The sequence below is a fragment of the Methylocaldum sp. RMAD-M genome (assembly GCF_017832375.1).
In the GTDB taxonomy this organism is placed as follows: Bacteria; Pseudomonadota; Gammaproteobacteria; order Methylococcales; family Methylococcaceae; genus Methylocaldum.
This window is the reverse complement of sequence record NZ_JAFIBZ010000016.1, coordinates 1-106,670: the sequence shown is the minus strand read 5'-3', so window position 1 is coordinate 106,670 and position 106,670 is coordinate 1. Positions and strand designations below refer to the sequence as shown.

Sequence of the window (106,670 nt, the reverse complement as noted above, 5' to 3'; positions counted from 1 at the left end):
AAGCGTCACGGGGAAGGGCTGACGCAGATACCGGAGTTGAGCCTTCCGATGAATCACGGGAGTGCTCCGGCTTCGGTTCCGGGTGAGGATCGCCCAGCCGAATCGGTATCTCCGGTCATCGACCACTTCAGTCTGTTCGATGATCTCGCGGAAGAGCTGGAACCGGACGCGTCCTCCATTGAACCCGAGCCGCTGGATTCCGTTCCGGAGCCTTTGGTGACGACCGCCACGGCGGATGACTGCTGGTTCTAAATGAATGCACGGCAATGAGCATCATGAGAACCGTCAGGATCATCCACTGCGGTGTGCCTCCGGGTGGCTGGCAAACGGAATTCGGTGTTCAGGGGCCGGAAGGACTCTTTCACAAGTCACAAGGATTCGTGGACGGCAACACCCATGCCGCCGCTATTCGAGAGGCGCTTCGCTTTGGTCTGAGTCATTACTTCGATCAAAACGGGAACCGGATTGCGATTAAGGCGCCCCGTGAAGCGTAGCCATTGATCATCACCCCCAAGGGGCAAATCGCGCCCTTCGGGGTGGGATTTGCCTCCTTTTTAATGGAGGCAAAGAATTTATGAAAACGAATCGAAGCCTAAACAACGCGTTCCCCATCGTCGCTGCGGCGTTGGGCAACAAGCTGGGCGTCAAGGTCCGTGTGGGCGGCCAGGACGCCGAGACGGACGGTGACACCATCACTGTCCCGGCCTACGACGGCGACAATCCGGGCTACCGGGACGTCGCCTGGGGCTACCTTGCCCACGAGGCGGGCCATGTCCGTTATACGGCGTTCGACTACTTCGCGCAGGCGGCTTCGGTGCCGATTCGGAAGGCCATCCTCAATGTCCTTGAGGATGTTCGCATTGAAAGGCGGCTCGCCGAACGCTATCCGGGTACGCGCCTGACGATCGAGAAGACGGTCGGAAAGCTGATCGCCGAGGGCGGTTTCACGGTACCTCAGCCGGATACCCATCCGGCGGCGGTGTTGCAGGCCTTTCTGCTGTTCCACCTTCGGACACGGGAACTTGGACAAACAGCCCTGGCGGACCTGGCGGATGCGGCGGAGCGCCTGATCGAGGACCGTTTTCCGTCCGGCGCGGTGACCCGGCTTTTCGGGCTGTTGTCCGAGGTTCCGGCTCTGACCGGAACGCGGGAGTGCCTGAGCCTGACCGATCGCATCCTGCGCATGCTCCAGGACGAACTGGAGAAGGCAAATGAAGAGCAGCCGTCCGATTCAGGAGGCCAGAGCGGGCCAGGCGCCCCAACCGGAAACGCCCAGCCCAATCCTCGGCCGGCCGAATCGGACGATAGCGCCACGACTGACACCCCGAGTGGGCGTGCCGACGCTGCGCCAGAGATTGATCCGAATGCACCGGTCGATGGCGCCATTGCATCGCCGTCCTCGGACTCGCCAGACAGCACTACCGACGAGGCGGTCCACGTGCTGCGGGCGGTTCTATCTGCTGGAGCCGACGATGTGGGTCAGGATCTCTTCGAATGCGCTCGGGACATCTTGAGACTCACGGCGTCTCAAGCCGCGGACATTGACTTCCCGACGGCCGATGAGCCGCCGAGCCGACCGAAAGAGGGTCAGGGGCTCCTCGACAAAACGGTGAGGGAATCGAGCCGAATCCGGGCCACGTTGCAGGGCCTGGTGCAAGCGAGTCGTCTGAAACGACCCGTGGCGAAGGCCTCGGGCCGTAAGGTGGCGAGAAACCGCCTCTACCGGCTCTCCACTGGCGATGCGCGGGTGTTTGAACGGCGCTCGCCGCAGTCGGCGCCGAACACCGCCGTACATGTGCTTTTGGATCGTTCGCCTTCGATGCAAGGTACGGTGATCCACGAGCAGACCGTCGTGGGTCAAAGAATCGACCTGGCCTGGGACGCCTGCATGGCGTTGGCCCTGGCGCTGGAAGGCCTATCCGGCGTCAATCCGGCGGTCACGGCCTTTCCGGGATACGAGGGCCGTGCCGACAGCGTCTATCGAGTGATGGACCACGGGCAACGGGTTCGGCAACGTGCGCCTTATTTCGGTTTGGGAACCGACGGCGGCACGCCGCTGGCCCAAGGCCTCTGGTATGCCGCGAGCCGATTGCTGGCCTGCCGAGAACCCCGCAAGGTCATTCTGGCTTTGACCGACGGCGAGCCCGACTGCCTGGAAGCCACGCGGGATATTCTCGCCCGCTGTGCCGCGACCGGGATCAAGGTGGTGGGGATTGGCCTCGGAATCGAGGTTAGCCACCTCTTTGAATGTTCGATCTCGATCATGCAGCTCCATGAGCTTCGAGCCCGGTTGTTCGAGCTGTCGCGGGATCTCCTAATCGCCGCCTAAAATCCGTGCGCCGACTTCGCGTCGGCGCCTTTTCCCCTGATCTTGCAGACGGCGAGGTCAGCGGAAAAGCCGATTCGTTCAGACGCTCGTTTCGGCGAGCGCTGACTCCTGCCTTTGGCAGGCGTTCCGCCTCCGGGCGGCGGGGAAGTCAATCTTCTCCGAACCGGGTGCGTCAAGCCCGGTTATTCGACGGCTGCGAGCCCTTCGCAGTCATTCATCAACCCCACCGGGGCGTCATCGCCCCCAGGGGTTCATGGCGCTCCTTTTTTGTCAGAGGTGCGCTTATGAATTTTCTTTTCGGAGTGATTTTCCTGGGGCTGGCCATCCTGGCGATAAAAGCCGTGATGTCCGCGCTCCAAACGGTCGCCACCGGGCTTTGGACCCTGGCGACCGTTGTGGCTGAACGCCGGCCAAGACCGGTGCAACGCGAGGAGGCGCCGATTCTTCGGATGCCGATTCCCGATCGGAACTGGCAACAACTCTCTCGGGAGGTCCAGGACGCCATCCGTGCGCGGCGTCCCCGTGATCCGGGAGCCCGCCGACTCGCGCAACTCGAACTCGAGATCGAAATCGCGCGGTGCGAGATCGAGCTCGCGAAATTGAAGGCCGAAAAGGCCGCCATCAAGATGCGAACTCGAAAGCCCCGATCGGAGAACGGGCAGATGGATTTGTTCACTGCGGATCGTTCGACCGCGCAGGCACAACTTGAAGTGATGCGCGGCGTTTTAGGACGCGGCACCGGGCGGACGCGAGATCCGCTATCCGGCTCATTTCCGGATCCCAAGGCGCGAGCAGTCCCAAGGCATGGATCACTTCGTCCAGGAGCTGGACGAAGTGATCCCGGCCCCCATTGATCAGCTGCCAACCGTCGCGATCGGCGGATGGCGCTGAACTCGCACTCTCCTGGGAAGTGTCACCGCGCTCCAGGAGGTATGCTGCGGCAAGCGCCTTCTTTCGGGCCATCTCGGGCGCCAAACGCCGTAGCGCTGTCATGTTGGCGTGGAGGCGCCGGTCGGCGGAATTCTGGAGGTCGGGGTCCGATAAGTCGGCGAACTCGTCCTCCAACGCCGCGAGCGTGCGGAAGTAGTCATTACAGGTCTCGATTGTCTGACGTGCCTCGGCCGCCTGCTGATCGGGATCCCGAGGTTTCCTGGCGTTCAAGCTTGACTTGATTCGAAGGGCGGCCAACCGGCACTGGATTCGTTGAAACATCCAATTTCTCCACAAGGGGTCACATCCGAACGTTTAACAGAGAAACCTGGATTTGCAAGCGATCTTCGGGGAGCATACCCCTTGGGATGCTCCTCGTTCACATCAATTTCGGCATGAGGAGCAAAAACGTCATAGATACGGCCCGAGATTCTGCAGCTACGAACATGATCACTACGAAGCGAAAACCGAACGGTGACTACTGGTTATTCAAGGACAGTGTCAAAGTCGGGTACGTATTCAAGTGCAGAGGCCGCGGATTTGGGCTCTCACTGGACGGTATTTATTGGCGGGGAGAAGCACCTTCTCGAAAAGGAGGATGTACTTCGAAACGCTTTCTCAGGCTACGAGACGCACGGGCAGCTGCTGAAATCGTGCTGGAAAGAATAGCGCCCTAACGATCGTTCAACCCTTTAAAACCCTGCCCAGGGGAGCGTTGCTCCCCTGTGGGGGATTGATGTCTCCTTTGGGCATCCATCATGCCCATCCCGCCGGGATTCTGAAGGCCTTCCGCGTGGGAGGTTTTGAGAATCCCGGTGGGCCGGGTAACCTTGAAACGAAGGAGATAACAATGAAAACACAGCCTATATCCAAAGACGTTCTCTTGGAGAAATACGCCAAGCAGGGCGAATCCACACAGAATGAGATCTTTCGGCGGGTTGCCAAAGCGCTCGCTTCGGTGGAAAACGACAGAGAAACCTGGTCGAAACGTTTTCTCGAAGCGTTACAAGGGGGATTCATTCCAGCCGGCCGGATCATGTCCGCGGCCGGAACGGACATCAGAGCCACCTTGATCAATTGCTTCGTACAACCCATAGGGGATTCGGTCTCGGAAGAGGTCGACGGCAAGCCGGGTATTTACACGGCCTTGTCGGAAGCGGCCGAGACCATGCGCCGCGGGGGTGGTGTGGGGTATGACTTCTCCGCCATCCGCCCGAACAGCGCCACGGTCAAGAGCACGGCCAGCAGCGCCTCGGGGCCGATCTCGTACATGAGGGTCTTCGACCGCTCGTGCGAGACCGTGGAATCGGCGGGTGCGCGACGGGGCGCTCAGATGGGAATCTTGCGTTGCGATCATCCGGACATCTTTGACTTCGTGCATGCGAAGGATACCGCCGGTGAACTCCGTAACTTCAACATCTCGGTGGGCATTACCGATGCGTTCATGCGCGCGGTGGAAGCTGACCTCGAATGGGAACTGGTACACAAGGCCGAACCCAGCGAAGCACAGAAGGCGGCCGGCGCCGTTCGTCGTGAGGATGGTCTTTGGGTGTACCGTAGGATCCGAGCCCGTGAATTGTGGGCTGAGATCATGCGCAGCACCTATGATCATGCCGAGCCGGGGGTGCTGTTCCTGAACCGCATGAATGCGGAGAATAACCTCTATTACTGCGAGGCCATCGAGGCGACCAACCCTTGTGCCGAAGAGCCGCTGCCGCCCTATGGCTGCTGCTGTTTGGGCAGCATCGATCTGACGCAGTTCGTGAAACAGCCGTTCACCGACCAAGCGTCGTTTGATTATGACGATTTCGGTACGGTGGTCGGCACTGCCGTCCGCATGCTAGACAACGTGCTGGCGGTGACGTACTGGCCATTGGAGCAGCAGCGTCAGGAAGCGATGTCCAAGCGGCGGATCGGACTCGGGTTCACCGGACTTGGAGATGCCTTGATCATGCTCGGGTTGCGCTACGACCGGGAGGATACTCGAAAACGAGTGGCCTGCATCGCGGAAGGTTTACGCAACCGCGCGTATGAGACCTCCATCGAGCTGGCCAAGGAAAAAGGTGCCTTCCCGCTGTTCGAGGCGGAGCGATATCTCGCGTCGGGCTTTGTCATGCGGTTGCCGGAAGCGCTCCGGGAGGGCATAAGGATGCACGGTATTCGCAACAGTCACCTGCTGAGCATTGCGCCTACGGGCACGATCTCGCTGGCCTTTTGCGATAACGCCTCGAACGGCATCGAGCCACCTTTCGCCTGGACCTACACCCGGAAGAAACGGATGTCGGATGGCTCGATCGAGGAATACGCCGTGGAGGATCATGCCTACCGCCTCTATCGCGAGGCGGGTGGTGATGTTTCCAATCTGCCTTCGCATTGGGTAACCGCCCTGGAGATCTCGGCGCTCGAACACATGCGGATGCTCCAAGCGGTCCAGCCGTTCATCGACTCGTCGATCTCCAAGACGGTCAACGTGCCGGCGGATTATCCGTTCGAGGCGTTCGAGGACCTTTACCTGGAGGCCTGGCACGCGGGCCTGAAGGGGCTGGCGACCTACCGGCCGAATACGATCGTGGGACAGGTTTTGGTGGCCGATTCGTCCACCGGCACGCTCAGTGCGGCCGCGACGGACGAAGGCCAAAAGCCTGACTTCGACCGGTCCGATCCGGACCGAAGGCTGCGTCTCGATGCCGTGCCGGAACCCACGCTGGCTTCTTTGCGGTGGCGAAAGCGGCCGCGTCCAGTGGGAGGCAATCCGGCCTGGTGCTACATGGTTGATCATCCACGTGGCAGTTTCGCACTGTTCATTGGCCATATCGAAAACGGGGGAAAGCACCCGTTCGAGGTGTGGATCAACGGGGCGGAACAACCTCGAGGGCTCGGCGCCTTGGCGAAGTCGCTGTCGATGGACATGCGGTCCAACGATCACGGCTGGGTGAAGGCGAAATTGGACAGCTTGATGAAGGCGCACGGGGATGATGGCTTCGAATTGGCCCTGCCGCCAGAGGGCGAACCCCTCCGGGTGCCCAGTCTGGTGGCCGGGTTCGCCCAACTCGTGCACTACCGGTGCAAAGAGCTAGGCGTGTTCGAGGAAGCCGTCATGGTGATCGCCGGCACGCCCGTGCTGGACGCTCTGATGTCGCCGAAGGAACCGAAAACCGGGACCGATGGCACGCTGAGCTGGACGGTCGATGTACTGAACCCCGGCACGGGCGACGACTTCGTGATGGGCGTGAAGGAACTGGTGTTGCCGAATGGCAGCCGTCGGCCGTACTCGGTCTGGTTGTCCGGTGAATACCCCCGCGTTTTGGACGGACTTTGCAAGAGTCTGTCTTTCGATATGCGGGTGATCGATCCCGCCTGGATCGGGGCGAAGCTGCGCCAGTTGCTGGATTTTCCGGAAGCGCGAGGGGATTTCCTCGCCTGGGTGCCGGGACAGAAGCGCAAGTCGAGTTATCCGTCCACGGTGGCTTACCTGGCAAGGCTGCTGATCCATCGGTATGCCATGCTGGGTGTTCTTGATGAGGATGGCTATCCGGTGGAAGAGATGGGGCTCGTGACGTACGAGGCCGACAATATTGTGTCCCTTCGTACCCGTGCTGCGGGCGCCATGGAGGTGGCACCCGGCAGGCGCTGCGACGAGTGCGGAAATTACGCTGTCATTCGGAAGGATGGCTGTGATTTCTGCACGGCCTGTGGCACGACCGGGGCCTGTGGATGATGAGCGCGGCACTCCAGATTGGAGTGCCGCTGTTTTTACCGGCGGAGATCGTGTGTGCTGTGTCCTAAAACTACTGCGTGGTGTGTCCTAAAACTACTGATATTTGTAGTCTTGGCAGTGTAAGAAAGCGACGATTGACATCCTCCCACGCCTTTAGGCCTTATCTTTACGTACATCTTTTTCTATGGCTTTTTGGGTTGAGAACGAGCCACCTGTCCACCAGGTTATCAAGCCGCCGCAGGCCACATCAAACCACCGTCACGCCCGGCGGTTGCCCGCTATGGCGGCCGTGATAACCTCCCAGTTCGGCAATTCACAGCGTCGCGTGGGTGGGGTCCGGGTACGGCGCTTATAAGGCGCCAAGGCCTGCCACTGTTCCAGGTCCAGAAACACGTCGCAGGGTAACCCCGGGGTTTCACAGCATGGTGGGTATAGTCCACCTCGGTCGTGTCCTGGACCGCCAACATCACCGCTTCGCCGTGGCGTAGTAATGACGGCTCAATACCGCCTGACGTTTAATACGGTCATTTTCCATGAATCGGTAAAGCCCCTTTAGCGCCGCCGATGTCCGTTTGGCCAAACTCGTGTTGCGCCCTCGCTGCCCATCCCTCAGCTTCCCTCAAATTTGTGGGTAAAGGTAAGCCTTGAAGCAAGGGGCTTGAAACTATGCTCCGGGCGTTCGTTCCGACCATTGCATGCTACGATCGGCCGCATGACATTTCGACTCTAGGAGTGATATTCATTGCCGCGTTGGTATCCGCGTTCTCAGTATGGGCTCAGGGGATAAACTGAAACCGGGATTGGGATTTGTGATTGGCTTTCTCTGCATGGCCGCGGACACTATAGGTGCGCTAGGTATACCACGGGACAACAAAGACCACGGGGATTCTCGTGATAGCGGCCTTGTAGGCGATGAAGGCTTAGAGTTGGAATAAAGGATTACCCGCTATGTTTGGCCCTGTTGGACTTCGGTACCGGTGTCCGGCTGCGTCTGGTGTCTTTAGCGTTCTCGACAAGGCGTTTGGCGATGACATGATTGACGTCCCGCTGGAATCGTGATCGCCGGCGCCGAATCTTCCGGAGATGCCGTTGTTTAGCTGACTGTGTCCCTTTAGCCTGTAAGGCCTTGCGCAGTTTGTGGTAACGGCGTTGAATGTGCTTTACCGATTGATCCGAGAAGTTCTTGCAGTTGAAATTTGTGGGGATCCGGGTAATGCCTAGGTCCACGCGGATGAAGGCTTGTGGATCGATTGGCGGTTCCTCGGGTGTTCGACCATAATCAGCAAATAGACAACATTATTGACCAACACCAAATCGGCCTGGCCTCTGGTGCGATGCCACTGCACGCGCTGGTAGGTGCCCATCTGCATGGGAATAGACAAACGCCTCTGCACAGTCAGGAGAACTGGCGGTGTCCAGTCCCATGATGCTCATGATGCGCTGATCGTAGACCACGGTGCCCGTCGGCTTGAAAAAGCAGTGCATGGCTTTGTCGCGCTTATGGGCTTTGACGATCTTGGCGATGGCGCGAATCATCATCTGTCAGGATAAACCAAATTGCTTTCGCACATCATCCTAGTCCAGCTTTCGCAGTTTGAACTTCGATGCACACTAATCCCGATAGGCCACTTCCGCGATGTAGTTACAAGCGTCGTTAAACACGCGCATGGTATCTTTCAGCTCAGCATGCTGACTTTCATTCGGCAGCAGTTTGATCTGAAGTGTTGTCTTCACATTGATGTGTCTATCACAAAGACAACGTAAATATGAACTTAAACTCTTTGTGGCAGTGCTTCCTCCCAGTCATGAATGACGCGGCTTCCGCGCTGAATTTTCGGTGGACTGGTAGGATGGCGGGATTTTGCGGGACAGGGGAGGGGACGAAGAGGGAGGTTAATACAAAAAGATTAAAAAAAGGTTAAAAGGATAAGAGGTCGCAAGTTTATGATTTATCGAGAAGAACCTCCGTTTTCTGTGTTCTATAACTACCGAGTTTCGGTGTATCCCATGTCTGAGCTTGTTCCGGTGTGCCTTAAAACTACCGGAAATCGACCACCCTGTGCCCTATAACTACTGAAAAATTGCTCTGCCGTGTCCTAAAGCTACCGAGAATTCACGTTGCTGTGTCCTAGAGCTACCGAAGGCCAGGATGACAGGCTGTGGATAAGTTTCTGGTGTGCCCTATAGCTACTGATTGCTATGCCCTAAAACTACCGGAATTTCGGTCTGCTGTGTCCTAAAACTACCGTAGTGATTCCGTAGCGGCCGGTTTGGAATTGAGAACCCTCTTGTTCGACGCCTTCATTTCTTTAACAAATTCAGGGGACGGAAACAGCTGATAAACTACCTCGACGACCTTGCCTTTTCCTTGCGTGATGCTCGTCTTTTCAATTTCGCGTAGTACCTTCATCTTAACTAATTCAGCAAAGGCTTCGTCGACGTCACGGCGGTTATCGACTTCGCGGCCCCTGTTCAATAAATTGCTGTCGCGCTTGATCGTTGAGTAGCGCATCTCGAAAGGTTTTGACGCGAGGCCGGCGAAGGTGAATTTGATCGACAATTGCTTGTGCAGCCAGCGGGCCAGTTGAGTCGGTAACGACATCATGACCTCGTAGTTGAATTGCCTGTAGGTTACTTGATCGATGCTTTGTGTGACCAGTGGATGAAATTGAGCAATCCATCGTGCGCCAGGATCCTCAAGGAGCCGCTTCTTCGAAACGGCAGACAGCGTGGGCAAGTAATTGGCGGCAAGGAACGCCTCACCACGCCCCTCGCCAACTCGGAGTTCGATGTGGCTTTTCTGCAAGATAGTTAGGCTTTGGATGATCTGTTGATAAGAGCGCGCGTGCCCGCGAGCCGATAATTCTTCGCGTAGTTCATAAAGGGAAAATGCGACGCCGCTCCGGTACTTCTCTTTCTCAAAAAATCCTTGATTTTGGCGGAGTGCGATTTTTCGGAGCGCATCTTCGACCAATTCCTCGGAAGCACTTGGGTAATAATCTCGCGTAACTCCATCGGGCTCTTCGATACGCGCAGGTTGGATCTTGGCTATGTACGGTTGGCCACGATATTCGAATTGAATTGCGAGGATGGGCAATCCGCCGTTCGCATCGCGCCGCTTGTTTTGTTCTTGGCGGGAAATCGAATACCGCGGGATCGAATCCCAAATATCGATCGTATTAGAAAGTCTTTCGCGTTCGTTGGGGTTGCAGAGGAACGTCTGGAAAAGATCTAATTGATTGTTGTTATACGCGGAACTGTTCATCGGTTTCTTGCGCGGGGGAAACGGTAAATCACCGCCGGGACTGGTGTCCGTTAATTGGTTCATCGATTATAGGCTCCGTTGTAACACATTCTTTTTTTCTCCGTAGACGGAGGATTTGGAGTGTCACCGGATTCCCCTGCCGATTTTACAAGAGTCGGAGTTGGAATCCTTAAATTTGCAGTTTCGGGCACGAAGACCGGGATTCCCAGCTTTTGGGCATGGGATCCGCCTAGAAAAGACCAGCGGTGATTATGGCAGCGCCGAAGTCAGCCGGCGCTGCAGAAAATTGCAATTTTGGCGATTATTTGCAACGCCGGGTCAATTGCTCGGTGTTTTTGGTCTGGTCTGGCTTCCGGCTATGTCCGATCCGCGGCGCGATCAAAGGAAATCATCCAAGGAAGCGGAGCGCACCAGTGGAGGTAGCAACTGCTGAGCCTCGGCGAGGAGAGCCTTTGCGCGTCCAGTTCGTCCCGTTTCCAGCGCATCGTGGGCACCGATCAGCAGTTCTGCCACACTGTTGAACGAACGTTCCAATCCGATGGTCATTTTTGATAGCACGGAGACGCGGCCACTTCGGAGAGCGGCTGCGCAAGTGCGGCGCAATCCGCCATAGTCAATCGGCTTCTCGATGACGTGATAGGCGCCGTCAGTCATCAAACACCTGAATCGATCGACCGAATCCACGCCGGTCACAACGATGACGGGCGGCGCAGGGTGGGGCAGGCGAGTCAGGATCTCATCGCCTTGGAGCCCGGGGAGCATCAAATCCAATAGCATGAGATCGAACGAGCGATCTTTCAGCAGACCTAGCGCTTCCTCACCGCTTGACGCGCAAGACACGCGGTAGAGTTCGTCCAAAGCATCCGAGACGGTGGCATGCGTCTCGGGATCATCATCTACGCTCAAAACGGTCGGATGCGCTCGTTGGCGCAGGGCGTCATCCAAGACTGTCGCTAACCGCCACGTGTCCGAGATATCGAGGGCGACCGCACCGGTATCCGGAATGAGTGGTGCCACCACCATACAGGTGGTCGAATCCGTTACGGTGACGATCGGAATATCGTCGGGGCCGAAAAAGCCGCTCCGTACGAGCCGGACCACCGCCAGCGGATCGACCTGGTCGCCAGTGCTCAGCACAATCAGCGCGTGTACCAGATGATTGCAGAGAATCGCTACGGCTTCCGTCAGGCCGGAACAGCACTTTGTCCGTCTGAAACCAGACTCGTGCAGAGCCTTCAGCGCCATAGTCTGAAGGACGTCTTCATTCCCGAAGATCAAGATACGCTCACGTCGGAGCGGGCTCAGCCTGTTGATGTCGATTATTTTTCGCACGAGTTCTTCAGTCCTTGATTGATCGGCTAACATTGTAAGTAGAACGTTACCATAGTCACACAATGAGAGCACTAAGGACGGTACTTGCACTGCTCATGATCCCAATCGTCGTAGCAGCCGAAGACGAAGAAGATGACCTTCTCCTGCAATTGGGATCGGCGCGAGCCATTGAGATCGCTTCCGGCTACATGCAGCCGCTTTCCGATGCGCCATCTGCGGCTACGGTCATTACCCGGGCGGAAATGGAGGCGATGGGCGCCCAGACCGTCGATGACGTACTCGAGACTGTGCCTGGCCTCCACGTGAGTAATGCGGTCGGGTTTCGGACCATATACGGGGTTCGCGGCGTCGCGACGCAAAATAATGCCGAAATCCTTGTCATGGTCAATAACGTTCCTATACAAGACGCGGTGACTGGCGGACGGACTTCCATCTGGAACATGCCGGTTCAAGCCATGTCTCGGATCGAAGTCATCCGCGGGCCTGGCTCAGCGGTACATGGCGGCAATGCGCTCAGCGGCGTAATTAATATCGTCACCAAGAACGCTGACGAAACCATGATTGGCGAGCTTGGGGGGACGGTTGGCAGCTTTGACACTTATTCAGGCTGGCTGACCAAAGGGCACAAGGGTAGCGACGTGGACGCGTCGTTCTTTGCCTACGGGCGCAGCACGAACGGGCCAAACCGACGGGTGCCCACCGATGCTCAAACCGGGTTGGATGCCGTGTTTGGGTCGTCGGCATCCTTGTCGTCTGGAGCGCTCAATGTCGGTCGCGACGAGGTAGTCGCCTCTTTTGATGTGGGAATTTCGGATCACTGGCGGATTCGCGGAATTTACGAAGGCTTTCGGGATGCGGGAGTCGGCGTTGGCATCGGTGATACCTTGGATCCCAACGGTCGACTCCGCAACAATTTCTATGTGGGGGATGTGACCTACCAAGACCAGGTCAAATCATCCTTGATTACCTGGAATACCTATATTACATGGTTGGATAACGACGGCTCTTTTCAGATATTTCCGCCAGGTGCGTTCGGAGCATTTGCCGACGGTGTCAGGCAATCGGTTAGTACCCAGATCGGTACCGTCGGTTCTCGGGTGAGCTTGTTGTATCGAGGGTTTCCAAGACACACGTTGCGTTCCGAAATCGGTTTTGCGCACCAATGGACCGACAAAGTGGGTAGCCGGATCAATTTCGCGCCAGATCCGATAACGGGCGGTTTGATGCCGCTGGGCGGCCTTCAGCCCGTGTCCGCTGTCAGCCCCGATCTGCTCTCGGCTTTTCGCGAGCGCACCATTATCTACGGGCTGTTGCAGGACGATTGGCGCGCCTTTGACGATGGGGTGGTGACGGCTGGCGTCCGTTTCGATGGCTATTCCGATGTGGGCGTGAGCGTTAGTCCTCGGCTGTCCGTAATGTACGACCTGAGTCACGACATAACCGCTTCGCTTCGCTATGGACGCGCGTTCAGGCCGCCAAGCTTCCTCGAAAACGGCAGTGCGAAACTCATCCAAGGGCAATTGCTCGATCCGGAGACAGTTGATACGGTCGAAATCGGTGTGGAGAAGCGCTTCGGCACGAACCGAGTAGAGCTAAGCGGATTTTGGTCCGATTTGAAGAACCTCATCGTCAATGAGAGATTGCCCGTCGCAACCCCCGCGTTACAAAATTTTCGAAACAGCGGTGATTACGAGGTTTATGGTTTTGAGTTTGCTGCGTCTTTTCGATTGACGGACGATCTCGGATGGTTCACGAACTACTCCCATCAGCAGCCTGTGGATAATCGATTGCCGAGCGGTCTGGTTTCACTACCACGTCATCATGTCTATACTCGCCTGCACTGGAATCCTATGACGCACTGGCAGTTTGACGCCCGCCTGAATGCGGTCGCCGACCGACCGCGCGCCACTGGTGTAAGCAAAAATCCGGTCAAGGATTACCTCAGCGTTGGGTTCACGGTTACTCGGACGGAAGTCCTGAGAGGGCTGGATGTATTGTTTCGGGTCGAGAATGCGTTCGATGCGGACATCTGGGAGCCTGCACTGTCTGAGGATCCGTTCGTAACAGATATTCCGCTGGCCGGGCGCAGTTTTCTGGGGCAGGTTCGAGTGAGATTCTAGGGAGGTTCACAGGCTGAACAGTTTTCGTGCTACTTATCGGCTCATGACCGACTTGCCGGGTTTCTTTCAATCGTTGGCCGAGCAGGGTTGCCCTGCTCTGTTTCGGTTAGGACCCTACAGAGCGTTTCTGGTAACACGCCCGGAGCACGTGCGGCACGTCTATCAGCGCGAGCAGGCTGGCGTTTACATTAATAATCGATTTGCCAGCGTAACCAAGCGTGTTTTTGGTGACAGCCTGGTGAACAACGATGGTCCGGCGTGGGCGAGTCAGCGGCGGATGTTGAAGCCGCACTTTACGAATGCGGCGGTTAAACAATGGGCCGATCTCATCGACCGGAAACTCGTCGACTTAGCGGACGCTTGGGACCGAAAAGCCGGTGAGCGGCTAGCGGTCGAAGTCGAGTGCGCGGTCCTCACACAGGCCATCATGACATCGGTCTTGTTTGGAGAGGAGGCAGGTCAAACTGAGGCTGCGCAGGAGGTAATCGAAGCGATTCATGTGGTGCACCAGGAGTTTCTCGTCCAGACGCTAGGACGAGCGCTCATGGGGCCGATATTTTCCTGGCTTCCTGTGCCGTCCAGTTGGCGCTTCCAACGAGCGATCCAAACCGTTGACCGGGTGGTGGATCCGCTCATCGCCCAGGCAAGTCGCACGCGACAGGGTCTAATAGCCCTTCTGCGGGAAACGGTCGACCCCGACACGGGTTGCTCGATGGATGCAAAATTGTTGCGGGACGAAATCGTCGCGCTGTACATCGCCGGGCAGGAGACAACGGCTATTGCGCTCACGTGGTTGTTGTATGAACTGGCCAAGCATCCGGATATTGCAGAGAGAGCCAGGAAGGACGTGCTGAATTGGGGGGAGGACGAGATTAATGCCGAGGCGTTACCGTACTTATGGGACATCGTACAGGAGTCATTGCGACTTCACCCGCCGGCAATCGCTCTGCTCCGGTATGCGGTCAGCGACGATAGGATTGGCGACGTCGCGATTCCCAGAGGTTCGTTGGTCCTGATGAGCCCTTATATAACGCAGCGGTTGCCTGATATCTGGCCGGATCCGGAGCGTTTCGATCCGGCGCGCTTTGGGCCAGGGGCACGTGCGCCGGGGGTCTGTTCATTTGTGCCTTTCGGCAGCGGACGTCATATGTGTCTCGGCTTACATCTAGCCAATCGAATTCTGCTGCAAAGCATTGTTACTCTGCTGCGGCGCTTCGAGTTCTATGTACCATGCGACTATCGGGTAAATCCCCGTTCTGGATTGTTGCTGCGACCGCAAGGCGGGTGCCGGATTCAGATCGTGCCGCGGCTGCAATCTGATCGACCCGCCGTGGCAGCCGGACGGTGAAGGTCGATCCCTGTCCTGGCGTACTTGATACCGTCAGGCGCCCGCCCATGATGTCACAATAGTGGCGACTGATCGCTAAGCCAAGCCCGGTGCCGGGATAGCGACGTTTATGGCTCATATCGACCTGTCTAAATGGTTCGAAGATCAATTCTTGATCGGCGGGATCGATACCGATGCCGGAATCGATAACAGCGACCTCGAAATGATCATCATCAAGGGTTACCTCAATGCGGATCTGACCGCACTCGGTGAACTTGCAGGCATTGGTTCCAAGGTTCATAAGAAGCCGTTCGAACTTCTGGGGATCCAACACCGCGTTCAGCTTTTCCGGACAGCGAATCGAGACGTGATTGCGATTGGCTTCCGCCAAGGGTTTCAAAGCATCGGTGGCGTGCCGGACGATTTCAGTGACGTTGACCGCTTCGAGCTGGAGTTCGGTCTTCGCTTCCTCCATGCGCGCGATCTCCAGGATCTGTGTTACCAAGTCCGTTAGCTTGCGGGCGTTGAGGAGAATGTTTCGGGTGCGCGTAGCGGCTGGGCCATCGTCCGAGAATACGAGGTCATCGGCGATTGATTGCGCGAATCCGTAGATGGCGTTGAGCGGAGTTTTCATCTCATGACTCAGCATCGCCATGAATTGGGCTCGAAACTGGGCGGTCCGCAGCGCCGCATCGCGCGCTTCCCGCAGCTCCTGAGTTCTCAGTTCGACCAACGCTTCCAGCGAACCCTGGTGGCGTTGAATGGCCTTAAGGAGTCCGGTAAAAGCGTGGTTGATCAGTACCAGTTCCCTGGGGCCGTCACAGGACGGCAGCGAGGTGGACGGACGAGCGGGGTCGATGCGCTGCACGGCATCGGACAGCGTCGTGATCGCCCATACCATTCGGCGGATACGGCGGTTCAGCCAGGCAAGCACTGGAAAGCACACGAGTATGGAGACCGCCCCTGTGATTAGAGTCACCAGCAGTAGCATTTGATGCAGCGGCTGTTTGGGTACGGCGATGCCCAGGTAACCGAGTCGTTCGGTTGCGGGAGCATCGGCTGCGTGACCGGACTGGCGAGCATCGACGGGTACGATGAGGTACCAGTTGGCGGAGGTTTCGGATGTTAGGTATGGATCTGAGCGGTGCTCGATTGTAAGAGGCGATGGTAACGTAACGTCTCCGAAAGGCTCGAACAGGAGTTCACCGTCTGGGCCGAAGAATGCGATTCCGGAAACATCTGTTTTAGTTACGACGGCGCCAGCGACGCGTTCAGCGAGATCTCGCGAGCCTAAAATGAATACAGCAGCACTGGAGTCTGCGAGCGATCTTGCGCTAAGGAGGCTCTGGTCCAGGTAATACGTATGCAGCTGCGCCGTGAGTAAAATCAGAGAGAGGACAGCTGAGATCGTACTCGTAGCCAGGACAGCGCCGAGTGCTGGAATCATCAACTCACGTTGTATGGGCCGTGGCTGTCGGTGAAGCTTGCGCATGGTCGATCTTAGGTGGCGGGTCTCAGGGTGTTTGTGAGGTTTTTTCGCATACCATTGCAGAGATGCAACCTTCCAGCTAACGGATTCGTGTCACTTCAGGAGCCAGTGCAGGGGGCAGATTAATGCCGAGGTGTGCACGCACCCGGTCGTTAATCCAAAATCGAAGATCCTTCACCATTTCACGCCATGGTCCTTGTGAATGGAGTTTATTGAGGGCGAGCTCAGCTAGGCGTGCCCCCATGGCCTCGTAATCCGGATAAGCGGCTATGAGGGCTCCGAGCTCGGCATGCTCGCCGCTAACCGACAACAGCGGAATTTTTCGATACCACGAGCGTTCGATCAGGTGCGGAAACAGCGTTTCGACCACACTTGTATTTTGCATGATCCATACCGCGTCTTCGCCGGATTTGGCTCGGTCGAGCGCGGACCAATACGCCAGCCCTTCGGACTGCGGAGTAGTCCCGTCGACCATATCAAGCGCCAACCCGTGGGTATTGGCCGCACGACGTGCGGCATCAACGAGCATCGGCGAAGCACTGCGTGTTTTGACGGTATAAAGGCGTCTGAGATTGGGCATCAGCTGCTTCACCCGGGACAGGAAGGCGAGCGGCTCAATGGTTAAATCGATGCCTTCCGGTGACTCCGTTCCGCTCCGAAAGAAAACACCGCCGACGAGCACGGGAACCGTCGAAACAGCCGCCAATCGAGAATAAAGCTGGTCGTAGACCGGCCGGCCCAGCAAAATAATCGCTGTTGGATGAACGCCGGCAACCCAGGTCAGGGCATCCCGCGCTTCGGTACGGGGGTTGATCCTAAGCACCTCGGCTGACGATCGGGTCCGGATGCCGGACAGAATCGACTCATACAACCGGCCGACAGGCTCTTCGGCTATCGGGACGATAACGGCAATGGGTGGCGCGGCGGCACCGGCCGGGATGCGCGCGAGGAAACATAAAAGGAATAGGCAACCCAGGGTCTTCAACCACCGCACGGTTGACGCCGCATGCCATTGGAAAGAGGCCTGGCAGCGCGGTCCAGCCCGGATTGATGGTGTTTCAGCTTGGCGGGTCCGCCGTCCATCGCCGAGTTGGCGTTGAGCACGAACCCATCAGAGATCGGGATCATCGAGTGACACACCCTTTAATGCCTTTACCTTCTGGCAATAGTCCAAGATGGTTTCCGCGCGTGGTTTGTTCAGCATCCAGTAATCGCGCGAGCGTTCGCCGCCTAACCAGATTTTTGCCGCCCGAAGAGACCGAGCGCACAGGTCTTCCTGCTCCAATTGATTTCGCGCTCGTCCGGTTCTGAGCAAAGGCGCCACGAGTTCGATGACCGCCTGAACCGGATCGGCGCGGCCGCCGCGCATGTTGCCGGATCGCGTGGCCACGGCACGGAAAAAATCTTCGGAGCGCGGCTTCAACGCCAGCATAAGCAATGCAGCGGCGATCAGACCCGTTTGGAACAAGTCGTTCGGAGGATCGAGACGGTCTAGGATCTCCAATTCCTGTCGGAACAGGTGAACGGCCCGATAAACGTCGATGGGTTTGGCGTCGCGTGGCTGATTACGGCGCACGAGGCCGCGCAAGGCAATATTGAGCGCGGACCCGATCATGCCGGATTTCAGACGGGTGGAGGTGAGAACGAGTCCGCTTTCCCGGTACGCGCCGGAGATCTTGTCTTGTTGTCTTTCAGCGGCCGATTCGGCGTCGACCGTTCCGTAGAGCGCATTCAGTTCCGCGCGCGAGGTGACACGATATACCGTCACGTGCACTTCGGTCGGGGTTGGCAGTTCTCCTCGTGTCCACAGCAGCGCTCGCGTGTGGCCATCGATTTTGTACAGAACGCCATTCAGCAGAGCGGCTTTCACATGCCCGAGATGATCGAGGACGGCGCCCTCGGCGTGCCGAGCCTCCGCCCAATGCCGAGCGCGGGCATGGCGATCGCTATCCCGCTGGCGGGGATGGTTGAGCACGGCGATCCAGTCCGCGACCGCCATTCGGCCGGTAATGATCCGACCGTCGTCGGATAGTACACTCAAGCCAGGAATAGCGGCATCCGACTGAGACCGGGAAGGTTGAGATGTCGTCATATACAAAAATTCACAAATAAAAATAATTGTATTAAATTTCTATTGTGGTAAATTCCGACCTTACACGCCTAACGGTTTTTGATTATAGAAGGAAATTAGGGCAAGTCATGCCTGATTGTCCGAAACGGACAAAGTAGTCGATTACTGGGGACATGGGATGGGTGGGGAACGTTTTCTGAGTCACGCTTGGATTCTTGGATCGATCCTGTTTCGCCTGCCATGCGCGCGCCATGGAAAGAGAAGCCGCGCATGCGCGGCTGTAATGGCTTTTCTCCTGTTCCCACTGGCCAACTGGGCTCAGGATCCGGTGCAAATACGGGAAATCGGGGAGGCGGATTCCGACATACGCCAGGTTGGCGATCACCGTATTCAAGAGACCATCTGGTGGGAGATCGCCGCATCGCGCTGTCTCGATCCCTACATACTCTACGCCGTCGCGTTGATGGAATCAAAACGCATCCATCAGTCCCTCGCAAAGCCCTGGCCGTGGGCGCTCAACCTAGCGGGGCGTTCGATCCTTCCGAAATCCAGGGCGGAAGCTCACACCATCTTGAAAACTGCATTGGCCAACGGTAGTTCGAATATCGACGTCGGGCTGATGCAGGTCAGTGTCCGCTGGAACGGGCATCGTGTCACGCAGCCTGAGGAGCTGCTGGATCCCACGACCAATATCCGCATCGGAGCCGACGTGCTGGCCGAGGCCATCGGTTCCACGCCAGGCAATCTCGTATTGGGTATCGGCCGATACCACAGTTGGGAGAACGTGGATGCCGCGCTTCGCTATGGACGGAAGGTCCTGGCGGTTGCGGCGTTGCTGAAAACGCTGTTCTAAGTTGTTTTAGGAGGTGAAGAAATGGAAACCGATAACACTGACATCTACGAAATGAATCTTGGATACCTGATCAAAGCCCGGGAAATGGTGATGTCCGGCCGCCCGCATCAGGCCATGGTCAAGCTGGGTCTGACACCTGATGCCGTCCGATTGCTTCCGGCCATTCCTATCCGGCGGCTGCAAACCATCGCTCAGAGGGACATGCTGTGCTTTGCGCCGCGTTTCTCCCCCGGGTGCTGGCGGGAAATCTTGATGGGCGGCAGTAAGCTCAGTGATGAGGACAGCGCAAGACGGCTCATTCTGTTGGTCGGGGGCGGCAGCAACGGCGTTCCCGCCCGCCAATGAACTAGCTGCCAGTTGAACGGCACCCCGAGTTCTCCGGGAGGTTTTCGCATGTGTGATGAATCACTCAGCTTCACTGATAGACTGGCAGACCAGAAACTGGCATGCGAGCTGATTGTCCGTAGACTGAGAATTCCTTACGTATTTCAAGCGGTCAGGAGTCTCACGGTGGAGGAACTGCGCGAGATGCACCGATGCATTCACCAAGGGGAAGGACCGCCATCGGGACCGAGCCCCAGGATCCAGTCGATCCCGAATAATCGGGCATCCATGGTTTATTTGTCGGCGTTTGCGTCCTTGTACCTGAAGGCAAGCGCGCTCGACAACCGGCAAAGCGTCGATGCCAAGGCGGTGATAGCGGCCTGGGATCTGTTTCATGAGTGCTATCCGAACGCGTTACGGTTCCGCCGTCCGTTCGGCAAAGTCAGACCCGCCAATATCACGGAAGCCTGGGTGCTCGCTCAAGCATTGCGCTGCGGCCTGGCCCATCTCCGCCACTGTCCGGATTGCCACGGCGAGTATCTGGTCATCGAGGATTGCAAACTTCCGCCGGTATGCCAATACTGCGCGTTGGGGTTTGCGAAGAGACGGGGCGCCAGCTTTTCGATGGGCGACGATGTCGTGGAGTTGCCGGTGCTCGATAGCGAGCTTCCTCAGACCGCAGGCGATGTTGCGCCTGCGGATGATGAGATGGCGGCTTAGCGTCCGGAATCGGCGACCGACGGCCGATAATGGTCTTGCCAGCTCAAGCCGTTAGTTCGATTGAAGAACGCGTTTGGCAGTCACTCGTACTTGGCGCTCTGCTATGGCTCACGCACTTCAGGCCTTGTTCCAAGGATTGAGAAGGCGAGCGCCAGTCGGTTCGAAGTCGGCCAAGTTCCGCGTTACAACGGTCATACCGTGGACGAGCGCCGTAGCCGCGATGTACGCATCCCGTTCGGAACGCGGATCGGGTACGTGAAGCCGGGCGCAGCGCAACGCTACAGCCGCATCAATCGGCAACGTCCGCTCGACAAACTCGGGAAGAACGCGGGTGCGCATCCACGTGCGTAGTTTCTCACCCTGAGCGGCGTCGCGTCGCTCGACGCGGAGAATGCCTAGCTCAAGCTCCATGGCGGTGATGGCGGAGATGTATAAGCTCGCCGCGTCTACGCCTGACAGCCACGCCGTGACGTTGGCATCGGCCTTGCCATCGCCGGCCTTGCGCAGTTCGGAAACGACATTAGTGTCGAGCAGAAACATCAATCAAAGTCCGCCGGTCGGGGAAGCTCGCGCGAGCGCGGAAACTCGATTTCGATATCGGCGAGTCCTGGCATCGACAACGCTTCAACGATGTTCCGGCGCTTACCGGTGAGGCGGCGGTATTCCTCGATGCTCAACAGCACATGTGATGGCTTGCCCCGATCTGTGATGAAGACGGGGCCATGTTCGGCGGCCCTCTTGGCACGGGTTACGTCTTGGTTGAACTCTCGACTGGATACAGTGGTGATGGTCATCATGTAACGCTGTTCGGAATCATTTATGTAGATATGTTACTATATGCCGGCGCGGACCACAATTGGCCCCGTGGTTCGACGCCGCCTCGGCGTCGTACTATGTAAATAAAGGGGATGGGCGGCTTGCCCTCATTCCCAAAAGGGTTTTACTCTGATTGTCGTTACGGCGAAGTTCTGTGGATTGGTGCAATGGACAAACCGGATCCCGCTCAGTTAGGCACGTTAGACACCCTTCCAAGCAACGGTGTGATTAAGTGGTTCTCAAACAAGAAGGGCTACGGATTTATCACCGGTAGAGATGGCGTGGACCGCTTCTTCCACTTCGCCGACGCTGCGCCAGGCTTCACGCCGAAAACCGGCGCTTTCGTTCTGTTCGATCCACAGGATCACCAGAAAGGGCCGCGCGCGGTCAATGTGAGGCTAGATCCGGCATCTTTGTTTGAAATCGACCGGACGAACGGGAAAATTTCAGTATCGCATTTTAAGCGTGAACGGGGGGCAATCGGATCGTCGTTTTTGCGTGTAATTCTGTGCTCGGTGGTGATGTTGTATATGGGAGCAACTGCTCGAGAGAATCACTACGATCGCGTTTTTGGAATTGTGGTCATTCTCTGGGTTGTCTTCGTCGCTGATTTTCTGATCAAGCTCGTGCGCGCGTTCTGCCGGTCAATCGTGACTTTAGCATGGCGATTGTTGGGTGTGGAGAAGAGCACGCAACCAACCCGGCCAGCGGAGCAGTGGATCTATGTGCACGGAAATGAAACCGCAAGCGCGAAAGTGTCGCCAACTGAAAGGCAGAACGATTATATCTTTGATTGGAAAATGAAAGACGTGATAAAGAGCGAGTTCCTAGGTATACAGCAGGAACTCGACTATTAAGGACCTCATCACCTCCCGTTAATCGCTCCTTGCTACCCATTGGTCCCCAAGAACGCGGCGCACGTAGTCCTGCGTTTCAGGGAACGGGGGGATGCCGTTGTATCGCTCGACATCGCCTTCGCCCGCATTGTACGCAGCAACGGTTCGCACAAGGTCGCCCTGGAAATGATCCAACAGCCACCGAACGTACTTGGCGCCACCCTCAATGGACTGGCGTGGATCGGTCCGGTCGGTAACGCCGAAACGCTTGGCGGTGGCGGGCATCAGCTGCATGATGCCGACCGCGCCCTTCGGGGACTTGGCGGACGGATTGAATTTCGATTCCACACCCGCCATCCGTTCGAGCAATCCGGGCGGCAGGTCGTATCGGCTTTCCATTTCATTGAAGATTGGCGCCAGATCGGGCGGGGTTGGATGCTCCGGCATAAAAACCGGATCGCTTCCCGTTGGGACAGAATGGACCCTTGATCCGGTTACAGCGTTCAATGTCGGATTCGCCACCGAACCCGTCGCTCGATTGTAGTTGCCGACGAGATCGATGAGGTCGGGGCGGTGCTGCGTCGCAGCCTGACGGAGGAGTTGGGCGATATCTTCACCCGTTTCCGGGTTTTCCTGTAGAAGGCCGCGTTCGGCGTTGCGGAAAACCTCGGAACTGGGCATGGATTCGATCAATAACCGGTTTATGCCGACAATCATATCGGTGCCGAGATCGGCTTTTGCCCACGGAAGTCCCGCGAACGTTTCAAATATCGCGGCCCGGTAATAGTCCTGTTGAGCTGGCGTCAGCCGATCGGCTACCTCTGCGACACGCTCGTCGACCCATTGATTGACGCCAGCCCGAAACCTGGCCGCGGCACTCTGGGGTAGACCTGCCAACGCCTCAATGCCAGCTTCTGCCGGGTTTTTACCATCCGCCAACGCATGTTCGTATGTTCTCTTGAGGTCCTCTCCGAGTCCGCCCAAGTTCTTCCCGCCTGCGCCAACTGCTGAAAGACTCTGGCCAATGCTGTATAACGCGCCACCGAGATAATCATAGGCGAACTCGGCTAGCGAAGAATCGTTGGCCGCGCGGGCGATCTCCGCCCGGAAGTGATCGGCCTTTTTACCATGGATGTCGCGACGGGCTTCGTTTGATTCGCGTCGCAGGACATCAAGATTGTCGTGGTATGCGCTATTGACCGACGCCTCACCGCTTGCGACTCTTCCGTGCTCCTGACGGATTCGGCTTTGAACACGATCCTCTATGCCGGCCGTATCGCCGCGGGGATCGTAAAGATTCACTTGCTCGACCTGGCTTTGAACCTCGCCGAAGGCAGGCGCGGCATCGCGGAGGTTCGCGTTGCGGCCGGCGTTCAGATCGTTGCCCGGCGAGGGTGCGTGCCAGACGTCGCCCAGAAGTTGATAGCCGGCGAGCTCTGCCTTGCGGGTTTCCTCGGCATCGAGCGACCGGAAGTGCGGCGCCGAGAATCCGGTCAGCAGCGATAGGCCGGCGGCGGCATAGGCCTGATCCCGATCGGCGATCAGCCCGATCGCGCGCCATTCGGCCGCCAGGCGCTGGGTATCGCCGACCAGGCCATAGCGGTCGAGGGTCCGGCTGAGCCGTTCGAAGAGGCCCGCGTCGCGGGCGATCTTCATCCCGGTTTCGGCCGCCCCGAACGCCGCCTGCGCGCCGAATCGCCGTTGCGTGGTCACGGTCTCGTTGTAGGTTTCCGAGGCCGACAGCGCGTCGGTCGCGCTGCGCTGAAGCGTCGAAAGTTCCTGGCTTTGCAGACCGAAAGCCGCAACGTCGCGCGTACTCTGCTGCGCGTCGGTGACCAGGCTGCGCTCGAGACCGGTTTGGAAACCGTGATCTTCCCCCCACTTGGAAAGAATGTCGGCAGCAATGGCGTTTGATGTTTCAGCGCCGACTTTGAAATTCGACTGGATTTCTCCGGCCAACTTTGGCAAAACACGCTTGAACCACTGGTCCCTGGATTCGTTTCCGTGCCGTGCGAAGTCGCCGCCGATCCCTCCTGCCAGAGCCGCAGCAACCTGGTCACCGGATATCCGGGAATGGCTGTACTTCTGAGCTAAGTCTTCACCGACCGACAGGAGGAATTTATCGGTGTGGCTTGCACTATTCGAAATTTTGGTCGCAAGCGCGTTTAAATCGGCGGCATCTGTGTTGAAACTGTAACTTCTCGACGCCGATTCCTGAAGACTGCTCATAAAGTTGGAAGAAGCCTGCTCCATCGCGGCATAGGCCGAGGACACCGCAGTGTTTAGATCGGTCCCGGCGTTAAACGTGGGGAGTACGCGTTCGGCACCGTGCAGTGTGACTCCGGAAAGCGGTGCCTGCTGATGCATAGGTTGAATGTTCATGACCGGCGCCGGGCCGATCACGTCCGGTGTGGCGATTCGCTCGTTCACGTGGTCGCCGCCGTCCATCCGACCAAGGAAGTGGGTCGCCGTGACCGCGCCCCGGTAGATCAGCATCAGGGTGATGGCCGGGGTCGAGGCCGCCAGCATGCCGCCGACCGCCAGCCAGTTCTGAAGCTCCTGGTCCATTTTATAGATGCCGTACATCGACGGCAGGCTGAAATTCGCGCCGGTCAGCGCGGCCAGCTTGGACGAGGCGGCCATCTGAATAAACAGGTTCACCACGGCCAGGATCGGCATCCACAGCTGGATCCAGAGCAGCATCGAGAAGTAACCGACATTCATGCGGACGCCCAAGGCGCCCAGCATGATCACGAACGCCATGATCGGCGCGATGGCGTAGCTGAGGCCTTCGATGAACGCCATCATCGGCCGGACGATGCGGTTGAACAGGGTTTCCTCGGCCGCCCACTGCGTGTTGCGCTGCTGGATCGCCTGCTCCACCATGGCCGCCTTGTTCCAGTGCATGGCATCCTCGTGGCGTCCGACCACGCCCTTCTCGAACATCGGCAGGATCGCCGCCATCTTCATGTACTGGAGCGCGTCGACCGCGCCGGCGCCAGCCAAGGCATCGAACGCGTCCTGAACCTTGGGCGTAACATCGGCGGGGGCCGGAACGCCCAGGAAATCGGTGAGCAAGTCCTCCAGCAGCGGGACGAACCGGTCGTCGATATAAGCCGACAATTGTGTCCAGGCGTCGGTGCAGGTCAGGATGCGCGGCGGCCCGCCGACATAGATCTCGGTGGTATAGATCGCCGTGTCGAACCGGATGGCGTTCAAGGGGTCGGGGTCCCGCAGGATTTCATCAATGGATTTCCGGTTCAGATCCACGCCGGTGAGGGCGCACTCCTTTACGTAATTGATCACGCTGTTTTCGACGTCGCCCCCGGCGCTCGGCGCATTGGCGCCGCCCAGGTGCATTCGGGAGAGGAGGTTTTTCCGAACGGCGGTGATCGTGGTCAGGGTGTCGGCGAACCCGTGTTCGGTCATCGTGGGCAGCGAGAAGGCCTGCTCGAACAGCCGGGTCGTGCGGTACCCCATGTTCGACAGAATGCTGCCGACCGCGGCCGGGCCGAGCGGCACGTTGTCCACCACCCGCACATCGCCGGTGTAGGCATCCTCGATGGAGACCCGGACCGCCGGACTGTACATGATCATCCACAAGACCACGGCGATCAGCATGTCCTGGTAGCGGATGCCGCGGCCGTCCCACTGAACCAGCGACCGGATCATGACCAGAATCACGCCCATGACCGCGCCCACCGAAGCGGCCATCCGGTAGTCGCCGGTCTGAGCGATCATGGCGACGGCATTCAGCACCGCCTCCAGGTAGGCGGAGTCCCCGACGGAAAAGATTTCAAACATGGCGTGTCCTCATTTAGCGGGCCACGCGGGCGAGTTCGCCGGGGCGGCGACGTTCGAGGCGTAATTCCTGGCCTTGGCTGCGTTCATTAGGTTTTGGTAGAACGCCATGAGCGTCTGCGGATTGCCATACCGGCCGGACAGGGCTTCGTATTCGGCGGCGGCCGCTTCCCGTGCCTGAGTCAGGGTGTCGTTGAGCCGTTTGGCATAGGCATGGTCTTCCAATGCGGCAGCCGCACGAACTGCGGCCATCATGTCGTTCAGGATGATCTGGGCCAGTTCGAGGGCAATCACGGGGCCAGCTTCGTCCGCGAACAGCTTCGCCATTCCGGCATCCTCGCGGGCAAGGTTGCGGAGGATGCCGCCGATGGCGCTCGGCACGGTCTCCATAAAAGCCTTCTCGCTATCGGTCAGCTCGCCCTCGCCGGTGGCGAATTTCTGGATTAGACCGTCTCCGGCGTTGCCGGAGCCGAGCAGGATCTCGGCGACCCGTTGGCGGAGCCCTGTAAGCGAAACGTCTTGGGGAACCGGATGGAGGCACTCGTCTTCGTTGTGGCCGTCGCAGCGATAGACCTTGACTTTCTGGTACGGACCATCGCCGGAACCGTTGATAAGATGGCGGATCGAGAGGATCTCGGGGAGGACCGAGATCGGAGTGTTCTCGCCCTGGCCGTCAGGTGATGCTTGTGGTTCGGAGACGATGATCGATCCGGTTACACTCATCACCGCTTCGAGCAGTTCGTCACCACCGAAGCGGAACCAGGCGCCAGCGTTATGCTTTTTGAGCGCACGCCAGACCAGGTTGCCCTGGATCACCTTGGTCATTTCATCGGGGGCGTTCTCCTTGACTTGTTTGACCGGATCACCGGCGGTGCTCGTGTTCGTGAAAGCCGAGAAAACGTCCGCGATGCCTTTCGTGAACGAGACTTCGGAGAGTTCGACGTGCTTTTGCAGTTCGAACGCGCGAACCGTGTCGTTGACGATTCCCTGCGCGAGCCGGCAGCTGTTGCTGAACATCTGGTTGAGTTCCTGGATTTGCCGCTGGAGGTAGTTCATGACGTTCTGGCAGTCCTTGCACATCGCGCCGAGCGCAAGCTGAAACGCGTAACCAGCCGCATTGGATGCGATATTCCGAAGGAGGTGGACGAACTGGTCGAAGTTAATGAACGAGAACGAGCCACCGTACAGATCGATACCGCCGCACCCCGCACTGAAGGAGGGCGGCACGAAACTCACCAAATTGGTGTTGGTGATTCCGTTACGCATCACCAGGCTACCGCCGGTGATGGCCCCACGACGCTGGCCGAAGTGGGCGGTCGGTTCGGTCACGTTGACCAGGGTGTCGAACATCCCGTCCAGCTCATCCTGCAAACCCGCCGAGGTGGGGAGTGGCGTCAGCATGGCGAGGATCAGAGCGACGGAAATTGAAAACGAAGAGGCGGTCTTCACGGAAAGCTCCTTACGTCTGCTGGTAGTTGCAGCACTTCGATCAGGCGAACAGGATCATCGAGGGCATCGGATGGAATACCGGCGGAGTCGGTGACAAGCAGCGGCGCTGGACGGAGTCCACGCGTGTTCTGGTAACGTACGTCGTCGATCCAGCCAGCCTCTTTTGCGGCGAGAAGGATGCGCCCCGTCAATTCTTCGAGAGACAGAGCACTTTGCGCGATAAGGACGATCTCGCGCGGTGGCTTCATGAGAAACATCGCGGGCGTCGATACGACGCCCAGGCGGGCCGCCTGCCCCCGGTCCTGCTTGAATGTGGGGTAATACCCGTGCGGCATGGGTTTCCCGTCCAGGGACACCGGATAGACCGTGAAACCGAAATTGCGCTCCAGGATGGCGAGAATGGGAGCCTGGATATGGCAATAGGGGCAGTCGGAGCGGAAAAAGAACAGGATCCCGGCTTGCGTGGCGATCTCGTTCAGCAGCTCGCCCGCCGCTTGACCAGACTGCCGGTTGGCCTCGTTGACTGCATAGGTAGCAATCGGCCGGCGCACGGTCTCGTCCAGGTAAGGATCGGACATGACAACGTGCCGCGCTACTTCGGTAAAGCGCTGGGCCTTGTCCATCATCACTCGCTGCAGGTAATAGTAGGCAGCGACATTTTCCGGCGTCGGGTGGTCGATGGCCCGGTCCCGGTAGCGGTCGAGATTTTTCCGGAACCACTCGGCGGATAGCGGCACGGGTTCCTCGGATGGAGTGGTTTTGGCCGGCACGGGTGCCGAGGCCGGCGGCGGTTCAGGCGGCTTAGGCGGGGGCTCCGGCTCGGGGGTGAGATCCGGCTCGCGCTGGGTCTCGTACCAGAACCAGCCTCTGGCATGGTCCTCAAAAAAGGACGGCCCATCCCCGAATAAATCATCCAGGGCGTGGGCCGAAGGCTCCCCGAGGAATAACGCCAACCAGAGGAGGGTGTTCCGATGCATACGCATATTGGGAATTCTCCAGAAAAAGAAAGAGGCCGACGCTGCAAAAAATTGGGAAAACACGGACTTTTAATACAATTCGGCGAGATCGTTGCCGAGGTCCCCGGTATCGGCGCCGCTGCTCTCATGTATCGGTACCTGACCGGCCGGGTCGAGGTGACGTGCGCCGGTGGTTTCCATGGTCAACCCCCTCTCGGCAAGAAGCCGGAAACGGTCGCAACGCCGGCGTGGAGGCAACGCTGACAAATAGCGGTACAACTCAGGGTCAGTGTCCTGACGAATCAAAAGATTCAAACGAATAGGCTTACCCATCGTTTTTAAGTCGTTCCTCGCCGGCGAGGTAAAATCCTTTGACGTTCGCATGCATCGGGTCCTTGACCAGGACGAGAGGATTGCGCTTGCAAATTTTCCGTATGGCGTCCTGATAAAGCGCAGCGCCGCCGCCAACAAGGACAACGGTGCCGATGTCGCTCATCGTGCCCACTGTATCAAGCAGACGTTGGCAAACCTGATCCATGACGGGCCGTACTCGCGGCATCAAATGCCCGAAATCGTACGGGCGGCCGTACAAGTCCATGCGATACCCGTTTCGCACGGCTTCATCCAACCGAGCGACGTCGTTGAACGGTTCCTCGATCTCCTCGCTAACCGCCTGCGTCAACTTGACCAGGATCTGGGAAACCCCGCCTGGTGTACTTCCAGACCTTTCGAACGCAACTTTGAGCCCCTTTGCCACGATCCAGTCAACGGTGAAGAAACCGCAATCGACGATCAGTGACAGACTGTTACGAAGGTCCTGATAAACGCCGTGGCCAATGGCGTGATGCAGAAAACCGCCGACCGGCTGAGGAATGACCCAGGCGCGTCTGATATGGGTTATTGATCCGTCCGGCAACGGGTGCTCGCCAACCAACCGTTTCTCAAGCCGATCCCGGCTAGTTTGGATGTATTCGACGGGGAGCCCAGTCACAACGAGATCGACGTGTCGTGGTTTTCCAAGGTAGGTGAGAGCGCCTCGGAAAAGGGCGAGATATGGATTTGAGTCGTGATAGCCGCGGTTCAGAATTCGCCCCGATTCGTGGCCAGCCAAGGCAAGCCCAGCGTCCTCGCCCACCACGTAACACTCGTGCCCGATCTCGATCCGGACGACATTTAGCCCGTCTGTTGCCCCGTCGTTTAATTCTCGAGCGACCGACAAGGCGGCGATCGAAGGGAAATGCCCGGCAGCCAGGCTTCCATCGTCGCGCCTCCAGGCATACTTCACGTTTCCGTATCCGATATCGACGGCAACAATCACTTTTTTCTCCGAGAAGTTGATTGGTGTCGCGACACGTTGAAATGTGTCGAAACACGTTCAACAACGTCGAATCGACGTGTCTGAAGCTTGCTTACTGGGTATCAACGACGCCAATCAACACCAAGAGCGTCGTAAAACGTCGAAAGGTGTTGAAAGGCGTCTTCAGAGCGTTTCCAGTATTTCGCTCACTATAGCGGCGGGAAATCGGAGTGGCGTTTCACAAAGTTCGGATTTTGGCGTTTTTGTGCAGCGCCGCTTTTCATCCTGTGGGGTATCGTGTTTTGGACAGCGCCTTTCCGCCGATCGCAAGCTTGAACGGAACGCATTGTGAGAACCGTGGGGCAAGGACCGATTGCCGAGCGCCCGTCCGAAAATCCACGTCGTTGGAACCGGGCGAATAGACCTGAGTATTGAAAGGAGGATGCGTCAACGGCCGATTTGAGAACGCCCTTGCAAGTGGCCGATTGGGGGTTAGGGTCGTAAGGGAGCCGCCTCGAAGCGGGTGAAAAGGCAACAAAAGTTGTCAGTGCCATGTCGGTCCCCAAACATTGGGACCACGACGGAAAACGAGCGGAGCGACGCTGGAAAACCCGTTGGAACCGAATGGGTCGGTTCCAACCAGATAGGACAGTTAGGTGACGCCATGAGTAATTCCAACCTTATGCAAGAGACCAATCGGACCGCGGCCGAACCGCCCGTCGTCACGGGCACGGAGCCGGCCTATGTCTGGCTTGCGGAACGCTTCGACGCGCTGCGCCGGGAAGCGAAGTTCCTGGTCGACGACTACTGGGCCCGGCTGAAAGACGGGCGCGTCGGCCAGAAGCTGCACGCTCGTGGCTCGCTGGGAGTGCGGCTCAAGACTCGGGACACGGGCGCCTTTTCCATCGAATGGTACGAAATGGGGGTGATGCGCCTGGACGGCCAGCGGCGGTCGATCGCGCGGAAGACCTACGCGCGGGGCCGCAGCTACCAATATCCCCTGGATCGGATGTTGAACGGCGAGCCGGAGTGGGTCGCGGAACTCGTGACCGAAGTCGAGACGGCTTTCGCCGAAATCCGCAAGCAGATGGACCTCCTGATCGGGATCCGCGACGCTTTGGTGGCTTACGACAAACAGGTGCGCGGCGCGCGGTTCACCGCCATGGAGGCGATGCAGGCGGCGGCGCAGCGGGTATCGGCGGAGGCGAAAGAAACCGAAACGGAGGGGGCTTGACGATGGGTGAAAACGAACGCAACTTGGTGGAGACGGCGATAGCCTTCTCGTTTGGTGGCAATCTGGACGTGCGGGTGATCCGCCGGGAAGGACGGAATTGGTTCGTGGCCGTGGATGTGTGCGCCGCGCTCGGCCTTGGCGATTGTCCGATGGCGCTGGCCGGGATCGACGACAGGCGAAAAAGCACCGTAGTCCCGAAGAACGAACCAAGTGGCCACACAGAGCTGACCGTGGTCGACGAGGCCGGTCTTCGCGCGCTGATTCGCGCCGGCCGGAATCCGAAAGCCGTACAGCCGTTTCGTAGATGGGTGGCGACTGAGCTGTTGCCCTCGCTCGAACGGATGTCGGTGTCGCCGGCTGTGCCGGGGCGGACGAGCGAGCAACGCAATCCAATCCATGAGTCGGAGACAGCAACCGCGGAGGCATCTCCTTGGAACGGACCACTGATTCCCGTGTTCACCGCGACGATCGGCGGAATCGAGCACCTGGTGTGTAATGCGCGGGATTTGCACCGGTTTCTGGCCGTGGGGCGGGATTTCTCGACGTGGATCAAGGAACGTATTTCCGAGTATGGCTTCGAGGAGGATAACGATTACATCGTGATTGATTCCCCGAATTCGAGGAATCAAAAAGGCCGCGGCGGTGACCGCCGCGGCAAGGATTATCACCTTACGCTGGACATGGCCAAAGAAGTCGCGGCATTTGAACGAAGCGAACAAGGCCGCAGGGTGCGGAGGCACCTCATCGATTGTGAACGCCGCATCACTGGCGAACGCCTCGTCGAGGCGGATAAATACGTGGCCGAAGGGAGTACGGAGTCCGGTGCGTCGAGCGGCCTCGATGTTCAGCAAAATCCGGCGTCCCCTTTCCGCTTCGATGACAAAGACATCCGGGTGATCCGGACCGGGGACGAACTATGGGTGGTCGCTAAGGATGTGGCGGAGGCGTTGGGGTATTCCTGGAACGGAATGCAGAGAATTGCACATGTCCCTGAAGAGTGGCGTGGGGTCACATCCGTTGTGACCCCCTCCGGGGCACAGGATATGGCCGTCCTTTCCGAACAAGGCTTGTACTTCTTCCTGGCCCGCTCGGACAAGCCCAAGGCCATCCCGTTCCAGAAGTGGCTTGCCGGTGAAGTGCTCCCGGCCATCCGAAGGACCGGCCGTTATGATGGAAGTAAAGCCAGGACGTCCGACGCATCGTCCACTTCGTGTTCTCTGCTCGACCTCTGGGTCTACGACGGCCCTCCGGCCAATCAGCAACTGAAAATCTTCGACATACCCGCCGTCCAGGGCGGCTATGTAATGTTGTTTGGACTTTCGAGTGGCGGCACGATGTTGTGCTCCGCGAGCGTCCCGTCCAAACATGTTGGCGATACCGTGAGAATGGTGGGTAGATTCGGTCTCCAAGTAACGCGTGTGTTGGTGTCGAAACCGCATATCCAGTACAGCCTGTTAAAGTCGAAGCTGGCCAAGGTATTGGAGGATGTGCCGCGCATCAACAATACCTATCCGCAGACGGATATAGAAAGCTTGAAACGGCGTGTGGAAGAGTTCCTGGAAGCCGCATACGAAAGATACGCGCCGCGTTGGGAAAAACCATCCGAGCAGATGGTGGACGCCAAGGCAAAGGTCGTGAGTGCGCTGGAGGAATTGGTGGAGGCGATTCGGGCATGGCAGATCGGCTGAACAGTGAAATCGCAAATGCCGTCGTCGAAACGGCGCTGATCGAGAAAATCCAGCGCCTGGAGCAATTCGTCGTCCAGCTACGAACCGAGCTTCAACGAGCGCGAGAAGTGTCCGTGGATACGATGCTTGGGTAGCTTCGCTTGCGTGAAGCCGTGCTTCTGTACGTTGGGCGAGACGCGAAGAGTTTCAGGCAGCAGATCGCCGGGGCGTACGGCTGCTGTTGTCGGGGGAATACCAACCCCCGCGCCGCACGCGCTGCGCCCTGCGCCGGCAGACTGAGCGGAAACTAGGGCCGGAACGGTCCGAAGTCACGCCTGGGGAGTCCCCGGTAAGCCGTCCGGCCGGAAACGGCCGGACGCAGAGGACGCGGAACCAGGAAGCAAAAGCCGCAAGGCCGGAAACCCCCGCTACAACCGCCCCAGCGGTTTAGCGGCGGGAGAGTTCATGTCTAGTTGCAGGCGGCCGGCGTCTCAGGCTGGAACGTCACCCGCAACCCCAGGGCATGAGCCACCTTCACCACCGTGGCAAAGCTGGGGTTTCCTTGCCCGGATAGAGCCTTATACAAGCCTTCGCGACTCATTCCCACGTCGCGGGCGAGTTGGCTCATATTGCGCGCGCGGGCGACAACACCAAGCGCGTGGACAATAAAGGCCGGATCGTCGCCGCCCTCTTCAATAACGGCTTCCAGGTAGGCGGCAATATCCGCTTCGGTTTCCAGATAATCGGCCGTATCGTAACGGCTGAAGGTTTCGCTGCTCATAACTCAATCTTTCCACTGTGCGGCGATGACTTTGGCGCAGGCAATGTCGCGGTCCTGGCTGGACTTGTCGCCACCGCAAAGCAGTACGACAACGACCGGCCCGCGCTGCATAAAGTAAACCCGGTATCCGGGTCCGTAGTTGATCCTCATTTCCGAGATACCTTCGCCGACCGGCTTAATGTCGCCTGGATTTCCGCTTGCAAGACGGTCCAACCGTGCTTGGATGCGTGCCACGGCACGGCGATCCTTCAAACCGCGTAGCCGGTGATCAAAGGTACTGCTCTTGATGAGTTCCATAGTGTGATTTATAGTTGACACAGAAGCGCGTGTCAACCATGGTTCACAAACGACAATCCTTTTGGTCTTTAATTTTTCGGCCGAGAGTATGGGCGAGCACAGCAAGATCGAGTGGACCACGCACACCTTCAACTCCTGGGTGGGTTGCACGAAGGTGAGTCTGGCCTGCGACCACTGCTACGCCGAGACCTGGGCGAAGCGGAGCGGCCTCGTAACCTGGGGACCCTCCCGGCCACGCCGGAGAACCAGCGAGACTTATTGGAGCACGCCCTTGAAGTGGAACCGCGAGGCAGTGGCGACGGGCACCCGACCGCGTGTTTTCTGCGCGTCGCTGGCGGACGTGTTCGACAACGAAGTACCAGACGGCTGGCGCGCCGATCTGTGGGCGCTGATTCGGTCCACGCCCTGGCTGGATTGGATACTCGTGACGAAGCGCATCGGCAATGCCCCTCGGATGCTGCCGCCCGACTGGGGGCCGCGGGGTTACCCGAACGTCTGGCTGCTGATCACCGTCTGCAATCAGGCCGAGGCCTGCCGCGACATTCCGAAGTTGTTGGCCGTGCCGGCACGGGTCCGCGGACTGAGCGTCGAGCCGCTGCTTGGAGCGATTGGCTTAACGCCGCTTTTTGCGAGTGAAGGCCGCGGGCTCGACTGGGTCATCGTCGGCGGCGAGTCCGGCGCACACGCCCGGCCGATGCGTCCGGATTGGGTGCGGGCGCTCCGTGACGAATGCGCCGCTTTAGAGACCGCTTTCTTTTTCAAGCAATGGGGCGAGTGGGCGCCGTTATTCGAGGCCGAACCGTATCCGCGCACGGCACGGCTGATCGATGTCGACGGCACACGCCTCTGCCGGGCGGGCAGGAAAGTCGCGGGCCGCCTGCTCGACGGACGCGAATGGAACCAGATCCCGGAGCCGCGCCGATGAACGAACCGACCACGCCATTCCGCGTGCAACTTCGCCGTACCAAGGGTTGGCGTATGCCGCCGAATACCGTCAAGGTGGACCGCTCGACCCGATGGGGCAACCCGCATCCGCTGGACGCTTACCCTCGAGAGTGGCCGGTTGACGAGCGGCGCCAGCGTGCGCAAGCGGACTTCCGGGCCGACCTCGAGGCCGGCCGGCTGGATTTCACGGCCGCCGACGTGCGTCGCGAGCTTTGGGGCAAGAACCTCGCGTGCTGGTGTCCGCTGCCGAAGCCGGGCGAATCCGACGACTGCCATGCCGCCGTGCTGCTTGAAATCGCGGGGTCTGCCGGGTCTGATCTCGCGCCTCAAGCTCAGAAGCGGCCGGATTCGCAGGACCGGACGACCGATCAATGAACCCGATCCATCGCCTCCTGCCCATCTGCATTCGCAGACCGGAGCCCTTCGCGCTATTCCTGGATTTCGACGGTGTGCTCCATCCCAGCCAATCGGCGACGTTCCGGTACCTGCCGGCGTTCGAAGCGACCCTGCGGGGCTATCCGGACATCGACATCGTCATTTCATCAAACTGGCGGGAAGGGGAGCCGTTCGACGAACTTCTCGACTATTTCTCGGCGGGATTCCGAGATCGCTTGATCGGGGCGACAGCGGTCCTTCCCGGACCGTATTCTCGACAACGGGAGATCGAGGCGTATTGTCGTTCGTTTGGCATCGAACGCTGGCTCGCTATTGATGACGACGGAACACTGTTCGTGCCGGGTTGCCCGCAGCTCATCTTGCTCTCTAGAAATGAGGCCTTGGACGAAGTCGGCCGGAGGAGGCTGGCGGACCGCCTTGCAGCGTGGACTCATTCTCCTTGGACAGGGTCATAGTCAATGCATCGAGACAGTCAATTGAAAGGAGAACGCTCGATCGAGCCGGAAAGGGCGAGGTCTCGGACCCGGCGGCCTGGATCAAAATCATCGAAACCGATGCGCTTCATCACCCGGCTCGACACAAGCACATGCGGGTGGTGGGTACGAGTTTATTGGGACGGGAAGATGGTCGCTTCACGGTTATTCTCGGACAGCGTCCATGGCGGACCAGAGAGAGCTCTCAATGCCGCCCAGCGGTTTCGCGACGAAATGGTCGTGGTTTATGGAATACCACCGGCCACGAAAGTCGGTTACCACGCGCGCGACCGGCGGAATCAGGACGGCTATGTCGGACTTTCCGTGACTGTGGATTGCCGCGAACGTCCCTCGAAAGCTTGCTGGACCGCGCGATTTATCCGGGATGGTCGGCAGGCCAAGCAGTCTTTTTCAATTCGGAAGTACGGCTACGAGGGTGCGTACCGCCTGGCTGCCAAGGTGCGACGACAGGCGACCGGTCACCCGGTGCCAAAAACCTGTCCGCCACCGCCAGAGTGGTTGCAGCACTGGTTGAAGAACATCGACCAAGCAGGGTGAGTCGTGTCATCGACGTTGCACGTGCGAGTTCCGGTTTGTATTCGTAGATGTGCGGAAGCCCCGAAAAAGCCGCAGGAAACTCTGAATAAGTCCCGATCCTCGATACAATGATATCTAACGCCCACGTTTCGAATGGTTGACTCCAAATGAGTGCCCGAGTCCATTTCGTCTCTACCGGCCCTGCAACTTACGCCGACCTGGAAGCGGTGCCGGCCGGCTACACGGCGGAACTCGTCAACGGCCGTCTTCACGCGCTGCCGCGCCCCAGGGGCAAACACATTCATAGCGCCAGTGTGCTTGGCCGAAGGTTGGGCGACCCGTTCGAGGACGGTGTGGGAGGTCCGGGCGGCTGGTGGATTCTGGACGAACCGGAAGTTCACTTCGTCCTCGATGCGGAAGTAACGGTGCCGGATTTGGCGGGCTGGCGGCGCGAGCGGCTTCCCTCGATGCCGGAGGATCATCGGTTCCGGGTTGTGCCCGACTGGATTTGCGAGGTGCTGTCGCCCACGAGCCGCGATTACGACCTGAACGAAAAGCTTCCGCTGTATGCCCGCCACAGTGTCCCCTTCGTCTGGATGATCGAGCCTGACGCGCCCTGGCTCGAAGCGCTGATCCTCGACGGCGGCAGCTTTCGCCCGATCGGCCGGTTCGGGCCGGGCGAGGCGATCCAGGCGCCGCCGTTCGAGGCGGTAGCGTTTCATCTGTTTGAATAAGTCCACGACGGTGTGATTGATCCACGGTTTTGGCCGATAACCACGCTGGGGATGCATCGGTACGATTCGCCGCTCCCTGGGCGGCGTCAGGCACATGCTCTGCAGGCCTACGAGGCGATGCTTGGCGCCGGTTCGACGACCGGGCTAACGGCCGGTGGAACTCGCCCGATTGCCTTCAGATCGCTTGGGCAAGCGGCTCCACCAGCGTGGGATCGTCATTCTTCGGGCTGTTTACCCGCCGGCTTACGGGATAAAGCCGCATGGGTTCGGCTGTAAACGGTTGTAGGAGAGCCTGGGCGGTTTCCAACGGGGTTTTAGGATCCAGCCACACGTCATAGGCGGACGGTGGCAAGATCACCGGCATGCGGTCGTGGATCGTCGCCATGAGGGCATTGGCCTGCGTCACAATGATCGTGCAGGATTCGATCGTCTGTCCGTCGCCTTCCCAGCGGTCCCACAGTCCTGCCAAGGAAAATGGTTCCCCGGATTCGAGTCCGATAGCATAGGGTTGTTTGCCCGTTCCTTCCGCTTTCCATTCATAAAAAAGGTCTGCGGGTATAAGGCAGCGGCGCTTCCGAAACGGCTGCCGATAAGCGGGTTTGTCGGCCACCGTTTCCGCCCGCGCATTGATGGTGGAGTAGGGCAGTTTGGACTCTTTGGCCCAGAAAGGCAGAAGGCCCCAGGTCAGCGGGACCAGCTCTCGCTCGCCCTCATGATCCAACCGGACGGCCAAGACAGGCTGCGTCGGCGCGACGTTATAGCGGGGCCGGATATCGAAAACCCGGATCTTGGTTTCCGAAATCTCGAACTGCCGGGCCAGTCGTCTGGGATCGGTGTATTGGGTAAAGCGTCCGCACATGAAGGAGAGTGTATGCTGTCTGGGGAAAGCGGTCACCTAGGATGCGGCCACTCAACCAGAGCGGCCATGATCGTAGGCTTGCAACTTACCGAAGCTGGTCTAACCTTCAATTAACCGCGCTGTTGTCTTATAAAATGCGCTTGCGCCTGAACTTACGACAACGCGGCACACGCCCGGCTTTCCACCCCACAGCCGGGCCTTTTGTTATCCGCCAGCAATCTGCTCACGCCCTCACAGTTCCAGTCACTGTAGATGATTGAACTGAATAGAAGACCAAACAGTGAGCAGCAAAAAGGGCCATCCGATGGCCCTTCTTCCAATCCGTTTCGCTTCTCAGCGAATACCCGTCTGTCTCGGGCTTGTTCCCTTTAGGCTGGCGCGAGGTCCTGTGTCCAGCGTGACTATATTCTCGCTCGGCGCTGCATCGTCTTCTATACGAGCTTTTGCGGATGTTACCGCACGTAGGCAGGAAAGCCCCACCAGGATAAGCGGATGGCGACTGCTGACCGCTGGCCAATAGTGGGTCTGAGCCTGACCAGGGGATTTGAGTCCAGAATACCTGATCCATGCGGGCCTGTTTTACGTCGACGTGGACAAACTGAGTTGACATCCTCCTTGGCCTGAACGCTCCAGATTCCGGTTGGTCGCGTTCCAGGTTTCTGCTTCGTCAGCGTGTTAAGCTGATAAAAATTTGAGCCGCTTGCTTGTCCAAGTAGCCATGACGACTTCCATGTCATTTCAGGAAACCGACCCCCCATCCTACGAACGGCTGTCCGGCGCGGTCGAGCGCGTGACGTTCCACAGTGCGGAATCCGGTTTCTGCGTGCTGCGGGTCAAGGTCAAGGGGCAGCGCGACCTGGTCTCCGTGATCGGTTCGGCCGCTTCGGTCTCGCCGGGCGAATTCATCGAATGTTTAGGGCGCTGGGTCAATGATGTGACCCATGGGCTGCAATTCAAGGCTCATCACCTCAAGGTCGTCCCGCCCACTACGCTGGAAGGTATCGAGAAGTATCTCGGGTCCGGGCTGGTCAAGGGGATCGGCCCGCACTTCGCCAAAAAGTTGGTGAAGGCGTTTGGTGAAGCGGTGTTCGAGGTGATCGAGCAGGAGCCCGAGCGGTTGGAGACGCTTGAGGGCATTGGCCGCAAGCGCCGCATGCGAGTGGTCGAAGCCTGGGCCGAACAGAAGGTCATCCGGGACATCATGGTGTTCCTGCAATCGCACGGGGTTGGCACATCCCGCGCTGTGCGTATCTACAAGACCTATGGCGATGAATCGATTCTCAAGGTCACCGAAAATCCCTATCGGCTGGCGCTGGATATCTGGGGCATCGGCTTCAAGACCGCGGACATCATCGCTCAGAAGCTCGGCATCCCATCGGACTCTCTGATTCGCGCCCAGGCCGGCGTACGCCATGCCCTTCAGCTCTGGTCGGAGCAGGGACACTGTGCGGCACCGAGGGAGACGCTGGTCTCGATGGCCGCCCAACTCCTGGAAGTCCCGGAAGCGATCATCGAGCAAGCTATCGGCGCCGAATTGGAGGCGGACAATCTCATCGGGGAAACCACGCCGGATGGCGAGATCTTGTCCCTGGCGCCGCTGTACCGCGCCGAGACGGGCTGTGCGAACCACATCCGACGTCTGCTCGAGGGCGTGTCACCCTGGGGTGAGATTGATGCCGGCAAGGCGATTCCCTGGGTCGAGGAGAGGACCGGGCTAACCCTGTCCGAATCGCAGCGGGCAGCCGTCACGACGGTGCTCGGCAATAAGGTGACCATCATCACCGGCGGGCCGGGAGTCGGCAAGACCACCCTGGTCAATAGCGTGTTGCGGATTCTCCGGGCGAAGAAAGTCCGTGTCTTGTTGTGCGCTCCGACCGGACGGGCGGCCAAGCGGATGACCGAAACCACTAAGCTCGAGGCCAAGACGGTGCATCGTCTCCTTGAATTCGATCCGAAGGAATTCAGGTTCAAGCGGAATGACGCAAACCCGCTGGAAACCGACCTGCTGGTGATCGACGAAGCCTCGATGGTGGACGTGGTCCTGATGAATCAGCTTCTCAAGGCGGTGCCGGATGCTGCGGGCCTCCTCATCGTCGGGGATGTGGACCAACTGCCCTCCGTCGGCCCCGGCGCCGTGCTCGCCGACCTCATTGCTTCGGAGGCTGTGCCCACCGTCCGGCTCACCGAGATCTTCCGCCAAGCGCAAGAGTCCAGAATCATCGTTAATGCCCACCGGATTAACCGAGGTGAATTGCCGGTCGCCACGCCCAAGGGCGAAGCCAGCGACTTCTACCTCATTGAGGCTGAATCGCCCGAGGACGTCCGGAAGAAGCTCATTCAGGCGGTTGTCGAACGCATTCCGCTGCGATTCGGTGTTCACCCCGTCAACGATCTTCAGGTGCTCACGCCGATGAACCGCGGCGGCTTGGGCGTGCGCGCGTTGAACATCGAATTCCAACAATTGCTCAATGGTCAGGCCGAGCCCAAAGTGACGAAGTTCGGAACCACGTTCGCGCCGGGCGATAAAGTCATTCAGATGGTGAACAACTATGACAAGGACGTCTTCAACGGCGACATTGGCCGCATCACTACAATCGATCAGGAAGAAAGCACCTTAACAGTGGATTTCGATGGCCGCACAGTCACTTATGACCTCTCGGAACTGGACGAGATAGCCCTGGCGTACGCGGCCAGCATTCACAAGAGCCAAGGTTCCGAGTATCCGGCCGTGGTCATCCCGCTCGCCCTGCAGCACTACATGCTTTTGGAAAGAAACCTGTTGTACACCGCGGTCACGCGCGGGAAAAAACTGGTAGTGGTGATTGCGGAACCGAAAGCGTTGGCTATGGCCGTACGGAGTTGGAAGGCGAAGAAGCGAGTGACGCGGCTGGCAGAACGATTGGCCGTGTTCGAAACAATAATATCTTGATACCTATGGGGACGCACCGGCATCGACACCATGTGCGTCGGTTCTTCGCCGAATTTCGGCAACGTTTCGAAGACGGTTTCTCCCTCCCGCCGCGATGCGTTCCGATAGTGCCGGCGACGAGGGCAGCCGTGCCGTGCCGCGCCGAGATTGGCGCTGCGGGCCGGGACATATCCCTCGGCATCGACGATCTGGACCAGGCGGTCGAGTCCTACCGAGCCGCCTCAGTGCCTTGACCACCGACGATCCCGGCCAGCTCGAAGCGGCCCGCAACGTCCGCGAAAAGATCTGCGCCGGCTACGAACCGGGGGGAGCCCTCATTAGGATCTTCGTCCCGCGCTTGCCGGCCCTCGCGGCGAATCCGAACGAATAGAGCGTGTTATGACCTTTCTGCTGGAGAAGTGGTTATTACGAGCATGATGACTCGTAAACCTTATCCTAGCGATGTGTCGGACGACGAATGGACCTTCGTCGCGTCTTATTTAACCTTGATGAAGGCGGACGCGCCGCAACGCCGGCACGATTTGCGTGAGATCTTCAATGGCCTGCGCTGGTTAGTGCGCGCCCGAAGGTGGTTGTGAATTCTTTTGCCGTTTGCATGCTTCCCGTCATTACTGCGTTCCGGCTATTTTACAGGCTCTAAAGTTAGGTTTAGACATAAACGCTGCCGATCAGACTGTCTTCGGCCTGTCATATGGGATGCCTATCCTTGGCTGCGTCATCGCGTGGCCCTTGCCAACCAGCAGTATCTTGGCTTTCCACTCAATCGTTATGCTCCCGATGATTCGCGCCCTACCGATTCGCCCATTCCGCGGCGGCTGGCCCCGCTGTCGCAGTTTGCCGCTGCGGTTTTTATTGCTCTATGGCGGCCTGCAGTGGCTGTACCAGGACGCTCGCGGCGGCGCGCTGGAGCGGCTTCTCATCGATACGCTCACGGTGCGGCCGAGCGCCGCCCTGATCGATTGGCTGATCCCGGCGAAAGGGTGATCGCGGAGGGGCACCGATTGGTCTCGCCCTGGGCCCGGCTGAACGTCCTGAACGGCTGCGAAGGCACCGAAACCCTGCTGCTCCTCGTCGCCGCCTTCCTCGTTTTTCCAGCCCGCCTCCGACACAAACTCCAGGGGCTGTTAGGGGGAAGCCTGCTGATCTACACGCTCAACCAGACCCGCATCGTCGGACTCTATTACGCCCTGCGCCACGACCGGGACAGTTTTCAACTGCTCCATGGCGTTCTCGCGCCGACCCTGATCATCCTGGCGGCCAGCCTGTTCTTTCTGGTCTGGGCCAAGCAGGTCCGGTCGACGCCCGAGGCGACCACCGGGAAGGCCGGATGCGGTCCCTGATCCTGCGCCTGATCGCCGCCTATGTGGTGGTCGTGACAGGCGTTCTTTGGGGGGGCGACTCTTACGTCCGGTCCATGCTACCCGGCTACGCCGTAGTCATCGAGCGGCTGCTCCCCGAGTGGCGCATCACAAATCTCAACCTCGATCGGCTCAACCAGGAACCCGTCATCCAGGTCACCGTCCGGCTCGTCGAACCCTTGCCGGTCGGCGGTCAACGGCTGCCGCCCGGCGGCGAGATCACGGCGTCCACCCTGAAGGGGCATGCGCTCCAGCATCCGCTCGTGCTCTACCCGATCGTGCTGTCCTGGCCGGGCCTATGGCGCCGGGCCGGCCTGATCCGGCTGGGGATTTCGGTGCCGCTGCTGCTGGCGGTCGAAGGGCTCGATGTGCCGCTGGTCCTGGTGGGCAGTGTCGAGGATCTGGTGCTCGCCAATCTGGCGCCGGATCAACTGAACCATTCCTTGAGCGTCCGCTGGATGCACACCATGAACGGCGGCGGGCGTCTCGCGTTGGCCCTGGCCGCGGCGTGGGCGAGTATCGCCTTCGGCCGTTGGATGGATATCAGATACGCTTCCGGCGCTACGGTCCCGCGGGCAGTCCCGTGTCGATCAGACCGTGGCGCCGATCGTGGATAAGGAACACCCCCGTTCCGTGTCGGCTTTGACTGATTTTTCTGTAAGCCGTGGATGGCCGGCGATTTAAAAGCCGCTTCCGGACCGAGTTTCGGTGTTTGTCCGCGGTTACCCTGTCATTAATCGGTTACCGTCCCGTTATACCAGTGTCACGGAGGGCCTCTACGGTGCGCGCATCGACCGCTTCCAATACAACAACGCCCCGTGCCGATTCATTCGTATCCGATCTTGTTAGCGCGCCTGGAAACGGCCCGCGCACGCCTGCTCGAGTTTCGCGCCGGCGTGCGCACGATCGAGGCCCTTAAGGGGCCCGAGGCCGTCGCCCATTACCTCGTGGTCAATCCACAGGCGACCCGGTTGACCTTCGAATGCCCGCCCGGCGTTGAGCCCTGGCTCTTGAGCGGCGACGAAGGCGAGGCTCTTCGGGTCCGCTTGGCGCCGTGGGGGGAGAAGATCAGGGCACGCCTCTACAAAGCCGGCCGCCGGCATGAGCCTAGCTGGCGGAACGCGGAGCTCGATACCCTCGGCTCTCGCGAAGCCTGTGAACTGGCGCTGTGGCTGACCCGCGCGGCCTGCACCACGGCCGTGGTCAACCTGATCGCGCGCCGAGAAGGCCCATGGCGCATGCGCCTGGCGCCTTTTGCCGACTGGCTGACCGCCGATGAACTATGGGCTTTGGACATGCGCCGGAAACGCTTGCATGGCGAGAGTCTTCGCCTCTCTGATGCAGCCTGTCTTCTGGGCGTGTCCTCCGATGAGCTCATGCGTGAGGTCGAGTGCGGCCGTCTGTCGGTGCTGGGCCGGACGCTCGTACCGGACGCCGAAGGAGCGTGGCCTTGGGTCCTGGATCGCCTGGCGTTCACGCGCGGATGCCTCGTGAAAAGCGAGGCGTCGATCGGGACTTCAGGCCGGCTGATCTGGGTGGGCGACACGCGTTAGATGTTACCGTCGGCCATCCCGGTGCCCGGCACGACGAAAGCTTTTCGGGGATAAACACAGTACCCGTTTCGTGTAAGTTTTGGCGGAAAATCGTGTAAGCCTTGGATTACGGACAGTCCGAAAGCCGCGTCCCGTCTGACTTCCGATGTTTTCCGCATTTTTGCTTGTCACACGGCCGTTACCATCCTGTTACACGATGGTCACATTGGGCTTCTATGGTGCGCCCATCGACCGCTTGCAAGGAATGACAGAAACGTGAACCGTCTGATTATGAGTCTTCTCGGGCTGGGCCTCTTCGTGGCCGCGTCAGGCCAGGCGGCGCCTATCGACGAGGCCCGCCTCAAGGGGCTGGCCTGGCTGATTCAACATCAACACGGCGACGGCCGCTGGGAAAGCGTGCCGGGGCTCGAGGTCGCGGCGACCGCCGCCGCGGTCGAGGCGCTGGTCAACGCCGGCGTGACCCAGGGCGAGGCTTATGCCAAAACTAACCCGCTCTGAGGTATTCTCGTCGTAAAACCCATCGTGCCAAACAGTCTTTTCCCATCTCTCTGATCAACGTCTATTTTGAACCATAGCAAAACTATTACACTCGCGTAATACGCAGATGCAAGGATTATTTTAGCTATTAGAACACCTTCTGAGCGATACAAAATTAAAATGGCAACGAAAACCTCATGTATAACCGATAAGATTATAACCGTTGCGCAAGCTTTGGATTTGGCCATTGATTATTTTCAGAAAGGAGACATTGAAAAGACAAAAGAAATCTGCACCAAAATATTATTAATAGATAAAAATAATTCAGATTGTTATAACTTGCTAGGCATTATAGAAGCGCAAAAAGGACGGCATCATAACGCTATAGAGTTGTTCAACTCCGCGATATCTATTAAAAGCGACTTCTCCTATTTGTATAATCTCGGAAATTCCTACAAAGCGGTCGGCAGCCTTGATCAGGCAATAAATAGCTATCGCTTAGCCATTGATATGCAGCCAAGTTATGCAGGCTTATATTTTCAATTGGGCATGGCTTTGCGCGATCAGGGAAACTATAAAGCCTCTGTGGAAGTTTTTAGAAATTGGGTCAGATCAAATCCATCAGACGCGGACGGTTTGATAAACTTAGGCTCGATACTCGCGGAGCAAAACGAATATGATGAAGCGATCGATTGCTACCAAAAAGTATTACGATTAGATCCTACTAGCAAGACAGCGCTCTTCAACCAGGCAGTCACACTAGCAAATCAAAGCCGAATAGGTGAAGCGAGCAAAATATTTGATAAGTTATTAGCAGAGCATCCATCGGATGCATTTAAAATAATATCCGTGTTGCAGATTCCAATTATTCCTTCATCGACACAAGCCATTCTTGACTGGAGAGAAGAGTTTCTGTCAAAGATAAATCAACTTATAGAAGCTGAGCTAAAGATACAAGATCCTCTTTCCGAAATTGGGAAAACAAGTTTTTATCTAGCATTTCACGGTTTAGACAATAGGGAACTGAACTGTAAAATTGCCCAACTAATGATGACATCCTGTCCATCATTAAGTTGGACCTCCCCTCACTGCCTTGAAAATAGGCAATCAAAAGGTCGTATTCGAATTGGCTTCATTTCAAAATTTTTCCACTTGCATAGTATCGGAAAAACAAGTAGAGGGTTGATAGCAGAACTATCAAGAAAGCTATTCGAAGTCCATTCAATCTTTGTTCCACCTGTAATCGATGATCCTGTTTCAAGGCTAATACAAAACTGCTCTGACTACTATCATATACTGCCACAATCACTGCACGAAGCTAGAAAAGAGATTTCTAATCTAAAATTGGACATCCTTTTTTATCAAGACATAGGCATGGAGCCATTCACATATTATCTCGCTTTTTCTAGGTTAGCGAGAGTGCAGTGCGTGTCATTTGGACATCCAGATACGACTGGAATTGATAATATCGATTATTTTATTTCGACAAATTATTTTGAACCTCGAAACTCCGGTTCGTGTTACAGCGAAAAGCTGATTGAATTACAGAACGTTGCCACTCCCGCGTATTATTACGAACCGGAGACTAGGCTTGATAAAACAAGACATGATTTCGGCTTAAGTGAGCGGACGAATCTATATCTGTGCCCTCAGACGTTATTCAAATTTCATCCCGATTTTGACTTCATGCTTGCTCAAATTCTTCGAATTGACGATCAAGCGACGATTCTTTGTTTAGAGGCCCATATACCTTATTGGACAAAATTACTGAAAGAGCGATTTAAACGCTCTGTCGGTGAGGCAGTAAAGCGTATTTTGTTTTTATCCCGTCAGAATTTCAACGACTACATGAATTTGCTGGCGTTTTCCGATGTAGTACTCGATACGCTGTACTTCAATGGAATGAACACCACACTCGAAGCGTTTTCTGTGGGAACACCAGTCATTACCCTCCCTAGTCATTTCCAGCGTGGGCGGCATACATTTGGTATGTATCAAAAAATGGGAATATATGAATGCATCGCGACTGATCCATCAGATTATGCAAGACGAGCCGCTCAAATAGCGAATGATAAAGATTTGAGAAATTCAATTTCCCGAAAGATTATTGATCGTAAAATGGTTCTCTTCGAGGATCGTCAAGTATTGAGTCAATGGGAAGAGTTTCTTGTAGGTGCATTGAATTTATCGTTGAAAAGATCATTGATGGATAATAAGAACGGAACGAATGCGTTGTTTCTATAAACTTACTAATTCTCCTATATGGCTGGCCAGTGTTTTTGAATCGCGAATTGTCCTTTCGGTGATATTTTGTCTAACGTTTATTTATACGATCGGTCTAATTTTGATTGATTACTTGACTTTGCGATGTATGGAATGTTTCTTCGGAGGCTGTTGTGATGTTAATTTTAAATGCGAGGCTGGTCCTCTTCGCAGTGCTCGGCTGCTTCATTTCAACCCACGTCCAAGCGATAGTATTTCCCAAGAATGGTGGAGCTGGTCAGGGAATTTACAATACTAATTTTTCTGTGCAGGCTGATGGAACAGTTAAGACTTGGGGGGCGCTGAATTACGACTCGCCACCCGCTACTCAGTTAGTTCCTGCGATATATACGGGATTGGCAAATGTAAAAATGGTATCAGGGGTGTCGTTTGTTAAAAATGATGGCACTGTATGGAAAATTCCTTTTGGAGGCTCGTCTTTTTTAAATAAGCCGGCAAATCAAGTTCCAATTTATAACGTTACTAAGATTGCTGAATCGCATTTGCATACTATTGCTTTAAAGTCAGACGGCACTGTCTGGGGTTGGGGTGATAATCAGCAGGGCGAGCTAGGCATAGGTTCATTCACATACGATGAACAAACTCCTGTACAGGCCATTGGATTGACGGGAATTATAGATGTGTCTGCCGGTGGCTCAAATTCCAGGTCTAGTTATGCTTTAAAGAGTGATGGAACGGTTTACGCGTGGGGAGGTAACGAGTATGGTCAGTTCGGAAATGGGGGCACTTGTGGGTCGCCCTTTTGTGGCATACCAACTCCGACGTTAATCCCCGGCTTAACTGGAGTTCTACAGATTGCTAGTGGCTATACACACACTGTAGCCCTGAAAAGTGACGGTACTGTATGGGCGGCAGGCGGTGCTTTTGGTGTGAATTTCAGACAAATTGCAGGTTTAAATAATGTTGTTGCCATTGCTGCAGGCCAATATTCTTCCATGGCATTAAAGAACGATGGCTCAGTATGGTCATTCAGCAATAGTAATAATCCAATTGCTTCCGTGGTAAGTGGATTAATGAATATTCAATCTATAGAATACACTGAAGGAGGAGCTATCGCATTCGCTACATCAACTAATGGTACTGTATATCTTTGGGGTAATGGCTATTTAGGAAATGGAACGTCAAATGGCAGTGACTCACCAGTGATTTTAGGTGAGATTGCACCTACACCGCCCCCCTCGTCAGAAATCCATCAGGTCCCAGCGCTTTCTGAATCTTGGCTGCTGATAATGCTTATTGCGACAATAATGATTTCTTTCACTGTGCAAATGAAGCTGAAAAAAAGTGGTGGTTGTTAGATCCACTGGGGTTTGTCGGTCAATTGAATCCAAAAAGGCATCCAAATCGCAGACGGATGTCTTAGTCGCACCTTTCCCCGCACGCAGGTTCAACGACATGGAATCGTGGCGCGGCAAATGTCGTCGCACTGTGACATAGGATCCAAGGTTGCCAGCCCGATTAGTGGTTATACGAAGACAGATCGGTTGATCATGTCCCAGTATCACGAGCAAATCAACTGTTTATTCTTTGAATTGTGATGACAAGGAAGGTACTGTACCTACAATGGCTCTTATTCGTCGGCAGTTACACACTGCTTAACTACGCCTATTTCCAGATACCCGATGACATGCTCAGCGAGGCGTATAACCGGGGGTTGGGTACGCTTTGCGCGGACCTGATCAACCGGCTCGCGCCCATGGAAAGGGTGTCGGCTGTTCAGAATCATCTGGTATCGCCACAGGCCGACCTGGAAATCGTCCGCGGCTGTGACGGCGCGGGCGCGCTGTTTCTGGTGATCTCGGCCATTTTAGCGTTCCCTTCGACGATCACGCGCAAATGGATCGGGATCGGCTTGGGCGTTTTGTTGATGTATGGCCTCAACCTGATCCGGATCAGCGGGCTCTATTTCGTCATTGCCCACCATCGCGACTGGTTTCAGTTGATTCATACCTATCTCGCACCGACCTTGATCATCCTAGTAGGTTGCCTGTTCTTCGCCGGGTGGGCGGCGGGCGCATGGCGCTCCGCCGATGCAGCGCGCTGATTGGCTCAAGCTCTCCGCGAGAGCCGTGGTGGCCTGGCTTGGCTTGTCGGCGTTGGGAATCTATTTCAGCGCACCCTTGGCGGAACTGATGTTGCCGCTGTTCCGGTTCGTCCTCCTGTCGGTTGCCCCAGAATACGCGCCGTCGCTCAAACTGGTCGCGGACAATCACGATGTCCTCATCCAGCTCGAAGCCTGGCTGTTGCAGCCGTTGCCCTTGGGCGGCGGCCAACAGATTCCGGCGGGCTTAGCACTGACCACGGGAACCCATCTGATGCATATCCTGGTTCCGGTGGTCATCGAAGGGTCCCTTCTGATGGCCTGGCCCACGCGGCGCTGGGTCGAACGCGCGGCGTTGCTGGTATTGGGCGTGCCGACATCGATATTCGTCGTCGGCCTCACCGGCCCTTTTGTATTGCTGGGAACGCTGGAAATCCAGCTTCAGGACATGCCGCAGCAGGCCCATGTGGTGCGCCATGAATCCCTGACGTTGACGTGGATGATCTTTAGCGAAATGGGTGGACGCTGGGTGCTAGCCGTGACCGCGGCCATCTTGTGTATACACGTAAACAAGGTATTTTTCGGCACTGTTGGGCAATCCACTGGGTGAGCGTCAGCTTTTTCTTGATTACCGGTCTCTTGAAAACTTAGATCGACTTGCTCTTGAACGCCGTAAGGTGCGCTCCCTGTAGGATGCCGCCGACGCAGGAGGCGCGTCGTTCGAGATTCGCCGACATCGGACGAGCCAAGCCGGGTGGGATAGGATGCCGTGGCGCATCCTGTCTTGGACCATTTCCCGAACGCTTCCTTCATGCCGTTGTTCTGCCGCCTCACCCTTGTCTTTCTGCTGCTCCTGACGACCTGGTTATCCGGGCCGTGTCGGGTAGCCCTCGGTGGCGGCTATTCGCTGGTCAACACGAGCCCGGTGCCGGTCTCCTATCCGCGCGATTCGTTCATTCCCAGCGTGGCCCCGAGCGTCTGGCCGATCAACTCGGCGACCCTGGCCAACGGCTGGAACGCGGTCATGAGCTGGGGCGGCGATCCGGTCAACCTCGCCACCGGCAATCTGTACCACACCGAGCGGGATGTGTCCGTGGCGGGCCGCGGCTTGCCCTTGGTGTTCGAACGCGCCTACAACAGCCGGGGACCCAAGGACGGCCCCTTGGGGTTCGGCTGGACCCACAGCTTCAACCATAAGCTGAACTTCTACGGCGCCGAGGGCGGGTATGTCAGGGTCGGCTGGGTGGACGGCACCGGGGCGGAGCGGTTCTTCCGGCTTCCGGGCAGCAGCGTGCCGGCGGGCAGCGTCTTCCAGGCCGCGCCGGGGGTGTATTCGGTTGTGAAGCGCGAGGCCGACGGGTCGTGGAGTCTGACCGAGAAGAACGGCCTCCGTTACGGCTTCGAGAGCAACGCCGGAACCACCGCCGGACAGGTGGCGCGGCTCTTGACGATCAAGGACCGCAATCTCAATACCCTGACCCTTTCCTATAACACCGGCTGCGGCAATGTTCTGTGCTCGGTCAGCGACGGCCCGGGGCGGTCGCTGGCGTTCACCTACACCTCAGGGCGCATCAGCCAGGTGACGGTGAAAGCCGCGGGCGGCAGCGTGCTCGCCACCCACCGGTACGGCTACGACGGCAACGGCCATCTGACGAGCTACCAGAGCCCCTTGGGCGTAGCGGGGCAGCACGGTGCCGTGACCTACGACTACTACACCGCCGCCGACGGCCAGAATATCGATCATGCCCTGAAGACGTATACCCTGCCGGAAGGCGAAGGGATGCGCTTTGCCTATTACCTGGACGGGCGGGTGTTCCGCCATCGGCGCCACAAGCACGGCACCCTGCTGCCGGAAACCACCACCTTCCGTTACCAGGATTTCCGCCGCGAGACGGTGACGGTCAACGAGCGCGGCTACGAGCGGCGGCATACCTTCGATGCCAACGGCAACCCGGTCCGGATCGTCGACGAAACCGGCGCGGCCTACACCTACGCTTACGATGCGGCGAACCCCTTCAACCGCCTCTCGGAGACCGATCCGGCCGGGCTGACCACGCACTACCAGTACGACAGTGTCGGCAACGTCACCCGGATCACCCCGCCCTCCGGCGCCGCCACCGAGTACGCCGACTTTACCGCCTATCACGCGCCGCAGCGGATCAAGGACGCCCAAGGGAACTGGACGCTCCTCAAATACGACGCCAAGGGCAATCTCACCGACGCGGTGCGCCTCAAGACCGGCCAGGTGCCGACGGCCGGCGTCACGCCCCCGGCCTCCGCCATCGCGAGTTGGACGAAATACGCGTACGACGGGAACTTCGGCCAGCCGACCCAGACCAAGGCCCTCCGCGACTTTACCGGCGCCAGCTTAGGGAGCTTCGCCGGCGGAACTGGGCCGACGGTCACGACCACCTACGACGCCCAAACCCTGTATCCCACCCAGCTCAGCCGATTGGGCGACAAGACCGGCGACGGCCTGATCAACGCCTCCGATCCGGCCGATACCGCGAGCCTGGCGTTCGACGGCCTGGGGCGGCAAACCCAGGGCATCGACGCCGACTGGCACCCGGTCCAGGCCGCCTACGACGCCGACGGCCGGGTCATCCAAGGAAGCGATGCGATCGGGCAGCTTCGAACGTACCGCCACGACGGCGATGGCCGGCTCATCGATGCCGAGCTGAAACTCACCCAGGCCGGAAAGACCCGGCTTTGGGATTCGGCCACCCAGGTCTACGACGACTCAGGGCGGCTCGCGCAAACCCTCGATGCCGGCGGCTACGCCACCTTGTACCGGTACGATGCGGCCGGGCACCTCACGCAGGTGACCGACCCCGATGCCTACAGCTTAAGCTTCGACTACGACCCCGTGGGCCGTTGGGTGCGCGCCTACGACAAGGCCGAGCATGCGGTCCGCCGCACACTGGATGCCGCCGGGCGGGTGAAAACGGTCACCGACCCCAACGGCCACGCGACCACTTACACCTACTGGAACGCGGCCGGGGACGGCCGCCTGAAACAGGTGACCCGGCCGAAGGTCGGCAGCTTCACCGCCGGGCGGATCACCCAGTTCGACTACGACGCCCTGGGCCGGGTGATCCAATTCACCGAGCAGCCCGCGGCCGGTTCGGGCGAAACCGCCCGCGATACCTTAAGGACCTACGATGCCCTGGGCCGCCTCGTCCGCGAAGCGGGTCCGGCGTATACCGACTCGGACCCCAATTCCGCCACCTTCGGCCAGACCATCCGCCCCGTCACCCGCTGGATCTACGATGCCTTGGGGCATCTGAAGGAAATCAAGGCCGGCCGGACCGCCGCGAACGGCGGCAGCGGCATCGACCCGGATACCGGCGCCTCCGCCTCGGACACGGTGACCACCCAGGCGACCTACACCGTCGACGACTTCGGCCGACGGCTCGCCGAAACGGATGCCCTTGGCCACACCACCGCCTACACCTACGACGTCCACGGCAACGTCCTCACCCGGCAGACGCCCAACGGTCATACCGTGACCTACGTCTGGGCTACCGGCCATCAGCTCCTGTCGGCGACGGCGGAAGACGGGCGCCAGGTGGTCTACACCCGCAATCCCCTGGGGCAGGTCATCCGCGCCGAAACCTGGAGCGCGGTGCCGAGCCAGCTGGAAGTCGCCTACGACTATACCTATGACGCCGCGCATCGGCTCGACAGCGTCACCGACAGCCGCGGGGTCAAGACCCTGAGCTACGCCTGGAGTCCCGGCGGCCTCTTGGACAGCCTGACCGACAGCGACGGCGGAGCCACCCACACCCTCTATGATCCCGTCGGCCGCCTGATCGGCCTCTGGGCGCCCAACTTCGACACCTTCGGCCTCGCCTACGACGCCGGCGGCCGGTTGACCGAGCTGCGCTACCCGAACGGCGTCACCGAGACCCTCGCCTGGAACGCCGACGACAGCCTGCAGCGCATAAGCCACAAGAGCGGGGCGTCGACGCTGGCTCAGTCGACCTACACCTACGACGGCCTCGGCCGGCGGAAGACCCTCCAGGAGACGGTCTCGGGCCTGCCGACCCTGACCTATACCTACCAATACGATCCGCTCGACCGGCTCACTCAGGTCGATAACGGCACCGCGAGCCAGAAGCAAACTTATGCCTATGACATCTTCGGCAACCGCGTCCAAAAGCAGCTCGGCAACCCGGTCAGCCAGACCACAGCCTACCAGTACGACGCCGCCCAGCAGCTGACCGAAGTCCGCCAGAATTCCCTCGCCGGGACGCTGCTCGAAGCGGACCTCTACGATGAGGTCGGCCAGCTCACCCAGAAGTGCACCGGCGGCACGGTCACCCGGCCGAACGACACCAGCTGTTCCGGCAGTCAGGTCACCCAGTACGCCTGGACCAGCTTCGACCGGCTGGGCCAGGTCACCGGCAGCACGAGCGCCAGCTTCCGCTACGACGACCAGGGAAGGCGCATCCAGAAGACCGAGGGCGGCGTCGCCACGAATTACCTCTATGACGGCCCTAACCTCTACGCCGAATATCCGAGTGCCGGCTGGACGACGGCCGATGCCCTCTACGTCCAGGCCGGTCTCGACCTTCCCCTGGCCCGCCTCACCGGCAGCATTGCCAGCCCGAGCGCCACGGCGAGCTACTACCACGCGGACGGCCTCGGCTCGCTCTTGGCCCTGACCAACGCGACCGGCAGCGTCACCGCCACCCAGCGCTTCGATGCCTTTGGCCTGAAGCTCGCCGGGGCGGGCACCGTGCCTACCTATGGCTACACCGGCCGGGAGCCCGATGCCACGGGTCTCGTCTACTACCGCGCCCGGTACTACGACCCGACCGTCGGCCGCTTCACCCAACGCGACCCCGTGGGTTACCTCGACGGGATCAACCGCTATGCCTATGTGGGCAACAATCCGGTCAACTTCACCGATCCCAATGGGTTGTTGGCGCGGCAGGTTGGGACGTGGCTCGACACCCAGGGCAGAAGCTACTTCAACGACTACAGCGGCACGGCGGCCGACGTCGGCGTCGGCTTCACGCCGGTGGGAATCTACGCGGACGTTTACGGCGCCGCCACCGGTAAAACCCTGTTTGGCGGCCAGGAGCTCTCCGGCTGGGAGCGGGCCCTCGGTCTTATTCCCGGCGTGTCCGAAATCGCCGGCGTGGTCCGTGGGGTGAATAAGGTTGATAACCTAGTTGATCTCGGGCAGGCTGTCACTCACGGGCACCACCCGATACCGCAATTCCTGGGGGGCAACGCCAAGCAGGAACTAACGCAATTACCGCAGCCGATCCATACGGAATTCCACCAGGTTTTGAATCAAAATCTGAAAGACGCGGGAATACCGCTTAATGTTGGTGGGGTTGGAGGTAGTAGGGAAAACTGGATCGACTATATGCTCGCTAACCCTGGCACCCAAAATACTGCATTGGATGCTGTACTCGACGCCTCTCGCGCCGTTGATCAAAAATACGGCACCAACATCACTCAGGATGTATGGCGTAATCTAATGGACGACAACTTCAGGCAACTCCCATGATTAACAAGCTATTCTATCGGCTATCTTCCACAACTACGGAGTCGTGCGACATCACCAAAGCAGACTACGAGGAGGCACGGAAGACTTGGCTATGTCTCGCGTGTTGTTCTCCAAAACCTGGCGTTCGTGAGATTGATGTTTATCTCGATTTGTACCCGGAAGACATACCTCTGAACTTTATTAACGGATGTGGATTAGGTATTGCTCAAAAGGCTTTCCTTTGCTCGCTGGGTGAAGACGAAGCCCAGCGAGATCTCTATTTGGGGCAGGTATATGGTCCTGATGGTACCCGGCTCGATAAGTACGTTTCCTATCATAGCTACCCGCAAATTATCGTTCGAGGCAATCAACACGTCGCTTGTCGGCGCTGTACCGAGTGTGGACGTACAGTTTACTTCGCGATGGGTAAGCAATACTTATATCCCTTGCCTCCCCAAGGAAAGTCTATTTATTACAAAGGGAATGGAGGGCTCGTCGTGACTGAAGAACTCTTTCAACGCATTGACGTTAGTCGCTGGAAGAAGTTAGCCACAGAAGCATTGCCAGTCCTGGACGAGCCATTGGACGGGCTTGGAGATCTAACGACATAAAGTAAGCTTTTGTCGAGGCGAACCATCGCCCGCTTGGCCTGGGTTTGCGAAGTGTAATCCAGGGATTGAGCGCACGGGCTACTCCGTTACGATGGCCCCCATCTCCACGGCGAATATCCGAGCTCCGGCTGGACGACGCCCAACGCCCTTTACGTCCAGACGGGGCTCGATGCGCCCGTGGCCCGCCTCACCGGCAGCGTCGGCAGCCCGAGCGCCACGGCGAGCTACTACCACCCGGACGGGCTCGGCTCGCTCCTGGCCCTGACCAGTGCAACCGGCGCGGTCACCGCCACCCAGCGCTTCGACGCCTTCGGCCAGAAATTCGCCGGCAGCGGTACCGTGCCCACTTACGGCTACACCGGCCGGGAGCCCGATGCGAATGGTCTCGTCTACTACCGCGCCCGGTATTACGACCCGAGCATAGGCCGCTTCACCCAACGCGACCCCGTGGGTTACCTCGACGGGATCAACCGCTATGCCTATGTGGGCAACAATCCGGTCAACTTCACCGATCCGAATGGGCTGCTGGCGCGTCAGGTGTCCGTTTGGGCGACGCAGCAGGCCAACTACTTTAAGGAAACTCTGAATAAGTCTCCCCCTCGGTAAAATAACGCCAACGTCCAATTTTCGACAGGTCGACACCAGATGAAGCAACTCGGACTCAGTGCCACCGTGTTTGTGAAGAAACCGAAGCTGACCAAGCGTCAGAAATTTCTCCAGGACATGGAGCAGGTGATTCCTTGGGCGTTGTGGACGAGCCGAATTGCACCGTACTACCCGACGGCCGGCCGGGGCAGGCGTCCCTTTCCTTTGGAGACGATGTTGCGCATCCACCTGATGCAGCACTGGTTCGGCTACTCCGATCCGGCGATGGAAGAGGCGCTGCATGACATTCCGATGCTACGCGAGTTTGCCGGGCTGGATGCGGGCGAGGACGCCATGCCGGATGAAACCACGATCCTCAAGTTCCGGCGCCTGTTGGAAACCCATCAGATGGCGCAAACCCTATTCGATGAAACGGCGGCACTATTGGCGGAAAAGGGCTTATTGTTGCGTCAAGGGACCATCGTGGATGCCACCCTGATCGCCGCCCCGCCGTCCACGAAGAACCGCGAGCGGAAGCGGGATGGCGAGATGAGTTCGACCAAGAAGGGTAACAATTACCACTTTGGCATGAAGGCGCACATCGGCGTGGATGCTGATTCAGGCTTGGTGCACACGATGGAAGTCACCACCGCCAAGGTGGCGGACGGGGTCATGACCGATGCCCTGTTGCACGGCGAGGAGCAGGTCGTCCTGGGCGATCGGGCCTATACCCGCAAGGACCGCAATCTGGAGGTCGAACGCCAGGAGGGCGAGCCGGTCTGGGCGTTTCCCTTCAAGCGTAAGAAGGGCGAGGACTTGCCTGCGGAACAAGCGCTTCACAACCGCATGCTGGCCGCGCTGCGGGCGGTGGTCGAACACCCATTCCGGATCGTCAAACGCCAATTCGGCTATACCAAGGTCCGGTACCGGGGACTCTTCAAAAACGGGCAGCAACTCTACCTGCTGTTTGCCCTCGGCAATCTCTACCAGGTGCGGGAGGAGTTGATGGCGGGCGCCAATTGGGGAGGGAAAAACGACCTTTTTCGGCTGACAGCCCCGGCCGGTTTATCGGAGCCACCAATAAAACGCACTTATTCAGAGCTTCCTTAAACAGATACTGGCCAATAGACCAATGCCCGTCGCCGATTGAGTGTTTGAGCCATGCTGCTGGCATTACATGGAGAACGGTGGAAGATGCCAAGAAGGAACTCGGCGTTCGGTCTGCGCAGAGGCCCGGATGCGTTGGGCACTCCTGGGCATAGCCAACATCACCTGAACCAGCGAACCCAACAGTCACGCGGGGTGCTGACCCCTTGGGGGAAAATGGCGGCTAGTGAACGTGAAAGATCAATCCGCTGGTGGTATCTCTGGCATTGCTTCGCCGCCTGCACGCCACACCCAGGCTTCGAGTCTGCTTTCCGCTATAAGCGAATCGAGGGCAGCGTCATAGTCCTCAGCCGCCTCTGGCGGAACGATGTATAGGGCGATGGGCAGGGGTTGTGTGTCCAACAACACCACGCTCGCCAAAGGCTGGTCGTCCGACAGGCTGTATCGCAGTCCCTTCAGGAAAGAGCGCCCGGACTGTGTAAGACGGTCGATCAGCGCCTGCTCGTAGAGGTGCTCGAAGGGCAGCCAGTTTTCGTTGACGACCATGAGGGCCGCGGCATCCAGGGACGCCACGCCGGTCGGACCGACACCGAAGGTCCCGATCACTACCAGATGGGCGTTGTCGACGGCGTCCCATAAGGCAAACTCGCCGGCAAAGCGTTTGCGCAGGCGGTTATGAAGTCCGTCATCCATCGTGATCGGGAAATCGGGCAGGTGCTTGACCACCAACTTGTGCCCGCAGCGCGAGCGCGCGATTTCCTTGACCTCGCCGATCAGGAGCAGCAGTCGCTGCGCGTGGCTTTCACCCATTGAGATCTGACTCAGCCGAGCCATCCGGCGCTGCGCGATATCCTCCATACGTTCCCTGGAAAAAGGTTCCGGGACATACAGCACATCGGCGAGCGGCACGCCCTTTACGGCCTTGTCCTCGGCTGCCTGCAGGAGGAACTTGTGGATCACGTGCCAGGAGCGTTTGCCGGCCATCGCGGGCGACCAGCGATGAAAGCCGGCCTGTTCCCAGAGATAATGCAGACTGCCGCGCAATGTCAGCTTGTTGCCATTGGTGCGCACGCTATCGGATTCCCTGCGGGGCGACGAAGTCCCGGTGGGTCTGCCCCTTCCCTTGGACAGGGCGAAATCGAATCGGAGGGTCGTGACCCCATCCTGAATATTCTCCTGGATGGCCGAACCGATCAATGGCCCCAACCCGGAGAGTTCGGCCGAGGGCTCGTAGGCATCGCACGTCGGGGCATGGTCGGCCCCGGTGTTGGGCATCCGTTTGATCACATGGCGTCCATTGATTCGGGCAACGTACATCTCGACGCCCGGATCGCGGCACAGACACAAGGGACGCTGTTTCGTCCCGTGGACGCTCGCCAGGAGGGTTTCAAGGCGAGGGTCATCGTGGGAAATGATATGGTCACCGATGCGGAAGGTGAGATGGCCCATGCGGCGATCATTTGTACACGCTGGCGGTATAGCACTGTCCTCGCAACCAGGACGGCATGTCGGTCGCGGCGACGATGTCGCGTTCACGCGCGGTCATGTCGAGGCCATGCCGGCAGGCCTTGCGCCAGGCCCGCTCGATCTCGTCGGCGCCGTAGCCATCGGACAGGGGGAAGACGGCGACACCACGATCGGCCGTATCGGATAATGCCTCAGGGTGGTAAAGCGGCGGCGGCTCCTTCTGCGTAACGACATGTTCGAGCGCGGACGCCCTAAGCGCCGCCCCGCCGAGGCCTCCGTCTCGCCAGGACGTGCCGAGACGCCACGGCGGATCGCGTGTCGCGTCGGCCATGACGGCATCGATGACGGATTCGGCCACCTCGGGTGGGACGGTTCTCACGGCACAGGCGGTTAGGTTGCTGGAAACGAGCAAGCACAGAATGAGTTTTCGCGATAGCATGGCAATCGGTCTCCGTAGACGTTGACGCCCAGCATAAAGCGTCCGAACGGTCCCGGCGTTGCACAAAATCCGCGAATCGCCCGTTTTGTGTACGTCCGATCGAGGCCGCTTCTGGCATGATCAAATGCCATGTCATTCATGGAGCATCTCAAACGTTGGGCGAATCGGCCGCAGGCCACCCCGGCGCCCGGTCAGGCGGATGACGATATTCCGCGCTATCCACCGTTCGCCAAAGGCCTGCCGGCGGCGTCTGTTGACCGGGTCCTGGCGACGCAGACCGAGTTGATCGGGCAGATCCGTCATACCCTGGCGCTGACCGGCAACCTCTTCACCGCGATCGCGGAACCCGTGATTGCGCGCTACGCCGCCTTTACCCACCTTTTGCCCGCCTCGGAGACCCACCATCATCGCGGCGCCGGCGGGCTGTTCCGCCATGGCCTCGAAGTGGCGCACTGGGCCGCGTTGGCCTCGGAGGGCGTTCTGTTCGCCCCGGGCGCGACGCCTCGCGAGCGCAAGGCGCAGGAACCGCGCTGGCGGCTTGCGGTCTGCCTCGCAGGGCTACTGCACGACATCGGAAAACCGGTCTCCGATCTGTCCGTCCTGGATCGGGAAGGCCGCACGTCCTGGAATCCCTATATCGAGCACCTCACCGACTGGGCCGACAAAAACGGCGTGGATCGCTATTTCCTGCGCTGGCGCGAAAAACGCCACCAGCGCCATGAACAGTTCTCCGTGCTGGTTACCGAGCGGGTGCTGACCCCGGAATGCATCACCTTTCTCACGCGGACCGGTCCCGACATCATGCAGGCGATGCTCGAAGCCATCGCGGGCATCGATCGGGGCAGCACGTTTTACCGGTTGGTGGCCGAGGCTGACCGGAAGAGCGTCGAACGCGACCTCAAGGCGAATTACCTCCAAGTTGATGCCTCGCTCGGCGTGCCGGTGGAAAAATACCTGCTCGACGCCATGCGCCGCCTGGTCCGATCCGGACGCTGGCAGGCAAACGAGAAGGGCGCCAGGGTCTGGCGCTTCCCGGAGGGCGTGCACCTCGTCTGGCGTCCCGGCGCGCGGGAGATCGTCGATACCCTGGCCAAGGACCAGATCCCCGGCATCCCCCGTGACGAGGACACCCTGGCGGACATCCTGATCGAACGGGGACTCGCCATACCGCGAACGTTGCCCGACGGCACCCGGTGCCGGTACTGGCGCGTGAAACCGGATGATCTGGAGGTCACGCTGACCCTGTTGCAGCTCGCGTCACCGGAGCTGATCTACATGGGTGAACCGCCGATCGTGGTTGGCGGGCAGATCGTGAAGGAAAGCGATGACCCTGCGGTCACCGGACCGACACGGGACAGGGACGGGCCTGAGGATGTGCCGGACCGGGGTTCGCCCCGTCCACCGCTACGGACCGAGGACACTCCCCGCGCGACCCCTCTGGATCGGTCCCCGGCAGCCCCGGCGACAACGCCCCCGTCGGTCCGTGGACGGGAACGCCCGATCGCGAACGGGAAACCGCCGGTGCGCCATCGGCCACCCGAAGACCCTGGGGTGGGTGAACCGCTCCAGGTCATCGACGCGTCGGGAACGGCCCTCCAGGTCGATACGCAGACCGGCGAGATCGTCCGGCCGCCGCCCCAGACCGCGACAATTGAACGGCATGCGCCAAAAGCGCCGGCCGCGGTATCGATCAGGACGGCGCGCGATCCGGGCGAAGAGAACCGGACGGACGCGGCCCGTCGCTGGCTCGCGGCGCGAGGGGAGGGGGGCGAGCTGCTCATCCGGCTGGCCGAGGAGGTGATCATGGCGGGAGGCTGGACGATCGGCATCGACCTGCCGGATGTCGACGGCAAACTTCTGCTTCCGTTTCCGGCGAGCGCCCAGAAGCTCGGCCTGGAGCCGGCGACCTTTCTCATCCGCCTGGCGGATGCGGGGTGGGTGCTTACCGATCCCTTGGCCCCGCTGCGCCGGGTGCGTGACATCAAGGGGGTGCGCGGACTGCTGCTGGCGGCGGAGCCGAGCGAAGCCTTGCGGGCGATCGCCATCCGCACCGACAAGACGCCTGGCAGGCCGCCGTCTACCCAGCCGCTGTCAACGGAGGTCGCGTCGGTTCGGCCGAAGGCGGGCAAGGCCGAAGCGCCGGCAGCGGGATGTCGGGACGGAGCCACGAGGGTGGATCCGCCGAAACGCCAACCATTCCACGCGTCGGCCCCGTCGACCGAACCCGGCAACCCCGCGCCGGATCCCGCTACCCTGGCTGACGAACTCGTCACCCGCATCCGGGGTCGCGAGGGACTGCCGGTTTCGGTCGTCGAAGAGAACGGTTGGCTGGTCGCGCCGGCCACCGTTCTGGACTGGTTCGTCCAGCAGCATCCCGGCGTCACGCTGACCGGCTTGTCCCGTGCGCTGTTCCGGCGGGACGATTGCCGGCTCGAGGGGACGACCCGGAGCGGGACTGTGAAGGTCAAGCGAGACGCCTCGTGAGCTCGGATTACGATTACCAGGCCCCCTGGCGACCGATCTTCGAGGTCATCGCGATCTGCGGCTGGCTCGGCGGCGCCGGTCTCGCCTATGGAACGTTCCTGTGGTCCGACTTGCCGGCCGAGCCGTTCTACGCGCTGATCGGCGTGTCTTTCGGAATGACTTTGTGGCGCGCCCCGTCAGCCATCGGGCTGTGGCGTCGCAAGCGGCGCCTGATCCGATCCCGTCTCACCTACTGGCAAGCCACACGCCTGAAGCGCTGGGTCGGCCGTCATCCCGGCCAGCTTTGGCTGGGATGGGGGTTCGACTGGGGCCAAAGGCACGCCCAGCTGGCCCACGAAATTCTGAAACGAGATCTATCCGAGCTCATTCCCGTCCGCCAGGACCGCATGGGCGCACCGTGGATTCACGGGCTGGAAGCGCGCGAACACCCGGTGATCCAGCCGCTCCCGCACACGGCCGGGCACACGCTGATCGTCGGCACCACCGGCGCCGGCAAGACCCGAGCCTTCGACGTGCTGGTCACGCAAGCAGTGCTGCGCGGCGAAGCCGTCATCATCATCGACCCCAAGGGCGACAAGGATCTCAAGCGCTCGGCCGAAACCGCCTGCCGGCTGGCGGGGCGTCCGGACCGCTTGGTGTATTTTCATCCGGCCTTTCCCGAGGACAGCGTGCGTCTCGATCCCCTGCACAACTTCAACCGGCCGTCCGAGGTGGCCAGCCGCATTTCCGCCATCTCGCCCGGCGAAACCACCAACGATCCGTTCAAAGCGTTCGGCCAGAAATCCCTGGACAATGTCATTCAGGGCTTGATGGTGATCGAGGAGCGGCCCACCCTGGTGAAGCTGCGCCGCTATCTGGAAGGCGGTCCGGCCTTCCTGGTCGTTCAGGCGCTGGAGCGCCATTACGACCGGTGTCTCGGCGATTGGCGGAGCGACGCGAAGCCGTTCATGAAGGCGGCGCGGGACACCGAGGGCAAGGCCCAGGGATTGGTCCGGTTTTACCGGGAGAACGTCCAGCGGACTCACCCGAACAGCGATCTCGAGGGGCTGATTTCGCTGTTCGAGCACGACCGCACCCACTTCAGCAAGATGGTGGCCTCCCTCCTGCCGATCATGAACATGCTGACCTCGGGACCCTTGGGTTCCTTGCTGGCGCCGGATCCCGAGGATGTGGACGATCCCCGCCCGATCACCGACATGGCGCGGATCATCGAAAACGCCCAAGTGGCTTACATTGGCCTCGATTCCCTGTCGGACGGGTTGGTGGGGAGCGCCATCGGCTCGATTCTGTTGGCGGAACTCGCGGCGGTGGCCGGCGACCGCTACAACTACGGCGTCTCGGACCGGCCAGTCAACGTGTTCGTCGACGAGGCGGCCGAAGTGATCAACGACCCCTTCATCCAGGTCTTGAACAAGGGACGTGGCGCCAAGATCCGGCTGTTCATCGCCACCCAGACCTTCGCCGATTTCGCCGCGCGCACGGGATCGGAAGCCAAGGCCCGGCAGGTGCTCGGCAACGTCAACAACCTGATCGTCCTGCGGGTGCTCGACGGCGAGACCCAGCAGTACATTACCGACAACCTGCCGAAGACGCGGCTCAAGTACGTGATGCGCACCCAGGGCGTCTCGACCCATGCCAGCAACCCGACCGTCTTTTCCGGCAACATCGGGGAGCGACTGATGGAAGAGGAAGGCGATCTGTTCCCGCCGCAGCTACTGGGGCAACTCCCCGACCTGCACTATATCGCCAAACTGTCGGGCGGACGCATCGTCAAGGGGCGGCTGCCCATCCTGTTGACCACACCCAAGGAGAATCATTGAATGCCGAAGCAACGGGCCGTAAGTCGATCGCCCAGTTGGACCGCCTGGCTCAATCGGCGCCGGAACAAGACCCGGATCCATTTGCTGGACGCGGACTGGCCGGGCCTCAGGCAGAGTGGCGAGCGCATCGCCGAATGCCTCGACCGGAACATCGACGATCCGGAAGGTGCCGCCATCGCCCTCGACCGCGTGCTGGCTGCCGCGTGGACGGCGTATCTGAAAGCCCGAAATCAACGATCCAGTACGGACCATGACCGCCTGATCGCCTTCGTCCAGACCGTGTGTGAAGCGCTCCGCGCCGTGATTCCGTCCGAAGCGGACGACGTCGCGCTGATTCAAAGCTTTCTGCCGGAAGCCTACGGCTGGATTCTCAAGCTGCCGGGCGCGGAACCGCTGTCGGGCACGGCCCCGGTCATCGAAGGCTTCGGCGATGAACCGCCCGGTACGAAGCGGACGATGCACTGACTGATGACGCGCAATATTTTCCTCAGTATTCTGATCTGGTTGCTCGAAATCGTGCTGGTGGCGGCCCTCATTTCCGAGCAGTGGACCCGGTCGATTCAAGCCGAGGAGGACCGGATGCTGCTCGATTATTTCGGGGCCGAGAAGGCGACGGAGCTTCGGAAGACCGCCATGGGCGGGTTCGAAGCGCTTTTCGTTCGCACCGGGATTCGGGATAGCGTGTATGGGTATTTCATTCCGACCGAGGGCGAGCGGCAACGGTCGAGAGGTTTCGAGGATGTCGGCCGCTACGATTTGTTTCCGTTTCTCCAGGGCCGCCTGGACGTGCTGTTCGAGAGCCTTTACCAGATGATTCATCGGGCGGTGGTTACGGCCGCCTGGTTGCCGTTTCTCGGTGTCGCGGTGGTTCCGTTCGCGATCGACGGGCTGGTCCGGCGCAAGATCCGGCAGACCACCTTCGACTATTCGAGTCCGGTGGCGCACCGGTACAGCCTGTATGTGATCCTCGGTACGTTCTATTTGCTGCTTGTCTCGTGGACGCTGCCGGTGCCCGTGCCGCCGCAGTCCATCCCCATTGGATTGTTCGTGGTGGCGTGTGCGCTGAATGTGTTGCTGGCCAATACTCAGAAGCGGATTTAAAAAATCGCGCGGGAATTCCCATCCCCTTTAGGGAATTGGGAGTGTCACGGCTTGAACAGTCCCCTTCCTGAACCCGCAAGGTTAGCCCGACTTTCGCTATTCGCGCCTTTTGGCGAGCTAACCCATTGAGTGGCTGGACCGCAAGGGCGAGCGCGGTCACGAGCTGGCGATGCAGGACCGGCTGCTTGCGTTCGAGAAGCTGCGCGGCGCCCAGCGCATGACCGAGCTCGGCGCCGCCGGCGAGGCCGCCTGGAACAGCGGTGCGGTCGAGGCCTTGCGCGAGGCCGTCGCCGCCCAGGGCCAGCGGTCCGGTGTCCGGTGGGCCGATGCGCTCTCCAGCAGCGTGCGGCCTGTGATCACCTACTGGTTCATGGCGCTGTACTGCGCGGCCAAGACCGCCGCCTTCGTCGGCGCGGTCGATGCAGGTGTGGAGTGGATACCCGCCATTCAGGCCGCTTGGACCGACGCCGACCAGGCCCTCTGGGCCGGCGTGCTGAACTTCTGGTTCCTCGGCCGCGTGTTCGACCGGGCGCGTCCGTGATCGAAGTACCAACGGCCGCGGTCGACCTGGCCAAGCGCTTCGAGGGCTTCCATCGTGTTCCCAAGCACGATCCGCAGCGCCGCGCCCACCCCTATATTTGCCCGGCGGGATATTGGACGATCGGCTACGGACACATCTGCAAGCCCGACCATCCGCCGATCACCGAGGACGAGGGCGAGGTCTATCTGACCCGCGATTTGCGATCCGCGCTCGACGCCACACTGCGGTACTGCCCGGTGCTCGCCACCGAGCCTGAGGGGAGGCTCGCAGCCATCGTGGACTTCACGTTCAACCTTGGCGCGGGGCGGCTGCAAACATCTACCCTTCGACGGCGCATCAATCAGCGAGGCTGGCCGGCTGCAGTGCATGAGCTGAGACGCTGGGTGTATGGTGGCGGGAAGGTGCTGCCGGGGCTGGTGGTGAGGCGCGAAGCCGAAGCCACGCTGCTGGCCGTAACTCCCGCCTGACTCTACGGCGCCACATATGCGCCTTGAATGATGCATAGGGCGGATATACTGCGATATAATATGCGCATTGTGCATTCTCAAAGGAATTCGTCCGTGGCGATCACCACCGTGGCCGAACTGGTTCGCACGGCGCGAAATGGCCGTAGTCAGAAGGACTTTGCCCGAGAACTAGGCGTCAGGCAGTCGTCGGTGAGCCGCTATGAGAGCGGAAGGGCGAACCCGCCGGTCAGAGTGATCGAGCACTGCATGCGCTTGGTGCATTCAACCGGCCATGAGCCTGCGCCGACCGCCGATGAACTCGCGGCCAAGGTGCGGACCGAGCTTGCCGCCACGGATCTCGGCGAAGTACGCCTCGTACTTGCGAGGCTTATCGACACGCTGGCGAGCGAACATATGCAGGCTCGTGCGATGAGCCGGTCATCAAGCTAGGATGGAGGTTACGATGGCAACACAATCGACGATTGAGTGGACTGAGCAGACGTGGAACCCAACGACGGGTTGCACCAAGATCTCGCCTGGTTGCAAGAATTGCTACGCCGAGGTGATGGCGCGCCGCCTTCAGGCCATGGGGGCGCCTGGATATGAGAACGGATTCACTCTGGCCTTGCACCCTGATCGACTTGCACAACCCCTGCAGCGCAAAAAGCCTACGGTCTACTTTGTGAACTCGATGAGCGATCTCTTCCACGAAGACATCCCAGATGAGTTCCTGGACCAGGTCTTCTCCGTGGTGCGCCAGACTCTGCAGCACACCTATCAAATTCTCACGAAACGGGCAGACCGGCTACCGCAGTACTTCAAAGACAGGGACTGCCCTCAAAATGTCTGGCTCGGCGTCTCTGTCGAGGATCGGAAATACGGTGTGCCGCGCATCGACCATCTGCGTCGGGTCGACGCGCATATCCGGTTTCTTTCTGTAGAACCGCTGCTGGAGGACCTTGGGACGCTGGACCTCAGAGGCATCCATTGGGTCATTGTCGGAGGCGAATCCGGCCACAAAGCGCGGCCCATGCGCGAAATATGGGTGGCCAACGTGAAGGAGCAGGCGGATGCGGCTGGCGCCGCCTTCTTCTTCAAGCAGTGGGGCGGCTGGGGCGCGGATGGCGTTAAGCGACACAAGAAGGCGAATGGGCGGATCTTCAAGGGGCGCACGTGGGACGCCTATCCCATGGTTGCCACGGCTATAGCGCGTTGAGGACGTCCCTGGCGATTTTGATTGCCAACCCGAATGCCTTCGGATTTGGATTCGACGCTGCAAAATACAGCGCGAACAACGGCGCGCCACTGGGAGTCCTTGTGCAGCCCAGCTGGTAGAGAATTTTCGGCTCGGTAACGGCCGGAAACACACCCTTCAGTCGGTCGGAAACGTACTTGAGCATCTCGTGGTGCTTTGCTTCACGCATTTCGCTTTCGTTCCCGAATAGATCACCCTGTCGCTGCGGCGCGTAGAACAACCGACGCCACTCGTCCGTGCCCAGGCAGCGCGTAATGGCAGCCTCCTTGTCGGGAGCCAGTGCCTGAGAGTTTCTAGCGGCTTGTCGATATAAGCCGGAATATGGGAATAGGTACCAGACGTCAATTGCCCCGGTGCGGGCAATGGACTCCAGCGTCGCCCATTCGACGTGCATGCCGAACGGATCAAGAAACAGCACCGCGCGCGTGTTTTTCCAGTCGTGCCTCTCGCACAATTCTCGAAGCGCCGTGTTGGCGTCGTTCCTGATGATCTCGATTGAACGACTCGGGTACTCGGCGGTCAGCCTTTGAAGAGCGGAGAGCTTCCTCGGCGATAGCTCGATGAAGCAGTAGCGATGAAACGGTGGATTCGTTCGGAGGGCAATCCGGGCAGATCCATCGACGCTGGATTTTTCACCATCGATCTTTACATCGCAGCGGCCGGTGCCAGCAAAGCCATCGATGAAAATCAACTTGAAATTCTGCTTGCTCAGCGCGGTGGTAAACGCGGATAGATACTTCTCCAAAGCGGCGAGCTTGAGGAGCGTCCATGCACCTCCGAAAGTGTGCTGATCAGCATCAACTGTAATTTGTCCGTCTGCCGGCATTGTCCGCGCCCCCATTCAACTGCTCGCCTTTCGCACCCGGACGACTACTTCTCCGTCACCCGGTCATCCAGCCCCAGTTCCCGCAAAGCATTCTGCGTTTCCTCCAGGGACTGCTTCGAGAGGCCATCCGATGGGCTGACCTCGACCGAAATAGTGAGCTTCAAGCCCGGGGTAGCGGCAAAGCGCGAGAGCACCTTGGTGTAGAAGTTCATCCATTTCTGCGGAGGCACTTCGCCAGACCATCGGATGCCGGCAATCTTCGCTGGCCCAGGAACAGGCGGTGTCGGTGCCGGTTGAGGCCCAATCGGTGTACCACCTGGTTCCGCACTTCCACCTGTCCCTGTTCCAACTCCCGTGCCGCCTCCTTGCACGGGAACCCCCGCCGGTGGCGGCGTGGTTTGAGCATCCAGGTAGGCCCGTGCCACTTCAGCCGTGATGACGAACATGTCGTCGGAGAACTCGATGTCTGTCGGGCTGACGCTCTGATTGAATGCGAATGGCTGATATTTGCCGGAGGCGCCTTTCCCCACGTAGGCCAGTATTCCGCTCTCGACCCCGCGCGCGATGGTTTCCTTGATCGTTTCCGCGTTCAACAGGCGTGGAAAGACCGGCGACGCGTAGAACGCATCGCGGACCGACCTGGTCGCCCATTCCTTGAAAGCGGGCGGCCAGTTCCGCACCAGGAAGTTCGGGCTCACACCCTTCTCCACGTCGCCGTCGGCGGACAGCCGGTTGAGGATGTTGGAGATGGGGGTATCCGCCGCGCTGGAATGGACGAGCCCGAGATCGACCATCTTCACCGTATTGTCCTTGGCCAGCAGGAACAGGTGCTTGTAGGCTCGCCAGATGGACTCCTTCAGGTCACGTTTGGCCTTGTGGACGTTCTCGGCGAGCTGCCTCGATTGCGCCTCATCGAGCTTGAGATCATCCGCCTCGTCTTGAATCGCCTGCCAGGCCAGAATCTTCCGCGCCTCTTCCCGCATGGGCTGAGCGGAATCCGGCACCACCCAGATCAACGCGCTCTTGAACGTCCGCGCCGTCGTGCCGCATTCCCTGATCATCTGCTCCGCGAACTGGCGGGTCGTCTTCTCGTCTTCCATCGTTCGGCCCAGGTCGGCAATGAGAAAGCTGACCACGGGCCGGTCGGAAATCTGAATGCTCTTCTCGGGGAAGAACACCCGCTCGACGAACTCCTTCGGCGCGAAGATCTTCTGAATCTCCCGTTTGACCTCTTCGTCGATCTGCGGCCCCTGCACGGTTGCCCGCCGGTCTGCGAATCGCTTGTTGAGGTTTTCCTTCAGGCTGAACTTGTACCGGGTCTTCTCGACGTTCAGGTAGTAGCAGGCATCGGTGAGCGCCTCCAGGACGGTCTCGATGTTCCCGATGTCGCTTTCGGGTTGACCTACGGCAAGCCGAATCTCCGGGACGCTGGCCTCTTGCGCCTCAGCGCCGACCTGCCCACCGTTGGATTCAAAAAAGATCGTGGTCGCCACCTTGCGGTGGAGCCTGGCCTTCTTGATGGCATCGATGGCCTCGGAATCGAGCCGCACGGCGTGGGCGTCCTTCTTGCCGGCGATATCCGTGGTGACTGCCGCCTCCAGTTTGGTTTCACCTAGTTGCTCGAACACGGCGGCACGGAACATGGGGTCGTCCAGCGGCGCCGTTCCCAGTGTGATCAAGGGATCGCGCTGCGCCCCCTTGTAGCCCTCCTGGTAGGCCCGGGACACCCATAGGGCCAGTAGGCGCAGGACGCCGCGCGTTTGTTGGAACCGGGGCAGGGTCTGCCACTTCCGCTCGAAGACGGAAATCACCATCGGATGGAACGGGTAGGTGGCGCGGAATTCGTCGCGGGCCAAGTCCGGATTGATCAGGTTCGGCAACTGCAGTCGATTCTCCTGAATCCAGTCGGCATAAGTCCGGCAGGCATCCTCAGCGTCCTTGTTGAGGATCACACGGCCATCCGGGGTCACGGCCCGCTCGTCCCATTCGAACAGCCGGCGGCGGATGATCTCGGAGGTCTCCGATTCCACCGACACGATCACCGCCTTGCCCAGACGATCCAGGAGGTTCTTCAAGCGCTGCTGATCCGCTTCGTCCTTATCCGTATAGGAAAGCTCAGAAGCCGGGATCGAACCCACCAGCACCGCGTTGTTGCGCCCGCGAACCGTCTCCGACAGCGCCTGGATGAAGTTGTAGAGCTTGTTGTGCCAGCCCCGGTCGCGGTAGGTGCTGATGTAGTTCAGCACCTCGTCCATCAGGATCAGGCAGGGGCGATTTGCCGGCAGGAGCTTTTCGATCACATCGCCCTTGGGTTCGATGAAGTCTGCGTCATGTTGGGCGACATGGGCAAAGGATTCCTCCCCTCCCAATTGCCACGCGAGTTCGCCCCAGGGTGTTCTGCGCTTCGGCGTGCCATCGTCGCCGCCACGGCCGGTAACGGAATCGAACTCCGTGCCGACGAAGACGGCCACCGCGCAGTGGTCGGGAACGCTCGGTATGCCCGCCCGCTGCAATATCTTGGCGACACCTCGCCAACCGTTACCGGCCGAACCATGCCGCGCCAGGTGATAGAGCAGGGTCAGCGCGTGGGTCTTACCGCCGCCGAACTGCGTGGTCATGTTGAACACCGCGCTCGTTTCGGTGGTAATGCCCGAGAGCCTTCGCATCACTTCTGCACCCAGGCCCGTCAGGTTCTCGGTCAGGAACGTCCGGTCGAAGAAGGTTGCGGCGTCGCGATAATCCTTGGGCGCGGTGCCCAACCGCACTTTGTCCAGATGAACGGCGAATTCAGAGGCGTCGAGTGGCTTGCCCTCCCGCAAGTCTTCGCGCGGCTTCACTACGTCATACCAGGGTTTGAGTTTCATCGTTGTCCTCTATAGCCGTTCAAATCTTCCAGTATTCGTATCCAGCAACCACCAGCCGAAGTAGCCGAACGGAAACGTCCCCGATTCGCTACGGGAACCCACCACCAGCAGCGTGGCCCCTTCCAGTTTCACCCGGCCCGCCAGGCCCATCGCCTCGACCACCTCCTCCCGCAGGTGGCGAAGCAAAGCGGGGATCTCCTCTCCGTTCCTGCGGTAACAAAACACGATCCGCAGGTCCGCTCGCACCGACAACACCTTCCAAAGCGAGTAGGCGATCTGGTCTTCCCGGGCGCTGTTCTCCAGCTCCATCACCGCCACCGGAAAGCGCCAGCGCTTCTCGCCCCCGGCAAAGGCCATCACGTCCAGCGCCAGGTACTCGCTGCGGTGGATGGGCAGCAGTTCCAGCTTGTGTCCCTTGGCGGAGGCCATCAGCCCCAGCCCCGAACAGGTTCTGATCGCTGCTTCGGTAAGCGCCCGCGTCCAGGCCCCGAGGTTCGCTGCGGAAGCCGCCTGCTTCAGATCACCGGCCAGCTCGTCGGCCTGGACGATGGCGAAGAATGTCTCCCGGAAACGCGCGACGAGGCCATCCACCATCTCACAACCCCAGGCCCTTCTTCCGTGCCAGCACGCCGTCCACCCAACGACTTTCCTCGCTCGACTTCGGATAAAGCGCCAGCAGGGCATTCGCCAGCATCCAGAACCGTGCGTCGCGGCCGGCACCGTCATCTACCAAAAGCCGCTTCAATGCCTCGCCACGACCAGTAGCGAAAAGGATCATGGCCTGGTGCACGCGGTCGAGGGTGGTAGCCCCCGGCTTCAAGATCGCCTTGTCGCGCCAAGCCGTTTCCGCATCCGCTTCGTCCAGAAGTTCTGCGAACAAGTCCTGCTGCTCGGCCTTCTTGCGCCCTCGCTTGACCGGCTCTTCCGAGGTCTTCCCAAACAGGTATTGGGTACGCTCCGAGACCGCCAGAAGCCGCGCGTTGCCTTTGCTGATCTCGACCACCGAATCGAGGTCTTCCAGGTGGATACCGAGACCCTTGGCAATGTTGTTGACCGCGTCGAATTCCAGGCCGTATCCCTTGGCTTTCCCGGCTTTGCTCTCGGATTCATCGTCCTCATCGTCAACCTCGACCGCAACGTCGCCCGCCTCCGTGCGCAGTGTCCACAGCCACATGGCGGTCAGACGCGCGTCAGGCTCGAAACCGGTGGCATCGGCGCCTTCGAAGATGGTTGCCAGGGCTTCACGGGAGATCGTGGCCCAAACGTGCTCAAGATATTCCCGAAGGAATACCTGATCGCCATTGGCTTTCTCGACACGGGAATAGCGGGAATAAATCTCCAGGGCAGGCCCAAGGCAGGCGAAGATCGCGTCGGCTCCAACCACGCCCTCGTGAATCAAACGCTGCATCCAGCTCCGAATCCTGCGGGGGAGCTCGGCCAGCACATCGCGCCAGTCACCCACCTCGTCGGCACGCAAGGAGCCATCGGGGTTTTCGCGGGGGCGCACCACGATGTGCACGCTGGAGCCCAGCGCCGCCGACTTGTTGGCGCGCATCCGTGCGGCGCGCTCGGTGTCGATGGGCCAGGATGCCGTGACCACAAAACCGGCATCGATGATGGAGGCGAGAAGCGTTTCCCAGGCCGCCGTCCCCTTGTGGGCGAAGACGATGCAGCCGATGCCCTCCGGTTTGAGCACCCGGCGCGCTTCCCGGAAGGCCTGGGTCATGCGCTCCTGATAGCGTTCCGGCGACTGCTCGCCGCGACCGTCCTCGACCGCATAGGGGTTGACCACGATCTGCTCGGCCTTGGGGGTCAGGTCTTCCGCCAGCAGATCGGGCTGCGCATGGCCCACGAAACGCTTGAGCCAAATGTAGCAAAGGTCGGAAAGGTCCGCATAGGGCACCACGTCGTAGTACGGCGGGTCGGAGAAAAACATCTCCGCCGCGTCGTCCGGCAACGGGTAATTGGCCGCGTCCGCGCGCATGACGGTGGTGGTCGTGTTGTTGAGGGCAATGGTGGATGCCAGCGCTTCTTCTGACTTCTTGAAGGAGAAGTCCAATCCCCCAGCATATGTACCAACTAGGGGGTTTGCCTCAGCCCAATCCCAACGCATGGCAATGGCGTTACCGGCGATGAAACAAGAGATCATGCCTTCGGATAGCCATGTGCTCATGGTTGTGAGGTAGTGCACAGAGTTACTGACGGCCAACGCCAGGGCGGTCACGGTGTCGCGAACCAGCGCCCGGTCTTCTCCTGCTGCGGTCAGGCGCTGTTCGTAATCCCGCAGGATCTCACCGATGCTGTGCAGCGCCAGCTTCTGGCGCGGTGAGAACAAGTCGCCCCAGGTTTTGATGCCGTACTGGCCCGCTGTAAATGCACGTGGATCGTGAAACGGATATTTCTCTTTAGGATCGGCCTCTGGATTTCTGCGAGCAATCTGCTCCCACGTGTCGACCGCTCGATCAAATGCCGCCAAGTCTTCCGGCGTCGGCTCCGCATACTCCTTGCCCTGGCGTGTGCCGATGGCCATCGCCACGCCGTAAAGCCGATGGCCCATCCGGCCTTCCTTGCCTTGCGCCTTGACCCGTTCCTTGTTGGTGGTGAAGCCGCATACCGGACAGATGGCATGCCCGCCGCCGGCCGTCTTCTTGAGCCCGGCGGGAATGGATTTTCCGGAGCGCACCGCAATCCGCACCTCCTTGGTCCTGGGGTCTCCTGTGACCTCGATCCACGCCTTGCGGCTGCCCTTGGCGATGGTGGTCTGGGAGATCAACGGAACGGTCGCGCCACAGCCCGGCCCTTCGCAGGTGACCGTGCGCGCCCATAACCAGGCGATGACATGCTTGCCGTTGCGTTTGGGATAGTAGGGTGCGAGCCGCTTTTCGGCTTCCGCCCTGATGAACTCGGCGCCCTCGTTGAACTTCTCGATGAGCTTGTGGCCCTGGCGTGGGACCGCCTCCAGCAGGGTGCGCAGACACAGCAGCGCCACCGGGTTCAGGTCCGAGGCCACACTCTCGCAGCCCAGCCTAGCCGCCTCCCCCGGAATGGCGCCGTAGCCGGAGAACGGGTCGAACACGTGGGGGACGTACGGATGCGCTGTCTTGATGAGCTTGCGGGCAGCGGTGCGCCAGTAGGGATCGCTGCCCGCCTCCCAGCGGGCAAACTCGCCGGTGAAGCGCAGCAATGCCTCCTCAACCTTTTGGCGGGACCCATCGGCCGGTTTGAAGCCGATTTCGGCCAGGGTCGAAGCGGCGGCTCTGACGAAATCCTCCGGGCAATGCTCATCGGTCGGCGCCGGAATCAGCGAGGCCAACGCCACGGACCGGCAGGCGCCCCAAGGGCGGCGCGCCCACCAGATGTGAAGCTGCCACGGATGGCCGGAACGCATGTTCTTCTCGGCACGGGCATGATCAGAGATGCGTCGGATGGGGAGGTCGACTTCAATCAACCGCTTGTAATCGTTTTTCATGGTACTGCCGCCTTAATCTGTTCGACCAATGCCTGCCGGTCGGTTTCTGTTATTCCTTCGAGATACGCGCAGGCCGCCAGCGGCAGGATTTCCGCGCGCTTTCGCGCGAGCTGCTGTTCCAGCACATCAAACCAGCGGTGATGATCCTTGCCTTGGTTCGCGATATCCACGGCGTCCCAATCCACCCCATGCTGAGCAGCAAAGGTTTCCTTGAACTTCGTTGACTTGAAGATTTCCTTCTCCGGTGGCTCAGTACCGAACAGCTTGTACATCTTGAGTTTCTTGGCGTCGCCGAAGTCGCCGTCCCGCACCGCGCAGACCGGAAGTTTCTGGTCCTGGAAAACCTCCATCATCTGGCGAATGCGATCCTTGTCGCCAGCAACGATCACCCGTGCCGTCTTGAGAAAGTCCGGATCGTGCTTGCGCAGGAGTTCGATGACGATCGCCTCGGCCACGTCGTCCTCCACCAGGACATAAATCGCCGGGATCGCAAAGTTGTCCATCAGGCTCACGGCCTGGCGCACACCAACGCTCGGAATCGGCACAACCGTGGCGCCTTCCCGCTTGAGGTAGATGCGGGATTTCTGCGGTAACGCCAGAAGGAGGTATTCGCTGTGGGTCGTCAGGAATATCTGCAGGCCACGCCGCTTGGCGACTTCCACCAGATAGCGCCCAAGCTCATATTGGGCGCTGGGGTGCAGCGCCGTCTCCGGTTCCTCGATGAGGAACAGGCTCTTTTCCGGCGCCGCTTCAATGCGCATGACGAGGGCGTAGAGACGCGCCTCTCCAGAGCCCATGTTGGCCTCGGAATACTCAGCGCCGGTTCCGCGCTTTGCTGTAAGGAGATGGGTATTCGTGCGCCCATATCGTTTCCTCAGCGTGTTCTGATGCGCAGCGTCGTACTTGCACAGGAGGATGGTCGAAACCCGCTCGACAACCTTGTCTTCGAGCGCTTGCTTTTCCCTGAGGCGGAATTGTGCGTCGCCAAACAGCTTCTTGAAGCTCTCGTCGCGTTCGGCATGGGGCAGATGAAAGCCAAGTCCCAGATACAGGACTGCGCGCTCAGGCTGGCGGTCATAACCGGACCACGAAGAGCCTGACCGGGAAACGGTCAGCGTCCGAGGTTGGATTGAACCGCTGCTTGTGGGCGGCTGTTCGTAGGTAATCTCGACTGATGCATCATCGGCGAAAGGTTTGCTGTCCAGGGTCCCCGCCAGGATGAAGGAAGAGATGTAATGCCGCTTTTTCCCGTTTGGCGCCTGGTATGCGGCGGCGGCGAGCTGTAACAGCGTCGACTTGCCCGTCCCATTGACCCCGCAAAAGGCCGTGACCGGGCTTTCGATCTCGATCTTGGTATCGACGTGATTGCGAAATCCCTTGGCGTGCAGGCCGAGAATGAGGTCACCGTAGGTCTGGTGGCGTTTCGCCGGCTGAAAGCTTGCCTGTAATTCGTTCTTGGGATCGGCCACGCTTTACTCCTGACCCGGTTCATAGTTGGCACGATCCTCTCGTAGCTCGACAGGATGCTTGATGGAATCGGCCTTCAGCCGGTAATGCTCCACCTTGACGATCGGCTGCCAGTCGAGCGTTGCCGGATTGCGCAGGATGTTGACCGTCGGATTCGGCGTCGCGCAGTGGAAAACGACATACAGCCAGTAGTCGTTGGCGAGGCGTTGGGCAGTCTTGTACTCGTTGGAAGTCAAAGCGATCTCGCCCGTGTGCGCCCGTCCCTTGACCTCGATGAAACGGACGTCGATGGCGGTCTTGGGGTCCTCGGGGTGCGGTCGGCGCGAAATGAGGTCGAAGCCGCGGTTGTCGGCTTCCACGCTCTCCACCACGCGGCCTTCCGCTTCCTCGTGGGCGATCACAGCCTGGACGGCGATGCGCTCGATTTCGGGGTCGGACACCATCGGGGCGACGCCCGGTGCGGCGCGCTCCGGATGGGGTAGCACCCAGGTCCGGCCGATGTGCTGGATGTCGCCGATCGAGCATTGCCGTTCCTGCTCCAGTTCGCGGCGGCGGCTTTGCAGGCGATGGTCAAGCTCCAGGAGCTTGTCTTCCGAGATCTTGATGCGGCCTTCCAGCCCGGGTTCGGTGGAGCCGCTTTCCTTTTGGGAAATGAGAACTGCCAGCAGCAGGTTCTCCCGGTTGATGATGGTGTTGAGCGAGAGCTCGATATGGCGGGAGATAGTGGCCACTTCGCGCTCACGCTCGCGGCGTGATTCTTCCAGCAGGGGCTGAAGCGCCTGTTCCAGCAGGACGACTTCGACCTGGTTTCGATCCGGCAGGGTCGCATCGTCCGGGACTTCCGGAGGGGTCTCCGCAGCAGTGAGATCGAGGAAGATCGTGGGCTGCTTGATGGCCGTCTTCCCGTCCATGCCGGTTTGCACCACGAACAGCCGACGGCTTAAGACATTGCCCCGGCCGTCGCGAATGGATGCGCTGAAGACATCCAAGCGGTAGGGCGCCTGGCTGTGCAGGTCGAAGAACACTGCGCCGCGCTTGAGGTGCTCCTGTACCTGTCCCAGGACGTCTTCGCGCACCACCTCGAAGAGCGGATGGCCCGGCGTCACCCATTCCAGGCTGGCATCCTGCTTGAGCAGTTCCTTGTCGAATACGATGTTGCCGTACTCGCGCCCGAGTTTGCCGAAGCGGGGTTCCAGGCGTTCGCCGGTGGGCCACAGGTTGCGCGGAACCCGACCCAGCCGGTAGGCATGGGTTCCCGCCTTCACAGGTTTGGGTGAGACGCCGGTAAGCGGGCCGGCGCTGAGGAAGAAATCCTCGATGACCTCGGGCACCAGCCGCCGCTCCTTGGCCTCGGCGGACTTGCCCACGATGGCGGACAGGTTCAGCTCTTTCTTGGCCAGCCCTTCTAACGTGGATTGAGTGATGCCTTCGAAACGTCTGAGATCGACCTGTTCGACGATGCGCTGCTTGATCAGCTCCTCTGTCATCTGGTTGTGGGAGTACATGTCGCGCAGCATCTTTTCGAGCTGGTTGGCCGGGAACACGTCACCGAGGACGTTGAAGATCTTGCCGGTGCGCTTGGGATCCAGATCGTCCTGGATCGCCTCGATGCGCTCGAAGAGCTTGTGCAGCACGCGCCCCTCGCGGGTGTTGGTCGAGACGAAGTTGAAGATTAGGCAGTCCTTCTCCTGGCCGTAACGGTGGATACGGCCCATGCGCTGCTCCAGGCGCACCGGGTTCCAGGGGATGTCGTAGTTGATCATCAACCAGCAGAACTGCAGGTTGATACCCTCGCCGGCGGCCTCGGTGGCAACCAGCACCTGGGCTGATTCCCGGAATTCGCGTTCGGCGAAGATACGCGTGCCGGGGGTGTCGCGGTCGCCGATCTTCATGCCGCCGTGAATCTGCGTGAGGCTGAGGCCCCATTCGCGCAGTTTGCCGAGAGGGCGGGCCTCGCGTCCGTCGCCGGCAAGGAAATCCAGTGTGTCCTTGTGCTCGGAGAACACCAGAAGCTTCATCTTGGGGTCCGCGAAGACACCCTGCTTGGTTAGGAGATCTTTCAGGGCGGTGAGCTTGGTCTCGACCTCCCGCCCCTCCAACTCCCGGGCGTGGTTGATCAGTTTGGTCAGCTCGGCGATCTCTTCGCGCAGCGCTGCCGGATCGACGCTGGCGACGACGTCCTCGAGCTGGGAGATGATTTCCTGCTGTTCTTCGTCGGTCAGGTCCTCGAAGTCTTCCGGCAGCCGCTTGTTCATCTGCTCCCGGCGGTAGCCCTCGGGGTCCTTGAGGATGCGTTCGCGCTTGTCGCGCATCCGTTCCAGGCTGCGCCGCACGGCGTAGAGGCTAGAGGCGAAGCGGCGCTGGAGCATGGCCATGGTGAAGGCGAGCGCCCGGCCGCGGGCCGAGTCGTCCGCCGCGGCCTTGATGGATTGGTCTTCGACGTAGCGGGTCAGGCGGTCATAGAAATCCAGTTCCTCGTCCGAGATCTGGAATTCCGAGGTCGTGACGTTGCGGCGGGTGAACAGCGCCTTGACGTGCCCGGTTTCCGGCTCGGGGAACGTAACCAGGGCCTCCTTGACGCGGCGCAGATAGAACGGCGCCTCGTGCCGCGCCATCGCTTCCTCCAGGCTCCTGATGTCGCCATAGACGTCGCGGTCGAGCAGTTCGAGAAACAGGCAGAAGTTCTCCGGGTCGCCCTTGTGGGGCGTTGCCGTCATGAGCAGGTAGTGGTCAGTCATGTTCGAGAGCGCCTCGCCGAGCTGGTAGGCAAGGGTCTTCTTCTCACTGCTGTAGGCGCTCATCTTGTGCGCCTCGTCGACGATCACCAGATCCCAGCGGCTGCGCAGCAAGGAATCCTTGGCATCCTCGATGCGGGAAACCCAGGACACCGAGGTAACCACCTGGTCCTTCTCCTGCCAGGGATTCATGCCGTAGTTGGCGCGCAGGACGTCGCTGCGGATGACCTCGAAGTTCTCGCGGAACTTGTCCTTCAGCTCGCGCTGCCACTGGAACGTGAGATTGGCCGGCGTGATGATGAGCACGCGCTTGACCAGGCCGCGAATCTTGAGCTCCTTGATGAGGAGGCCGGCCATGATCGTCTTGCCAGCGCCCGGGTCGTCGGCCAGGAGGAACCGGATACGTGGCAACCTCATGAAGTAGTCGTAGACTGCTTCCAATTGGTGGGGCAGCGGGTCCACGCGTGCGATGGACAGCGAGAAGTACGGGTCGTACTCGTAAGCGAGCCCCAGGCGCATCGCTTCGATGCCGAGGCGGAATTTGCGGGCATCGCCGTCGAAGGGCTCGTGGGCCGGGGAGGCCGTGAGGAGGGCGAGCTGCTCCGCAGTCAGAATCGGTTCATAGACCGAATTGGAGCGGGTTCCCTTCCCGACCAGCTTGACCGAGGCGCCCATCGGAATCGCGACGATGACCTGGACCGGCTCCGGAAACAGAGGCCCGTGCACGGTGATGTTCGGTTTGAGTTCTTCGGCGTGCATTATTCGTTGCCCCGGCGATCGTCCCCGGACGTGTCGTCGTTCGTCTGTCGCTTGATCCACTGGTCGATTTCCTGGCGCGAAAAGCGCCATGTCCCTCCGACCTTGAAGGCGGGAATCTTCTTCGCCGCCGCCAAGCGATAGACCGTGCGTTTGCCCACCTTGAGGTAGGCCGCCACTTCGTCGAGGGTGAATATCTCTCCGGTGTCGTCTTTCATCGCTTCCTCACCCGGCACCAGGATCGGGGCCGGCAACGGTGGTAATCTTGGCAAGGATACGGCAAACTTGTCTATATTTGAACCAGTATGCCGCAGGAGGGGGGATGATCGATAGCCAGGGCGGTCGCCAGGAGAACCAGGGCACTATGCCGGAAGCGGTGGCCGAACACTCGGCGTGGCATCGGCTGGAAGACCAGCTCCAGTGGTACGACACCAAGAGTACGCAATGCCAGAAGTGGTACAAGCGGCTGAAGCTGGTGCAGATCAGCCTGGCGGTGCTGATCCCTGTGCTGAGTCATCTTGATCCCATGTATGCCAAGTGGGTCACCTCAGTTGCCGGCGCGCTGATTGCAGTTCTGGAGGGGGTCCAGCACATGAACCAGTATTCGACCCTCTGGGTTACTTATCGCGCCACTGCCGAACGCCTGAAGCACGAGAAATTCCTGTTCCTTTCCGCGGCAGGACCCTATAAGGGGCAGCCTGAGCCCGAGCGGCTGATCGCTCTCGCCGAGCGCGTCGAGGAGCACGTTTCGACCGAGCACGCGAACTGGTTCAACGAAACCCGGCGCGTTGTATCGGCACAAAAGCAGGAGGCGAAGTGACGATGATCACCCGGCTGGAGGAGATCACCCTGGGCGGGAATCGGCTGGCGATGCCCGTATTCTTCCCTTCTGTATCCACCGTCAAGACCGCGCTGGCACCGTCTGAATACCTGGCGGCGCTGCACTCGCTGCGTGACATGAACCAGCAGTTCCTGGTATCCGCCTTTGACCTGGGTCGCTCGCATAACGGTGATGGCCTTGAGTACTGGCTGACGGCTACCCAAGACACCGGCGCTACTGTGTTGATGGATTCCGGCAACTACGAAAGCTATTGGAAGGACGAGCAGGTAAGTTGGCGCCAAGCGGATTTCCACGAAGTGCTGAGGCGCTTTCCCTGCACGTTCGCCTTTGGCTTCGATGAGCAGAATCCGCCTGCTGATGCGGATGCCCACGTCGGGTTGGTAGTTGAACGCTGGCGACAGGATCAGATCGCCGCCGGAGACCGTGTGATTGTGCCCATCGTGCATGGAACCCCGGAAAGTTTGCCGGAGCTGTGTGCACGTGTCGCGCAGGAGACCCAAGTACCGATGATCGCCGTTGCCGAACGACGTTTGGGTAGCGGCGTATTCGAGCGCACCCGGTCGGTGATGGCACTGCGTAAGGCACTCGATGACAACGGGCGCTACGTCGGTCTTCATCTCCTCGGCACGGGCAATCCTATCTCGATCGCGCTCTATGCAGGGGCCGGTGCCGACAGTTTTGACGGTCTGGAATGGTGCCAGACGGTGGTCGATCACGATACAGGGCTCTTGTTCCACCTCTCCCAGTCGGATTTTTTTCGGCGGCAGACGGCGTGGGGCGACGGCGATGTCTCGTTTCATGCCCGCACGTTGGCTCACAACCTGACGTTCTACGCAGACTGGATGCAGCGCCTGCGCCAGGCGATCCACCAGGGCGATGGCCTCAATTTCTGCCGCTTCAATTTTCCGCCATACGTTTTCAGCCAATGTGCCGAGGCGTTTGGCTGGGAGGCTGCAGCATGAACATGACAGCCGTTGACCGAACAATCCGGGTGCTCTGCGCCGAGGTCCGGAGAAACGACCGGGGTATTCGAGATTGGAACCTTCGCACGGAAGAGGAATTGCTGCACGAAGCCTGCGTCTGCATGTTCAGCAGCCAGATGGTGTTCGAGGTCGCCGAGGCCGCCGCCGAGCAGATCAGGGACCGTGGATTGCTCCGGGTCTCACGATACAAAGGAAGCGGCGCCGAGTATGAACAATGCTTGCGGGCGGCCTTGTCCGAACCTCTCGCGATAGAACGGGACGGCAAAGTTCAGCACGTCCGCCCCCGATTCCGGAACCGGTTGGCCTCGCTGTTGGCAACCACCCTGACCACAATGCGGGACCAAGGTCAGTCCCTGCGAAAGATTCTGTTTTCGGCCGGATCGGCGCGCGAAGCCAGAGAGATCTTGGTGAAGCAGGTCTGGGGTTTCGGCCCGAAGCAAGCAAGTCTTTTCCTACGCCGCGTCGGGTACTCCGCCCAACTCGCGGTACTGGACACCCACATCCTCGACTACCTGCGCCTAGCGCGGGGGATTGATCCCAAGCCGAGTGCCTTATCACGGTTGCCGAGCTACGAACAGATTGAGGCGGAGTTTCAGCGTGTGGCAGCCGACTTCGGTCATTCGGTCGGCTGCGTCGATCTGGCCATGTGGGTCACGATGCGGGTCGCCAAGCGGGAGGCAATCTGGTGAGCCTTGTCAATCTGGTTTCCGGCGGGCTGGATTCAACATTGATTGGTGTAATGGCTCGCGAAGAAGGCGTGGAGGTGTATCCGCTGTTTATCGACTATGGCCAGCGGGCTGCGCGAAAGGAGTGGGACACCTGCCAGCGGGTTCACGCGCAGCTGCGACTGCCTACGCCAACCCGAATGGATGTGTCGGGATTTGGCCGAGTGATTCATTCCGGACTGACTTCCACGAGCCTGGACGTTAACGAGGATGCCTTCACGCCGGGGCGCAACCTGATGTTCTTGCTGATGGGCAGTGTCTATGCATATCAGGTGGGCGCGCCTACCGTGTCCATCGGCCTGCTTGCTGAACGCTTCAGTTTGTTTCCAGACCAGCGATCGGAATTCCTCGCACAGGCGGAACGCGCCATCGAGGCAGCACTTGGCCGTCGAATCAGGGTCGTGACACCTCTTGCTGAGTTCAGCAAGGCTGATGTCATCAAACTGGCGCAGGAGAAGGGGATCTCCGGAACGTATTCGTGCCACGTGGGCGGAGGCGAGCCCTGCGGGCACTGTATTTCATGTCTTGAAATCGGTCTCAGAAAGGGGGTTGAAAAATGGGCGGTGGTGGCGGCGGAAGCATTCCAAGTTCTGATCTGAAGAAACTCGAAGAAAAGGCGAAGCAAACGCTCACGACACCGGCCGATACCGGCTGTCACGTATTCATCAGCTTCGCTTTCGAGGACGAAGATGCGGTGAATCTACTCCGCGGACAGGCCAAGAACGAGAAGAGCGAACTGGAGTTTGACGACTTTTCGTTGAAGCAGGCCGTCAACAGCGAGAATGAGGACTACATCAAGCAGAGAATCCGCGAGCGCATCAATCGAGCATCGGTGACAGCGGTCTACCTGACCTCTGACAGCGCCAAAAGCAAGTGGGTCGAATGGGAAATCACCGAGAGTCTCAAGCGTGGCAAGGGCGTGATCGGCATTTACAAAGGCGACGCCCCACCAGCTCAACTCCCTGCGGCATTCGAGACGTATGGCTTAAAGACGGTGAAGTGGTCGCACCAGGAACTGATGAACGCCATTGCTGAGGCGAGAAAGAACCGGTGATACTGAGCCGTTCCGCCTCAAGAAACGTCGTCACTTGCTGATATATACCGACAAAACGCAACACAACAACAGGCGTCACTCTGCGCCCACGCGGGCGCCGCAGCACTTGGTCGATGTCGCCAGACACGACGCCTCGTAGGCTTCGATGTCGATCTGGCGGTACCTGCCTGCCGACAGGCAGGGAGGACCCGGCCGCAGAGCTTGATGTGCGCCATCCGTGGCGCACCCCCTGCGGGCAGCCTCCGGCTGTCCAATTTCGCTCCCGGCGAAATTGTCAGGAACTTGGGACCGATCCCCTCGCTGCGCCAGCGCGGAAGCCGGGCCTCGCTGACACCCCTGCCTGCCGGCAGGCAGGCCAGCGGGTGGCCAGTTGCTTCTGGTTGAGATGAACGACTTCCATTTTGGTCTCCTTCCGAACGAGTTGGCAGGCGTCCATGAAGGCGCTGTTCCGCCCACGAGCCAAGGTTGAGGTTGACGGCTGCCACGCGGACAGCGCCGCCCCATCTCGTTTCGAATATTTCGACTTTTCGTTTATTTCGGTTATGCTGCCTCCCATGACGCTGTTTGAAGCTCCCAGGAGGCTGCCATGACCACACTCTCGCCCACCCATTCGTTGCCAACGGCCGAAGAAGTTGCTATCGCCCGTGAGAGCGGCCGGGCGCTATCCGCCTTCCTGCAGACCCGCGCGGAAACCCAGCAAATCGAGATCTTCGACGACAAGGGCGCGCCTCATCCGGTCCGCGTCCCGGTGTCGGCGCTGCGGCTGCTCGTGGATGTCCTGACCGAGATCGGCGAGGGCAACGCGGTCAGCATCATTCCGATCCATGCCGAGCTGACGACGCAGGAGGCGGCGGACGTGCTCAATGTCTCGCGGCCGTTCCTGGTGCAGTTGCTGGAGCGCGGCGAGATCCCGTTCCACAAGATCGGCACCCACCGCCGCGTCCGTTACCAGGACGTGATTGCCCACAAGGAGCGGATCGACGCCGGACGCCACAAGGCCCTCGACGCCCTGGCCGAGCAGGCCCAGGCGCTCAAGATGGGGTATGAATGAAAAGGGTTTTTGCCAGAGCCCGGCGCGAATCGCGCCACATCCACTGGCGCGATTCCGTTTTACGCGCCATAATTGCGCCACGAAACGGCTAAATCGCGCCACGCACCCCATGCCCACTCCAGAAGAGCTGCTGAAAAGCATTCAATCTGCCCCCGAGGGCCTCTCCATCGCCACCATCCTGGCGCGACATCCGGGACTTGCCCGCCGGACGGCCCAGCGTTGGCTCAATGAGTTGATGGCTGAGGGCCGGATCAAGGCCTTGGGCGTGGGGCGGGCACGTCGCTACACCGTCGCGGCTATAGCCCTTGCGCCCACATCCGGCGCTGAGGATATCTTCCCCCGGCGCATCCCGCTTTCCGCCGACAGCCGCGACATTCTCGCCTATGTCGACCAGCCGCTCACGGCCCGCAAGCCGGTGGGTTACCAGCGCGATTTTCTGGATGCCTACCAGCCCAACCGCACTTGGTATCTTCCGGATCCATTGCGGCGACAGCTGCGCAAGATGGGGGATACCGGCCAATCGATGCTACCGGCCGGTACCTACGGCCGCGCTGTCCTGAACCGTCTTCTGATCGATCTGTCCTGGGCATCCAGCCACCTTGAAGGCAACACCTACACCCGGCTCGATACCCGGGAGTTGATCGAGCACGGCCGGGCCGCGCAGGGCAAGGCCGCCATCGAGACGCAGATGATCCTGAATCACAAGGCGGCCATCGAGTTTCTGGTCGAAAACGCCGACACGGCCGGATTCAACCGGTTCACGCTGCTCAACCTGCACAGTGCGCTGTCGGAAAACCTTCTGCCCAATCCCGCCGATGAGGGCCGCCTGCGCCGGCATGGGGTGGAGATCGGCAAGAGTGTCTATCGCCCGCTGGCCGTGCCCGCCCAGATCGAGGAGATGCTGGACCTCCTGCTGGACAAGGCGCATCGCATCGAGGACCCGTTCGAGCAGTCCTTTTTCGTGATGGTCCACTTGCCTTACTTGCAGCCCTTTGCCGACGTCAACAAACGGACCTCGCGGCTGGCGGCGAACCTGCCGCTGATCCGCGCCAATCTATGCCCGCTGACCTTTCTCGACGTGCCTGAGCAGGCGTACAGCCGGGCTGTGCTCGGTGTGTACGAAATGACCCGGGTGGAGTTGTTGCGCGACCTGTATGTCTGGGCCTATGACCGCTCGACCCAGGAGTATCTCGCCATCAAGCAGGATCTGGCCGAGCCCGACCCACTGCGGCTGGCATGGCGCGAGGTCATCAAGCAGTCGGTCCGCGAAGTCGTCCGGCAGCCCGAGCGCGAGCCGCTCGACGTCATCGATGAATGCCTGTCGGGGCACGACCTCGGCGCCGACAGGGACGATGTCGAAGCCTTGGTGATCGATGAACTGCGGCGGTTGCACGAGGGTGTGCTGGCACGCTACGGGTTGCGTCCCTCCGAGTTTGCACAATGGCAGTCAAGCCAGCGGCAGGTGTGAATCCGTCCCTGCGTTTGCCGTTCTATCAGACCTATCCAAACCTGTTCAGACGTATCTAAACTGGTTCAGCGCTGATTTCCTGCTTCGTCGAGGCCGGTTTCACTCCGGTCTTGCGACCCGAGTCAGAGCCTTCCTCTCCACAGGCTGACACGGCGGAACTCGCCGCGTATGCGGCAAGGTTTCTTGCCGCATTCAAGTCCCGGTCGTGGGTGGTTCCACAATCCGGGCAAATCCATTGCCGTATGGATAACGGCATGTTGTCCTGCACCGAACCGCAGACCGAACAGTTTTTGCTGCTCGGAAACCAGCGGTCGGCGATCACCACCAGCCCGCCCCGACGTTCAGCCTTGTACTCCAGTTGCCGTCTGAACTCGAAAAAGCTCATGTCGGCAATGGAGCGGGCCAGATGGCGGTTCGCCATCATGCCTCGCACGCTCAAGTCCTCGATGCCGACGGTGTGGAACCGGCTCGTGAGATCGGACGTGAGCTTGTGCAAGGCATCGGCCCGGATGTTGGCGATGCGGGCGTGAAGCCGCGCCAGCCTCGCCTTGCCTTCTGGCGGTTGTTGGAGCCTTTCTGCTTGCGGGACAGGCTGCGGGAGAGCCTGCGCAAGCGGTTCAGCAGCGCCTTGTGGGGCTTGGGGCCGGGGATGGGCGGTTCTCCCGTCGAGAGCGTTGCCAATGCGGACACACCAAGATCCACACCCACAACGCCTTGGCTTTCGGCTTTGCGTTTCGGCGGATCTTCGGTGTCCACGGCGATGCTGACAAACCAGCGGTCGGCCACACGGGAGACCGTGGCCGACAGAATCTTGCCGTTGAAGCGCAACGACTTATGGCTACGCACCCAGCCCAGGTTGGGGATGCGGATGCGGGAGCCTTCGACTGTGAATTGGTCGTTGGTGAGAGTGAAGCGATCGTGAACGCCTTTCTTGCGAAACTTCGGATATTTGGCGCGACCGGCAAAGAAATTCTTGAACGCCTCGCCCAACTGAATAATCGCCATTTGCGGAGCATTCTTGGTGACGTCCAGCATCCACGGGAACTGCTCACGCTTGATGGCGTTCAACTGACGGCGCAGCGCGGCCTGCGAGGGCTTGGGCAGTGTATTGTCCGCCTTCCACGCATCGTACTGGCGCTGCCATTCGGCCAGCGCCCAGTTGTAGGCGAATCGCGCCGTGCCCGCCGCTCGGGCGAAGTAGGTCGCCTGCGCGTTGTTCGGATCGAGCGCGATCTTGTGGGCAATGATCATGCCTGCGCATCCTCCACGGCCTTTTTCACGCTATTCAGCAGCTTCTGGTTCTTGCGCGAGCGGCTGCCGTAGAGCCTCGCGCTGAACACCGTGATGATTTCCAGCACATCCTTCGCCAAATCCTCCTCGAAGGTCGTGTCTTCACCCTGGTTGAGACTCACCACTTCGACATTTTTCGCCTCGCAGATGGCGAACACCAGTTCCGCGTCGAAGCGCACCAGCCGGTCCTTGTGGGTGATGACCAGACGCCCGATCTCGCCGTCGATGATGGCATCGAGCAAGCGTTTCAAGCCTTTCTTGTGGTAATTCATCCCTGAGCCAAGGTCGGCGATGACTTCGAATGTCCAGCCCTGGCGGGCGCAGTACAGTTCCAGCACCTGTTTCTGCCGCTCCAGGTCGTCCTTCTGGTCGTGGCTGGAGACGCGGGCGTAGGCGATGGTGCGGCGCTGAGCGTCCGCTTCAGAGCGGAACATCTCCGGGCGCAGCTTCGACATGTCGTAACGGCGATGGCCGCCCGCCGTATGTTCGGCGACCAGCTTGCCCGCCGCTTCCCAGCGGCGCAGGGTCGTGATCGACACGCCCAGCGCCGAAGCGGCTTCACCTATGCTTACGAATCTCTCCACATTGGAGCGTATTGCACAGCTTTAATAAGATTTCCATGAAACTGTTTAAACCCCCGAAACAGCCCCCGTTCTGGGGGGGGAAAGCGATCTGCCTGACGCGGGTTCGATTCACTCAGGCCATCCCTGGCCTTCGCCCTGCGGGCAGCCTCGCTGCGCCAATCTGCTCCGGCAGATTGGTCCCGTTTCAGGAATCGAACTGGCCCCGGAAAGCAGACGCGGTTGAACGGCCTAATCGGTGACCAATCTACGAGAAGAACCGCTCGACCATCTGACGATCACAGCCTTGTCAACCCCCGCTTTTCGCAGCAGCAAGCAGCATTTTTGACATCCTCCCCGTCCTTCAGGGCGGGGAGGATGTCAAAGAGAAAATGAAAAGCCCGAACGGCGGCAACCATTCGGGCTTCCTCAACCGCCGCCGATCCGGAATCCATTCCCACCGTCTCCGTCGGACACCTTCTCCGCGACGACCCGAACCGCCGTGCCCGAAACCCCGACCAGGGCCATGCCGCCTTTCGGCTTGAAGTCGATGTATTCGTAGTCGATCGCGACGCCGATGACGGCGTTGGCGCCGGCGGCCCCCGCTCGCTCCACCATCTGTAGCAGCGCCCGTTCGCGGGCGTCCTCCAAACCTTTCTCGTACCCCCGGCTCCGTCCGCCCCAAACGTTCCGGAACGCCGCGAAGAGATCGCGGACGGCGTCCAGGCCTTCCACGGCGACGCCGGACACGACGCCGAGATGCTCGGTGATGCGAAAACCCTCGAGGGTGGGCGTGGTGGCGACGATCATGAGGAGCTTCTCCGACGGAAACGACATGAGCCGATTATGCCCGCGAAAAAAGCGTCCGACGCTGCACAAAGTTCCGATTTCGGCCATTTATTGCAACGCCGCTGCGGTTCAGTTTCGCCAGAATAGGGCCATCCGATTCGAAAGGAGGTCCTCCGTGGAACCCGTCTCGCTCCCGAAACACATCGACGACCCCATTCATCTCATCTTGTGGCCGGCCGACGAAATGGCCGCGTTCGTCACCTGCCTGATCGGCGGCATGCTGATCGGGCAACTAATCCTCGCCGTGGCGATCGGCGTGATGGCGGTCAAGTTCTACCGCCGCTTTCGCGACAACCGGCCGGACGGTTATCCCCTGCATGCCGCCTACTGGCTGGGCCTGCTGCCGAGCCGGGCGGTCACCATCCCGAATCCGTTCATCCGGAGGTATCTGCCGTGAGATTGTCGGACTTCCTGAAAACCTGGCACGGCATCGAAGCCGAGAACCGCTTTGGCCGCCTCGTCATCCTGGGGCTGCTCGCGATCGGCGTGATCACCTCGCTGGCCGCCTGGCGTACCGAACGCAGCATCGTGCTCGTGCCGCCGACGCTCACGCACGAGGTGGACATCACCCGCTCGAAGGCCTCCGGCGAGTACAAGGAAGCCTGGGGACTGTATCTTGCCGAGCTGCTCGGCAATGTGACGCCGGCGACAGCCGACTTTCTGAAAGAAGCCATCGAGCCGATTCTGGCCCCAAGCATCTACCGCACCGTGCTCGACGCCATGGCCGAGCAGATCAAGGCGATCCAGATGGACCGGGTGACGATCAGCTTTCGGCCGCGCCAGGTGTTGTTCGAGGAAGAGACCAACAAGGTGTTCGTCTCCGGCGAACTGACTAGCCAGGGACCGAATAGCCATCCGGACGTCCGCCGGCGCACCTACGAATTCGTGCTCAGCATCAAGAACTACCGGCCTCGGCTGGACTACATCGACGTCTACCCGGACGAGCCGAAGACCCTGCAACGCTTGAAAGCGACGTCGAACACAGAGGGCAAGTCATGAGCGCCAAGACGCGAAACCTAAACCGCCTCGCGTTCGCCCTCCTGGCGAGCCTGTCCCTGCCGCTCCGCGCCGAACCGGACCCCGCCCAGGCGGTGGAGCTCCTGCCGGTATCGGCAAGGGCGCTGCAAGACGCCGTCCGTCACGCCGAGACCGAGGAACCGGCGACGCTGACGCCGGAGACCGTGCGGGTGTCGCCCGGCGTCAATGAATTGCTGCCGGTCGCGCTCGGTCATCTGAACCGGATCGTCACGCCGTTCGAGCACCCGGTGGTGACGACCGTCTCCAATGCGCAGACCCAAACCAAGGGCCGGGTCGTGTATGTCGCGCCCGCCGACGAGACGCCGGTGACCCTCTATCTGACGCCGGGTGACAACCCCGAATTTGCGCTGTCGCTGACCCTGATCCCGAAACGGATCCCCGCGCGGGAAATCCGCCTCGGCCTCGATCCGGACGCGTACAAGACCCTGGGCCAGCTGCAGCGCCAGGCGCAATCCGGGGCCGGTTCGGCCGGAGCCGATCCGCCGGCGTACGTGGCCCGGCTGAAAGCGATCTTTCGCGAACTCGGGCTGCAACGGACGCCGCGCGGGTTCGACCTCAGGGCGCCGGACCGCTCGGAGACGATCCGGTGCGGCCAGCCGGCGCTCGAGACCCGGACCGGCCAGGCCCTGGAAGGCCGCGACCTGGTGATCCTGGTGGGCGTCGCCAGCAACCGGGGACGCGAGACGATCGAGATCGACGAGCGGACCTGCGCCGATCTCGACGGCGGCGTCCTGGCGGTGGCGGCCTGGCCGAGGGTGGTTCTCGCGCCGGGCGAGGCCACCGAGCTCTATATCGCGCGACGGCGGGCGCCGGATGAGGAAACCGCGGCGCGGCCGTCCCTGCTGACGGACGGAGCGATGCCATGAGGGGGCTCGTGCAAGGTTGGTGGGCGGCCTTGACGCCGGAAGCCAAACGCAACCTCGCGGTCGCGGGGTTCGCGGCCGCCGGCCTCACGGGCGTGGTGGGACTCGCCCTGCTGGCGCCCGAGGTGGCCCAGCCGGTCAACAAGCAGGCGGTGGTCAAACACATCCTCACCGACACCGATCCCCGCGCCCTGGGCCTCGACGGGCTGGCCGCGCAGTTGCGGGAGCAGTCGCGGCAGTTTGCGGAATTCCGCCAAAAACTCCAGACCATCGAGGAGCAGCAGAAATCCCAGCGTCTGTCCGACGAGGAGCGGTTCAAGCGCTACACGACCGCGGAGCGCCAAGCCTATGAAGAGCGGATGAAAGCGCTCGCCGCCGAGGTCGATGCCCTCCGCAACCCGCCGGGAAGCGCCGAAGGCACGGCTTCGGAAAAACGGCCCCAGCGGCCGGCCCGTCCGAGCCGGGGTCCGGGCGATCGCGACGATCTCAATGCCGTGTTCGAGCAGGCGTCGCGCGCGCCGGCGGGACCCGCGTACGGCGCCGGGGCGTCCACCGGACGGCCGGTCCAGAATGCGCCGGCCGCGCCGCTCCAGATCCGGGTGATCAAGGACGATACCCTAGCGACCGCCTCCAACGCCCTGCCGACGCCCTCCGTTCAGCATCCGCCGGTGTTCATCCCCGCCGGCAGCATTCTGAGCGGCGTGCTCCTCAACGGCATGGATGCGCCGACCGGCCGGAAGGCGCAGAAGCAGCCGATGCCGGTTCTGGTACGGGTGAAGCAGGAGGCCATTCTGCCGAACCGCTTCCGGGCCGACGTTCGGGAGTGCTTTCTGGTGTCGGCGGGCTACGGCGATCTCAGCGCGGAGCGGGCGTACATCCGGAGCGAAACCTTCTCCTGCGTCCGCGACGACGGCGGCGTGATCGAAGTGCCGCTCGACGCCTACGCCACCGGCGAGGACGGCAAGACCGGCATCCGCGGGCGCGTGGTCGAAAAGCGCGGCCAGCTCCTCGCGAACGCCCTGGCCGCGGGCTTCCTGAGGGGCTTTTCCGACGCCTTCGGCCGCAATCAGATCCCGGTCATTTTGACCGGCGGCGCGGGTTTGACCGGCGGCGCCGCCCCGTTCCAGCGCGCCTTCAGCCAGCAGGCGATGGAAGGCGGGGCGCTCCGGGGCGCGGGCTACGCGATGGACCGGCTGGCGCACTACTACATGGACTTGGCCGAGAACCTGTTTCCGGTCATCGAGGTCGACGCGAGCCGCAAGGTCAGCTTCATCGTGCAGAAAGGCACGACTTTGAAGCTGAATCATTGAGTTGAGTCGCCGCCGACCCCGAAAGCCGTTTTGGCTAAACAAACACGGAGTATCCATGCATGTACAACTTCAAACGCTGGGCGCTGACCACCATGCTAGCGGTCGTCGCCGTTCTGATGTTCTCGTTTTTTTGGAGGGCTGATCGCGGGTGGCTGGATCTGTTGACCATCTCAGCATTGACGGCGGCGGCCAGCGTGGGCCTCAACTATTGGCTGGATCAGCAGAGCGCGGCCTATGCCCGACGCATTGCCGCCGGCAACACCCTGACCTGGGACGTGTTGATGAACGGCGTGAAGATCGGCACCGTGACCGATGCGCAGTACGCCGCGATGCAGCGGTCCGCTTTCCGAGACTACCGAAACGCGGTGGCGCAGTTGCTTAACTTCGGTCACATGGTCTTGGTCGCGCTCGGCAAGCTGGTCATCGTGGTGCCTGGTCTGGCGTTCTGGATGGCAGCCGGCATGGCGCTTTCCCCACCGGAATCGTCCGTCGAGATCGTGCGGGAGGTTCACAAAGCCGATCCGGCCACGATCGCCTCGGCTATGCGCTCGCTTCTAGACGCTGCCGTCGCGGTGTCGGTAATAGTCATCCCCATGACGGCCATCATGGGGTTCCGCTTCGGCTTCAGGAACTACTATTCGGCAGCCGTCGCACGGATGCTGCGCATGCACTGCGGCACACCGGCCGAAGGGGACATTCATCTGTACCGTATGGTTTTGGGTGCCGAATTGCCGAACCAAAGTGCGTGTTTTGGCCATTTTTTGCAGCGCCGGGACAGCCGCAACCCGTTAATCTGACGCCAACAACGAGGATTTGCTCATGACTTCGACATCCCTCCGATCGACCCTGTCTCTTCTTCCGGTGCTCGGCGCTCTGAGCGGGCCGGCGGCCGCCGGCGACGGTCTGCCGATGACGGCGGCCTTGCCGGCGGTGGACCTCCTGAATGTCAAGATCGACGGCCTGAAGGCGTTGCCCATCTCGGGGCTCCAGATGGTCAAATCCGGCGACCGGACGTTCTTTCTGTCGCCGAACGGCCGGTTCGTGTTCCAGGGCACCGTCACCGACGTGTGGAACCAGGTCAAGATCGAGACCCTGGAGGATGTGGACCGGATCGCGAACCGCATCGATCTCGCCCGGATGAAACTGAAGCTCGACGATCTGGGACCCGTGACCTACGGCACCGGCCGGGAACAGGCGGTGGTGTTCGTCGATCCGCGCTGCCCGTACTGCGCCAAGGTGCAGCATCAGATGGAGGCCCTCAAGGACCGTTACACGTTCCAGCTGGTTTCCGTGCCGGTCCTGGGGGCGGAATCGCAAAGCCTGGTGGTCAGACTCGGTTGCCTCCTGCAAACCGGGGCCAGGGATCAGGCACGCGATGCGCTGATGCATCAGCGCTACGACGGGATTCCGGCCGAGGTAGGCCCGGACTGCGATCGCACGCCGATGCAGAAAGCATTGGTAACGGCGCACCTGTTCGGGATCGACGCGGTACCGTTCCTGATCGCGCCGGACGGGCGCACGTTCAAGGGAGCGCCGGACGACCTGGCCGGTTGGCTGGCCGGGGAGGCGGCCGCGCGCGTTGAACGGGCCTTACCGAACGTCAAAGGGGGCCGCTCATGAGACGGCTCGCACTCGTCGCCATCGCGGTGGCGCTGAGCGGTTGCGCCGCCAAGTATGGCTGCAAGGGCATGCCGAACGATCCCGTCTGTCTGTCCACCACCGACGCCTATAAGGCCTCGAACCATTCGGTTTCGCCGCCGTCATCGGGCGATGCCCGAAAGAAAGGAAAGGAAGTGCGTGCCGCGCTCGCCGACGTGGCTCCGGCGCGATGGGCGCGGGCTCCGTACCCGAAGATCGACGACCCGACGCCGATCCGGACCCCGTCCCGCGTCATGCGGGTCTGGATCGCTCCGTGGGAGGACGCCGAGGGCGATCTGATGGTGTCGAGCTACATCTACACGGAACTCGAGCCGCGCCGCTGGATGATCGGCCCGGCGGCGCCGGCGGTCGCGCCGTCGCTGGCTCCCCTTCAGGTCGAACAGCGCCCGACGGAAACGTCGCCGCGAAAATCTGCGGCGGGCACCGGCGTCTTCGTACCTTCGGCCGATACCGACGACGACTAGGCGAACAACACCAGCGCCTCGGTTCAGGGTTTAAGTGACCTGAACCGGGGGGCCGAGGCCTGCGGGCAACCGCGCAAGCCACCGGGGTCACACACGCTCCGAGGACCGGCGGGCAACCGCCTCACCGACCGGGAAGCGATTCCCGAGGATCGGCGGGCAACCGCCTTTCGATATCCACGGAGTTACTTATGAACGTCATGTGCAATCGAATGCTGTGCATTCGAAAGAAGGTGTCGGGCTGGATCGGGAAGCTGTTCGGAGGATCCAAGCCCAAAACGGTTCGCGACCCGATCCAGGGGTTCCGGCCGAGCGCCACGCCGCCTCGGCGACACACGACCACGGTGGCGCTACTGACCCTCGTCGCCCCGTTCCTCGTCCTCCTCGCGCCCGAGGCCATGGCCGGGGCCGGCGGCGCCGAGTTCAACGACATCTACGCCACTCTGACCGGCTGGGTCTCCGGCATTCTCGGCCGGGTCATCGCGATCTGCTTCGTCATCGTCGGTCTGGTGGCCGGGGTGGTTCGCGGCAGCATCATGGGATTCGTCATGGGCGTGGCGAGCGGCGTCGGCCTGTTCGCGACCCCGACTATCATCGACAACATCGTGACGGCGGTCATTTAAACCGTCAGGAGGTGCATTGCTGAAAACGGCTCCGGCGCGCGCTTGGGCGTGCGCCGGGCCCTTCGAGAACGCGACAGGATCGAATCGTATGTCCACGGTACAGGTCATCGACCGGAACGGACAGCCGTTAAAGCCGTGCCATCCGGCGCGTGCCCGTCAGTTGGTGAAAGGAAACCGGGCCAGGGTGGTTGCCCTCAAGCCCTATACGATCCAGCTGACATCGCCGCCGTCCACGCGTGACAACGGCCACCATATGCCAACGGAGACGCCATGAAAATTCCCAAAGTCCACCGGGTGGATGAGCTCTTCACCACCCTGGCCTACGATCCCGACGAGAAACTGTTTCTCCACGCGGATCAGTCCTTGAGTTTCGGATTCCTCTGCCGGCCCCTGACCGGCGCCGACCCGAATCTGCCGTCCCGCGTCAATGTTCTGCTGAACCAGGATTGGCCCACCGATACGCTCCTCCAGGTCAGTCTCTGGACCTCGCCCGACATCGAGGAGTCCCTCGCGGTGATGAAGGCACGCCGTCTCCGGCAGACGCAAGCGACCTATCAGGCCATGACCGAGGCCGCCGTCGAGTTTCTCCGGAACGGAACCGAGGTCCCGCCGGAAACGGTGTCCGGCGCGCGCCTTCGCCGCACCCAGGTGATCGTCGCCGTCAAGCTCCCCATCGTGGCCCCCAGGCCGAGCCTGCAGGATCTGGCCCGCGCGGCGGAACTCAGGATGGCGACGGAACAGTCGCTTGCGACCATCGGCCTCCTACCCGAGGCGCTCGGCAACGATCTCTACGTCCGGACGCTCTCGACGATCCTCAATTGGGGCGACCAGGCCGGCTGGAAGGACCGGATCATCCCCGAGTGCGATATCCGGCAACTCATCCGCGATCAATTGTTCGACTACGACACCGACCTCCGCACGGACGAGCGGGGTCTCTGGCTCGGGCGGAAACGGGTCAAGATGCTGTCGGTCAAACGGACCCCCGATCAGATGTATTTCGGCGGCGCCAAGAGCTATTTGGGCGACCTCCTGTCGGGCACGCGCGGCATCCGGCAAAACGTGCTGATCACGGTCACGCTGCACTATCCGGATGCGGAAAGCACCCGCGCGCGGCTCGAGAGCGTCCGCCAATTCATCACCAATCAGGCCGCGACACCGATCGCTCGGTTTCTACCGGTGCTGCAACAGCGGAAGCAAAACTTCGACATTCTGTTCGAGGCCTTCGCCGACGGCGACCGGCCGATCCGCGCCTATTTCGGCCTCGCGCTCTTTTGCAATGAGGCCGAGGAGGCGCAGGCGGTGTCCAATGCGCGGGTGTACTTTCGGGAGCTGGGCTTCCAATTGCTGGAGGACAAGTATTTCGCCTTGCCGTTGTTTCTGAACTGCCTGCCGTTCGGCGCCGAGCGCGCGGCGATCGCTTCGCTCCAACGCTACCGGACGCTGGCGACCCGCCACGCCATTCCGCTTTTGCCCCTGTTCGGCGATTGGCAGGGCACCGGGACGCCCACCCTCAATTTCATCTCCCGGAACGGGGAGCAGATGAGCGTGTCGCTGTTCGACACCACCGGCAACTACAACCTCTGCATCGCTGCGGAATCGGGCAAGGGCAAGTCGTTCCTGACCAACGAGATCATCGCCAATTATCTCGCCGAAGGCGCCCAGGTCTGGGTCATCGACGTCGGCCGGTCCTACGAGAACCTGGCCGAAATGCTCGACGGCGATTTCATCCAGTTCACGCACGAGGCCGTGATCGGCCTGAATCCGTTCCCGCTCATCCAGAATTGGGCGGAAGAGGCGGACATGGTCGCGGGCCTCGTCACGGCGATGGCGGCGCCCACCGAAAAGCTGACCGACTTCCAGACCGCGAGTCTCAAGCGCGTGCTCAAGGATCTCTGGACCGAAAAGGGCCGGGCGATGAGCGTGGACGACGTGGCGGACCGTCTCTGCGCGGAGACCGACCAGCGCGTCGTCGACATCGGGATGCAGCTGTTCCCGTTCACGGCCCATGGCGAGTACGGCCGCTATTTCAACGGACCCAACACCGCCCGGTTTCGGAACGATTTCACCGTGCTGGAACTGGAGGAGCTCAAGGGCCGGAAACACTTGCAGCAGGTGGTCCTCCTGCAGCTCATTTATCAGATCCAGCAGACGATGTTCTTGGGCGAGCGCGCCCGGCCGAAGATCGTCATCATCGACGAGGCCTGGGACCTCCTGACCGAGGGGGACGTTTCCAAGTTCATGGAGCACGGCTACCGGCGGTTCCGGAAATACGGCGGCGCCGCGATCACCATCACCCAGTCCGTCAACGACCTGTACCGGAATCCCGCGGGACGGGCCATCGTCGAAAATTCGGCCAACATGTACCTCTTGGGTCAGAAGGCGGAGGTCATCGACCAATTGAGGCAGGACCGCCGCCTGCCGTTGAGCGAGGGCGGCTATGAACTCCTGAAGACGGTGCACACGCTGCCGGGCGCCTATTCGGAGATCTTCTTTCTCACCGAAATGGGCTCCGGCATTGGCCGGCTGATCGTCGATCCCTTCAAGCGCATCCTGTTCTCCACCAAGCCGCAGGACGTGCAGGCGCTCCGCGAATACCGGCGCCAGGGGCTGAACCTCGACGACGCCATCCGCCGGGTCCTCGAAGCGCGGGACACGCGGGAGCACGCCCATGCCGCGTAAGGTTACCTGGATGCTGGCGATGGTCGTGATCGCCGCCGTGTGCGGCGCGCTGGCCGGCACCCTGACCGTGCGCCAGGCGCTCACCGAACCGCTGGAGCGCCTGGCGCTGACCACCCCGGTTTTCGTCCTCGACCGCGCGGCCGTCATCAAGTCGCTTCCGCCGTCGGCTTCCGAAGCCGAGATTCACCGTACCGTCGCCGCCTTGCGCGAGCAAGCCTCGCGCCTGGGAGCCGCCGGTTACCTCATCATCGACGCCACCGCCGTTCTGGCCGCCCCGGAGGACTTATATGTTCGACCACCGAACTGACGCTTTACCGCTTCACACCGCACCCGCGCGCCGGCGCGTGCCGTTACGCGCCTTCCTGGGACGGGCGCTGCCGCTGCTCGCGCTGATTCTTGCGGCCGAGTATTACCTGGGGCACCGGTTCCGCCTTGGCATCGACGCGCAAAAGGATACCTGCCTCGACGGCGCCCGGATCGTCCTGATCGACACCTACGACCAGAACATCTGGCGCGGCGATCTGGTCGCGTTCCGCGCCGAGCGCATGGCGCCCTATTTCGAGGACGGGCGCACCATCGTCAAGCTTGTGGCGGGCGTCAGCGGCGATCGGGTTCGGGTGGACGAGGTCCGGACGACGGTGAATGGCGCGGAAATCGCCCGCGGGTTGCCTCTGTCCGACAAGCTGAAAAAGGCGCCGGCCGCCTTCCGGCGCGAGGAGACCGTGCCGCCGGGCGCCTATTGGGTGACCGGCACGACCCCGAAGAGCTTCGATTCCCGCTACTGGGGGCATGTGTACGACCGGCAGATCATCGGGCGGGTTTATGCGCTCTTTTGACCGAGTGGTTGCCCTGGTGCTTGCCGCCCAGTACGCCTCGGGGGGATGGGCCGAGGAAGACTGGCTGACGCGCTCACGCGCCATTCTCGACGCTACCCGCAAGACGCAACGGCCAGCGTGGCTTGACGAGAATCCCCACCGGGAGAAGGCCGAACGTCAGGCGCGGGAAACGATGGACGCCACGCCGAAACCGGACCTGCCGGGTGTCGGCGCGCCTCTGCCGGACGGGGACGGCTCAGTCGGACGGCACATCGTGATCTACGTTTCGTCTGCGTTAGGACGTGACGCGCTCAAGGACGTGTTCGAGGCGGCGGCGGGGCAATCCGATGTCCTGATCGTGTTCCGCGGCCCCCGCCCGGGGCAGAAGATCCCGACCTTCGTCGCCGAACTCCGGGACCTGTTGAAAGACATCGAGCCCGCCCCGAACGTCGGTCTCGATCCCCACCGCTTTCGGACCCACGACGTGACCGCGGTTCCCGTCATGATGCTCGAAGACGGGGGGCGAGTCCTGGCTCGCGTCCGGGGTGTGACCGGAATCGACGGGTTCCGGCGGCAACTGGCGGCGGGCCGCCAGGGCGACCTCGGCGCGCAGGGGCCAGTCCTTGAGGTGGCGGAAATCGATCTCATCGAGGAGATGCAACGCCGTTTGGCCGCGATCGATTGGCACGACAAGAAACGGCAGGCGCTGACCCGGTTCTGGGACCGAGCCCGGTTCGTCGAATTGCCGGAAACGACGGAAAACCGGGACCGCTCGATCGATCTCACCGTGACCGCGCCGCGCGATCTGATCGCGCCAGACGGTACGGTCGTGGTGCGCGCCGGCGAGACCGTCAATCCTCTGGACAAGCGACCCTTTACCCTGCGGCTGGTGGTCTTCGACGGCACGCGGCCCGATCAGGTCGAAACCGCGGCCCGGCTCGGACAGGAGACCGACGGGAAACGCGTGGTTTATATCACGACCCGCCTTGAACGTGAGGACGGCTGGAACGCTCTGGCCGCACTCGAACGACGGCTGGAGAACCCGGTTTACCTGCTAACCCCGGAGGTCCGAAGCCGTTTTCAGCTGGAGCGCGTGCCCGCGGTCGTCGAGGCGGAGGGCAAGAGGGTTCGGATTTGGGAGATTCGGGCGGCGAGTCCGGACGCGCGAGAAGGAGAGCCGTCGTGAACGGGTCCGCTTTTATCCAAAGCCGGGTTAAAACCTTGGTCCTCGTACTGCTGATAACCGGTCTGTCGCTGGCCAATGCCAAGGTGTCGGCAGCCGAGGAGGGGGAGGGGAAAGCCTTGGATCCCCTGTGTCCCGATGCGGAGGTCTGGTCCGGCAAGTTGATCACCGACATCTGTTGGGGGTGCCTCTTTCCGATCCGGATCGCCGGCGGGGCCTGGGGAGACGGCGAGGTGCCGGACGGCGTCACCGACAAGATCCTCTGTGCCTGCGATTCGCCGACCGGGATCCCGGAACTCGGCCTGACCTTGGGACTCTGGAGTCCCGCCCGGCTGATCGAGATCGTTCGGAATCCCTGGTGCGCGCCGGCTCTGGGCGGGGCGGTACTGAACGAATCCGCAGTCTCGCGCCTTCGGCTTCTGGGGACGGCGGGCCACGCGGAGTATGACGCCAGCGAAACCTCCTTTTACAACTATCACTATTACGCCTTCCCGCTCTACATCCTGCTCGATCTATTCTGGGACGACCGCTGCAATGCCGACGGCTATCGCGATTTCGACCTCTTGTATGTTTCGGAGCTCGATCCCACCTGGAGCAACGACGAACTGGCTTTCTTCACCAACCCCGAAGCCGTCCTCTTCGCGAATCCCATCGCGGTCGCGGCCTGCGCGGTCGATGGCGTCGCGGCCACCGCCGGCCACCCGATCGATGCGATGTTCTGGTGTGCCGGCACCTGGGGTCACATGTACCCCTTATCCGGGGTGGCCTACACCTCGGCCGGCACCGATCCGCGGATTTCCAGCCTGCTCGCGACCCGCGCCACGGCGGCCCTGCATCGGCGCGGGCTGGCGTGGAAGACGGTCGGCAACGACGCCTTGTGCGGCGGCAACATCTACCCGTTCATGCCGAAGAACCAGTACCGGATGAGTCTTTTCTATCCGGTGGCCGAGACGGACCGCACGCACGCGATCGGCGAAAGCACCTTCCGGTGGGGCGTGGGCCGAACCTATCCCGGGCCCGGCGAAGATCATGTCTATCTCCTGTGGCGCTGGCAGGACTGCTGTGCGGGGATCTGAACCATGACGCCAGCCTGGGTCCGCCGCCATCCCGTCTTCACTTGGCCCCTCGTCGCCGTGCTCAATATCGCGGTCGCCTGGACGCCGTTTGGCCTCGCTTATGGCGATGCGTTCGATGAGGCAGCGAGTCAGGGCCAGACGGCCGGCCGTTCGGCGGTCGAGGCCTTCCACTTTCCGGATCTGAACGAAGCTAATGGCACGCTGACCTTAAATCCGGGCACTGCGCACGAGTCGTCACTCCAGGTCAAGGATCTCTTTCCCGATGCGGATCAGGGCAACCTGAGCGATTTTACCGGGCTGTACGGGGACAACGCCGGCACCGTTGCGGCGGGCCTCGATGCCCAAACGGCGCTCAAGACCGAAGCGACCCAGACCGGCGAAGCGTACCGGACCGTGATCGACGCCGCCCACCGCGCCCATCCGGACCTCAGGAACGATCCGGTCTGGACCAAGACCGACGATGTGCTCGACCACCATGACCTGTTCGCGAAAACGTTCGCCGATTGCACGGCCTCCACGGTCTTCACGGACGATGAATTCGAGGCTCGCTTGCCCGACTACAAGACCTGTGTCCGTGTGCCGAGTCCGCCGTCCGCCTGCACCGCGACCCGGCAGTACACCGTTTCCCAGGACACGGTCGAGGTGAAGCTCGGCACGATTGGCAAGCACAACGTTTCCTTTAGCTTCGATTTGAAAAACGGCACAGGCACCTGGTGGAGCGATATCGGTGCAGGCGGCAGCATCGTCGTACCAAAACTCGATTACGCGACCATCTGCGACGGCTCGGCGCCTTACCGGATTCGCCATGTCAAGACCGTGGGCTGGCTGGATTCCGGTCTTTGGAGCAACGACGGCGGTTATCAGGTCGACGATTCGGTCTCGCAGGGCATTGCGCAGATGCCGTCCTGCGAAAACGGCCTGGTGGGCACGTTTTGGCAACACGACGTCGGCGGCGAAAATTGGGTGATGGCCGCGAAGCTGTATTTCAGCGTCGAGCGCATCGAGAAGGTCGAGTGGCTCTGGTCGAATGCGAAATGTCCGGAGCTAGTGAGCGCGGTTCAGGACAACCTGTGCCGGAACACCAGCGTGAGCTGTACCCAAGATCCTGGGATGTACAACGCAGCGCTTCAGCAAAAGTGTTTCGAATACAATGGCGTGCGGATTTGCGAATCGGACCTGCCGGAGCCGTTGTTCCCGCAACTCGGCAAGACCTGCGGCGCCGTCTCGATCGACGCCGAGTGCGATTTCACCGGCGGTGTCGGGTCCTGCTGGACCGACAGCGCGGGCGAACACTGCCTGACGCCGGGCGAGGAGGGCGGACAATCCTGCGAGGCTCTCGAAGCCGAAGGCTGCGCGTTCATCCGTTCGGAGTGCGTGGACGGCGCGCAAGGGGGAGCCTCGGGCGCCTGCTGGCGGTCCAGCGACCTCTACGACTGCGGCACGACGCAACCCATTCCGACGCTCCGAAGCGCCAGCAAGCAGACCTGCGCCGGTCCGATCCGCTGCATGGGCGAGGACTGCGTCACCGTGGACCGGACCCAAAGTCAGGATTTCGTGCGGGCGGTGGCCGCCCTTCAGGCATCGCAGCAAATGGCCATGGACACGGTGTGCGAGACCGTGATCAACGAGCAGGAAGGGCAGGGCTTCGAGTTCACGACCTGCCGGGTCTTCAAGGGCGAGGCGCGCGCGTGCAAGATCGCGGGCGGACTGGTCACGCTGGTCGATTGTTGCAACGCGCCGACCTCGACCGACCTCGGCGACTATATCGATCTGTTGTTCGCCGTCGGGCAGCTAGACAGCGCGATCGTGAGGCTCCACAAAGCGAATAGGACGCTGGGCGCGTGGGAGGAACTTCGAAAACCCGTCGTCAGCGTCTGGGACACGGTCGCCGGATTCTACGACCAGGCAGTGAACGCGATCACCGGATCGACCGAGGCCGCGGCGAGCACGGTGGCGAAGGAGGGGCTGATCAGCCAGTTCCAGACGATGCTGATGAAGGAGGTGGCAACCTGGGTGGGGCAGACGTTCGGGGGGGCGGCGGGAAACCTTCTGTTCAGCTATGCCACGACAAACGGGGCTCAATCAGCTTTCACGCCGTCCGGTCAACTCGCCTCCAATTCGGGGGGCACGCTGCAACTCGGCGGCGGCGGCGCCTATGTTGGCACTGCGCTGAACATGATCATGATGGCCTACACCATCTACATGATCGTGGTCATCGTCGTCCAGATCGTCTTCGAGTGCGAGCAGTCGGAGTATGAGTTGGTGGCTAGGAAGGAGCTGAAGAGCTGTACCTACCTGGGCACGTATTGCGAGGAGACGAATGAGTTCGGCGTCTGTTTCCTGCACAAGGAGAGCTACTGTTGCTTCGCGTCGCCGCTCGCGAGGATCCTGCAGGAACAGATCCGCCCCCAACTCGGCATGAGCTTCGGCAAGAAGGAGGAACCCGATTGCAGCGGCATTCCGGTCGAGAAATTGCAGTATGTCGACTGGTCCAAGGTCAACCTCGACGAATGGCTGGCCATCCTGGCAGCCACGGGCCATCTGCCGGACGCGGCGAGCGCCGCCGCGAAACTGAACCTGGATCGGCTGACGGGCGCGGGCAGCCGGCTCAACGTCGACGGCACGCGCCAGAATACGCTGGACCGCAACCGAACCCGGCTTGACGGGCTCGACGTGCCGGCGATCCGCCGCGAGGCCGAGGAACAAGGCTGGGCCTTGGGGCCAAAGTGACGTGTGTTTCCGAACCCTGGGGGCAAAGTGAATTTCAATCGATAGAAGGAGAACGACAGTGGAAAGGTTGTTTTTACGGGGAGCCATCTTGATCGGTTTGTCTTTAGCAAATGCCGGATGCGCGATGTTCGGCCGGTTTCATCCGGTCGACTTTTACGAACGCGATCCGAAATACAGCCTCGCTTTGCAGATCGCGCTCGCAACCGGCCTGACCAGCCCCAACGTCTATACCGGAAAACCCGAGCCGCTCAACGACGTGCCGCGCGCTCAATTGGCCGCGGCGTTGAAGGGCACGGACTCCGGCGCCGCCGGTCGGGAGCTCCTTCATGCCGCAGGCCTTGCTACAGGAGTTCGCAAGTTAACGGGCGCCGGGATCGCGCCGCCTGGTTTTTCACTCGCCGGCGCCGGCGCGATGTCGATTTTGAGTGTGCTCACATCGGCACCCCGAAAACATCCGGTCCTCGAAAATCATATTTGGGTCTGGATGCCGGCAAGCGAGGCGCTAAATCAAGAAGCGGCGGCAGCAAAGTTAAGCGCTCTGCTCTTCGATACCTACATGAAAACGTTGCCAGAGCCGTACCGGTTTGTCCGAACGGAGACCGAACGATACCCCGGACTGATAAGCGATACCGTTGAGACAAATCATGTCATTGAAGGTGGTGAATGTGATGGCCAACGACAACGCTGTTACACGCGTCCGCTTAAGCTGGAATCGCTCAGACCGCTGTCAAAGTCGCCGGAGTGGATCGGTGGTAAGGCCGCTTACTTTGTGGAGGCTTTTGCCGGCGCGTGGTTATTTCATCCGTTGAGAGATGTTCATGATAAACCAGAGGAAAGGATAGCCATTGGCAAAGCCCCCCATCTTCAACGCATGAGCGCCGCTCTCCCCGACTGGGTGTACATCTACAGCGCGCCCACGAACGAACGGCCGTATCCCGTCATCTTCCACCGGGGCGAGACGCTGTATTTCATCGAGCCCGAAAACCAATCCAAGAACCAGGCAAATTGACGGAGCCCGCGATGACCGACCCGACCAACTTCACCCCGAAGAACCAAAATGCATCGGATGACGGCTGGGCGCGTGAGGCTCTGCTACGAATTGTTGAAGAAAACCTGAAGGAATGGCGCCGGTCCCGGCGGTGGCGTTTCGCCTTCAAGGCGCTGTCGTACAGCTTTGTGGCGTTGATGTTGGTAATGACCGCCTTTTCAGGCTGGCAGACGTTCAAAGCGCAGCACAGTCCCCATGCCGCAGTGATCAAAATCATGGGGGAGATTTCAGCCGAGTCCGGAGCCAACGCCGACCGGATCATCCAAGGTATTCGCCGGGCGTTTTCGAACGAGTCTGCGAAGGCGGTCATTCTCGAGATCAACAGCCCGGGCGGCAGCCCGGTCCAAGCCGGCATGGTTTACGACGAGATTAAAGCTCTCAAGGCTAAACATCCGGAAAAAACAATTATTGCGATTATCGACGATGTTGGCGCGTCCGCCGCCTACTACATCGCAGTGGCGGCCGATCAAATTTACGCCAGCCGGGCAAGTGTCGTGGGCTCGATCGGCGTACGGATGGATTCGTTCGGGTTTACCGGGCTGATGGAAAAGCTCGGCATCGAGCGAAGGCTGTATACCGCGGGGAAATACAAAGGGATCATGGACATGTTTACCGAGCCCGAACCTGAAGCCTTGGCCCAAATTCGCGCGACGCTCGACACGATTCACCGGCAATTCATCGGTGTTGTGAAGGAAGGCCGAGGTGAGCGGCTGACGGATGATCCCAATCTCTTCACCGGGATGTTTTGGTCGGGGGAAGAGGGTAGGACGCTAGGGCTGATCGACGGATTTGGCGATGTTCGGCACGTGGCGGAAAACGTCCTGAGTCTAGATACGTCCCTGGATTACACGCCGCCGGAAAATCTTCTGACGAGCCTCGGGAAGCTGCACACTGCGGTTTCCAGCCTGCTCAGCGGCCTCGTCAGTCTCGTGACCTCGGCGGAACATCCGGTTGCCTTGCGCAGCATGCTGGGAACTGACTTCTAAGCCGCCTACTCGGCGGAACACGGAAGAAATAACCGGAGGTCCGCCGCTCCAAAGTGGAAAAGAACACTCACCGTTTCGCAGGGTTGCGCAAGCGTCCCAAGAAGCTTTCCGCTCAGCGCGCGATTCAGCGGATACGAGGCGGCATCAAAGACCAAACACGTCCTCGATGGCCTGCGCCGTCAGCACCCGTTCGCCCCACTGGAGCAACGTGTCCGCATCGGCGTGACGCAAGCGCTCCCTATGGGTTTCCTCCAAAGGACCAAATCGAAGTTCCAAAAGCCTCAGCAATAAGGTTGCTTCACCTTCTTGCCGGCCTTCTTGCCGACCTTGCTGTAAGCCCTTCTCCATGCCCTGACGTTTCCATTCTTCCGTCCACTCGGTGACGCGTTCCGCCAACATGCTCTGCACCTCTTGCAAGTCGTTGATACGGCCCAATTCTACCCCCGGCAACCGGCCCGGCAAAAACACCCGTTTCAGCCACACCGTGAAGGCCCGCCGCAGAGAGCTCTGTTCCGGCGCCTGCAACCAGGTGCCCAAGGCCGCGAGTATCCGTTCCACGTCTTGCGGCGTCCGGCTGTTCTCCAACCGAAACAGCGCCGCGGCGAGATTTCGGAGCGGCGCGAGTTCGCTCTCGGCATAGCGGCCTTCGTCCAGCAGGAAATACCTCAACCGAGGACGGTAAGTCTCCAATCCGCCCGGAACCGGCACGATAAGATCGGCGATATCGGTGGGGGCGCTCCAACGCGGGTTGCCGTTGTAGAGGACGATCGGCAAGACCGGCGGCAACCGCCCTTCGCCGGCAAGTTGTCCGGTCCGGACGAGATCCTGGTAGAGCAACCCCAGGTAGACCAGGATGCGGACCGCCATGTAGCGATCCACCGTCGATTGGAACTCGATGAGCAGATAGACGTATAGCCACTCCCGGCCCCAACGCACCCGCCAAATGACATCGTCTTCCCGCTCCCGGAGGTCGTCGGCCACATAGCTGCCGTTGACCTTTTCGAGACTATCGAAGTCCAGCTGCTGCACCCAGTCCTCGCGGACGAATCCCCGCAACAGGTCCGCCACCATCTCGGCGTGGGAAAACAGCAATTTGTAGCTTTGATCGTGATCCATGGGCGTATCGCGGCAAAAATCTGGAGTTCGGACTGATTGACAGCCGATCAATTTAGAGACAAAAATTAGACCCGTCTCGGCGCTTGCCGTCGCGGCAGACCTAGCTGGGGTCTCAAACAAAACAGCCCGATGCCAGCCGTTGGGAAATCGTTCCTTACGGCTATAGACGCAATCCGTCGTTCCCGAACTTCTTTCGAAGTCCAGTTCCCGCGTCCCGCGAGGCGGTTAGCCGCCTTTCGCCATTTCCTACGTGTCCAATCGAGCGGCCAGCCAAGCCTGATCGCCCTGCGGATTCAATCCAAACACCCGTGATCCCTTTTCCCCTGATCTCGTGCGAACGAGGCCAGCGGAAAAGCCGATTGTTCACGCGCTCGTTTCGACGGGCGTCGATCCTGCCTTCGGGCAGGCGTTCCGCCTCGAGGCGGCGGGGAAGCGCGTCTTCTCCGAGCCGGGTGCGTCAAGACCGGAGTTCGCGGCCGCAAGGCCCTGTCAGCAACCCATTCAGGGGAGACCGCTCCCCTAGGGGTCGTGGCTCCCCTGATTTTTCAGAGGAGATACGACCATGATGAATAAGCAATTTTGGAAAGACTTTCTGTTCTGGCTGGAGTCCGCGAAGGTCGGTGAAATCTTCGCCGCCCGAGACGAAGCCAGGGAGAAAGCCAGGTCCTCGCAGTGCCGGGAGATCAGGTCCGATCTGCGTCGGATGATTCGTCTGATGGACGAGGAACTTCTGACGCGCTCCGATTTGGTCCGCTCGGTACGACGCCGAGCGAACCGCGGTAGCTGAGGCGGGAATACAACCATTCCGCTTCCGCCATTCGTTCGCGGTCGCCACGTACCCCGTCGAACAGCGCATAGAGCGCTTGTTCATGAAGATCGTCGCGGCCGCCTTTCATGACTTTCATTTTCACGGTTTGCCTCCGGTTTGAATGACACAGATCAGGATAATCCGGCGAGCCATCCATGCAACCCATCCAGGGGGGATACAACCCCTGATGGGGGACGTGTCTCCCCTGATTCTTCAGAAGGAGACACAACGATGAAAGAAGTATTCAAGATCATTCGGCGCTTTTGCATGGAAGCGACGGATCACGAGTTGATCGAAAAACTCGATGCGATCGATGCGGTCTTGGAGAGTTCCGATGAGGACCTCAGAAGAGGTCTCACTCGGGTGGCGGACCTTCTCCGCGAGGAACTCCAGGCGCGCCGTGAGGTTGCCCGTCTGGATCGCAAAGGATAAGCCGTAAGCGCGCCTTCGGTTCCAGGGCGGCGAGTATTTGCCCGAGCAGCCGCATATCGTTCCGATGAAAGGCTTCGATAGCTGCCTGCTCCAGTGACTCTCGTTGCCCAGCGATTACTGTCAAATCAACCATCTGATCCTCCAACGAGGCAAGTCAGCAACCCGCTAGGGGAGACCCATCCCCTGGCGGGACGTGTCTCCCCTGATTTTTCAGAAGGAGACACACCATGAGCATCATCACCAAAGACTTTTTTAGGTTTCTAGAAACGGCGTCCCAAGGCGAGCTGTTCGCTTTCCGGGACAAACTGTACGAGGCCCGCCGAAAAATTCGCGACCAGGACTACCGCCGGGAGATCCGTCTCGCCATTAGGCGGGTGGATGAGGAGTTGGTGGCTCGGGCGGAGTTGGCGGCCTTTCTTCGCCGCCGACAAGCCTGAGCTTGCCCCGTTCGATCAGGCGCTCGTCAATGGCGAGCGCTTTGTCGAGCCATGCCGGGTCGTCGGTCATGGCGTATTGAAAGACCGCTTGCACACCTTCTTCGAGGAGCGTGTCGCGGCCGCCTTTCATGACTTTCATTTTCACGGTATGCCTCCGGTTTGAACGACCTTAGTTCAGGATAACCGGGCAAACCCGATTCGCAAACGTTGAAGTCGCCATCAGAAACGCCGGTCATGGCTCGAAAGCTCGTGAGCTCGTCTGGCGTCAGTCTGAGGCGATTGCCCAATTTGATCATGTCGGAAGAGTTACTCGCGCGCAGGGAAGCGGGCGATTAAACAACGTTGAGCTTCTGGCGCGCCATCAACTGACGCAGGGTTCGTTCATACACCTCGTCATCGCCATCGACGATCGCCAGAAGCGCTCTTCGTTCGAGACTGGGCTTGCCTTTGGCAATTCGGTCTCGAAGAAAATCAAGAAAGAAGGGAGACGCTCTTCGCCGCGCCTCCAGGTAATCCCGGTAGGTCCGAACGGAGCGGATGTCGATCCCTGCTCGAGCGAAGTAGGGGCGCAGCTCCTTCAGTCCCTGATCCGAGAACACGATGCGGCCGTCGTCTTCGACGCGGTAGGTATCAAACTCGATCATAGGGTTGGCCTCTTTGCGATCCGAGAAGAGAGGATAACCCGATCATTCCATCACGCAACCCCGAGGGGAGCCTCATGTCCCCTTGGGGATCATGCGCCTTCTCGCCGGGTGAAACCCTGAAAAGGAGACAATAGATGTATCAGGCTTTTTCGATTGCAGAAACGTTCGGGATTCAAGCCCCGGCCAAGCTGACCGTCGAAGGCTTCTCCGACGGCAACCATCCCAAAATCCCGGTCAAACGGGACTACCTGTTCCGCAGGGAACCGCT

General features: G+C 60.3%; 96 protein-coding genes and 4 pseudogenes. 70 read left to right on the top strand and 30 right to left on the bottom strand.

The window, feature by feature from the left end; translation table 11 throughout:
- The 3 genes from JOD69_RS15685 to JOD69_RS15675 all read left to right on the top strand — a co-directional run.
- Positions 1-252 (top strand): hypothetical protein (locus JOD69_RS15685; RefSeq protein WP_210024070.1); only part of this gene is annotated, 252 nt, incomplete at its 5' end.
- A gap of 14 nt (positions 253-266) precedes the next feature.
- A complete protein-coding gene (locus tag JOD69_RS15680) occupies positions 267-494 on the top strand; it encodes a hypothetical protein (protein WP_086132943.1) in 228 nt (75 codons plus the stop codon).
- Between the two features lie 80 nt (positions 495-574).
- Entirely contained in the window at positions 575-2,329 is a 1,755-nt protein-coding gene (locus JOD69_RS15675; protein WP_086132942.1) for a hypothetical protein, read from the top strand.
- Positions 2,330-3,001: 672 nt separating this feature from the next.
- Here JOD69_RS15675 and JOD69_RS15670 read toward each other — a convergent pair.
- Positions 3,002-3,541, bottom strand: a complete 540-nt coding sequence (locus tag JOD69_RS15670) for a hypothetical protein (protein ID WP_086132940.1) — start codon at positions 3,539-3,541, stop codon at positions 3,002-3,004.
- A 568-nt stretch (positions 3,542-4,109) separates the two neighbouring features.
- Between JOD69_RS15670 and JOD69_RS15665 the strand changes: the two genes are divergently transcribed.
- Positions 4,110-6,977 carry an adenosylcobalamin-dependent ribonucleoside-diphosphate reductase gene (locus JOD69_RS15665; RefSeq protein ID WP_210024069.1) on the top strand — a complete coding sequence of 956 codons (2,868 nt, stop codon included), beginning with the start codon at positions 4,110-4,112 and terminating at the stop codon, positions 6,975-6,977.
- Between the two features lie 1,296 nt (positions 6,978-8,273).
- Here JOD69_RS15665 and JOD69_RS15660 read toward each other — a convergent pair.
- The 3 genes from JOD69_RS15660 to JOD69_RS15650 all read right to left on the bottom strand — a co-directional run bounded on the left by JOD69_RS15660 (position 8,274) and on the right by JOD69_RS15650 (position 11,574).
- Entirely contained in the window at positions 8,274-8,516 is a 243-nt protein-coding gene (locus tag JOD69_RS15660) for a hypothetical protein (protein ID WP_210024068.1), read from the bottom strand.
- A 703-nt stretch (positions 8,517-9,219) separates the two neighbouring features.
- Positions 9,220-10,305 carry a replication protein gene (locus JOD69_RS15655; protein WP_210024067.1) on the bottom strand — a complete coding sequence of 362 codons (1,086 nt, stop codon included), beginning with the start codon at positions 10,303-10,305 and terminating at the stop codon, positions 9,220-9,222.
- 315 nt (positions 10,306-10,620) lie between these two features.
- Positions 10,621-11,574, bottom strand: a complete 954-nt coding sequence (locus JOD69_RS15650; RefSeq protein WP_210024066.1) for a response regulator — start codon at positions 11,572-11,574, stop codon at positions 10,621-10,623.
- Positions 11,575-11,669: 95 nt separating this feature from the next.
- On the opposite strand from JOD69_RS15650, the gene JOD69_RS15645 reads away from it, so the two are divergent.
- Both JOD69_RS15645 and JOD69_RS24725 read left to right on the top strand, forming a co-directional pair.
- Positions 11,670-13,694 carry a TonB-dependent receptor gene (locus JOD69_RS15645; RefSeq protein WP_210024065.1) on the top strand — a complete coding sequence of 675 codons (2,025 nt, stop codon included), beginning with the start codon at positions 11,670-11,672 and terminating at the stop codon, positions 13,692-13,694.
- Between the two features lie 43 nt (positions 13,695-13,737).
- Positions 13,738-14,880, top strand: a pseudogene (locus JOD69_RS24725) (cytochrome P450); the annotation flags it as partial.
- Between the two features lie 10 nt (positions 14,881-14,890).
- Here the strand turns inward: JOD69_RS24725 and JOD69_RS25245 are convergent.
- The 3 genes from JOD69_RS25245 to JOD69_RS15630 form a co-directional block, all read right to left on the bottom strand.
- Positions 14,891-16,468: a HAMP domain-containing sensor histidine kinase gene (locus tag JOD69_RS25245; RefSeq protein WP_210024064.1), complete on the bottom strand. Its 1,578-nt coding sequence runs from the start codon at positions 16,466-16,468 to the stop codon at positions 14,891-14,893.
- Between the two features lie 121 nt (positions 16,469-16,589).
- A complete protein-coding gene (locus tag JOD69_RS15635) occupies positions 16,590-17,504 on the bottom strand; it encodes an ABC transporter substrate binding protein (protein ID WP_210024063.1) in 915 nt (304 codons plus the stop codon).
- A 117-nt stretch (positions 17,505-17,621) separates the two neighbouring features.
- The gene (locus JOD69_RS15630) at positions 17,622-18,551 is read right to left on the bottom strand and encodes a hypothetical protein (RefSeq protein ID WP_139840974.1); all 930 of its coding nucleotides are present in this window, start codon (positions 18,549-18,551) and stop codon (positions 17,622-17,624) included.
- Between the two features lie 313 nt (positions 18,552-18,864).
- Here JOD69_RS15630 and JOD69_RS15625 point away from each other — a divergent pair, with 313 nt between their 5' ends.
- Genes JOD69_RS15625 through JOD69_RS15615 form a run of 3 tightly spaced genes read left to right on the top strand, consistent with a single transcriptional unit; the run spans position 18,865 to position 20,478 of the window.
- Positions 18,865-19,434, top strand: coding sequence for a transglycosylase SLT domain-containing protein (locus JOD69_RS15625; RefSeq protein ID WP_086132928.1), 570 nt, complete (start codon positions 18,865-18,867; stop codon positions 19,432-19,434).
- 21 nt (positions 19,435-19,455) lie between these two features.
- Positions 19,456-19,779 carry a flagellar transcriptional regulator FlhD gene (locus tag JOD69_RS15620; RefSeq protein ID WP_156881400.1) on the top strand — a complete coding sequence of 108 codons (324 nt, stop codon included), beginning with the start codon at positions 19,456-19,458 and terminating at the stop codon, positions 19,777-19,779.
- 48 nt (positions 19,780-19,827) lie between these two features.
- Positions 19,828-20,478: a FlhC family transcriptional regulator gene (locus JOD69_RS15615; RefSeq protein ID WP_139840973.1), complete on the top strand. Its 651-nt coding sequence runs from the start codon at positions 19,828-19,830 to the stop codon at positions 20,476-20,478.
- Between the two features lie 117 nt (positions 20,479-20,595).
- Here JOD69_RS15615 and JOD69_RS15610 read toward each other — a convergent pair whose 3' ends face one another.
- Positions 20,596-21,018, bottom strand: a complete 423-nt coding sequence (locus tag JOD69_RS15610) for a type II toxin-antitoxin system VapC family toxin (RefSeq protein ID WP_156881401.1) — start codon at positions 21,016-21,018, stop codon at positions 20,596-20,598.
- Positions 21,018-21,275 (bottom strand): type II toxin-antitoxin system Phd/YefM family antitoxin, encoded by a 258-nt coding sequence (locus JOD69_RS15605; protein WP_240506754.1) that lies wholly within the window; start codon positions 21,273-21,275, stop codon positions 21,018-21,020. Before JOD69_RS15605 ends, JOD69_RS15610 begins: the two co-directional genes overlap by 1 nt.
- Before the next feature lie 186 nt (positions 21,276-21,461).
- On the opposite strand from JOD69_RS15605, the gene JOD69_RS25240 reads away from it, so the two are divergent.
- The gene (locus tag JOD69_RS25240; protein ID WP_156881402.1) at positions 21,462-22,151 is read left to right on the top strand and encodes a cold shock domain-containing protein; all 690 of its coding nucleotides are present in this window, start codon (positions 21,462-21,464) and stop codon (positions 22,149-22,151) included.
- Between the two features lie 18 nt (positions 22,152-22,169).
- Here JOD69_RS25240 and JOD69_RS15590 read toward each other — a convergent pair whose 3' ends face one another.
- The 4 genes from JOD69_RS15590 to JOD69_RS15575 all read right to left on the bottom strand — a co-directional run bounded on the left by JOD69_RS15590 (position 22,170) and on the right by JOD69_RS15575 (position 29,654).
- The gene (locus JOD69_RS15590) at positions 22,170-25,934 is read right to left on the bottom strand and encodes a conjugal transfer protein TraG N-terminal domain-containing protein (RefSeq protein WP_245245619.1); all 3,765 of its coding nucleotides are present in this window, start codon (positions 25,932-25,934) and stop codon (positions 22,170-22,172) included.
- 9 nt (positions 25,935-25,943) lie between these two features.
- Positions 25,944-27,380, bottom strand: coding sequence for a conjugal transfer protein TraH (locus JOD69_RS15585; protein ID WP_347257313.1), 1,437 nt, complete (start codon positions 27,378-27,380; stop codon positions 25,944-25,946).
- Positions 27,377-28,363 (bottom strand): conjugal transfer protein TraF, encoded by a 987-nt coding sequence (traF, locus tag JOD69_RS15580; RefSeq protein ID WP_156881403.1) that lies wholly within the window; start codon positions 28,361-28,363, stop codon positions 27,377-27,379. The genes JOD69_RS15585 and traF overlap by 4 nt, the downstream gene beginning before the upstream one ends.
- A 298-nt stretch (positions 28,364-28,661) precedes the next feature.
- Entirely contained in the window at positions 28,662-29,654 is a 993-nt protein-coding gene (locus JOD69_RS15575) for a PRTRC system protein D (protein WP_156881404.1), read from the bottom strand.
- 643 nt (positions 29,655-30,297) lie between these two features.
- Here JOD69_RS15575 and mobI point away from each other — a divergent pair.
- From mobI to JOD69_RS15560, 3 genes are read left to right on the top strand one after another with little or no spacing between them, the layout of a single operon-like run.
- Entirely contained in the window at positions 30,298-30,867 is a 570-nt protein-coding gene (mobI, locus tag JOD69_RS15570; RefSeq protein ID WP_210024062.1) for a conjugative transfer protein MobI(A/C), read from the top strand.
- Positions 30,868-30,869: 2 nt separating this feature from the next.
- Complete coding sequence (locus JOD69_RS15565; RefSeq protein ID WP_210024061.1) at positions 30,870-32,555, top strand: BRO family protein; 1,686 nt, start codon at positions 30,870-30,872, stop codon at positions 32,553-32,555.
- Positions 32,540-32,689 carry a hypothetical protein gene (locus JOD69_RS15560; RefSeq protein ID WP_156881406.1) on the top strand — a complete coding sequence of 50 codons (150 nt, stop codon included), beginning with the start codon at positions 32,540-32,542 and terminating at the stop codon, positions 32,687-32,689. Before JOD69_RS15565 ends, JOD69_RS15560 begins: the two co-directional genes overlap by 16 nt.
- Positions 32,690-33,003: 314 nt before the next feature.
- Here the strand turns inward: JOD69_RS15560 and JOD69_RS15555 are convergent, their stop codons facing one another.
- Positions 33,004-33,315, bottom strand: coding sequence for an addiction module antidote protein (locus JOD69_RS15555; RefSeq protein ID WP_086135699.1), 312 nt, complete (start codon positions 33,313-33,315; stop codon positions 33,004-33,006).
- A gap of 3 nt (positions 33,316-33,318) precedes the next feature.
- Positions 33,319-33,612, bottom strand: a complete 294-nt coding sequence (locus JOD69_RS15550) for a type II toxin-antitoxin system RelE/ParE family toxin (protein ID WP_156881407.1) — start codon at positions 33,610-33,612, stop codon at positions 33,319-33,321.
- A gap of 61 nt (positions 33,613-33,673) precedes the next feature.
- On the opposite strand from JOD69_RS15550, the gene JOD69_RS15545 reads away from it, so the two are divergent.
- The 5 genes from JOD69_RS15545 (at position 33,674) to JOD69_RS15525 (ending at position 36,697) form a co-directional block, all read left to right on the top strand.
- Positions 33,674-34,537 (top strand): phage Gp37/Gp68 family protein, encoded by an 864-nt coding sequence (locus JOD69_RS15545; protein ID WP_210024060.1) that lies wholly within the window; start codon positions 33,674-33,676, stop codon positions 34,535-34,537.
- The gene (locus JOD69_RS15540) at positions 34,534-34,932 is read left to right on the top strand and encodes a DUF4326 domain-containing protein (RefSeq protein WP_156881408.1); all 399 of its coding nucleotides are present in this window, start codon (positions 34,534-34,536) and stop codon (positions 34,930-34,932) included. Before JOD69_RS15545 ends, JOD69_RS15540 begins: the two co-directional genes overlap by 4 nt.
- The gene (locus JOD69_RS15535) at positions 34,929-35,408 is read left to right on the top strand and encodes an HAD domain-containing protein (RefSeq protein WP_156881409.1); all 480 of its coding nucleotides are present in this window, start codon (positions 34,929-34,931) and stop codon (positions 35,406-35,408) included. Before JOD69_RS15540 ends, JOD69_RS15535 begins: the two co-directional genes overlap by 4 nt.
- A 99-nt stretch (positions 35,409-35,507) precedes the next feature.
- Positions 35,508-35,984, top strand: a complete 477-nt coding sequence (locus JOD69_RS15530) for an AP2/ERF family transcription factor (RefSeq protein WP_210024059.1) — start codon at positions 35,508-35,510, stop codon at positions 35,982-35,984.
- A gap of 146 nt (positions 35,985-36,130) precedes the next feature.
- Positions 36,131-36,697, top strand: coding sequence for a Uma2 family endonuclease (locus tag JOD69_RS15525; protein ID WP_086135694.1), 567 nt, complete (start codon positions 36,131-36,133; stop codon positions 36,695-36,697).
- Positions 36,698-36,872: 175 nt separating this feature from the next.
- On the opposite strand, the gene JOD69_RS15520 is transcribed toward JOD69_RS15525, so the two are convergent.
- Complete coding sequence (locus JOD69_RS15520; protein ID WP_348529965.1) at positions 36,873-37,592, bottom strand: SOS response-associated peptidase; 720 nt, start codon at positions 37,590-37,592, stop codon at positions 36,873-36,875.
- Positions 37,593-38,274: 682 nt separating this feature from the next.
- On the opposite strand from JOD69_RS15520, the gene JOD69_RS15515 reads away from it, so the two are divergent.
- From JOD69_RS15515 to JOD69_RS15440, 16 genes and pseudogenes are all read left to right on the top strand, one after another.
- The gene (locus JOD69_RS15515) at positions 38,275-40,485 is read left to right on the top strand and encodes an ATP-dependent RecD-like DNA helicase (protein ID WP_210024058.1); all 2,211 of its coding nucleotides are present in this window, start codon (positions 38,275-38,277) and stop codon (positions 40,483-40,485) included.
- Between the two features lie 229 nt (positions 40,486-40,714).
- Positions 40,715-40,855: a hypothetical protein gene (locus JOD69_RS15510; protein ID WP_210024057.1), complete on the top strand. Its 141-nt coding sequence runs from the start codon at positions 40,715-40,717 to the stop codon at positions 40,853-40,855.
- A gap of 43 nt (positions 40,856-40,898) precedes the next feature.
- Positions 40,899-41,045, top strand: a pseudogene (locus JOD69_RS15505) (IS5/IS1182 family transposase); the annotation flags it as partial.
- Positions 41,046-41,262: 217 nt separating this feature from the next.
- Positions 41,263-41,469: a hypothetical protein gene (locus JOD69_RS15500; RefSeq protein WP_156882067.1), complete on the top strand. Its 207-nt coding sequence runs from the start codon at positions 41,263-41,265 to the stop codon at positions 41,467-41,469.
- Between the two features lie 17 nt (positions 41,470-41,486).
- Positions 41,487-41,825 carry an archaeosortase/exosortase family protein gene (locus JOD69_RS15495; RefSeq protein WP_156882055.1) on the top strand — a complete coding sequence of 113 codons (339 nt, stop codon included), beginning with the start codon at positions 41,487-41,489 and terminating at the stop codon, positions 41,823-41,825.
- Complete coding sequence (locus JOD69_RS15490; RefSeq protein WP_210024055.1) at positions 41,813-42,460, top strand: hypothetical protein; 648 nt, start codon at positions 41,813-41,815, stop codon at positions 42,458-42,460. Before JOD69_RS15495 ends, JOD69_RS15490 begins: the two co-directional genes overlap by 13 nt.
- 201 nt (positions 42,461-42,661) lie before the next feature.
- Positions 42,662-43,396, top strand: a complete 735-nt coding sequence (locus tag JOD69_RS15485; protein WP_210024054.1) for a hypothetical protein — start codon at positions 42,662-42,664, stop codon at positions 43,394-43,396.
- A 255-nt stretch (positions 43,397-43,651) separates the two neighbouring features.
- Positions 43,652-43,894 (top strand): hypothetical protein, encoded by a 243-nt coding sequence (locus JOD69_RS15480; protein WP_210024053.1) that lies wholly within the window; start codon positions 43,652-43,654, stop codon positions 43,892-43,894.
- Between the two features lie 159 nt (positions 43,895-44,053).
- A complete protein-coding gene (locus JOD69_RS15475; RefSeq protein ID WP_210024052.1) occupies positions 44,054-46,117 on the top strand; it encodes a glycosyltransferase family 41 protein in 2,064 nt (687 codons plus the stop codon).
- 155 nt (positions 46,118-46,272) lie between these two features.
- Complete coding sequence (locus JOD69_RS15470; protein ID WP_156882025.1) at positions 46,273-47,454, top strand: hypothetical protein; 1,182 nt, start codon at positions 46,273-46,275, stop codon at positions 47,452-47,454.
- Positions 47,455-47,693: 239 nt separating this feature from the next.
- Positions 47,694-48,200: an exosortase family protein XrtM gene (gene xrtM / locus JOD69_RS15465; RefSeq protein ID WP_156882024.1), complete on the top strand. Its 507-nt coding sequence runs from the start codon at positions 47,694-47,696 to the stop codon at positions 48,198-48,200.
- The gene (locus JOD69_RS15460) at positions 48,187-48,807 is read left to right on the top strand and encodes a hypothetical protein (RefSeq protein WP_156882023.1); all 621 of its coding nucleotides are present in this window, start codon (positions 48,187-48,189) and stop codon (positions 48,805-48,807) included. The genes xrtM and JOD69_RS15460 overlap by 14 nt, the downstream gene beginning before the upstream one ends.
- Positions 48,808-48,981: 174 nt before the next feature.
- On the top strand, positions 48,982-53,721 hold the full coding sequence (locus JOD69_RS15455) for an RHS repeat-associated core domain-containing protein (protein ID WP_245245618.1): 4,740 nt from the start codon (positions 48,982-48,984) through the stop codon (positions 53,719-53,721).
- Positions 53,718-54,311 carry a hypothetical protein gene (locus tag JOD69_RS15450; RefSeq protein ID WP_156882046.1) on the top strand — a complete coding sequence of 198 codons (594 nt, stop codon included), beginning with the start codon at positions 53,718-53,720 and terminating at the stop codon, positions 54,309-54,311. The genes JOD69_RS15455 and JOD69_RS15450 overlap by 4 nt, the downstream gene beginning before the upstream one ends.
- A gap of 177 nt (positions 54,312-54,488) precedes the next feature.
- The gene (locus JOD69_RS15445; protein ID WP_210024051.1) at positions 54,489-54,917 is read left to right on the top strand and encodes an RHS repeat-associated core domain-containing protein; all 429 of its coding nucleotides are present in this window, start codon (positions 54,489-54,491) and stop codon (positions 54,915-54,917) included.
- A 39-nt stretch (positions 54,918-54,956) separates the two neighbouring features.
- A pseudogene (locus JOD69_RS15440) lies at positions 54,957-55,904 on the top strand (IS5 family transposase); the annotation flags it as partial.
- A 339-nt stretch (positions 55,905-56,243) separates the two neighbouring features.
- Here JOD69_RS15440 and JOD69_RS15435 read toward each other — a convergent pair.
- Both JOD69_RS15435 and JOD69_RS15430 read right to left on the bottom strand, forming a co-directional pair.
- Positions 56,244-57,452, bottom strand: coding sequence for a DUF1173 domain-containing protein (locus JOD69_RS15435; RefSeq protein WP_156881507.1), 1,209 nt, complete (start codon positions 57,450-57,452; stop codon positions 56,244-56,246).
- A gap of 7 nt (positions 57,453-57,459) precedes the next feature.
- Positions 57,460-57,909, bottom strand: a complete 450-nt coding sequence (locus JOD69_RS15430) for a hypothetical protein (protein ID WP_156881506.1) — start codon at positions 57,907-57,909, stop codon at positions 57,460-57,462.
- A 138-nt stretch (positions 57,910-58,047) separates the two neighbouring features.
- Between JOD69_RS15430 and mobH the strand changes: the two genes are divergently transcribed.
- The 8 genes from mobH (at position 58,048) to JOD69_RS15390 (ending at position 65,517) form a co-directional block, all read left to right on the top strand.
- Positions 58,048-60,393 carry a MobH family relaxase gene (mobH, locus tag JOD69_RS15425; protein ID WP_210024050.1) on the top strand — a complete coding sequence of 782 codons (2,346 nt, stop codon included), beginning with the start codon at positions 58,048-58,050 and terminating at the stop codon, positions 60,391-60,393.
- A complete protein-coding gene (traD, locus tag JOD69_RS15420) occupies positions 60,390-62,213 on the top strand; it encodes a conjugative transfer system coupling protein TraD (protein ID WP_210024049.1) in 1,824 nt (607 codons plus the stop codon). Before mobH ends, traD begins: the two co-directional genes overlap by 4 nt.
- Complete coding sequence (locus JOD69_RS15415) at positions 62,214-62,678, top strand: hypothetical protein (protein ID WP_086132980.1); 465 nt, start codon at positions 62,214-62,216, stop codon at positions 62,676-62,678.
- Positions 62,679-62,681: 3 nt separating this feature from the next.
- Entirely contained in the window at positions 62,682-63,314 is a 633-nt protein-coding gene (locus JOD69_RS15410; protein ID WP_156881503.1) for a DUF4400 domain-containing protein, read from the top strand.
- A 169-nt stretch (positions 63,315-63,483) separates the two neighbouring features.
- Entirely contained in the window at positions 63,484-63,855 is a 372-nt protein-coding gene (locus tag JOD69_RS15405; RefSeq protein WP_156881502.1) for a hypothetical protein, read from the top strand.
- The gene (locus JOD69_RS15400) at positions 63,852-64,322 is read left to right on the top strand and encodes a lysozyme (RefSeq protein WP_210024048.1); all 471 of its coding nucleotides are present in this window, start codon (positions 63,852-63,854) and stop codon (positions 64,320-64,322) included. Before JOD69_RS15405 ends, JOD69_RS15400 begins: the two co-directional genes overlap by 4 nt.
- Positions 64,323-64,415: 93 nt before the next feature.
- The gene (locus JOD69_RS15395; RefSeq protein WP_210024047.1) at positions 64,416-64,751 is read left to right on the top strand and encodes a helix-turn-helix transcriptional regulator; all 336 of its coding nucleotides are present in this window, start codon (positions 64,416-64,418) and stop codon (positions 64,749-64,751) included.
- 13 nt (positions 64,752-64,764) lie between these two features.
- Positions 64,765-65,517 (top strand): phage Gp37/Gp68 family protein, encoded by a 753-nt coding sequence (locus tag JOD69_RS15390; RefSeq protein ID WP_156881500.1) that lies wholly within the window; start codon positions 64,765-64,767, stop codon positions 65,515-65,517.
- Here the strand turns inward: JOD69_RS15390 and JOD69_RS15385 are convergent.
- The 7 genes from JOD69_RS15385 to JOD69_RS15355 are packed head-to-tail and all read right to left on the bottom strand — an operon-like array spanning position 65,504 to position 77,891.
- Positions 65,504-66,397, bottom strand: coding sequence for a three-Cys-motif partner protein TcmP (locus JOD69_RS15385; RefSeq protein ID WP_156881499.1), 894 nt, complete (start codon positions 66,395-66,397; stop codon positions 65,504-65,506). The two genes, JOD69_RS15390 and JOD69_RS15385, sit on opposite strands and share 14 nt — an antisense overlap.
- Positions 66,398-66,426: 29 nt before the next feature.
- Entirely contained in the window at positions 66,427-69,246 is a 2,820-nt protein-coding gene (locus JOD69_RS15380; protein ID WP_156881498.1) for a DUF499 domain-containing protein, read from the bottom strand.
- 9 nt (positions 69,247-69,255) lie between these two features.
- Positions 69,256-69,840, bottom strand: a complete 585-nt coding sequence (locus JOD69_RS15375) for a hypothetical protein (protein ID WP_156881497.1) — start codon at positions 69,838-69,840, stop codon at positions 69,256-69,258.
- Position 69,841: 1 nt separating this feature from the next.
- A complete protein-coding gene (locus tag JOD69_RS15370; RefSeq protein ID WP_210024046.1) occupies positions 69,842-72,715 on the bottom strand; it encodes a DUF1156 domain-containing protein in 2,874 nt (957 codons plus the stop codon).
- The gene (locus JOD69_RS15365) at positions 72,712-74,184 is read right to left on the bottom strand and encodes an AAA family ATPase (protein ID WP_210024045.1); all 1,473 of its coding nucleotides are present in this window, start codon (positions 74,182-74,184) and stop codon (positions 72,712-72,714) included. The genes JOD69_RS15370 and JOD69_RS15365 overlap by 4 nt, the downstream gene beginning before the upstream one ends.
- 3 nt (positions 74,185-74,187) lie before the next feature.
- Positions 74,188-77,676 carry a DUF3883 domain-containing protein gene (locus JOD69_RS15360; protein ID WP_210024044.1) on the bottom strand — a complete coding sequence of 1,163 codons (3,489 nt, stop codon included), beginning with the start codon at positions 77,674-77,676 and terminating at the stop codon, positions 74,188-74,190.
- Positions 77,676-77,891 carry a helix-turn-helix domain-containing protein gene (locus JOD69_RS15355; protein ID WP_156881515.1) on the bottom strand — a complete coding sequence of 72 codons (216 nt, stop codon included), beginning with the start codon at positions 77,889-77,891 and terminating at the stop codon, positions 77,676-77,678. Before JOD69_RS15355 ends, JOD69_RS15360 begins: the two co-directional genes overlap by 1 nt.
- A 104-nt stretch (positions 77,892-77,995) precedes the next feature.
- Here JOD69_RS15355 and JOD69_RS15350 point away from each other — a divergent pair, with 104 nt between their 5' ends.
- From JOD69_RS15350 to JOD69_RS15320, 7 genes are all read left to right on the top strand, one after another.
- Complete coding sequence (locus tag JOD69_RS15350; protein ID WP_210024043.1) at positions 77,996-78,493, top strand: DUF4231 domain-containing protein; 498 nt, start codon at positions 77,996-77,998, stop codon at positions 78,491-78,493.
- 2 nt (positions 78,494-78,495) lie between these two features.
- Positions 78,496-79,476: a hypothetical protein gene (locus tag JOD69_RS15345; protein ID WP_210024042.1), complete on the top strand. Its 981-nt coding sequence runs from the start codon at positions 78,496-78,498 to the stop codon at positions 79,474-79,476.
- Positions 79,473-80,186, top strand: a complete 714-nt coding sequence (locus JOD69_RS15340) for a hypothetical protein (RefSeq protein WP_156881493.1) — start codon at positions 79,473-79,475, stop codon at positions 80,184-80,186. The genes JOD69_RS15345 and JOD69_RS15340 overlap by 4 nt, the downstream gene beginning before the upstream one ends.
- On the top strand, positions 80,183-80,821 hold the full coding sequence (locus JOD69_RS15335) for a 7-cyano-7-deazaguanine synthase (RefSeq protein ID WP_210024041.1): 639 nt from the start codon (positions 80,183-80,185) through the stop codon (positions 80,819-80,821). Before JOD69_RS15340 ends, JOD69_RS15335 begins: the two co-directional genes overlap by 4 nt.
- Positions 80,779-81,276, top strand: coding sequence for a TIR domain-containing protein (locus JOD69_RS15330; protein ID WP_156881492.1), 498 nt, complete (start codon positions 80,779-80,781; stop codon positions 81,274-81,276). The genes JOD69_RS15335 and JOD69_RS15330 overlap by 43 nt, the downstream gene beginning before the upstream one ends.
- Positions 81,277-81,862: 586 nt before the next feature.
- Positions 81,863-82,327, top strand: a complete 465-nt coding sequence (locus JOD69_RS15325; RefSeq protein WP_026608639.1) for a helix-turn-helix domain-containing protein — start codon at positions 81,863-81,865, stop codon at positions 82,325-82,327.
- 109 nt (positions 82,328-82,436) lie between these two features.
- The gene (locus JOD69_RS15320) at positions 82,437-83,795 is read left to right on the top strand and encodes a Fic family protein (RefSeq protein WP_210024040.1); all 1,359 of its coding nucleotides are present in this window, start codon (positions 82,437-82,439) and stop codon (positions 83,793-83,795) included.
- A gap of 229 nt (positions 83,796-84,024) precedes the next feature.
- Here the strand turns inward: JOD69_RS15320 and JOD69_RS15310 are convergent.
- The 3 genes and pseudogenes from JOD69_RS15310 to JOD69_RS15300 form a co-directional block, all read right to left on the bottom strand.
- Positions 84,025-85,046 (bottom strand): annotated as a pseudogene (locus tag JOD69_RS15310) (transposase); the annotation flags it as partial.
- Entirely contained in the window at positions 85,043-85,669 is a 627-nt protein-coding gene (locus JOD69_RS15305) for an IS607 family transposase (RefSeq protein WP_210024037.1), read from the bottom strand. The pseudogene JOD69_RS15310 and the gene JOD69_RS15305, both read right to left, overlap by 4 nt.
- A gap of 405 nt (positions 85,670-86,074) precedes the next feature.
- Positions 86,075-86,542 carry a YbjQ family protein gene (locus JOD69_RS15300; protein WP_348529964.1) on the bottom strand — a complete coding sequence of 156 codons (468 nt, stop codon included), beginning with the start codon at positions 86,540-86,542 and terminating at the stop codon, positions 86,075-86,077.
- Between the two features lie 67 nt (positions 86,543-86,609).
- Here JOD69_RS15300 and traL point away from each other — a divergent pair, with 67 nt between their 5' ends.
- The 17 genes from traL to JOD69_RS15215 all read left to right on the top strand — a co-directional run bounded on the left by traL (position 86,610) and on the right by JOD69_RS15215 (position 102,965).
- Entirely contained in the window at positions 86,610-86,891 is a 282-nt protein-coding gene (gene traL, locus JOD69_RS15295; protein ID WP_210024036.1) for a type IV conjugative transfer system protein TraL, read from the top strand.
- Positions 86,888-87,493, top strand: coding sequence for a TraE/TraK family type IV conjugative transfer system protein (locus JOD69_RS15290; protein ID WP_086133875.1), 606 nt, complete (start codon positions 86,888-86,890; stop codon positions 87,491-87,493). Before traL ends, JOD69_RS15290 begins: the two co-directional genes overlap by 4 nt.
- A complete protein-coding gene (locus JOD69_RS15285) occupies positions 87,490-88,398 on the top strand; it encodes a type-F conjugative transfer system secretin TraK (RefSeq protein WP_156881491.1) in 909 nt (302 codons plus the stop codon). The genes JOD69_RS15290 and JOD69_RS15285 overlap by 4 nt, the downstream gene beginning before the upstream one ends.
- A gap of 29 nt (positions 88,399-88,427) precedes the next feature.
- Positions 88,428-89,705, top strand: a complete 1,278-nt coding sequence (locus JOD69_RS15280) for a TraB/VirB10 family protein (RefSeq protein ID WP_245245617.1) — start codon at positions 88,428-88,430, stop codon at positions 89,703-89,705.
- 59 nt (positions 89,706-89,764) lie between these two features.
- Positions 89,765-90,502 carry a hypothetical protein gene (locus JOD69_RS15275; RefSeq protein ID WP_210024034.1) on the top strand — a complete coding sequence of 246 codons (738 nt, stop codon included), beginning with the start codon at positions 89,765-89,767 and terminating at the stop codon, positions 90,500-90,502.
- Positions 90,503-90,524: 22 nt separating this feature from the next.
- Positions 90,525-91,325: a DsbC family protein gene (locus JOD69_RS15270; protein WP_156881488.1), complete on the top strand. Its 801-nt coding sequence runs from the start codon at positions 90,525-90,527 to the stop codon at positions 91,323-91,325.
- On the top strand, positions 91,322-91,828 hold the full coding sequence (locus JOD69_RS15265) for a TraV family lipoprotein (protein WP_210024033.1): 507 nt from the start codon (positions 91,322-91,324) through the stop codon (positions 91,826-91,828). Before JOD69_RS15270 ends, JOD69_RS15265 begins: the two co-directional genes overlap by 4 nt.
- 188 nt (positions 91,829-92,016) lie before the next feature.
- Positions 92,017-92,448 carry a TrbC/VirB2 family protein gene (locus tag JOD69_RS24715; protein WP_240506892.1) on the top strand — a complete coding sequence of 144 codons (432 nt, stop codon included), beginning with the start codon at positions 92,017-92,019 and terminating at the stop codon, positions 92,446-92,448.
- Positions 92,449-92,536: 88 nt separating this feature from the next.
- Positions 92,537-92,722, top strand: a complete 186-nt coding sequence (locus JOD69_RS15255) for an RRXRR domain-containing protein (protein ID WP_086133869.1) — start codon at positions 92,537-92,539, stop codon at positions 92,720-92,722.
- Positions 92,719-95,127 carry a type IV secretion system protein TraC gene (gene traC / locus JOD69_RS15250; protein WP_156881486.1) on the top strand — a complete coding sequence of 803 codons (2,409 nt, stop codon included), beginning with the start codon at positions 92,719-92,721 and terminating at the stop codon, positions 95,125-95,127. Before JOD69_RS15255 ends, traC begins: the two co-directional genes overlap by 4 nt.
- Complete coding sequence (locus JOD69_RS15245) at positions 95,117-95,434, top strand: hypothetical protein (protein WP_156881485.1); 318 nt, start codon at positions 95,117-95,119, stop codon at positions 95,432-95,434. The genes traC and JOD69_RS15245 overlap by 11 nt, the downstream gene beginning before the upstream one ends.
- On the top strand, positions 95,415-95,963 hold the full coding sequence (gene lepB / locus JOD69_RS15240) for a signal peptidase I (protein WP_156881484.1): 549 nt from the start codon (positions 95,415-95,417) through the stop codon (positions 95,961-95,963). The genes JOD69_RS15245 and lepB overlap by 20 nt, the downstream gene beginning before the upstream one ends.
- Positions 95,950-97,128, top strand: a complete 1,179-nt coding sequence (locus tag JOD69_RS15235) for a TrbC family F-type conjugative pilus assembly protein (RefSeq protein ID WP_156881483.1) — start codon at positions 95,950-95,952, stop codon at positions 97,126-97,128. Before lepB ends, JOD69_RS15235 begins: the two co-directional genes overlap by 14 nt.
- A 53-nt stretch (positions 97,129-97,181) precedes the next feature.
- Positions 97,182-98,201: a TraU family protein gene (locus tag JOD69_RS15230; RefSeq protein WP_348529966.1), complete on the top strand. Its 1,020-nt coding sequence runs from the start codon at positions 97,182-97,184 to the stop codon at positions 98,199-98,201.
- Positions 98,202-98,204: 3 nt separating this feature from the next.
- On the top strand, positions 98,205-100,931 hold the full coding sequence (traN, locus tag JOD69_RS15225) for a conjugal transfer mating pair stabilization protein TraN (protein WP_210024032.1): 2,727 nt from the start codon (positions 98,205-98,207) through the stop codon (positions 100,929-100,931).
- A gap of 58 nt (positions 100,932-100,989) precedes the next feature.
- Positions 100,990-101,940, top strand: a complete 951-nt coding sequence (locus JOD69_RS15220; protein WP_086133862.1) for a hypothetical protein — start codon at positions 100,990-100,992, stop codon at positions 101,938-101,940.
- Between the two features lie 11 nt (positions 101,941-101,951).
- Entirely contained in the window at positions 101,952-102,965 is a 1,014-nt protein-coding gene (locus tag JOD69_RS15215) for a S49 family peptidase (RefSeq protein ID WP_210024031.1), read from the top strand.
- 144 nt (positions 102,966-103,109) lie between these two features.
- Here the strand turns inward: JOD69_RS15215 and JOD69_RS15210 are convergent, their stop codons facing one another.
- Entirely contained in the window at positions 103,110-104,081 is a 972-nt protein-coding gene (locus JOD69_RS15210; RefSeq protein WP_156881479.1) for an Rpn family recombination-promoting nuclease/putative transposase, read from the bottom strand.
- Positions 104,082-104,643: 562 nt separating this feature from the next.
- Between JOD69_RS15210 and JOD69_RS15205 the strand changes: the two genes are divergently transcribed.
- The 4 genes from JOD69_RS15205 to JOD69_RS15190 all read left to right on the top strand — a co-directional run bounded on the left by JOD69_RS15205 (position 104,644) and on the right by JOD69_RS15190 (position 105,921).
- Positions 104,644-104,868, top strand: coding sequence for a hypothetical protein (locus JOD69_RS15205; protein WP_156881478.1), 225 nt, complete (start codon positions 104,644-104,646; stop codon positions 104,866-104,868).
- A 252-nt stretch (positions 104,869-105,120) separates the two neighbouring features.
- Positions 105,121-105,321, top strand: a complete 201-nt coding sequence (locus JOD69_RS15200) for a hypothetical protein (RefSeq protein ID WP_156881477.1) — start codon at positions 105,121-105,123, stop codon at positions 105,319-105,321.
- A gap of 227 nt (positions 105,322-105,548) precedes the next feature.
- A complete protein-coding gene (locus tag JOD69_RS15195) occupies positions 105,549-105,758 on the top strand; it encodes a hypothetical protein (RefSeq protein WP_210024030.1) in 210 nt (69 codons plus the stop codon).
- Positions 105,700-105,921 (top strand): hypothetical protein, encoded by a 222-nt coding sequence (locus JOD69_RS15190; RefSeq protein ID WP_210024029.1) that lies wholly within the window; start codon positions 105,700-105,702, stop codon positions 105,919-105,921. The genes JOD69_RS15195 and JOD69_RS15190 overlap by 59 nt, the downstream gene beginning before the upstream one ends.
- Positions 105,922-106,090: 169 nt before the next feature.
- Here the strand turns inward: JOD69_RS15190 and JOD69_RS15185 are convergent, their stop codons facing one another.
- Positions 106,091-106,402: a hypothetical protein gene (locus JOD69_RS15185; protein ID WP_156881475.1), complete on the bottom strand. Its 312-nt coding sequence runs from the start codon at positions 106,400-106,402 to the stop codon at positions 106,091-106,093.
- Positions 106,403-106,670: the final 268 nt, after the last annotated feature.

What these genes read in the sequence shown, in the direction of transcription:
- JOD69_RS25245 (WP_210024064.1), bottom strand. Translation starts at nt 16,468, where the DNA reads ATGATTCCAGCACTCGGCGCTGTCCTGGCTACGAGTACGATCTCAGCT.
- JOD69_RS15330 (WP_156881492.1), top strand. Translation starts at nt 80,779, where the DNA reads ATGGGCGGTGGTGGCGGCGGAAGCATTCCAAGTTCTGATCTGAAGAAA.
- JOD69_RS15560 (WP_156881406.1), top strand. Translation starts at nt 32,540, where the DNA reads ATGGCAGATCGGCTGAACAGTGAAATCGCAAATGCCGTCGTCGAAACG.
- JOD69_RS15405 (WP_156881502.1), top strand. Translation starts at nt 63,484, where the DNA reads ATGCAGGACCGGCTGCTTGCGTTCGAGAAGCTGCGCGGCGCCCAGCGC.
- JOD69_RS15680 (WP_086132943.1), top strand. Translation starts at nt 267, where the DNA reads ATGAGCATCATGAGAACCGTCAGGATCATCCACTGCGGTGTGCCTCCG.
- JOD69_RS15380 (WP_156881498.1), bottom strand. Translation starts at nt 69,246, where the DNA reads ATGAAACTCAAACCCTGGTATGACGTAGTGAAGCCGCGCGAAGACTTG.
- JOD69_RS15525 (WP_086135694.1), top strand. Translation starts at nt 36,131, where the DNA reads ATGAGTGCCCGAGTCCATTTCGTCTCTACCGGCCCTGCAACTTACGCC.
- JOD69_RS15275 (WP_210024034.1), top strand. Translation starts at nt 89,765, where the DNA reads ATGTACAACTTCAAACGCTGGGCGCTGACCACCATGCTAGCGGTCGTC.
- JOD69_RS15665 (WP_210024069.1), top strand. Translation starts at nt 4,110, where the DNA reads ATGAAAACACAGCCTATATCCAAAGACGTTCTCTTGGAGAAATACGCC.
- JOD69_RS15645 (WP_210024065.1), top strand. Translation starts at nt 11,670, where the DNA reads ATGATCCCAATCGTCGTAGCAGCCGAAGACGAAGAAGATGACCTTCTC.
- JOD69_RS15675 (WP_086132942.1), top strand. Translation starts at nt 575, where the DNA reads ATGAAAACGAATCGAAGCCTAAACAACGCGTTCCCCATCGTCGCTGCG.
- JOD69_RS15390 (WP_156881500.1), top strand. Translation starts at nt 64,765, where the DNA reads ATGGCAACACAATCGACGATTGAGTGGACTGAGCAGACGTGGAACCCA.
- JOD69_RS15205 (WP_156881478.1), top strand. Translation starts at nt 104,644, where the DNA reads ATGATGAATAAGCAATTTTGGAAAGACTTTCTGTTCTGGCTGGAGTCC.
- JOD69_RS15415 (WP_086132980.1), top strand. Translation starts at nt 62,214, where the DNA reads ATGCCGAAGCAACGGGCCGTAAGTCGATCGCCCAGTTGGACCGCCTGG.
- mobI (WP_210024062.1), top strand. Translation starts at nt 30,298, where the DNA reads ATGAGTAATTCCAACCTTATGCAAGAGACCAATCGGACCGCGGCCGAA.
- JOD69_RS15325 (WP_026608639.1), top strand. Translation starts at nt 81,863, where the DNA reads ATGACCACACTCTCGCCCACCCATTCGTTGCCAACGGCCGAAGAAGTT.
- JOD69_RS15300 (WP_348529964.1), bottom strand. Translation starts at nt 86,542, where the DNA reads ATGGCCGAAATCGGAACTTTGTGCAGCGTCGGACGCTTTTTTCGCGGG.
- mobH (WP_210024050.1), top strand. Translation starts at nt 58,048, where the DNA reads ATGGAGCATCTCAAACGTTGGGCGAATCGGCCGCAGGCCACCCCGGCG.
- JOD69_RS15655 (WP_210024067.1), bottom strand. Translation starts at nt 10,305, where the DNA reads ATGAACCAATTAACGGACACCAGTCCCGGCGGTGATTTACCGTTTCCC.
- JOD69_RS15345 (WP_210024042.1), top strand. Translation starts at nt 78,496, where the DNA reads ATGATCACCCGGCTGGAGGAGATCACCCTGGGCGGGAATCGGCTGGCG.
- JOD69_RS15350 (WP_210024043.1), top strand. Translation starts at nt 77,996, where the DNA reads ATGATCGATAGCCAGGGCGGTCGCCAGGAGAACCAGGGCACTATGCCG.
- JOD69_RS15620 (WP_156881400.1), top strand. Translation starts at nt 19,456, where the DNA reads ATGGAAACCGATAACACTGACATCTACGAAATGAATCTTGGATACCTG.
- JOD69_RS15530 (WP_210024059.1), top strand. Translation starts at nt 35,508, where the DNA reads ATGCGCTTCATCACCCGGCTCGACACAAGCACATGCGGGTGGTGGGTA.
- JOD69_RS15625 (WP_086132928.1), top strand. Translation starts at nt 18,865, where the DNA reads ATGGCTTTTCTCCTGTTCCCACTGGCCAACTGGGCTCAGGATCCGGTG.
- JOD69_RS15185 (WP_156881475.1), bottom strand. Translation starts at nt 106,402, where the DNA reads ATGATCGAGTTTGATACCTACCGCGTCGAAGACGACGGCCGCATCGTG.
- JOD69_RS15235 (WP_156881483.1), top strand. Translation starts at nt 95,950, where the DNA reads ATGCGCTCTTTTGACCGAGTGGTTGCCCTGGTGCTTGCCGCCCAGTAC.
- JOD69_RS15340 (WP_156881493.1), top strand. Translation starts at nt 79,473, where the DNA reads ATGAACATGACAGCCGTTGACCGAACAATCCGGGTGCTCTGCGCCGAG.
- JOD69_RS15615 (WP_139840973.1), top strand. Translation starts at nt 19,828, where the DNA reads ATGTGTGATGAATCACTCAGCTTCACTGATAGACTGGCAGACCAGAAA.
- JOD69_RS15375 (WP_156881497.1), bottom strand. Translation starts at nt 69,840, where the DNA reads ATGGTGGATGGCCTCGTCGCGCGTTTCCGGGAGACATTCTTCGCCATC.
- JOD69_RS15555 (WP_086135699.1), bottom strand. Translation starts at nt 33,315, where the DNA reads ATGAGCAGCGAAACCTTCAGCCGTTACGATACGGCCGATTATCTGGAA.
- xrtM (WP_156882024.1), top strand. Translation starts at nt 47,694, where the DNA reads ATGACAAGGAAGGTACTGTACCTACAATGGCTCTTATTCGTCGGCAGT.
- JOD69_RS15435 (WP_156881507.1), bottom strand. Translation starts at nt 57,452, where the DNA reads ATGGGCCATCTCACCTTCCGCATCGGTGACCATATCATTTCCCACGAT.
- JOD69_RS15590 (WP_245245619.1), bottom strand. Translation starts at nt 25,934, where the DNA reads ATGTTTGAAATCTTTTCCGTCGGGGACTCCGCCTACCTGGAGGCGGTG.
- JOD69_RS15610 (WP_156881401.1), bottom strand. Translation starts at nt 21,018, where the DNA reads ATGTTTCTGCTCGACACTAATGTCGTTTCCGAACTGCGCAAGGCCGGC.
- JOD69_RS15385 (WP_156881499.1), bottom strand. Translation starts at nt 66,397, where the DNA reads ATGGGGGCGCGGACAATGCCGGCAGACGGACAAATTACAGTTGATGCT.
- JOD69_RS15255 (WP_086133869.1), top strand. Translation starts at nt 92,537, where the DNA reads ATGTCCACGGTACAGGTCATCGACCGGAACGGACAGCCGTTAAAGCCG.
- JOD69_RS15410 (WP_156881503.1), top strand. Translation starts at nt 62,682, where the DNA reads ATGACGCGCAATATTTTCCTCAGTATTCTGATCTGGTTGCTCGAAATC.
- JOD69_RS24715 (WP_240506892.1), top strand. Translation starts at nt 92,017, where the DNA reads ATGAACGTCATGTGCAATCGAATGCTGTGCATTCGAAAGAAGGTGTCG.
- JOD69_RS15500 (WP_156882067.1), top strand. Translation starts at nt 41,263, where the DNA reads ATGATTCGCGCCCTACCGATTCGCCCATTCCGCGGCGGCTGGCCCCGC.
- JOD69_RS15550 (WP_156881407.1), bottom strand. Translation starts at nt 33,612, where the DNA reads ATGGAACTCATCAAGAGCAGTACCTTTGATCACCGGCTACGCGGTTTG.
- JOD69_RS25240 (WP_156881402.1), top strand. Translation starts at nt 21,462, where the DNA reads ATGGACAAACCGGATCCCGCTCAGTTAGGCACGTTAGACACCCTTCCA.
- JOD69_RS15215 (WP_210024031.1), top strand. Translation starts at nt 101,952, where the DNA reads ATGACCGACCCGACCAACTTCACCCCGAAGAACCAAAATGCATCGGAT.
- JOD69_RS15490 (WP_210024055.1), top strand. Translation starts at nt 41,813, where the DNA reads ATGCGGTCCCTGATCCTGCGCCTGATCGCCGCCTATGTGGTGGTCGTG.
- JOD69_RS15195 (WP_210024030.1), top strand. Translation starts at nt 105,549, where the DNA reads ATGAGCATCATCACCAAAGACTTTTTTAGGTTTCTAGAAACGGCGTCC.
- JOD69_RS15460 (WP_156882023.1), top strand. Translation starts at nt 48,187, where the DNA reads ATGCAGCGCGCTGATTGGCTCAAGCTCTCCGCGAGAGCCGTGGTGGCC.
- JOD69_RS15265 (WP_210024033.1), top strand. Translation starts at nt 91,322, where the DNA reads ATGAGACGGCTCGCACTCGTCGCCATCGCGGTGGCGCTGAGCGGTTGC.
- JOD69_RS15535 (WP_156881409.1), top strand. Translation starts at nt 34,929, where the DNA reads ATGAACCCGATCCATCGCCTCCTGCCCATCTGCATTCGCAGACCGGAG.
- traC (WP_156881486.1), top strand. Translation starts at nt 92,719, where the DNA reads ATGAAAATTCCCAAAGTCCACCGGGTGGATGAGCTCTTCACCACCCTG.
- JOD69_RS15450 (WP_156882046.1), top strand. Translation starts at nt 53,718, where the DNA reads ATGATTAACAAGCTATTCTATCGGCTATCTTCCACAACTACGGAGTCG.
- JOD69_RS15430 (WP_156881506.1), bottom strand. Translation starts at nt 57,909, where the DNA reads ATGCTATCGCGAAAACTCATTCTGTGCTTGCTCGTTTCCAGCAACCTA.
- JOD69_RS15245 (WP_156881485.1), top strand. Translation starts at nt 95,117, where the DNA reads ATGCCGCGTAAGGTTACCTGGATGCTGGCGATGGTCGTGATCGCCGCC.
- JOD69_RS15670 (WP_086132940.1), bottom strand. Translation starts at nt 3,541, where the DNA reads ATGTTTCAACGAATCCAGTGCCGGTTGGCCGCCCTTCGAATCAAGTCA.
- JOD69_RS15285 (WP_156881491.1), top strand. Translation starts at nt 87,490, where the DNA reads ATGAGCGCCAAGACGCGAAACCTAAACCGCCTCGCGTTCGCCCTCCTG.
- JOD69_RS15660 (WP_210024068.1), bottom strand. Translation starts at nt 8,516, where the DNA reads ATGATGATTCGCGCCATCGCCAAGATCGTCAAAGCCCATAAGCGCGAC.
- JOD69_RS15210 (WP_156881479.1), bottom strand. Translation starts at nt 104,081, where the DNA reads ATGGATCACGATCAAAGCTACAAATTGCTGTTTTCCCACGCCGAGATG.
- JOD69_RS15475 (WP_210024052.1), top strand. Translation starts at nt 44,054, where the DNA reads ATGGCAACGAAAACCTCATGTATAACCGATAAGATTATAACCGTTGCG.
- traN (WP_210024032.1), top strand. Translation starts at nt 98,205, where the DNA reads ATGACGCCAGCCTGGGTCCGCCGCCATCCCGTCTTCACTTGGCCCCTC.
- JOD69_RS15470 (WP_156882025.1), top strand. Translation starts at nt 46,273, where the DNA reads ATGTTAATTTTAAATGCGAGGCTGGTCCTCTTCGCAGTGCTCGGCTGC.
- lepB (WP_156881484.1), top strand. Translation starts at nt 95,415, where the DNA reads ATGTTCGACCACCGAACTGACGCTTTACCGCTTCACACCGCACCCGCG.
- JOD69_RS15360 (WP_210024044.1), bottom strand. Translation starts at nt 77,676, where the DNA reads ATGCACGCCGAAGAACTCAAACCGAACATCACCGTGCACGGGCCTCTG.
- JOD69_RS15605 (WP_240506754.1), bottom strand. Translation starts at nt 21,275, where the DNA reads ATGATGACCATCACCACTGTATCCAGTCGAGAGTTCAACCAAGACGTA.
- JOD69_RS15565 (WP_210024061.1), top strand. Translation starts at nt 30,870, where the DNA reads ATGGGTGAAAACGAACGCAACTTGGTGGAGACGGCGATAGCCTTCTCG.
- JOD69_RS15320 (WP_210024040.1), top strand. Translation starts at nt 82,437, where the DNA reads ATGCCCACTCCAGAAGAGCTGCTGAAAAGCATTCAATCTGCCCCCGAG.
- JOD69_RS15270 (WP_156881488.1), top strand. Translation starts at nt 90,525, where the DNA reads ATGACTTCGACATCCCTCCGATCGACCCTGTCTCTTCTTCCGGTGCTC.
- JOD69_RS15540 (WP_156881408.1), top strand. Translation starts at nt 34,534, where the DNA reads ATGAACGAACCGACCACGCCATTCCGCGTGCAACTTCGCCGTACCAAG.
- JOD69_RS15355 (WP_156881515.1), bottom strand. Translation starts at nt 77,891, where the DNA reads ATGAAAGACGACACCGGAGAGATATTCACCCTCGACGAAGTGGCGGCC.
- JOD69_RS15370 (WP_210024046.1), bottom strand. Translation starts at nt 72,715, where the DNA reads ATGAAAAACGATTACAAGCGGTTGATTGAAGTCGACCTCCCCATCCGA.
- JOD69_RS15190 (WP_210024029.1), top strand. Translation starts at nt 105,700, where the DNA reads ATGAGGAGTTGGTGGCTCGGGCGGAGTTGGCGGCCTTTCTTCGCCGCC.
- JOD69_RS15515 (WP_210024058.1), top strand. Translation starts at nt 38,275, where the DNA reads ATGACGACTTCCATGTCATTTCAGGAAACCGACCCCCCATCCTACGAA.
- JOD69_RS15200 (WP_156881477.1), top strand. Translation starts at nt 105,121, where the DNA reads ATGAAAGAAGTATTCAAGATCATTCGGCGCTTTTGCATGGAAGCGACG.
- traF (WP_156881403.1), bottom strand. Translation starts at nt 28,363, where the DNA reads ATGCGTATGCATCGGAACACCCTCCTCTGGTTGGCGTTATTCCTCGGG.